General features: G+C 73.0%; 87 protein-coding genes, 4 tRNA genes and 2 pseudogenes (1 of these 93 running past the window's edge). 81 read left to right on the top strand and 12 right to left on the bottom strand.

Features of this window, described 5'->3' with window-relative positions; translation table 11 throughout:
- The 10 genes from IE225_RS02905 to IE225_RS02950 form a co-directional block, all read left to right on the top strand.
- Positions 1-1,533 (top strand): ADP-ribosyltransferase (locus IE225_RS02905; protein WP_308432437.1); only part of this gene is annotated, 1,533 nt, incomplete at its 5' end.
- A 41-nt stretch (positions 1,534-1,574) separates the two neighbouring features.
- Positions 1,575-1,979 carry a hypothetical protein gene (locus IE225_RS02910; RefSeq protein WP_190055709.1) on the top strand — a complete coding sequence of 135 codons (405 nt, stop codon included), beginning with the start codon at positions 1,575-1,577 and terminating at the stop codon, positions 1,977-1,979.
- A gap of 82 nt (positions 1,980-2,061) precedes the next feature.
- Complete coding sequence (locus IE225_RS02915) at positions 2,062-2,463, top strand: hypothetical protein (RefSeq protein WP_190055710.1); 402 nt, start codon at positions 2,062-2,064, stop codon at positions 2,461-2,463.
- A 90-nt stretch (positions 2,464-2,553) separates the two neighbouring features.
- Positions 2,554-3,231, top strand: coding sequence for a hypothetical protein (locus tag IE225_RS02920; RefSeq protein WP_190055711.1), 678 nt, complete (start codon positions 2,554-2,556; stop codon positions 3,229-3,231).
- Positions 3,232-3,370: 139 nt separating this feature from the next.
- On the top strand, positions 3,371-3,904 hold the full coding sequence (locus IE225_RS02925) for an HD domain-containing protein (RefSeq protein ID WP_229879191.1): 534 nt from the start codon (positions 3,371-3,373) through the stop codon (positions 3,902-3,904).
- 101 nt (positions 3,905-4,005) lie between these two features.
- Positions 4,006-4,302, top strand: a complete 297-nt coding sequence (locus IE225_RS02930) for a hypothetical protein (RefSeq protein ID WP_190055713.1) — start codon at positions 4,006-4,008, stop codon at positions 4,300-4,302.
- Positions 4,303-4,378: 76 nt separating this feature from the next.
- The gene (eccD, locus tag IE225_RS02935; RefSeq protein ID WP_190055714.1) at positions 4,379-5,734 is read left to right on the top strand and encodes a type VII secretion integral membrane protein EccD; all 1,356 of its coding nucleotides are present in this window, start codon (positions 4,379-4,381) and stop codon (positions 5,732-5,734) included.
- Between the two features lie 20 nt (positions 5,735-5,754).
- Positions 5,755-7,164, top strand: coding sequence for a MinD/ParA family ATP-binding protein (locus IE225_RS32810; RefSeq protein WP_229879192.1), 1,410 nt, complete (start codon positions 5,755-5,757; stop codon positions 7,162-7,164).
- A gap of 51 nt (positions 7,165-7,215) precedes the next feature.
- On the top strand, positions 7,216-11,193 hold the full coding sequence (gene eccCa, locus IE225_RS02945; RefSeq protein WP_190055715.1) for a type VII secretion protein EccCa: 3,978 nt from the start codon (positions 7,216-7,218) through the stop codon (positions 11,191-11,193).
- A gap of 7 nt (positions 11,194-11,200) precedes the next feature.
- On the top strand, positions 11,201-12,631 hold the full coding sequence (locus tag IE225_RS02950) for a DUF6177 family protein (RefSeq protein ID WP_190055716.1): 1,431 nt from the start codon (positions 11,201-11,203) through the stop codon (positions 12,629-12,631).
- 126 nt (positions 12,632-12,757) lie between these two features.
- On the opposite strand, the gene IE225_RS02955 is transcribed toward IE225_RS02950, so the two are convergent.
- The gene (locus IE225_RS02955) at positions 12,758-13,885 is read right to left on the bottom strand and encodes an acyltransferase family protein (protein WP_190055717.1); all 1,128 of its coding nucleotides are present in this window, start codon (positions 13,883-13,885) and stop codon (positions 12,758-12,760) included.
- 589 nt (positions 13,886-14,474) lie between these two features.
- Here IE225_RS02955 and IE225_RS02960 point away from each other — a divergent pair.
- On the top strand, positions 14,475-14,669 hold the full coding sequence (locus tag IE225_RS02960; RefSeq protein WP_190055718.1) for a hypothetical protein: 195 nt from the start codon (positions 14,475-14,477) through the stop codon (positions 14,667-14,669).
- Positions 14,670-14,962: 293 nt separating this feature from the next.
- On the opposite strand, the gene IE225_RS02965 is transcribed toward IE225_RS02960, so the two are convergent.
- Positions 14,963-15,033 (bottom strand) — tRNA-Gly (locus tag IE225_RS02965).
- A 357-nt stretch (positions 15,034-15,390) separates the two neighbouring features.
- On the opposite strand from IE225_RS02965, the gene IE225_RS02970 reads away from it, so the two are divergent.
- The 5 genes from IE225_RS02970 to clpX all read left to right on the top strand — a co-directional run bounded on the left by IE225_RS02970 (position 15,391) and on the right by clpX (position 20,692).
- Positions 15,391-15,467 (top strand) — tRNA-Pro (locus tag IE225_RS02970).
- 192 nt (positions 15,468-15,659) lie between these two features.
- Positions 15,660-17,105 (top strand): trigger factor, encoded by a 1,446-nt coding sequence (tig, locus tag IE225_RS02975; protein WP_190055719.1) that lies wholly within the window; start codon positions 15,660-15,662, stop codon positions 17,103-17,105.
- A gap of 310 nt (positions 17,106-17,415) precedes the next feature.
- Positions 17,416-18,021, top strand: a complete 606-nt coding sequence (locus IE225_RS02980; RefSeq protein ID WP_190056076.1) for an ATP-dependent Clp protease proteolytic subunit — start codon at positions 17,416-17,418, stop codon at positions 18,019-18,021.
- A gap of 517 nt (positions 18,022-18,538) precedes the next feature.
- A complete protein-coding gene (locus IE225_RS02985; RefSeq protein WP_308432438.1) occupies positions 18,539-19,219 on the top strand; it encodes an ATP-dependent Clp protease proteolytic subunit in 681 nt (226 codons plus the stop codon).
- A gap of 189 nt (positions 19,220-19,408) precedes the next feature.
- The gene (clpX, locus tag IE225_RS02990; RefSeq protein WP_190055720.1) at positions 19,409-20,692 is read left to right on the top strand and encodes an ATP-dependent Clp protease ATP-binding subunit ClpX; all 1,284 of its coding nucleotides are present in this window, start codon (positions 19,409-19,411) and stop codon (positions 20,690-20,692) included.
- A gap of 119 nt (positions 20,693-20,811) precedes the next feature.
- Here the strand turns inward: clpX and IE225_RS02995 are convergent, their stop codons facing one another.
- Complete coding sequence (locus IE225_RS02995) at positions 20,812-21,855, bottom strand: hypothetical protein (protein WP_190055721.1); 1,044 nt, start codon at positions 21,853-21,855, stop codon at positions 20,812-20,814.
- A gap of 161 nt (positions 21,856-22,016) precedes the next feature.
- On the opposite strand from IE225_RS02995, the gene IE225_RS03000 reads away from it, so the two are divergent.
- From IE225_RS03000 to IE225_RS03085, 18 genes are all read left to right on the top strand, one after another.
- Positions 22,017-24,668, top strand: a complete 2,652-nt coding sequence (locus IE225_RS03000; RefSeq protein ID WP_190055722.1) for a valine--tRNA ligase — start codon at positions 22,017-22,019, stop codon at positions 24,666-24,668.
- Between the two features lie 188 nt (positions 24,669-24,856).
- Positions 24,857-26,371, top strand: coding sequence for a bifunctional tetrahydrofolate synthase/dihydrofolate synthase (gene folC, locus IE225_RS03005; protein WP_190055723.1), 1,515 nt, complete (start codon positions 24,857-24,859; stop codon positions 26,369-26,371).
- 9 nt (positions 26,372-26,380) lie between these two features.
- Positions 26,381-26,800, top strand: coding sequence for a DUF4233 domain-containing protein (locus IE225_RS03010; RefSeq protein ID WP_190055724.1), 420 nt, complete (start codon positions 26,381-26,383; stop codon positions 26,798-26,800).
- A 182-nt stretch (positions 26,801-26,982) separates the two neighbouring features.
- The gene (ndk, locus tag IE225_RS03015) at positions 26,983-27,396 is read left to right on the top strand and encodes a nucleoside-diphosphate kinase (protein ID WP_190055725.1); all 414 of its coding nucleotides are present in this window, start codon (positions 26,983-26,985) and stop codon (positions 27,394-27,396) included.
- 302 nt (positions 27,397-27,698) lie between these two features.
- On the top strand, positions 27,699-28,718 hold the full coding sequence (locus IE225_RS03020; protein ID WP_190055726.1) for a rod shape-determining protein: 1,020 nt from the start codon (positions 27,699-27,701) through the stop codon (positions 28,716-28,718).
- 279 nt (positions 28,719-28,997) lie between these two features.
- Positions 28,998-30,050 carry a rod shape-determining protein MreC gene (mreC, locus tag IE225_RS03025; RefSeq protein ID WP_190055727.1) on the top strand — a complete coding sequence of 351 codons (1,053 nt, stop codon included), beginning with the start codon at positions 28,998-29,000 and terminating at the stop codon, positions 30,048-30,050.
- A 13-nt stretch (positions 30,051-30,063) separates the two neighbouring features.
- A complete protein-coding gene (gene mreD, locus IE225_RS03030) occupies positions 30,064-30,738 on the top strand; it encodes a rod shape-determining protein MreD (RefSeq protein ID WP_190055728.1) in 675 nt (224 codons plus the stop codon).
- A 137-nt stretch (positions 30,739-30,875) separates the two neighbouring features.
- Positions 30,876-33,128, top strand: coding sequence for a penicillin-binding protein 2 (mrdA, locus tag IE225_RS03035; RefSeq protein WP_190055729.1), 2,253 nt, complete (start codon positions 30,876-30,878; stop codon positions 33,126-33,128).
- Between the two features lie 13 nt (positions 33,129-33,141).
- Positions 33,142-34,338 carry a rod shape-determining protein RodA gene (gene rodA, locus IE225_RS03040; protein WP_190055730.1) on the top strand — a complete coding sequence of 399 codons (1,197 nt, stop codon included), beginning with the start codon at positions 33,142-33,144 and terminating at the stop codon, positions 34,336-34,338.
- 130 nt (positions 34,339-34,468) lie between these two features.
- The gene (locus IE225_RS03045) at positions 34,469-35,998 is read left to right on the top strand and encodes a CYTH and CHAD domain-containing protein (RefSeq protein WP_190055731.1); all 1,530 of its coding nucleotides are present in this window, start codon (positions 34,469-34,471) and stop codon (positions 35,996-35,998) included.
- 180 nt (positions 35,999-36,178) lie between these two features.
- Positions 36,179-37,366: an ATP-binding protein gene (locus IE225_RS03050; protein WP_190055732.1), complete on the top strand. Its 1,188-nt coding sequence runs from the start codon at positions 36,179-36,181 to the stop codon at positions 37,364-37,366.
- The gene (locus IE225_RS03055) at positions 37,363-37,764 is read left to right on the top strand and encodes a roadblock/LC7 domain-containing protein (protein WP_190055733.1); all 402 of its coding nucleotides are present in this window, start codon (positions 37,363-37,365) and stop codon (positions 37,762-37,764) included. Before IE225_RS03050 ends, IE225_RS03055 begins: the two co-directional genes overlap by 4 nt.
- Complete coding sequence (locus IE225_RS03060) at positions 37,761-38,135, top strand: DUF742 domain-containing protein (RefSeq protein ID WP_190055734.1); 375 nt, start codon at positions 37,761-37,763, stop codon at positions 38,133-38,135. Before IE225_RS03055 ends, IE225_RS03060 begins: the two co-directional genes overlap by 4 nt.
- Positions 38,110-38,736 carry a GTP-binding protein gene (locus IE225_RS03065; protein ID WP_190055735.1) on the top strand — a complete coding sequence of 209 codons (627 nt, stop codon included), beginning with the start codon at positions 38,110-38,112 and terminating at the stop codon, positions 38,734-38,736. The genes IE225_RS03060 and IE225_RS03065 overlap by 26 nt, the downstream gene beginning before the upstream one ends.
- A gap of 279 nt (positions 38,737-39,015) precedes the next feature.
- Positions 39,016-40,326 carry a cytochrome P450 family protein gene (locus tag IE225_RS03070; protein WP_190056078.1) on the top strand — a complete coding sequence of 437 codons (1,311 nt, stop codon included), beginning with the start codon at positions 39,016-39,018 and terminating at the stop codon, positions 40,324-40,326.
- Positions 40,327-40,632: 306 nt separating this feature from the next.
- On the top strand, positions 40,633-41,895 hold the full coding sequence (locus IE225_RS03075) for a cytochrome P450 (protein ID WP_190055736.1): 1,263 nt from the start codon (positions 40,633-40,635) through the stop codon (positions 41,893-41,895).
- A 41-nt stretch (positions 41,896-41,936) separates the two neighbouring features.
- Positions 41,937-42,692 (top strand): enoyl-CoA hydratase/isomerase family protein, encoded by a 756-nt coding sequence (locus IE225_RS03080; protein WP_373303132.1) that lies wholly within the window; start codon positions 41,937-41,939, stop codon positions 42,690-42,692.
- Between the two features lie 221 nt (positions 42,693-42,913).
- On the top strand, positions 42,914-44,857 hold the full coding sequence (locus IE225_RS03085; RefSeq protein ID WP_190055738.1) for a TIGR03960 family B12-binding radical SAM protein: 1,944 nt from the start codon (positions 42,914-42,916) through the stop codon (positions 44,855-44,857).
- A gap of 165 nt (positions 44,858-45,022) precedes the next feature.
- Here the strand turns inward: IE225_RS03085 and IE225_RS03090 are convergent, their stop codons facing one another.
- Positions 45,023-46,174: a glutathione-independent formaldehyde dehydrogenase gene (locus tag IE225_RS03090; protein WP_190056079.1), complete on the bottom strand. Its 1,152-nt coding sequence runs from the start codon at positions 46,172-46,174 to the stop codon at positions 45,023-45,025.
- Between the two features lie 207 nt (positions 46,175-46,381).
- Between IE225_RS03090 and IE225_RS03095 the strand changes: the two genes are divergently transcribed.
- From IE225_RS03095 to IE225_RS03150, 12 genes are all read left to right on the top strand, one after another.
- Complete coding sequence (locus IE225_RS03095) at positions 46,382-47,491, top strand: hypothetical protein (RefSeq protein WP_190055739.1); 1,110 nt, start codon at positions 46,382-46,384, stop codon at positions 47,489-47,491.
- A gap of 47 nt (positions 47,492-47,538) precedes the next feature.
- Positions 47,539-48,324, top strand: coding sequence for a TIGR03936 family radical SAM-associated protein (locus tag IE225_RS03100; protein ID WP_190056080.1), 786 nt, complete (start codon positions 47,539-47,541; stop codon positions 48,322-48,324).
- Between the two features lie 255 nt (positions 48,325-48,579).
- Positions 48,580-53,433, top strand: a complete 4,854-nt coding sequence (locus IE225_RS03105; RefSeq protein ID WP_190055740.1) for an Rne/Rng family ribonuclease — start codon at positions 48,580-48,582, stop codon at positions 53,431-53,433.
- Positions 53,434-53,846: 413 nt separating this feature from the next.
- The gene (gene rplU, locus IE225_RS03110; protein ID WP_190055741.1) at positions 53,847-54,167 is read left to right on the top strand and encodes a 50S ribosomal protein L21; all 321 of its coding nucleotides are present in this window, start codon (positions 53,847-53,849) and stop codon (positions 54,165-54,167) included.
- 14 nt (positions 54,168-54,181) lie between these two features.
- Positions 54,182-54,436, top strand: a complete 255-nt coding sequence (rpmA, locus tag IE225_RS03115) for a 50S ribosomal protein L27 (RefSeq protein ID WP_190055742.1) — start codon at positions 54,182-54,184, stop codon at positions 54,434-54,436.
- 174 nt (positions 54,437-54,610) lie between these two features.
- The gene (gene obgE, locus IE225_RS03120; RefSeq protein ID WP_190055743.1) at positions 54,611-56,047 is read left to right on the top strand and encodes a GTPase ObgE; all 1,437 of its coding nucleotides are present in this window, start codon (positions 54,611-54,613) and stop codon (positions 56,045-56,047) included.
- 271 nt (positions 56,048-56,318) lie between these two features.
- Positions 56,319-57,797: an FG-GAP-like repeat-containing protein gene (locus IE225_RS03125; protein WP_190055744.1), complete on the top strand. Its 1,479-nt coding sequence runs from the start codon at positions 56,319-56,321 to the stop codon at positions 57,795-57,797.
- A gap of 477 nt (positions 57,798-58,274) precedes the next feature.
- Entirely contained in the window at positions 58,275-59,825 is a 1,551-nt protein-coding gene (locus tag IE225_RS03130) for an alkaline phosphatase D family protein (RefSeq protein WP_190055745.1), read from the top strand.
- Between the two features lie 201 nt (positions 59,826-60,026).
- Positions 60,027-61,241 carry a hypothetical protein gene (locus IE225_RS03135; RefSeq protein WP_190055746.1) on the top strand — a complete coding sequence of 405 codons (1,215 nt, stop codon included), beginning with the start codon at positions 60,027-60,029 and terminating at the stop codon, positions 61,239-61,241.
- A gap of 216 nt (positions 61,242-61,457) precedes the next feature.
- The gene (locus IE225_RS03140; RefSeq protein WP_190055747.1) at positions 61,458-62,957 is read left to right on the top strand and encodes a bifunctional cytidylyltransferase/SDR family oxidoreductase; all 1,500 of its coding nucleotides are present in this window, start codon (positions 61,458-61,460) and stop codon (positions 62,955-62,957) included.
- A 189-nt stretch (positions 62,958-63,146) separates the two neighbouring features.
- Positions 63,147-65,225 (top strand): hypothetical protein, encoded by a 2,079-nt coding sequence (locus tag IE225_RS03145; protein WP_190056081.1) that lies wholly within the window; start codon positions 63,147-63,149, stop codon positions 65,223-65,225.
- A 378-nt stretch (positions 65,226-65,603) separates the two neighbouring features.
- Complete coding sequence (locus tag IE225_RS03150) at positions 65,604-66,827, top strand: glycosyltransferase family 2 protein (protein ID WP_190055748.1); 1,224 nt, start codon at positions 65,604-65,606, stop codon at positions 66,825-66,827.
- A 31-nt stretch (positions 66,828-66,858) separates the two neighbouring features.
- Here IE225_RS03150 and IE225_RS03155 read toward each other — a convergent pair whose 3' ends face one another.
- Complete coding sequence (locus tag IE225_RS03155) at positions 66,859-68,283, bottom strand: polysaccharide pyruvyl transferase family protein (RefSeq protein ID WP_190055749.1); 1,425 nt, start codon at positions 68,281-68,283, stop codon at positions 66,859-66,861.
- A gap of 190 nt (positions 68,284-68,473) precedes the next feature.
- Here IE225_RS03155 and proB point away from each other — a divergent pair, with 190 nt between their 5' ends.
- The 5 genes from proB to IE225_RS03180 all read left to right on the top strand — a co-directional run bounded on the left by proB (position 68,474) and on the right by IE225_RS03180 (position 73,683).
- Positions 68,474-69,655, top strand: a complete 1,182-nt coding sequence (gene proB / locus IE225_RS03160; RefSeq protein WP_190055750.1) for a glutamate 5-kinase — start codon at positions 68,474-68,476, stop codon at positions 69,653-69,655.
- A gap of 148 nt (positions 69,656-69,803) precedes the next feature.
- Positions 69,804-70,268 carry a DUF8830 family protein gene (locus IE225_RS03165; protein WP_506004974.1) on the top strand — a complete coding sequence of 155 codons (465 nt, stop codon included), beginning with the start codon at positions 69,804-69,806 and terminating at the stop codon, positions 70,266-70,268.
- Between the two features lie 222 nt (positions 70,269-70,490).
- Positions 70,491-71,777, top strand: a complete 1,287-nt coding sequence (locus tag IE225_RS03170) for a glutamate-5-semialdehyde dehydrogenase (RefSeq protein ID WP_190055751.1) — start codon at positions 70,491-70,493, stop codon at positions 71,775-71,777.
- 162 nt (positions 71,778-71,939) lie between these two features.
- Positions 71,940-72,512, top strand: a complete 573-nt coding sequence (locus IE225_RS03175; protein ID WP_444545062.1) for an SCO2584 family spore wall biosynthesis protein — start codon at positions 71,940-71,942, stop codon at positions 72,510-72,512.
- Between the two features lie 100 nt (positions 72,513-72,612).
- Positions 72,613-73,683 carry an SCO2583 family membrane protein gene (locus tag IE225_RS03180; protein WP_190055753.1) on the top strand — a complete coding sequence of 357 codons (1,071 nt, stop codon included), beginning with the start codon at positions 72,613-72,615 and terminating at the stop codon, positions 73,681-73,683.
- Between the two features lie 56 nt (positions 73,684-73,739).
- On the opposite strand, the gene IE225_RS03185 is transcribed toward IE225_RS03180, so the two are convergent.
- Positions 73,740-74,885, bottom strand: a complete 1,146-nt coding sequence (locus IE225_RS03185; protein WP_190055754.1) for a M48 family metallopeptidase — start codon at positions 74,883-74,885, stop codon at positions 73,740-73,742.
- Between the two features lie 161 nt (positions 74,886-75,046).
- On the opposite strand from IE225_RS03185, the gene IE225_RS03190 reads away from it, so the two are divergent.
- The 7 genes from IE225_RS03190 (at position 75,047) to IE225_RS03220 (ending at position 79,707) form a co-directional block, all read left to right on the top strand.
- The gene (locus tag IE225_RS03190; protein ID WP_190055755.1) at positions 75,047-75,211 is read left to right on the top strand and encodes a hypothetical protein; all 165 of its coding nucleotides are present in this window, start codon (positions 75,047-75,049) and stop codon (positions 75,209-75,211) included.
- Positions 75,212-75,464: 253 nt separating this feature from the next.
- On the top strand, positions 75,465-75,620 hold the full coding sequence (locus IE225_RS03195; protein WP_190055756.1) for a hypothetical protein: 156 nt from the start codon (positions 75,465-75,467) through the stop codon (positions 75,618-75,620).
- An 80-nt stretch (positions 75,621-75,700) separates the two neighbouring features.
- Positions 75,701-76,438, top strand: a complete 738-nt coding sequence (nadD, locus tag IE225_RS03200; RefSeq protein WP_190055757.1) for a nicotinate-nucleotide adenylyltransferase — start codon at positions 75,701-75,703, stop codon at positions 76,436-76,438.
- A 16-nt stretch (positions 76,439-76,454) separates the two neighbouring features.
- Positions 76,455-78,233 (top strand): LCP family protein, encoded by a 1,779-nt coding sequence (locus IE225_RS03205; protein ID WP_190055758.1) that lies wholly within the window; start codon positions 76,455-76,457, stop codon positions 78,231-78,233.
- A gap of 194 nt (positions 78,234-78,427) precedes the next feature.
- A complete protein-coding gene (gene rsfS / locus IE225_RS03210) occupies positions 78,428-78,874 on the top strand; it encodes a ribosome silencing factor (RefSeq protein ID WP_190055759.1) in 447 nt (148 codons plus the stop codon).
- Positions 78,871-79,539 carry a histidine phosphatase family protein gene (locus IE225_RS03215; RefSeq protein WP_190055760.1) on the top strand — a complete coding sequence of 223 codons (669 nt, stop codon included), beginning with the start codon at positions 78,871-78,873 and terminating at the stop codon, positions 79,537-79,539. The genes rsfS and IE225_RS03215 overlap by 4 nt, the downstream gene beginning before the upstream one ends.
- A 95-nt stretch (positions 79,540-79,634) precedes the next feature.
- A tRNA-Ala gene (locus IE225_RS03220) sits at positions 79,635-79,707 on the top strand.
- 159 nt (positions 79,708-79,866) lie between these two features.
- Here IE225_RS03220 and IE225_RS03225 read toward each other — a convergent pair.
- Positions 79,867-80,769, bottom strand: a complete 903-nt coding sequence (locus IE225_RS03225; protein ID WP_190055761.1) for a helix-turn-helix transcriptional regulator — start codon at positions 80,767-80,769, stop codon at positions 79,867-79,869.
- Positions 80,770-81,002: 233 nt separating this feature from the next.
- Between IE225_RS03225 and IE225_RS03230 the strand changes: the two are divergent.
- The 4 genes and pseudogenes from IE225_RS03230 (at position 81,003) to IE225_RS03245 (ending at position 83,147) form a co-directional block, all read left to right on the top strand.
- Positions 81,003-82,365: pseudogene (locus tag IE225_RS03230) on the top strand (MFS transporter).
- A gap of 69 nt (positions 82,366-82,434) precedes the next feature.
- Entirely contained in the window at positions 82,435-82,608 is a 174-nt protein-coding gene (locus tag IE225_RS03235) for a hypothetical protein (protein ID WP_190055762.1), read from the top strand.
- A 3-nt stretch (positions 82,609-82,611) separates the two neighbouring features.
- Positions 82,612-82,845 carry a hypothetical protein gene (locus tag IE225_RS03240; protein ID WP_006136074.1) on the top strand — a complete coding sequence of 78 codons (234 nt, stop codon included), beginning with the start codon at positions 82,612-82,614 and terminating at the stop codon, positions 82,843-82,845.
- Between the two features lie 229 nt (positions 82,846-83,074).
- Positions 83,075-83,147 (top strand) — tRNA-Ala (locus tag IE225_RS03245).
- A gap of 197 nt (positions 83,148-83,344) precedes the next feature.
- Here the strand turns inward: IE225_RS03245 and IE225_RS03250 are convergent.
- Both IE225_RS03250 and IE225_RS03255 read right to left on the bottom strand, forming a co-directional pair.
- Positions 83,345-84,964 (bottom strand): NADH-quinone oxidoreductase subunit NuoF family protein, encoded by a 1,620-nt coding sequence (locus IE225_RS03250; protein WP_190055763.1) that lies wholly within the window; start codon positions 84,962-84,964, stop codon positions 83,345-83,347.
- Positions 84,961-86,262 carry a ferric reductase-like transmembrane domain-containing protein gene (locus IE225_RS03255; protein WP_190055764.1) on the bottom strand — a complete coding sequence of 434 codons (1,302 nt, stop codon included), beginning with the start codon at positions 86,260-86,262 and terminating at the stop codon, positions 84,961-84,963. The genes IE225_RS03250 and IE225_RS03255 overlap by 4 nt, the downstream gene beginning before the upstream one ends.
- A gap of 480 nt (positions 86,263-86,742) precedes the next feature.
- Here IE225_RS03255 and leuS point away from each other — a divergent pair, with 480 nt between their 5' ends.
- From leuS to IE225_RS03300, 9 genes are all read left to right on the top strand, one after another.
- Positions 86,743-89,625 carry a leucine--tRNA ligase gene (leuS, locus tag IE225_RS03260; protein ID WP_190055765.1) on the top strand — a complete coding sequence of 961 codons (2,883 nt, stop codon included), beginning with the start codon at positions 86,743-86,745 and terminating at the stop codon, positions 89,623-89,625.
- A 315-nt stretch (positions 89,626-89,940) separates the two neighbouring features.
- A complete protein-coding gene (locus tag IE225_RS03265) occupies positions 89,941-90,678 on the top strand; it encodes a hypothetical protein (protein WP_190055766.1) in 738 nt (245 codons plus the stop codon).
- Between the two features lie 72 nt (positions 90,679-90,750).
- Entirely contained in the window at positions 90,751-91,596 is an 846-nt protein-coding gene (locus IE225_RS03270; RefSeq protein ID WP_190055767.1) for a DegV family protein, read from the top strand.
- Positions 91,597-92,254: 658 nt separating this feature from the next.
- Positions 92,255-93,235, top strand: a complete 981-nt coding sequence (locus IE225_RS03275; RefSeq protein ID WP_190055768.1) for a ComEA family DNA-binding protein — start codon at positions 92,255-92,257, stop codon at positions 93,233-93,235.
- Between the two features lie 185 nt (positions 93,236-93,420).
- The gene (locus IE225_RS03280) at positions 93,421-96,174 is read left to right on the top strand and encodes a ComEC/Rec2 family competence protein (protein ID WP_190056083.1); all 2,754 of its coding nucleotides are present in this window, start codon (positions 93,421-93,423) and stop codon (positions 96,172-96,174) included.
- Between the two features lie 4 nt (positions 96,175-96,178).
- Positions 96,179-97,108 (top strand): arylamine N-acetyltransferase family protein, encoded by a 930-nt coding sequence (locus IE225_RS03285; RefSeq protein WP_190055769.1) that lies wholly within the window; start codon positions 96,179-96,181, stop codon positions 97,106-97,108.
- Positions 97,109-97,322: 214 nt separating this feature from the next.
- Complete coding sequence (locus IE225_RS03290) at positions 97,323-97,568, top strand: hypothetical protein (RefSeq protein WP_190055770.1); 246 nt, start codon at positions 97,323-97,325, stop codon at positions 97,566-97,568.
- A gap of 150 nt (positions 97,569-97,718) precedes the next feature.
- Complete coding sequence (gene holA / locus IE225_RS03295; RefSeq protein ID WP_190055771.1) at positions 97,719-98,708, top strand: DNA polymerase III subunit delta; 990 nt, start codon at positions 97,719-97,721, stop codon at positions 98,706-98,708.
- A gap of 168 nt (positions 98,709-98,876) precedes the next feature.
- The gene (locus IE225_RS03300) at positions 98,877-99,272 is read left to right on the top strand and encodes a nuclear transport factor 2 family protein (RefSeq protein ID WP_190055772.1); all 396 of its coding nucleotides are present in this window, start codon (positions 98,877-98,879) and stop codon (positions 99,270-99,272) included.
- A 299-nt stretch (positions 99,273-99,571) separates the two neighbouring features.
- Here IE225_RS03300 and rpsT read toward each other — a convergent pair whose 3' ends face one another.
- Complete coding sequence (rpsT, locus tag IE225_RS03305; protein WP_190055773.1) at positions 99,572-99,838, bottom strand: 30S ribosomal protein S20; 267 nt, start codon at positions 99,836-99,838, stop codon at positions 99,572-99,574.
- A 268-nt stretch (positions 99,839-100,106) separates the two neighbouring features.
- On the opposite strand from rpsT, the gene lepA reads away from it, so the two are divergent.
- The 4 genes and pseudogenes from lepA (at position 100,107) to hemW (ending at position 107,872) form a co-directional block, all read left to right on the top strand.
- A complete protein-coding gene (gene lepA, locus IE225_RS03310) occupies positions 100,107-101,975 on the top strand; it encodes a translation elongation factor 4 (RefSeq protein WP_190055774.1) in 1,869 nt (622 codons plus the stop codon).
- Positions 101,976-102,354: 379 nt separating this feature from the next.
- Positions 102,355-104,229, top strand: coding sequence for an AMP-dependent synthetase/ligase (locus IE225_RS03315; RefSeq protein ID WP_190055775.1), 1,875 nt, complete (start codon positions 102,355-102,357; stop codon positions 104,227-104,229).
- Between the two features lie 314 nt (positions 104,230-104,543).
- A pseudogene (locus tag IE225_RS03320) lies at positions 104,544-106,480 on the top strand (SpoIIE family protein phosphatase).
- A gap of 159 nt (positions 106,481-106,639) precedes the next feature.
- On the top strand, positions 106,640-107,872 hold the full coding sequence (gene hemW, locus IE225_RS03325; protein WP_190055776.1) for a radical SAM family heme chaperone HemW: 1,233 nt from the start codon (positions 106,640-106,642) through the stop codon (positions 107,870-107,872).
- Positions 107,873-108,011: 139 nt separating this feature from the next.
- Here hemW and IE225_RS03330 read toward each other — a convergent pair whose 3' ends face one another.
- Entirely contained in the window at positions 108,012-108,815 is an 804-nt protein-coding gene (locus IE225_RS03330) for a DUF3097 domain-containing protein (protein WP_190055777.1), read from the bottom strand.
- Positions 108,816-108,850: 35 nt separating this feature from the next.
- Positions 108,851-109,573: an MBL fold metallo-hydrolase gene (locus IE225_RS03335; protein ID WP_190055778.1), complete on the bottom strand. Its 723-nt coding sequence runs from the start codon at positions 109,571-109,573 to the stop codon at positions 108,851-108,853.
- Between the two features lie 203 nt (positions 109,574-109,776).
- Between IE225_RS03335 and hrcA the strand changes: the two genes are divergently transcribed.
- The 6 genes from hrcA to IE225_RS03365 form a co-directional block, all read left to right on the top strand.
- A complete protein-coding gene (gene hrcA, locus IE225_RS03340; protein WP_190055779.1) occupies positions 109,777-110,793 on the top strand; it encodes a heat-inducible transcriptional repressor HrcA in 1,017 nt (338 codons plus the stop codon).
- On the top strand, positions 110,794-111,930 hold the full coding sequence (gene dnaJ, locus IE225_RS03345) for a molecular chaperone DnaJ (protein WP_190055780.1): 1,137 nt from the start codon (positions 110,794-110,796) through the stop codon (positions 111,928-111,930). It begins immediately after the preceding gene.
- A gap of 202 nt (positions 111,931-112,132) precedes the next feature.
- Complete coding sequence (locus IE225_RS03350) at positions 112,133-113,263, top strand: nitronate monooxygenase (RefSeq protein ID WP_190055781.1); 1,131 nt, start codon at positions 112,133-112,135, stop codon at positions 113,261-113,263.
- On the top strand, positions 113,260-114,009 hold the full coding sequence (locus tag IE225_RS03355; protein WP_190055782.1) for a 16S rRNA (uracil(1498)-N(3))-methyltransferase: 750 nt from the start codon (positions 113,260-113,262) through the stop codon (positions 114,007-114,009). The genes IE225_RS03350 and IE225_RS03355 overlap by 4 nt, the downstream gene beginning before the upstream one ends.
- Before the next feature lie 328 nt (positions 114,010-114,337).
- Positions 114,338-114,916, top strand: a complete 579-nt coding sequence (locus IE225_RS03360; protein WP_229879197.1) for a hypothetical protein — start codon at positions 114,338-114,340, stop codon at positions 114,914-114,916.
- Between the two features lie 46 nt (positions 114,917-114,962).
- Positions 114,963-115,343: the 5' end (the start) of a S41 family peptidase gene (locus tag IE225_RS03365; RefSeq protein WP_190055783.1), read on the top strand. The gene runs 2,874 nt beyond the window's last position; only the first 381 of its 3,255 coding nucleotides appear in the window; it begins with the start codon at positions 114,963-114,965; the stop codon falls past the right edge of the window.

The following is a 115,343-nucleotide window of genomic DNA, read 5'->3' on the forward strand; positions in this document are numbered from 1 at the left end:
CGGATCATCGACCCGATGACGTATGTCGGCAAGGCCGCCGGGGCGGGCCTGTCCAAACTCGGCGACATCGCCAAGGCCATCAAGGGCGCCGGCAAGATCGACATGCCCACCCTCCCCGACGGCACCGTGCACCTGCCGGACGGCCGCCTGCTGGACGGCGACGGCAACCTGATCGGCCACGACGGCACGATCGACACCACACCGGTGCCGCACGAGGCTGCTCCCCAGCTTCCGGCCCACTGGACCATCCAGGACCCGCAGCCGGTGTACGCCGGAGTCCACACCGGCGACGGCGTGGCCCACACGACCGACGCCGCCACCGACGCCGGGCCGCGCTACGACACGACGCCCACGCCGTCGTCGTACGACCACACGCCCACGCCGTCGTCGTACAACCACACGCCCACGCCGTCGTCGTACGACCACACACCGGCACCGTCGTCGTACGACCACCCGGCGACCCCGGCCTCGTACGACCACGCCCCCACGGCCCACGACCACACCGGCACGGCCACCACCCCGCACACCGGCGGCCACGACGTCCCCGGCACCCACACGACGGAGACGCCGCACGGCACCGGCCACGACACCCCGGGCGGCCACACCGGCGACACCTCCCACGGCGCCGGGCACGACACCGCCGGCCACGGCCACGACGGCGCCGGCCACGGCCACGACAGCGGCGGGCACGGCCACGACGGCGGCGGGCACCACGACGGCGGGCACGACGGCACCGGCCACACGGACGACACCGGCTACCCGGACGCTCCGCACGACCCGGCGGACATCACCCCGCACCACGGCGCCGACGCCACGACGGCCTCCGGCCACCCGGGCACGGACATGCCGGAGCACGGCGGGGCCGGGGAGCAGTTCGAGTACAAACCGCTCATGTCGGCGGACGACTTCGGCAACCTGCCCACCGACGCGGACCGGCACGCGGTGGCCATGGCGGAGCTGACGCCGGGCACGAATCCCGCGCCCAGTCTCTCCAACGAGGCAGGGCAGGCGTACGGCGACACGTACTGGAACGACTACCTCGACAACCTCGACGACGGCCCGCGAGACGCGCTGTACACCTACAGCGACCACTATTACACGCAGATCAACGGTTTCCTGCGGGGTGAGATCCCCGAGGTGTCTTCCCACATCCAGCACACCATCGATGAGATGGACAAGGTCATGGGCACCCGTCCCGTGCCCGAGGACGTCATGGTCGTCCGAGGTACCGGGATCGACCATCTGAACCTGAGGTCACCGCTGGAGATGGAGGGCAACATCTACGGGGACGCCGCATACACCTCCACGGCGCTCGGCAAGACGGTGCCGCCGCCCTTCGACCTCAAGCCGGTGCACATGCACCTGCGGGTGCCGAAGGGCACGCCGGCTCTCTGGATCGACCACATCTCCGCGAATCCCGGAGAACGGGAAATGCTGCTTGCTCGCGGTACGAAGTACAAGGTGACGCGCGTTTTCCTGGACGAGACGGACGGCAAGTACCACGTCTATGGGGAGGTCCTGCCGAGGCCGTAGCATCGTCGCGGATCAGGCAGAGGCAAAGGAATGCAGGCTTCATGAGCAGTGAACGACCGATCAACCCGCGCTTCGCCGAGGACATGCGGTTTCAGGAGGCGCCGGGCGGTCCGCCCCGCTACCGGGACTGGACCGATAAGCCGGTGCAGTACTTCACGGTTGTCGACAAGCAGGGCGGTGCGATCCTCGGGTACCTGTGGGCGGGCGACGAGGACAACGCCGCCGCGTACGAACCGCGGGAGGCCGCCGGTGCCCGGGCGGTGAACGAGGGCGGTTTCTGGATCCGTCGGCTGCGCAACGCCAAGGAGCGGGGCATCCGCCCGTCCCAGGCCTTGGCCGAGCTGTACGGCGACCCGGAGCCGGCCGGCAAGGGCCGCCCCCTGCCGGGGTCCCTCGCTGATGCCCCGAACGCCGCAGCGATCGAGGCTCTGGCCAAAGGTGATTAGCGAAGACGACATCGTATGTTTCATCCGGTGCACCACGTCACCGCCACCGCCCCGGCGGCGGAGCCGGGGAAGCGTGGACTTCATGAGCAGTGAACGACCGATCAACCCGCGCTTCGGCGAGGACGTGCGCTTCGACCTCGTGGCGCCGGGGCCGGCGCGGTACCGGACCTGGACCGACAAGCCGGTGCGGTACTTCACGGTGGCCGACAAGGAGGGCGGCACGGCCCTCGGGTACGTGTGGGCGAGCGACGAGGACGACGCCGCCGCGTGGGTGCCGCGCAAGGCCGCGGGAGGCCGGGCCCTCGCCGAGGGCGGTCACTGGCACGCCCGGCTGCAGGAGGCCAAGGGGCGGGGCGTCCCGCCGTCCCAGGCCCTCGCGGAGATGCTGTCCGACCCGGAGGGCAACCGCGGGCGGGCCCTGCCGGGCTCCCTGCGCGACGCCCCGAACGCCGACGCGGTCAAAACGCTCGCCAAGGACGCATAGCGCGGCCCGAGACGTCGGCACACGCCACACGACACGCACGTACACCATCCACAGGACGATCCACACGACACCACGGGGGAGCACCTCACCATGACCACGCCGCCCGCGCCCGGCAGCCACCAGCCGATCCAGGGCAATCCGTACGGGTCCCCGCCGCAGGGCAACCCGTACGCCACCTCGTACCCGCCCCAGGCCGCGCAGCCGTACGCCGCGCAGCCCGGTCACCCGCAGCCGTACGCCGCGCAGCCCGGTCACCCGCAGCCCTACGCCGCGCAACCCGGTCACCCGCAGCCCTACGCCGCGCAGCCCGGTCATCCGCAGCCGGCCGCCCCGTACGCCCACCCCCAGCCCTACGGCGCTCCCCACCCCGGCGCCCCCCTCATGTGCAGGTTCTGCGGCGGCGCCCCCGCCGTTCCCGTCGCTTTCCGGGCCCACCGGGGGATCCTGATCCTCATGACGTTCCGGAAGCTGGACGGGCCGATGTGCGCGACCTGCGGGCTGGGCGCGTACCGGACGCTGACGACGGAGACGCTGTGGCAGGGCTGGTGGAGCCCGTTCTCGCTGTTCCTGTTCACGCCGTTCACGCTGCTCTACAACCTCGTCGCCGCCCGCAAGGTGAAGAAGCTCCAGCCTCCGGTGCCGGGACAGCACGGGCAGCAGATCGATCCGGGCGTGCCGGTGCACCGGCGGCCGCTCGCCTACGTCGCCCTCGTGCCGGTCCTGTGGCTCCTGTTCATGATCGTGTCGGGGCTGGCCTCGGGCTCGTGACGTGACGGCCCCAGGGTGTACTCCGCGCTCCCCGATGCCTTATGTTGCCGGGGCGGAGTCAGGGGGAGTCATGCCACAGGACGGGCACCGTCGAGCCCGGGAAGCGCGCCCGCAGGCGCCGGCGGACGCCGGGACGCTCATGAGCGTCGCCGACGTCGAGGCCGTCGCCCGCGCCGCGCACGCCGGGCAGACCGACAAGGCGGGACGGCCGTACGCGGAGCACCTGGCGGCCGTGGCCGAGGGCGTGCGCGCCCGGGGCGGGGGAGACGAACTCGTCGCCGCCGCCTGGCTGCACGACGCGGTGGAGGACGGCGTCCTCGACGAGGAGTGGCTCGAGGCGGCCGCGCTCCCGCAGCGCACCAAGGACGTGGTGCGGGCCGTCACCAAGCGGCCGGGGGAGGAACCGGAGGCCTACGCCCGCCGGATCCTGGCCACCCCGGGCGCCCGGCTCGTCAAGGCGGCCGACCTCGCGCACAACGCCGACCCGCGCCGCCTGGCCGCCCTCGACGCCCCCACCGCCCGGCGCCTGGCCGCCAAGTACACCGCCATGCGCCGCCACTTGGGCCTGACCGCCGACGACCGGCCGGCCACGACCGGCCGGCCACGACCGACCACCGGCGAACGACCACCGGCGCCGGCCGCCGACGACCGACCACCGGCAAACGGCCGCTGACGAACCGGCGTTGACGACCGACCAGTGACGACCGACCAGTGACGACCGACGACCCGGCGAAGACGACCGAAGCAGACGACGACTGAAGCAGACGACGACTCATGACACGGGACTACGACAGCCAGCTGCTGGAGTCGGTGGCGGTGCGCCGGCGCCGGCTGCGCGACGCGCTGCTGTTCGGCGCACAGCGCGCCCGGCGCACGGCGGACGAGCGGCTCGGCAAGGTGTTCGCGGGCATCGCCATCGCCGCCGTGCTGTGCGCGGGCTGCGTCGGCTGGTCCTTCCTGCAGGCCACCCTGGCCAAGCAGAAGGCCGAACAGCGCAAGCAGCAACAGCAGCAGGAGCAGTTGTACAACCCGACGCCCTCCGCCGAGGGCACCACGGCGGGGAAGCGGTGAACGGCGTGTGCGCGACCGGGTGTTCACGCCCCCGCGGGCTCCGTGGCCGAAACGACGCGATGATAGGTTCCGGTGAGTGGTGAGCGCAGCAACGACGTCCCGGACCCAGCTCAGCCGGGTCACCCTGGTCGGTGAGCGGCGACGTGCCGACATCGTCCTGCCGTCGGACACACCGATCGGCCAACTGCTTCCCGACATCCTGCGGTTGCTCGACGACCGCGTCGCCAACCGGCCCACCACCCGGCAGCTGATCACCTCCGACGGCTCGGTGCTGCCGCACGACGCCACCCTCGCCTCGGCCGAGGTCCCCGACGGCGCCGTGCTGCGCCTGGTGCGCGCCCACGCCGCACCGCCCGCGCCGGTCGTGCACGACGTCACCGACCAGGTCGCCGACGACCTCGACCTGCGCTCCTGGCGCTGGCGCCCGGCCGCGCGCCGGGTCAGCGCCGGGGTGGCCACCGTGGCGTTCGCCGTGGCCGCGGCGCTGCTGGCGCGCCGGGAGTTCGCGCTGGACTCCGTCGCCGGCGCGCTCGCCGCCGCCACCGTCGTCCTCCTCGTCGCGGGTGCGCTCGTGGCGCGGATCGGCGGCGGCAACCGGGGACTGGCCACCGCGCTGCTGCTGGCCTCCGGCGGGCTCGGAGTGCTCGCCGCGTGGACCGCCGCCGACGCCGACTCCTGGAGCGCGACCGCCCGGCTGGCCGGTGTCGTCGGCGCGCTGGTGCTCACGCTCGTGCTGCTCGCCTACTTCTCGCCGCTCGGCCGCGGCGGGCTGATCGGGGCCGGCGCGGCGGCCGTGGTCACCGCCGTGTGGGAGGCCGTCGCCGCCGTACAGGACCGGCCGGACCGGCTGGGCGCGGTGATGGCGGTGTTCTCGGTGGTGCTGCTCGGGCTGCTGCCGCGGTTCGCGCTGATGGCCTCCGGCCTGACCGGGCTGGACGACAAGCGGTCCTCGGGCGCCTCGGTCAGCCGGCACCAGGTCGCCAACGCGCTCGCCGCCACCCACCGCGGGCTCGCCCTGGCCACCGTGGTCACCGCCGCCTCGGCCGCCGCCGGCGGCTGGCTGCTGACCACCGCCGCGCGGCCCACCGCGTGGACCGTGGTGCTGGCCTCGCTGACCGCCGTGGTGCTGCTGTCCCGGGCGCGGGCCTTCCCGCTGGTGGCCGAGGTGGTGGCGCTGTTCGCGGCCGCCGCGCTGCTCGTCGTACGGCTCGCGGTGCTGTGGCTGGACCACGCCGGCGGCGCGGGCGCCCTGGTGCTGCTGGGCGTGGCCGCGCTGCTGCCGCTGCTGGCGCTCGCCATCGAGCCGCCGGAGCACGTGCGGGTGCGGCTGCGCCGCTTCGCCGACCTGGTCGAGTCCCTCGGCGTGATCGGGCTCTTCCCGCTCGCCGTGGGGGTGTTCGGCATCTACGGACAGCTGCTCGACAAGTTCTGAGGGCAGGGGAGAAGGGCGACATGCCGAACGGGGACAACTGGCAGAGCGACGTGCTGCGCGACCTGAGGAGCACCGCGTCCCGGCCGCAGCAGCCGCAGCCGTCCGAGCCGGGGCAGCAGGAACAGCGGGAGCCGCGGCAGCCGGACACGCCCGGCGCGGGCACCCCTGGCACAGGCACGGCCGTACCCGCGCCGGGGCAGTCTTCGCGGGAGCAGGCCGTGGCCGCGCCCGCCTACGGCTACCCGCCGCAGGAGCACGCCTCCGCCGCACCCGCCTACGGCTACCCGCACCCCCAGCCGCACGCCGGGCAGGCCGCCGCCGGTGCCACGCAGCCGTACCCGGCGCAGCCCGCCCTCGACCAGGCGGCCGCCCAGGCCCACGCCGCCCACACCGCGCCCGCCCAGGCCGCGCCCGCCCACCCCCAGCAGCCGTACCCGGCCCCCCAGTCCCAGACCCAACTCCAGCCCCAGGCCCAGCCCCGGCCGCAGCCCGCGCCCGCCCACCGCGCCGCCCCCGACTCCCGCCCGGTGGTCGACAAGCGGTTCGCCGCCGCCGGCCTCAAGCCCCGCCGCGGCGAGCCGTTCACCGCCCGCGCCTGGCGGACCGTGCGCCGCACCGTCTCCTCCTCGGCCGCCCGCGAGGTCGCCGAGACCACCGCGACCGCGGAGGTGCTGCAGCAGGCGGTCACCACCGGCCGGCAGATCGCGGTGACCTCGATCCGCGGCGGCTCGGGCAAGACCACGGTCACCGCCCTCCTGGGCACCACCTACGCCCACTACCGGCACGACCCGGTGCTCCTCGTCGAGGCCGACCCGGCGCTCGGCTCGCTGCCGCTGCGGCTCGGCGCCCAGACGCTGCGCTGGACCACCGGCGACCTCGCCGGGATCGTCGAGCCGCAGATGTCGCTGCTGGACGTCACCGGCTACCTGGTCCAGCTCCCCGACAACGCCTGGCTGCTGCCCGGCAGCCAGGGGCAGGTCGGCGCGATGCTCGACACCAGGGGCTACGAGCGCGTCATGGTGTCGCTGCGCCGCTACTTCGGCGTCACCGTCGTCGACTGCGAGACCCTGCCCGCCGAGGTGGCCCGCGCCGCGCTGTCGGCGGCACAGGCGCGGGTGCTGACCGTGCCGGCCACCCTGGAGGGCCTCACCAGCACCTACGCGGTGCTGGAGTGGATGCGCGGCCTGCCCCGGGACGTGATGACCTCCACCGTCGTCGTCCTCACCGAGACCGTCCCGCACCCCGGCCTGGACCTGGAGAAGGCCGCCGAGCAGGTGAAGGCGACCGGCGCGCACGTGCGCGTGCTGCCCTACGACCGGCACCTGGCGGCCGGCGGCGCCATCCGCACCGACCTGCTCGCGCGGGCCACCCGGCAGGCGGTCACCGAGCTGGCCGCCGAGGTGTTCCGGCTCTCCCAGAAGCGCCGCTGACCGCCCCCGGCACGAAGGGACTTCAAGGGACGAGGGAAGACAGGGACGACGATGAGCACCCGACTGATCCACCGCCCGGCCCGGACCACCCGGCCCCCGGCCGCCCCCGAGCCGCGCACCATCGAGGCGCCGCCCAACCTGCCCGAGGGCAAGGCGGGTTCGATCGCGACCTCGCTGCTGCCCGTGGCCGGTGTGATGTCGTCCGTGGTGATGATGACGGTGGTGCGCAACAGCCAGTTCGCCGGGCTGGGCGCGATCATCCTCCTGGTCACCGTGCTCGGCTCGCTCACCCTCGTCTTCTCCCAGCGCGGCAAGGCCCAGCGCACCCGCCGCACCCAGCGCGAGGCCTACCTCGCCTACCTGGAGGACCTGCGCGAGGAGCTGTCGGGGGAGGAGCGGGAGCGCCGCGAGACCGCCCAGGTGCTCAACCCGCCGCCGGACGCCCTGTACGACATCGTGCGCGACCCGGCGCGGCTGTGGGAACGGCGGCGCCTGGACGGCGACTTCCTGCGCGTGCGGGTCGGTACCGGCGAGATGCCGGTGCGGGACCTGAAGGTCGCCCAGCAGGGCTCCTCGGTGCTCACCCCGCCGGACGAGTTCATGCTGAACGAGGCGTCCGCGCTGGTCGCCCGCTTCAGCCACGGCACCGAACTCCCCCTCACCGTCCCGCTGGACCGCGTCGGCAACGTCAGCGTCATCGGCCCCCGCGAGGACACCCTGCGCGTCGCCCGCGCCCTGCTCGTGCAGGCCGCCGCCACCCACGCCCCCGACGACGTGGCGATGGCCCTCGCCGTGCCCGGCGACCGGCTGGCGGACTGGGAGTGGGCCAAGTGGCTGCCCCACCTGCTGGACACCGAGCAGTACGACGGCCCCGTCGCCGCCCGCCGCATCGCCCCCTCCGTGCCCCAGCTCGCCCGCCGGATCGGCCCGGAGCTGCGCCGCCGCGCCTCCTACGCGGCCGAGGTGCGGCGCGGCCTGTCCGGGCAGGACGCCCTCGCCATGACCTCCCGCCTGCTCGTCGTCGCCGACGGGCACGGCGAGGACGCCGTCGACCTGCCCCGCCCCGACGACGCGGTCGGCCTGCGCGAGATGGGCGTCACCGTCCTGCACCTGCTCGACGAACGCATCCAGGAGCCCGGCCACGTCGGCGTGCGCATCACCGTCGACGGCGAGCGCGTCCTCATCGAGGACCTGCGCGAGGCCGAGCCGATCAGCGCCCACGGCACCGTCGACGAGGTCGGCGTCCCCTTCGCCGAGGGCCTGGCCCGCATGCTCGCCCCGCTGCGGCTGTCCGCCGAGTCCACCGCCGACGCCCCGCTGACCGGACCGGTCGACTTCGCCGAACTCCTCGGCATCGACGACGTCGCCCGTCTCGACCTCGACCGGCTGTGGGCACCGCGCGGCGAACGCGCCTTCCTGCGCGTGCCGATCGGCGTCAACGACGCCCGCGAGCCCGTCCTGCTCGATTTGAAGGAGTCCAGCGAACTCGGCATGGGCCCGCACGGCCTGTGCGTCGGCGCCACCGGCTCCGGCAAGTCCGAGCTGCTGCGCACCCTGGTGCTCGCCCTGGTCGCCACCCACCCGCCGGAGGACCTCGCCCTCGTCCTCGTCGACTACAAGGGCGGCGCCACCTTCGCGCCCTTCGCCGGCCTGCCGCACGTCGCCGGCGTCATCACCAACCTGGAGAACCAGGCCGGCCTCGTCGAACGCGTCCACGCCTCCCTGGCCGGCGAGGTCAAGCGCCGCCAGCAGGTCCTCAAGGACGCCGGCAACGTCGCCGACATCGGCCACTACGCCGCCCTGCGCGCCGAGAAGCGCCCCGATCTGGAGCCGCTGCCGCACCTGTTCGTCGTCATCGACGAGTTCGGCGAACTCCTCACCGCCAAGCCCGACTTCATCGACCTGTTCCTGTCCATCGGGCGCATCGGCCGCTCCATCGGCGTCCACCTGCTGCTGTCCAGCCAGCGCATCGAGGCCGGCAAGCTCAAGGGCCTGGAGACCTACCTGTCCTACCGGCTGGGCCTGCGCACCTTCTCCGCCGACGAGTCCCGCACCGTGCTGGACACCACCGACGCCTTCCACCTGCCGCCGCTGCCCGGCTTCGGCTACCTCAAGGTCGACACCAGCCACTACGAGCGCTTCAAGGCCGGCTACGTCTCCGGCGCCTACCGCGGCCCCGTCCAGCGCGAGGCCGAGGACACCGGGCCGCTGGCGCTGCCGTACGAGGCGTACAACACCCTCGGCGAGGACGAGAGTTCCGCGCCCGAGGAGCCGCAGATGCGGCGCCGCGAGACCGGCCCGACCGAGATGGGCGTCATGGTGCGGCAGTTGGAGGACGCCGGGGTGCGCCCGGTGCGCCGCATCTGGCTGCCGCCGCTGCCCGACGCCGTCGCCCTCGACAAGGTCGCCGGGCCCGTCGAGGTCGGCCCGCGCGGCATGCAGCTCGCCAAGCGGCGCGGCCCGCTGCGGGTGCCCCTGGGCATCCTCGACGACCCGACCAAGCAGTGGCAGGGCCAGTGGTACCTGGACCTCACCCTCGCCGGCGGCCACGCCGCGGTCATCGGCGGCCCGCAGTCCGGCAAGACCACCCTGCTGCGCACCCTCGCCCTGTCCCTGGCGCTCACCCACACCCCGCAGGAGGTCGGCATCTACGGCCTCGACCTGGTCGGCGGCGGCCTGCAGGCCCTGTCCGGCCTGCCGCACGTCGGCGGCGTCGCCGGCCGCGCCGACCGGGAGCGCGCCGCCCGCACCATCGACTCCGTGCGCGCCATGCTCGACCAGCGCGAGGAGCTGTTCCGCGTCCACGGCATCGACTCGGTCGAGCAGCTGCGCACGCTGCGCGCCGCGGGCCGCGTCCCCGAGCTGGCCTCCACCGAGATCGTGCTGCTCATCGACGGCTTCGGCGCCCTGCGCGACGACTTCGAGCAGCTCGACGACGCCGTCGTGGACATCCTCAAGCGGGGCAGCGGCTACGGCATCCACGTCGTCGCGGGCATGCTGCGCTGGAACGACGTGCGCATCGCCACCCAGTCCCAGTTCGGCACCCGTGTCGAGCTGCGCCTGAACGACCCGAGCGAGTCCAGCATCGACCGCAAGCTCGCCGAGACCCTCGCCCCGGAGGAGAAGGGCCGCGTCCTGACCGACGGCAAGCTGTTCGCGCAGGTCGCCCTGCCGCGCACCGACGGCCTGGCCGACACCGCCGACCTCGGCGCCGTCCTGGAGCGCACCGCCCGCACCGTCCGCGCCACCTGGACCGGTGAGGTCGCCCAGCCCGTCCGCGTGCTGCCGCACGTCCTCGAACCCCACCAGTTGCCCGGCCCGGCCGCCGAACCGCGCCGCGTCCCCATCGGCCTGGAGCAGACTCAGCTCGCCCCCGTCCTGCTCGACCTGTTCGAGCACGACCAGCACCTGCTGATCATGGGTGACAGCGAGTGCGGCAAGACCAACCTGCTCAAGGTGATCACCGAGGGCCTCATCGAGCGCTACGGCGACGACGAGATCGTCTTCGGCGTCTTCGACCCGCGCCGCGGCCTGCGCGGCGCCGTCCCCGAGGAGTACCGGGGCGGCTACGCCTACAACGCCAAGCTGGCCGGCGCGCTGGCCGCCGGCATCGCCTCCGAACTGGACAAGCGGCTGCCCGACGAGAGCGCCGACGCCGCCGACCTGGAACCGGGCAGCTGGGGCTCCGGCCCGCGCATCGTGATCCTCGTCGACGACTACGACGTCCTCACCACCGCCGGCCAGCAGCCGCTGGCGCCCTTCGTGCCGTACATTCCCTCCGCCGTCGACATCGGCCTGCACTTCGTCCTCACCCGCCGGGTCGCCGGCGCCTCCCGGGGCCTGTACGAGCCGCTGCTGCAGAGCCTGCGCGAGTCCGGCGCCTCCGCCCTGGTGATGTCCGGCGACCGCGGCGAGGGCCAGCTCTTCCCCGGCGTCTACGCCGGCCAGCAGCCACCCGGCCGCGGAACGCTGGTGCGCAGGGGCGAGCCGAACCGGCTGATCCAGACCGTCTACGCGGGGACCAGGTGAACCACCCATGACCAAGGACGTCATCGCTCTCACCAAGAAGATGCCCGACCCGCTGAGCGTGCTCGCGGGCCTGTTCGCCGGCGGCCCCGACATCCTCGTGGGCGCCGAGGGCGACGGCGCCCTCGTCCAGCTCTGCGACGACCAGGGCCGCCCCCTGGTCTCCGTCGAGGCCCCGCTGCTCGTCCAGGTCAGGGGAGAGGCGCAGCGCCTCCTCGGCGCCGTGGAACCCGAGGTGCCCTACTGGTGGACCGAGGCCCGCGCCACCACCGGCGTCCAGCAGGCCGAGCAGCTCGCCGGCACCTTCGCCGCCCGCATCGCCGACCTGGTCGGCGGTACCGCCTGGCCGCCCGAGGCCGCCAGGTCGCTGGCCGTGGTCAAGACCGACGGCGTCACCGCCGTCCCCGCCCCGGCCGCCGCCCAGCCCGCCGTCGACGTCCTCACCGACAAGGTCGCCGTCGTCATCCAGGACCGCCCGGTCGTCGCCATGACGGCCTGGCTCGCGGACGCCTTCCGCGCCGTCGCGGAGGCTCAGCTCGGCCTGCAGATCGTCACCCCGGCCGGCACCCGCCTCTCCCCGGCCGTCCGCAACGCCCTGCCCGGCTGGCCCTCCCGCTGGGTCGTGCAGGACGAGAAGGACGGCTACTACGACGGCCTGTCCGGCGCCGTCCTGGAGTGGAAGAACGGCCTGTTCGTCACCGTCGAGTCGCCGGACGCGACCCCCGAGGACCCGCGCACCCCGATCGCCGAGTCCTTCCGCAAGGACGCCGAGAAGGCCGGGGACACCGGGGAGCGCCAGCTCGCGGTCTCCTTCCGCTGCGTCCACCCGGCCGACGACCGCCTCGTGCTGGGCGGCGCCGTGGAGGCCGTGTGGCGCGAGATCACCGGCGAGCCCCCGGCCGGCTGGGGCACCGAGGAACCCGCCAACCTCCCCTGGTCCCCGCGCCAGTTGACCGACGTGGCCCACGAGCGCTCCCCGCAGCCGACGTGGTGCGTGGTCGTCGGCACCCCGGAACGCCCGGCCCTCGCCACCGTCCGGGTCACCCGCACCAAGGGCGGCGTCGAGGAGGACGTCACCCTCGCCTTCGGCTACGGCCCCGGCGAGGAGCCGCCCACCGAGGCCGTGCCGCGCGCGGCGGAGGTCCTGGCCACCCGCCACGACCTGCAGTCCATGCTGGTGCAGATCCGCCGCGCCCGCCGCGACCTGTCCGTCCCGCCCCGCTTCGAGGGGCCCGGCGTGCCGTACGCCTTCGTGCTGGGCGCGGAGGAGGTCCGGGCCATGCCGGGCGACCGGGCACGGCGCACCCCCCTGCCGCAGGCCCCGAGGGAACTGGGCCCGAGGACCCGCCCGGCGCTGTACTACCCGCTGCCGGGCGACCCGTCCGACCTGTCGGGCTGGCAGGACTTCGAACGCCTGATGCGGCACCTGAAGGGCGCCTGACGGAACCGGGGGCCCGGGGGTGGCTGACGCGCCCGGGCCCCCGGTTCCGTCAGGCGGGCGCCCAACGAGAAACGGGCTGCCCGCACCGGGCAGCCCGTTTCTCGTGGGGACGGGGGTGTGTCCCGGTCAGGCGGCGGCCTTCGCACGCTCCCGTTCCCGCTCCCTGGCCAGCTCGGCCGCGTCCTGCTGGAACGCCCACCTCATCTCCGGCTCCATCACGCACCGGAAGACCCGGCGCACCGGCGGCGTGCACAGCAGCGTCACGGCGACGGCCGCCAGCACGGTCACGGAGATCTCCCCCAGCGGCCGGTGCAGCCAGGCGTGGTCGAACCAGCCGCGGTACTCGCCGGCCTTCACGAGGAAGCCGTGCAGCAGGTAGCCGTAGAGCGTGCCGGCGCCGAGCGAGGTGAACCACATCCTGCGGCGCGGCACCCAGGAGAAGAAGCACGCCGTCAGCACCAGCGAGCAGCCGAACAGGGCGAGCGTCATCACCGGCCCGGTCCACCACGGCGCCCCCAGCTCCTGCGCGGAGTCGCGGTGGTAGAACCACGCGGTGTTCATGCGCGGCACCGCCCACCAGCCGACGGCCAGTGCGGCGGCGAACACCGGCACCGACAGGATGCGCACCGAGCGGCGGCGCACCAGCTGGAAGTGCTCGGGCCGCATCGACAGGCCGAGCACGAAGTACGGCAGGAACTGCAGCGTGCGCTGCAGGTCGAGGTCGTCGCCGATGCTCGGGCACACCGAGGCCAGCATCGCGATGGCCAGGGCCACCGGGAGCGGCCGGCGCACCAGCTTCCAGACCGGCGTGGTCAGCCGCCAGATGAACAGCGCGCACAGGAACCAGGTCAGGTACCACGGGTCGAGCAGGCTGATGTCCTGGTCGGGGGCGTGGTCGATGACGCGCTTGAAGAGCGGGTACGCCGTCTCGAAGACGACGTAGGGGACGGCGACACCGGTGATCAGCCGCTTCAGCCGGTCGGGGCGCAGGTCGAAACTGCGCGAGAAGAAACCGGAGATGAGGATGAACGCCGGCATGTGGAAGCAGTACACGACCGTGTACACACCTTCCAGGATCCGGCTGTCACCCTTGAGCGGCTCCCAGGCGTGACCCATGGCCACCAGCACGATCGCCAGATACTTGGCGTTGTCGAAGAAGGCGTCGCGCTGCTTGCCGGAGCGGGCGGCGGGCCGGGTGCCTGCGGCGTCGGTGCCCGTCTGCGGGCGTACGGGGGACGAGGCAGCGTGAAACATCTCAGGCACCCTAGCGTTGTCCGTGGGATTTCGTAAAACCCCCGACGTCATTCCTGGTTAACCGCCCGGGTACCCCGTATTCGGCGAAGTCCACGGCCTTGTCGGCGTGATGGGCAACACACGTGCAACACACGTGCGTCCTTGGGGAGTTCACTCTCCGTGCTGCCGTCCTTGTGGCCATTCGTCGGGACTAAGCGGTGCATAACACTCGCGGGCGACTCCGGTTGAATGTCCGCTTGGTTGTGCTTCGTCCGTCGTGTCGACAGGGCGCGTGGCGACGTGCGGCGCACCCGCGGGACCACCCGGCCGCTCATCCGAATTCCGTGCGCACGAGATGTGTGGACACGGAAAGGATCCAGTCGAATTCCCTTGTGGTTCCCCTGTGCTTCCCCTGTGGGGGACGCCTCGAATTGCCGTACGGAACGCAAGGACGTGCCCGGTTTCCCCCTTCGCCGCGCGGCGTGTCGCCGGATGATGCGTCACGCGCCGCATACGCGGGCCGCGTTGGTGGCACGATGGTTCTGGCGGGGGCGCGCGGGGTTGGCGCCCCCGGGCCGGGAGAGCGGACCGACCGAGGGTGGGATCAGTTGTGGCCATTTCACTGTCCGTGGTGCTGCTGTTGGCGATCATCCTGGTGGTGCTGCTCCGCGGAGGCTCCCTCAAGGCCGGGCCCGCGATCGTGGCGATCCTCTTCGGCTTCTTCCTCGCCTCCACCGGGATGGCGCCGTCCATCAACCGGTTCCTGAACTCGATAGCCGAAACGATCAACTCGATCAGATTCTGAGCAGGTCCCGACCCGGGTCCTGGCCCAGGTCCTGGTCGAGTTCCGGCCGGCCCGGCCGAGTCCTGTGCATCCCCGGCCCCGGCGCACCCGCCCCGGTGGCGGAGAGGACTCCCGCGCCGCCCGGACCCTCGGCGCCCGCGCCGCGAAGGCCCGCGAAGCGCCCCGGCCGGGACGGCGCCCGCGGCGGAGACACCCCGGATTCACTCCGGGATCACCCCGGGTTCAGTCGGTGAAAACACCCCGGGCCCGGTTCCCCGCATCGCGCGGAGGACCGGGCCCGGAGCCGTGCACAGAGCGGGCGACGGGAATCGAACCCGCGTAGCCAGTTTGGAAGACTGGGGCTCTACCATTGAGCTACGCCCGCAGGACGACGCGCCGCGGATCGCGCGGAAGATCGCGCGGCCACGGCACACAAGGCATCGTAGCGGGTCGTACGCGGTCGCCGCACACCCCTTGCTTCCCGAGCCCCGCGCGCGTTCCCCCTCTTCCCGTCTCTTTCCGCATCCCGCGCGCGTTCCCCCCGGGTCCTGCTCGCGCACCCCGTTCGGTCGGCACCGGTCCGCACCGATCCGGGCGCCCGCCCCCGCGCGCACGCGCCCCACGCACGCCGGCGCCCCCGTACGTGCCCCGGCGTCCGCCCGCACCCCGCCGCGCGCCCGGACGTCGGCGCAATGCGGCCGACGCGGCGCCGATCGGCATGTACCCTACGTGTCGCACCAGACGGGGTGTGGCGCAGCTTGGTAGCGCGTCCGCTTTGGGAGCGGAAGGCCGTGGGTTCAAATCCCGCCACCCCGACCACCAGCCGAACCGGCTGCCGGCGACCGGGCCCACCGCCCGGGGTGATCGCCTTTGGGGCGTAGAGGGCCTGCGGTTACTATGCAAGCTGCACGCCCGTGTGTCTCACCCTCTGAAGTCCTCGGGGCGGCGAAATCCGCCGGGCCGGTCTGGCCCCGGCAGAAACCCAGCAGTCAGCCACAAGGAGACCGAACCGTGAAGAGCGCCGTGGAGACCCTGAACCCGACCCGGGTTCGGCTCACTGTCGAGGTGCCCTTCGAGGAGCTCAAGGACAGCCTCGACGCGGCGTACAAGAAGATCAACCAGCAGGTCACGGTGAAGGGCTTCCGCAAGGGCAAGGTCCCGGCCCGCGTCATCGACCAGCGGTTCGGCCGCGGAGTCGTCCTGGAGGAGGCCGTCAACGACGCGCTTCCGAAGTTCTACACCGAGGCGGTCAACGAGGCCGAGCTGAGCCCGCTGGGCCAGCCCGAGGTCGACATCACCGAGCTGAAGGACGGCGAGACGCTGAACTTCACCGCCGAGGTCGACGTCCGCCCGACCATCGAGATCCCGGACTACTCCGGCATCGAGGTCGAGGTCGACCCGGTCGAGGTCACCGACGAGGACGTCGACAAGGCCGTGCAGCAGCTGCGCGAGCGCTTCGCCTCCACCACCCCGGTCGAGCGCGCCGCCGAGGACGGCGACGTCGTCACGATCGACCTGGAGGCCAAGGTCGACGGGAAGGTCCTCGAGGACGGCATCGCCAAGGACGTCTCCTACACCATCGGCTCCGGTGAGCTGCTGGACGGCATCGACGACGCCGTGAAGGGCCTGTCCGCCGGCGAGGAGGCCACCTTCACCTCCGAGCTCAAGGGCGGCTCGGCCGCCGGCCGCCAGGCCGAGGTCACCGTCAAGGTCACCCAGGTCGCCAAGCGCGAACTGCCCGAGCTGGACGACGAGTTCGCGCAGCTCGCCTCCGAGTTCGACACCCTCGAGGAGCTGCGGGCCGACAGCCGCAAGCGCCTGGAGAACATGAAGAAGTACGACCAGGCCACCCAGGCCCAGGAGCGCGTCCTGGAGAAGCTGCTGGAGCTGGTCGAGGTCCCGGTCCCCGAGAAGCTCCTCGAGGACGAGATCAACACCCGCAAGCACAACCTGGAGCACCACCAGCTCGCGCAGATGGGTCTCACCCTCGACAAGTACCTGGAGCTCCAGGGCAAGACCGCCGAGGAGTTCGAGAACGAGACCCGCGAGGCCGCGATCAAGGGCATCAAGACCCAGTTCGTGCTCGACGAGCTCGTCTCCAAGGAGAAGCTCAACGTCAACCAGGAGGAGCTCACCGAGCACCTCATGCGGCGCGCCGCCTCCTCCGGCATGTCCCCCGACCAGTTCGCCCAGGCCGTCGTCCAGAACAACCAGGTCCCGCTCCTGGTCGGCGAGGTCGCCCGCGGCAAGGCCCTGGCCCTGGTCGTCGAGGCCGCCACGGTGAAGGACACCAACGGCAACGTCATCGACCTCGACGAGGACGAGGAGGACGAGGAGACCGAGTCCGCCCAGGCGACCGAGGAGGCCCAGGGCGAGGCCGCCGAGTCCGCCCAGCCGGCCGAGGCCACCGAGTCCGCCGAGGCCACCGAGTCCGCCGAGGAGAAGACCGAGGGCTGACGGCCCCGGCCTCCGGCCCCGGCCCGGACGCGGGACGGCAGGACGACGCGAAGATCGCGAAGACGTGAAGAGCGGGAACAGGCCCCGAAGCGCAGCAAAGGCTCCGGGGCCTGTTCGCGTACCCCTCGGTCGCTACGCCCCCGGCGAACACCCCCCATACCGGGATTCCCCGAAGGGACCCGCGCGTTAGGGTCCATGAATACGAGGGCAGGGGAGTCGCCGAAGCGCCGGACGGCCCCACGCCCCGGCAGAACACGTGAGACGGCCCGGCGCCGTCGTAAGACGAGCAGGTGGATACGTGACGAATCTGATGCCCTCCGCCGCCGGCGAGCCTTCCATCGGTGGTGGCCTCGGCGACCAGGTCTACAACCGGCTGCTCAACGAGCGGATCATCTTCCTCGGCCAGCCGGTCGACGACGACATCGCGAACAAGATCACCGCACAGCTGCTGCTCCTTGCCGCCGACCCGGACAAGGACATCTACCTGTACATCAACAGCCCGGGCGGTTCGATCACGGCCGGCATGGCGATCTACGACACCATGCAGTACATCAAGAACGACGTGGTGACGATCGCCATGGGCCTCGCGGCCTCGATGGGTCAGTTCCTGCTCAGCGCCGGCACCCGCGGCAAACGCTTCGCGCTGCCCAACGCCGAGATCCTGATCCACCAGCCGTCCGCCGGCCTGGCCGGTTCGGCCTCCGACATCAAGATCCACGCCGAGCGGCTGCTGCACACCAAGAAGCGGATGGCCGAGCTCACCGCCTTCCACACCGGTCAGACGGTCGAGCAGATCATCCGCGACTCGGACCGCGACCGCTGGTTCGACGCCTACGAGGCCAAGGAGTACGGCCTCGTCGACGACGTCATCGCCACGGCCGCCGGCATGCCGGGCGGAGGCGGCACCGGGGCCTGAGCCGGTCCCGCGGCCCCACCCCGGCCCGCGGGACCGGCTGCCGCTCCGGTAAGGCCCCGGGAAGCCCCGGGTCGGCTGCACTCCGTGCCCACGGGCCCGCAGAAGCCCGTAGGACCGCCGTACAGCCTTCCACGCGGCTTCCCGGTCTCCCGGCCGCGGTACCGCGCCCCGGCGGCGATGCGGCGCACCCAGGGCCTCTACGGCCCCGAAGCCGGCGGCCCGGCCCGCACCGCCCGCCGGAACCGGCCGCCCCGCCGACCCCGCAGGGCCGCCGGGACCACCGGGCCCACCGGCCGGACCCGGCAGCCGGCAGCCCGCCCGGGGCCGCAGCCGGACCCGCGGAGCCCCAAGGGTCCGCAGGCCCGCAGCCGGCCGCAGCAGCCCCCGCCGGCCCACCCGGGCCCGCAGCCCCCGCCGGCCCACCCCGGGCCCGCGGGCGGCGCCGAAGCCTCCACGGGGCCGCCACGCCCCACCCGCCAGCCCCAGCCGACCGCCCCAGCCCCTTTCAGGAGACACCGTGAACGACTTCCCCGGCAGCGGCCTGTACGAGCGCATGCGCGCCGAGTACACCGGTCCCACCGCCGAGTCCCGCTACGTCATCCCGCGCTTCGTCGAGCGCACCTCGCAGGGCATCCGCGAGTACGACCCGTACGCGAAGCTGTTCGAGGAGCGCGTGATCTTCCTCGGCGTGCAGATCGACGACGCCTCCGCCAACGACGTCATGGCGCAGCTGCTGTGCCTGGAGTCGATGGACCCCGACCGGGACATCTCGGTCTACATCAACAGCCCCGGCGGCTCCTTCACCGCGCTCACGGCCATCTACGACACGATGCAGTTCGTGAAGCCGGACATCCAGACGGTCTGCATGGGCCAGGCCGCCTCCGCCGCCGCCGTCCTGCTGGCGGCCGGCACGCCCGGCAAGCGCATGGCGCTGCCCAACGCCCGCGTGCTGATCCACCAGCCCTACAGCGAGACCGGCCGCGGCCAGGTCTCCGACCTGGAGATCGCCGCCAACGAGATCCTGCGGATGCGCGCGCAGCTGGAGGAGATGCTGGCCAAGCACTCCAGCCAGCCCATCGAGAAGATCCGCGAGGACATCGAGCGCGACAAGATCCTCACGGCCGAGGAGGCGCTGAACTACGGTCTCGTCGACCAGATCATCTCCACCCGGAAGATGAACAACGCCGCGATCCGCTGACGCGGCGGGGTTCCCCCGCACGGGGGAGGGTATCGTCTGCCGCCCTTGGCACGGTTCGGCACGGTTCACGTCGAGCCGAACCGCGCCAAGGGGGGCCCGAACGAGGGGCCCGGCAAGGTACCGTCGGACATAAGGCAGCACCAGGAGCCGCTCGACCTAGGCGGGTCCCAGGCGAAGGGGAAGCACACCGTGGCACGCATCGGTGACGGCGGCGATCTGCTCAAGTGCTCGTTCTGCGGCAAGAGCCAGAAGCAGGTCAAGAAGCTCATCGCAGGGCCCGGTGTGTACATCTGCGACGAGTGCATCGATCTCTGCAACGAGATCATCGAGGAGGAGCTCGCGGAGACCAGCGAGGTGCGCTGGGAGGAACTGCCCAAGCCCCGCGAGATCTACGAGTTCCTCGAGAGCTACGTCGTCGGCCAGGAGGCCGCGAAGAAGGCGCTCTCCGTCGCGGTGTACAACCACTACAAACGGGTCCAGGCCGGTGAGAACGGCGGGCAGGGCCGCGACGACGGCATCGAACTGGCGAAGTCCAACATCCTGCTGCTCGGCCCGACGGGATCGGGCAAGACGCTGCTCGCCCAGACCCTGGCCCGCATGCTGAACGTCCCGTTCGCGATCGCCGACGCCACGGCGCTGACGGAGGCCGGCTACGTCGGCGAGGACGTCGAGAACATCCTGCTGAAGCTGATCCAGGCCGCCGACTACGACGTCAAGAAGGCCGAGACCGGGATCATCTACATCGACGAGATCGACAAGGTCGCCCGCAAGAGCGAGAACCCGTCGATCACGCGCGACGTCAGCGGCGAGGGCGTCCAGCAGGCCCTGCTGAAGATCCTGGAGGGCACGACGGCGTCCGTGCCGCCGCAGGGCGGCCGCAAGCACCCGCACCAGGAGTTCATCCAGATCGACACGACGAACGTCCTGTTCATCGTGGGCGGCGCCTTCGCGGGCCTGGAGAAGATCATCGAGGCGCGGGCGGGCGCCAAGGGCATCGGCTTCGGCGCGACCATCCGCTCCAAGCGGGAGCTGGAGTCCCGGGACATGTTCCAGGACGTCATGCCCGAGGACCTGGTCAAGTTCGGCATGATCCCCGAGTTCATCGGCCGCCTGCCGGTCATCACCTCCGTGCACAACCTCGACCGCGAGGCCCTGCTGAAGATCCTCGTCGAGCCGCGCAACGCGCTGGTGAAGCAGTACAAGCGGCTGTTCGAACTCGACGGTGTGGAGCTGGAGTTCGAGCGCGGCGCGCTGGAGGCCATCGCCGACCAGGCCATCCTGCGCCAGACCGGCGCCCGCGGCCTGCGCGCCATCATGGAGGAGGTCCTCCAGGGCGTGATGTACGAGGTGCCCTCCCGCAAGGACGTCGCCCGCGTCGTCATCACCGCCGACGTCGTCCTGTCCAACGTCAACCCGACCCTCATCCCGAGGGACGCCCGCGGCCGCGGCCCGGGCGAGCAGAAGACGGCGTAACCCCCTTACGCAGGAAGCCCCGGCTTACGCGGGAAGCCCCGGCTTACGTGGGAAGGGCCCCGGCCGACCGGCCGGGGCCCTTCGCGTGTCCGGACCTCGTGGTGCCGGGCCTCGTGGTGTCAGGCCTTGACGCGGATCTCCGTGCGCAGCTTGGTGGTGAGGTCCACGGCGGTGTCCTTGGGGGTGTCCGCCGCGTTGTCGCCGGGCGAGACCATCGCCATGGTGCTGTAGTCCGCCCACGCGCAGAACCAGTGGGTCTGCCGCTGCTTGGTCAGGGCGTTGGTGCCCTTGACCGCCTGGCACTTCATCACCGCGCCGTCCACGTCCACCGACTCCGGCTGCCCCACGAGTTCGGTGTGGGTGAAGCCGCCGCCCGACGAACCGCTGTCGCCGGAGCCGTTCTTCCTGACGTCCTTCTGGATGCCGGCGAAGAACTTGTCCAGGGACGCCTGCGGATCGGCGATTTTGCCGTAGGCGCCGACGACGGTGATGCCCTTGGCCGTCAGCATCGTGCTCTTGTCGGGCACGGTGGACGGGTCCCGCGGGTCGTAGCCGCTCAGGTCGGCCGTCGAGTACTGGGCGAAGACCGCCGTGCCGTCCTGCACGCCGCTCTTGCGCAAATCCCGCACGGTGTCCGTGCCGTTGTCGCTGTCCTTGGTGACCCGCTTGTACTCGGTGAGCACCGTCGCCGGCGTCGTCAGCTTGTGCGGGCCGTCGTCCGCGAGGCCCGAGGAGCCCCCGCCGACGACGAGGGATGCGCCCACGCCCACCGCCGCCACCACGACCACCGCGCCGACGATGATGGCCGCCTTCTTCTTCCCGCCGCCCGCCGCGGGCGGCTGCGGCGGGCCGTAGGGGGCCTGGCCGTACGGCGGCTGCTGGCCGTAGACGGGCTGCTGCCCGTAGGGCTGGGTGGGTTGCTGGCCGTAGGGCTGGGCGGGTTGCTGGGCGTACGGGCCCGGCTGCGGCGGGACGCCCTGCGGGGCCTGCGGATAGCCGTAGCCGGGCTGGACGGGCGGAGTGGGTGGAACCGGCGGAGCGGGCGGCTGGCCGTAGCCGGGCTGCGGCGCCTGCGGCGGCGGTCCGCCGTACGGTCCGGGCTGCCCGTACGGTCCGGGCTGCTGGGGCTGCCCGCCGTACGGGCCCGGCTGGTTGTGGCTCATGGTTCTGGGTTCCCCTCCAGACGCTTGTGCGATGCCCACATCCTGGCCGACAGGCCCGGCGCACCGGGCGGCGGGGGAGCGGACCGTTACACAACGAACGCGTTTCGGGACGGGACAAACGCGTTTCGGGACGAGGCTGTGACGCCTCTAAACTGACCCCCGTGACCGAGAACGCTCAGCAGCAGCCACCCGCGACCACCACCGACCTGCCGACCCAGTACGTGCCGGCCGACGTAGAGGGGCCGCTGTACGAGCGTTGGGTGGAGCGCGGTTACTTCGAGGCGGACGAGAAGAGCGACAAGCCGCCGTACTGCGTCGTCATCCCGCCGCCGAACGTCACGGGCAGCCTCCACCTGGGCCACGCCTTCGAGCACACCCTCATCGACGCCCTCACGCGCCGCAAGCGCATGCAGGGGTACGAGACGCTGTGGCAGCCCGGCATGGACCACGCCGGCATCGCCACCCAGAACGTCGTCGAGCGCGAGCTCGCCAAGGAGGGCAAGTCCCGGCACGACCTGGGCCGTGAGGCCTTCGTCGAGCGGGTCTGGCAGTGGAAGGCGGAGTCCGGCGGGCAGATCTCCGGTCAGATGCGCCGCCTCGGTGACGGCGTCGCCTGGTCGCGTGAGCGCTTCACGATGGACGAGGGCCTGTCCCGGGCCGTCCAGACCATCTTCAAGCGGCTCTACGACGACGGGCTGATCTACCGCGCCGAGCGGATCATCAACTGGTGCCCGCGCTGCCTGACCGCCATCTCCGACATCGAGGTGGAGTACCAGGAGGACGACGGCGAGCTGGTCTCCATCCGGTACGGCGAGGGCGAGGACTCGGTCGTCGTCGCCACCACCCGCGCCGAGACGATGCTCGGCGACACCGCGGTCGCCGTCCACCCCGACGACGAGCGCTACCGGCACCTGGTCGGCCGGACCGTCAAGCTGCCGCTGACCGACCGCTCCATCCCGGTCGTCGCCGACGAGCACGTCGACCCCGAGTTCGGCACCGGCGCCGTCAAGGTCACCCCGGCCCACGACCCGAACGACTTCGAGATCGGCCGGCGCCACGACCTGCCCACGCTGACGATCATGGACGAGCACGCCGTGATCACCGCCCACGGCCCCTTCCAGGGCCTGGACCGGCTGGAGGCCCGCTCCGCCATCGTCGCCGCGCTGCGCGCCGAGGGCCGGATCGTCGCCGAGAAGCGGCCCTACGTCCACTCCGTCGGCCACTGCTCGCGCTGCAAGACCACCATCGAGCCGCGTCTGTCCCTGCAGTGGTGGGTCAAGGTCGGCCCGCTGGCCAAGGCGGCCGGCGACGCCGTCCGCGACGGCAGGGTCACCATCCACCCGCGGGAGATGGAGAAGCGCTACTTCGACTGGGTCGACAACCTCTACGACTGGTGCATCTCGCGCCAGCTGTGGTGGGGCCACCGCATCCCGGTCTGGTACGGGCCCGACGGCGAGGTCGTCTGCGTCGGCCCGGACGAGGAGCCGCCGAGCGGTGAGGGCTGGCGCCAGGACAGCGACGTCCTCGACACCTGGTTCTCCTCCGGCCTGTGGCCGTTCTCCACGCTGGGCTGGCCCGAGCAGACCGAGAGCCTGCGGAAGTTCTATCCGAACTCCGTCCTGGTCACCGGCTACGACATCCTCTTCTTCTGGGTCGCCCGGATGATGATGTTCGGCCTGTACGCGATGGACGGCACCCCGCCGTTCCACACCATCGCGCTGCACGGCATGGTCCGCGACCAGCACGGCAAGAAGATGTCCAAGTCCTTCGGGAACGTCGTCAACCCGCTGGACTGGATGGACAAGTACGGCTCCGACGCCCTGCGCTTCACCCTCGCCCGCGGCGCCAACCCCGGCGTCGACGTGCCCATCGGCGAGGACTGGGTCCAGGGTTCGCGCAACTTCTGCAACAAGATCTGGAACGCCACCCGCTTCGCGCTGATGAACGGCGCGACGGTCCAGGGCCCGCTGCCGGACGCGTCGAAGCTGTCGGCGACCGACCGGTGGATCCTCTCCCGGCTGAACGCGGTCGTCGCCGAGGTCGACGCGTACTACGACGACTACCAGTTCGCCAAGCTGTCCGACGCGCTGTTCCACTTCGCCTGGGACGAGGTCTTCGACTGGTACGTCGAGCTGTCCAAGACCACCTTCCAGGCGGGCGGCGAGGCCGCCGACGTCTCCCGGCGCGTCCTGGGCGAGGTCCTCGACGTCACGCTGCGGCTGCTGCACCCGGTCGTCCCCTTCGTCACCGAGACGCTGTGGACCACGCTGACCGGCGGCGAGTCGCTCGTCGTCGCCGAGTGGCCGACGGCCGTGTCCGTTCCCGGGGCCGACCTTCCGGGCGGCTTCCGCGACGAGGCCGCCGAGCGGGAGATCGCCCTCCTGCAGGAGGTCATCACCGAGGTCCGCCGCTTCCGCGCCGACCAGGGCCTGCAGCCCGGCCAGCGCGTCCCGGCCCGCCTCACCCTCGACGGCACCCCGCTCGCCGCGCACGAGGCCGCCATCCGGCAGATGCTGCGCCTGCAGCCCGCGGGCGGGACCTTCACCGCGACGGCGACCCTGCCCGTCGCCGGGGCCGAGATCGCCCTCGACCTGTCCGGCGTGATCGACGTCGCGGCGGAGCGCAAGCGGCTGGCCAAGGACCTGGCGGCGGCGCAGAAGGAGCGGCAGCAGGCCGAGGCCAAGCTGGGCAACGAGGCCTTCCTCGCCAAGGCGCCCGAGCACGTGGTGGACAAGATCCGCACGCGGCTGGCCAAGGCCGAGGAGGACATCGCGCGCATCCAGGCGCAGCTGGAGAAGCTGCCGCCGGCGTGAGACCGCCGGCCACGGCACCCAGGGCCCCGGAAGCCGCGTCGGCTCCGGGGCCCTCGGCGCGGGCGCGGCCCCTGCCGTGGGGCGGGGGCCTTCGCCGCGGGGCCGGGGGCTGTGCCAGAGGGTAGGCCTTCGCCGCTGGGGCGGGCCTTCGCGGCGGGGCGCCGGCGCACCTCCGTAGACTGGCAACCGTGAGCAAGCTCCCCGACGACACCCCCCAGCCCGACCCCCTCGACTCCTTCGACGAGATCATCGCCGCGGAGACCGACCGCGATCCCGACCTCGCCGTCATCGAGGCCGGCAGCCGCACACTGCGCACCCAGGGCGGCCCGCCGCAGGCGGACGTGCCGGCGCGGCCGGAGGACCCGGAGGTGGACCGGGCGCTGCGCGAGGTCGAGGCGGAGCTGGCCACCCGCTGGGGCGAGACCAAGCTGGAGCCGTCGGTCGCGCGGATCACGGCGCTGATGGACGTGCTGGGCGAGCCGCAGCGGTCGTACCCCGCCATCCACATCACCGGCACCAACGGCAAGACCTCCACGGCCCGCATGATCGAGGCGCTGCTCGGCGCCTTCGAGCTGCGCACCGGGCGGTACACCTCCCCGCACGTGCAGTCGATCACCGAGCGGATCAGCCTGGACGGGGCGCCGATCCCCGCGGAGCGGTTCGTGGAGACGTACCACGACATCAAGCCGTACGTGGAGATGGTGGACGCGCGGCAGGAGTACCGGCTGTCGTTCTTCGAGGTGCTGACCGGCATGGCGTACGCCGCGTTCGCGGACGCGCCGGTGGACGTGGCGGTCGTCGAGGTCGGCATGGGCGGCAGCTGGGACGCGACCAACGTCATCGACGCCCCGGTCGCGGTGATCACGCCCATCGACCTGGACCACACCGACCGGCTGGGCTCGACACCGGGCGAGATCGCGCGGGAGAAGGCCGGGATCGTCAAGCGGGACGCGACGGTGGTGCTGGCGCAGCAGCCGGTGGACGCGGCGCAGGTGATCCTGCGCAAGGCCGTGGAGGTCGACGCGACCGTGGCCCGGGAGGGCCTGGAGTTCGGGGTGGTCTCCCGGCGGGTCGCGGTCGGCGGTCAGCTCCTGACGCTGCGCGGGCTGGGCGGCGAGTACCCGGACGTGTACCTGCCGCTGCACGGCGCGCACCAGGCGCACAACGCGGCCCTGGCGCTCGCCGCCGTGGAGGCGTTCTTCGGGGTGGGCGCGCAGCGCGCCGAGCCGCTGGACGAGGAGACGGTGCGCAAGGCGTTCGCGTCCGTGGCCTCGCCGGGCCGCCTGGAGGTCGTACGGCGCTCGCCGACCGTGGTGCTGGACGCCGCGCACAACCCGGCGGGCGCGCGGGCGACGGCCGAGGCGATCCAGGAGGCGTTCCAGTTCAGCCGGCTGATCGGGGTCGTGGGCGCCAGCGACGACAAGGACGTGCGCGGGCTGCTGGAGGCGTTCGAGCCGATCTTCGCGGAGGTCGTGGTCACACAGAACTCCAGCCACCGGGCGATGGACGCCGACGCGCTGGCCGCGCTGGCGGTGGAGGTGTTCGGCGAGGACCGGGTCCAGGTGGAGCCGCGGCTGCCGGACGCGCTGGAGGCGGCGATCACGCTGGCCGAGGAGGAGGGCGAGTTCGCGGGCGGCGGGGTGCTGGTCACCGGCTCCGTCATCACCGTGGGCGAGGCCCGGCTGCTGCTGAAGAAGGGCTGAGGTACCGCCGTGCGCACGCTGTGCTCCTCGACGCTGATCGGCGAGTTCTTCATCGTCGGCTTCGCCGGCCTGGTCGCCATGAAGGACCCGGATTTGTCCATGACGGCCGTGTGGACGGTCAGCGGCATCGCCATGGCCCTGTGCGTGCTGCTGTGCGGCCTGGTGACCCGCCCCGGTGGTGTCGCCCTCGGCTGGGCCCTGCAGCTCGCGCTGATCGCCTCCGGCTTCGTCGTCCCGACGATGTTCTTCCTCGGCGTCGTCTTCGCCGCCCTGTGGTGGGCCTCCGTCCACTTCGGCCGCAAGGTCGACGAGGCCAAGGCCCGTTTCGCGGCCCAGGCGGAGGCGTCGGGGGCCCCGGAGTCGCCGGGGGCGGCGGGGGCGGCGGAGTCGCCGGGAGCGCCGGGGGTTTCCGGGGCCGACGCCGGGTGACCGCGCCGGGCGACCGCGCGGGGTGACCGTGCGGGGCGACCGCGCCGCGTGCGGCGGGCCGCCGGACGCGGTCCCCGCCCGCGCGGGGGCGCCACCGGAGCGGTCCGGGTGCGACCGCCTCGCCGGAAACCGGTAGCCTCGGGCCATCGCACACTTCCTGGCCTGCAAGGGAGCCGTTCACCATGACCCAGCGCACTCTCGTCCTCCTGAAGCCGGACGCGGTCCGCCGCTCGCTGGTCGGCGAGATCATCAGCCGTATCGAGCGCAAGGCGGACTGGCGGATCACCGCGCTGGAACTGCGCACCCTGGACCGTGCGACCCTGGAGCAGCACTACGCCGAGCACGTGGGCCGCCCCTTCTACGAGCCCCTGATCGAGTTCATGTCCTCCGGCCCCGTCGTCGCGATGATCGTCGAGGGCGAGCGGGTCGTCGAGGGCGTGCGGGCGCTGGCCGGGCCGACGGACCCGATCGCGGCGCCGCCCGGGTCGATCCGGGGCGACTTCGGGGTGATCGTCCGGGAGAACCTGATCCACGCCTCGGACTCGGAGGAGTCCGCCGAGCGCGAAGTGAAGATCTTCTTCCCGGGCCGCGCCTGAAATTTTCACGCCGTCATTTTTCTGACGCCTCGTCAGTTGTGCGGGCCCCGACCGGCCGGGGCGGCCGGGCGAAACCGGCCGCCCCACGGCATATGCGCCCCGATCGGGGGAACGATTGCCTCCATTGGATCGTCTCCACAAGCGAGGCGCCGCGTCGTCTGCTGACAATGGCCAAGACCCTCGCGCAGTGTCCGTGCAGGCGCGTCTACGATGGAAGCCTCACGTCACAGCACCCGCCTCGCCGACCTGAAAAGCCCTCAAAAGCTCGCGGGAAGGCCAGATGAATCCGGATGGGGAACTCTATGTCGTTCATCGGCCGTGACATGGCTGTCGACCTCGGGACCGCCAACACGCTGGTGTACGTCAGGGGTCGCGGGATCGTGCTCAACGAGCCGTCCGTCGTCGCGATCAACACCAACACCGGTGGCATCCTCGCGGTCGGCGCGGAAGCGAAGAAGATGATCGGACGGACGCCTGGCAACATCGTGGCCGTGCGTCCGCTGAAGGACGGCGTCATCGCCGACTTCGAGATCACCGAGCGGATGCTCCGCTACTTCATCCTCAAGGTCCACAAGCGGCGCTATCTGGCGCGGCCGCGGGTCGTGGTGTGCGTGCCCTCGGGCATCACCGGGGTGGAGCGCCGGGCCGTCATCGAGGCCTCCTCCCAGGCCGGCGCCCGGCAGGTGCACATCATCGAGGAGCCCATGGCCGCCGCCATCGGCGCCGGCCTGCCGGTCCACGAGGCCACGGGCAACATGGTGGTGGACATCGGCGGCGGCACCACGGAGGTCGCGGTCATCTCCCTCGGCGGCATCGTCACCGCGCAGTCCATCCGCGTCGCCGGTGACGAGCTGGACAACGCGATCATCCAGTACGTGAAGAAGGAGTACAGCCTGCTGCTGGGTGAGCGCACGGCCGAGCAAATCAAGATCACGATCGGTTCGGCGTACGACCTCGAAACCGACGAGCACACCGAGATCCGCGGCCGGGACCTGGTCTCGGGGCTGCCCAAGACGGTCGTGATCTCCGCCGCCGAGGTGCGCAAGGCGATCGAGGAGCCGGTCAACGCCATCGTCGACGCGGTCAAGACGACCCTCGACAAGTGCCCGCCGGAGCTGTCCGGCGACATCATGGACCGCGGCATCGTGCTCACCGGCGGCGGCGCCCTGCTGCGCGGCCTGGACGAGCGGCTGCGCCGGGAGACCGGCATGCCCATCCACATCGCCGAGGACCCGCTGGACAGCGTGGCGCTCGGCTCCGGCAAGTGCGTGGAGGAGTTCGAGGCCCTCCAGCAGGTCCTGGACGCACAGCCGCGCAGATGAGGTAAATCTTCGGTTCCGCCGTACGAGATGATCTCCTCTCGTACGGCGGACCGTTGATAGGGAGGCATAAGCTCCCCCATGAAGCTTCTCCCTCCTCGACCTCCCCAGGAACCCCCTCCCCCCATGAACCTCCCGCCCCCGTAGAGCTCGCTCCACCGAGTTCCCCGGAGCTTCGCTCCGGCTTCGAGCACACACTTCGAGCACACAGCTCCCCGCAATGAGCCCCGCGCGTCCGGCGGGGGCTTTCCGGATCCGACGAGGAAGGCACGGCCGCCGCACGTGAGGGACACACGAGAGAGCCGGCTGCTCCTGGTGCTGCTGATCGCCATCGCGTTCGCGCTGATCACGGTGGACATCCGCGGCGGGCAGAACTCCCCGGTCGACGGCGCCCGGCGGGCCGCGGCCACCGTCTTCGGGCCCGTCGAGAACGGCGTGTCGTCCGTGGTCGACCCGGTCGGCAACGCGGTCTCCGCGGTCCGGGAGTCCGGGGAGCGGCACGACCGGATCGCCCGCCTGGAGAAGGAGAACGCGGCGCTCAAGGCCCGGCTGGGCAGCGACGACCGCAACCGCAGCCGCCTGAAGCAGCTCGACAGGATGCTGCGGCTGGCCGGCGAGGGGCAGTACGGCCTCAAGGGCGCCCAGGTCATCGCGATAGGAGCGGCGCAGGGCTTCTCCTGGACCATCACCATCGACGCCGGCGCCAACGACGGCATCAAACGGGACATGACCGTGCTCAACGGCGACGGCCTGGTCGGCCGTGTCACCACGGTCGGCCCCGACACCGCGACCGTCCTGCTCGCCAACGACCCGGACTTCACCGTCGGCACCCGCATGGAGGGCAGCGACGAGCTCGGCTTCGCCTCCGGCCAGGGCGACCGCCCGCTGCGGGTGCAACTGCTCAACGGCAAGGCCGAGGTGAAGAAGGGCGACCGGCTCGTCACCTTCGGCTCGCAGGCCGACCGGCCGTTCGTGCCGGGCGTGCCGGTCGGGGTCGTCTCCCGCGTCGACCCCTCCGGCGGCGACCTGACCCGCACGGTCTACGTCACGCCGTTCGTGTCCTTCACCAAGCTCGACATCGTCGGCGTCGTCGTGCAGGCCCCGAAGAAGGATCCGCGGGACACGGTGCTGCCGCCCAAGCCGAAGCCGACGCCCACCCCGACCGTCACCGTGACGGTCACCCCCTCTGCGAGCGCGTCGGCGGCCGGCGAGCAGCAGGCCGGCGAGCAGCAGGCCGGCGAGCAGCAGGCCGGCGAACAGAACGGCCGACAGAACGGCCAAGAGAACGGCCAGCAGAACGGCCAACAGAACGGCGACCAGCAGCAACTGCAGTAGGAGCTGAAATCCCATGCGCGTCAACCGGATGCTGCTCTCCACCGCCCTGGTGGTGGTCGCCCTGGTCGTCCAGGTCAGTGTCCTCGCCCGCCTGCACCTGCCCGGTGCCGTCCCCGACCTGCTGCTGCTCACCGTCCTGGGCCTGGCGATGGTCTACGGCCACGTGGGCGGCGCCCTCGTCGGCTTCGGCGCCGGCCTGCTGGCCGACCTCGCCCCGCCCGCCGACCACGCCGCCGGCCGCTACGCCCTGGTGCTGTGCGTGACCGGCTACTTCGCCGGGCTGATCAAGCCGGAGACCGGGCAGGTGAAGTCCGCGACCGGCCCCATGGCCACCGTGGTCGCCGCCGCGATCGGCTCCACGCTGCTGTACGCCGGCGTGGGCGCCCTGGTCGGCGACACCGCGGCCCGTCATGTCGGCCTGCCCGGGCTGCTGTTCACGGCCGCCCTGTACGACCTGCTGCTCGCGCCGTTCGTCGTGCCGGGGGTGATGGCGCTGGCCCGCCGCGCCGAGAACGACCCGCTCGCCGACACCTCCGCCGTGCAGAGCACCGACATCTCCTCCGGCTGGCTCTCCTCCGGCACCGGCCTGCGCGTCGGCGACCGCGGCGGGCTGACCGGGCTGAAGAACCGCGCCGCCCGCGCCCGGGTGGCCAAGGCCGGGCGCATCAAGGGGGTCAAGCGGCTGTGAGGACAGGGAAGCGGAAGTTCACCGGAACGGGTGAGCCCAACAGGAACCGGGCCGTGCGGGCCGGTCGTTCATCACTCGTCCGCGCCCGTGCGACCGTCCGCACACGTCCGGTGACGCACTGAGAGGGGGAGGCAGCCGTGACCAACATTCCCGAGACCGGGCGGACGCCCCGCGTCCAGACCCGGCTCGTCGTCATCCAGATCCTCGTCCTCTCCCTCCTCGGCACGCTCGGCGCACGGCTGTGGTACCTGCAGATCCGGCAGGGCGCCGAATACCAGAAGGAGGCGTCGGGCAACCACGTCCAGCAGGTCGTCCAGCCCGCCGTGCGCGGCTCGATCCTGGACGCGCGCGGCGTGCCGCTCGCCGACAACGAGACCCGGCTGGTGGTCTCCGCCTCCCGCACGGACCTGCTGAAGCAGAAGGACGACGGCAAGGCGGTGCTGACCAAGCTCGCCGGCGTCCTCGGCATGGACCCGAAGGAGGTGCTGCAGAAGGTCCGGCTGTGCGACGCCAAGACCCCGCAGCCCTGTTGGAACGGCTCGCCGTACCAGCCCATCCCCATCACCGACGAGGCCACCCCCAAGCAGGCCCTGCAGATCCGCGAGCGCTCCGAGGACTTCCCCGGCATCACCGCCGAGCCGGAGGCGGTGCGCCGCTACCCGAGCCCCGGCGGCGCCAACACCGCCCAGGTGCTCGGCTACCTCGGCCCGGTCACCGACCAGGAGATCCAGCAGGCCAAGAACACCGACTCGCCCTACCTGCGCTCCGACCAGGTGGGCCGCTCCGGCCTGGAGCGCCAGTACGACAAGCAGTTGCGCGGCAAGGCGGGCGTGACCCGCTACGAGGTGGACAACCTCGGCCGGGTCATCGGCAAGGCCGAGTCCGACGCCGCCCAGCCCGGCGACAACCTCGTCACCAGCATCGACGCCCGCGTTCAGCGGGTCGCCGAGTACCAGTTGGACAAGGCGATGAAGGTCGCCCGCCAGCAGTACGACAAGGTCACCGGCGAGAAATACAAGGCCGACTCCGGTGCCGTCGTCGTCATGGAGGCCAGGACCGGCCGGATCGTCGCGATGGCCTCCAACCCGACGTACGACCCGAACGTGTGGGTCGGCGGCATCTCCGCCAAGGACTACGCCAAGCTCACCGGCAAGAAGTCCAACTACCCGCTGCTCAACCGGGCCATACAGGGTCAGTCCGCGCCCGGTTCGACGTTCAAGGTGGTCTCCACGGCCGCCGCGGTCGAGGCCGGCTACGACTTCGACGGCCGCTACCCCTGCACCAGCTCGTACTCGGTGGGCGGCCAGGTCTTCAAGAACTTCGAGGGGGAGAACTTCGGTCCCATCTCGCTCGGCCGGGCGCTGGAGGTCTCCTGCGACACCGTCTTCTACGGCCTGGCGCACAGCGAGTGGAAGCGGGACGGCGGCATCAACCCGAAGAAGGGCCGGCCGAAGGACTACTTCTTCAAGGCCGCCCACCAGTTCGGCCTCGGCAAGGAGACCGGCATCGACCTGCCCAACGAGGTCACCGGCCGCGTCCCGGACCGCCAGTGGAAGCAGAACTACTGGAAGGCCAACAAGGACGCCTGGTGCAAGACCGGCAAGAAGGACGGCGACTACGTCCAGAAGATCGCCTACGAGAACTGCCTCGAGGGCAACAAGATGCGCGCCGGTGACGAGATCAACTACTCCATCGGCCAGGGCGACACCCTCGTCACCCCGATCCAGGAGGCCGTGATCTACGGCGCGCTCGCCAACGGCGGCACGATGTACGCGCCGACCGTCGGCAAGGCGATCATCAGCGCCGACGGCAAGCGGGTCACCGAGATCAAGCCCAGGGTCCGCGGTCGGCTGCCGGTCGACAAGCAGACCCTCAAGGGCATGAACGCGGCCCTGGAGGGCGTGATCACCCGCGGTACCGCGGCGTGGAAGTTCCAGGGCTGGCCGCAGGACAAGATCACGCTGCACGGCAAGACCGGTACCGCCGAGGTCTACGGCAAGCAGACCACGTCCTGGCTGGCGACGTACTCCAAGGACTACACGGTGATCATGACGATCGCCCAGGCCGGTACGGGTTCCGGCGCCTCCGGTGAGGCGGTACGCAACATCTACAGCGCCTTGTACGGCGTGCAGGCCGACGGCTCGATCGACAAGAAGAAGGCGCTGCTGCCCACCCCGCAGAAGGGCCTGCCGAAGGTCTCCTCCGACGGCACCATCCCCGCGCCCAGGATCACCGGTGACCCGGCCGAGGAGCAGCAGGCGCACAAGAAGCCCGACGACACCGGCGCGGACCCGCAGCAGACCGCGGCGACCACCGCGTCACCCACCACGGGCAACCGCGACACGCGCAGGCGACCGCGCAGGAGGGGAAGCCGGAGGATGCTCACATGACCGGGGTGCTCGCATGACGGGCAACAGCTTCTCCGTCTCCGGGTACGGGCCCGAGCGGGCCGGCTGGACCCGCATCTTCGCCCGCGACTCGGTGGCCCGGCGGCTGGACTGGCCGATGCTGCTGGCCGCGCTCGCGCTGTCGGTGATCGGTTCGCTGCTGGTGTTCTCCGCGACCCGCAACCGCACCGAGATCAACCAGGGCGACCCGTACTACTTCCTGATCCGGCACGTGATGAACACCGGCATCGGCATCGCCCTGATGATCGGCACGATCTGGCTGGGCCACCGCACCCTGCGCACCGCCGTGCCGATCCTGTACGGCGTCTCGGTGTTCGGCATCCTGCTGGTGCTCACCCCGCTGGGCTCCACGGTCAACGGCGCCCACTCCTGGATCGTGTTCGGCGGCGGTTTCTCCCTGCAGCCCTCGGAGTTCGTGAAGATCACGATCATTCTGGGCATGGCGATGCTGCTCGCGGCCCGGGTCGACGCGGGCGACCGGGAGTACCCCGACCACCGCACCGTCCTGCAGGCGCTGGTCCTGGCCGCGGTACCCATGCTGATCGTGATGCTCATGCCCGACCTGGGGTCGGTGATGGTCATGGTGATCATCGTGCTGGGCGTGCTGCTCGCCTCGGGCGCCTCCAACCGCTGGGTGTTCGGCCTGCTGGCCGCCGGCGCGATCGGCGCGGTCGCGGTGTGGCAGCTGCACATCCTGGACGAGTACCAGATCAACCGCTTCGCGGCCTTCGCCAACCCCGACCTCGACCCGGCCGGCGTCGGCTACAACACCAACCAGGCCCGCATCGCCATCGGCTCCGGCGGCCTGACCGGCGCCGGCCTCTTCCACGGCTCGCAGACCACCGGGCAGTTCGTGCCGGAGCAGCAGACCGACTTCGTCTTCACCGTGGCCGGCGAGGAACTCGGCTTCGTGGGCGCCGGGCTGATCATCCTCCTGCTCGGTGTGGTGCTGTGGCGCGCCTGCCGGATCGCCCGCGAGACACCGGAACTGTACGGCACGGTCGTCGCCGCCGGGATCGTCGCCTGGTTCGCCTTCCAGACCTTCGAGAACATCGGTATGACGCTCGGTATCATGCCGGTCACCGGTCTGCCGCTGCCGTTCGTCTCCTACGGCGGCTCGTCGATGTTCGCGGTGTGGACGGCCGTGGGCCTGCTGCAGTCGATCAAGGCGGAGCGGCCGCTGTCGGCGTGAACCGGACGGGCCGCTCGACCGTGAACCGGACGGGCCGCTCGACCGTGAACCGGACGGGCCGCTCGACCGGAGACGACCGGGAGTGAGCGGGGTGCTGCGGTCCCGGCCTGTTCGCGACTAGATTCTGGTCATGGCGGAGACCAAGCGCGAGATCGAGCGGAAGTACGAGCCCAGCGTCTCCGGCCGGGGCGGACTGCCCGACCTGACTGGTGTCGCCGGTGTCGCGAAGGTCGTCGACAAGGGATCGGCGGAGCTGGACGCCACCTACTACGACACCCCCGACCTGCGCCTGGCCGCCCACCGGGTCACCCTGCGCCGTCGCACCGGGGGCTCCGACGCCGGCTGGCACCTGAAGTTCCCGGTCGCGCCCGGTGTGCGGGACGAGATCCGCGCCCCGCTCTCCGACACGCTGCCGCGCACCCTGGCCGGTCTGCTGCGCTCCCGCGTCCGCGACGCCGAGGTGGTACCGGTGGTGCGGCTGCGCTCGGCGCGCGCGGTGCGCCATCTCCTCGACGCGGACGGCGCGTTGCTCGCCGAGATCAGCGTGGACGAGGTGCGGGCCGAGCGGCTGACCGACGGAGGCGGATCGGCGCGGTGGACCGAGGTCGAGGTGGAGCTCGCCGACGGCGGCGACCCCGGGTTCCTCGACAAGGTGGACAAGCGGCTGCGCAAGGCGGGCCTGGAACCCTCCGCCTCCCCCTCCAAGCCGGCCCGCGCACTGGCCGAGACCGCGCCGAAGGACCGGCCGCCGCTCCCGCAGGCGCCGCCCGCGCCCGCCGGGCGGCAGGACACCGCCGGCCACCACCTCCTGGCCTACGTCCGCGCCCAGCGCGACGACCTCGTCGCACTCGACCCGGCGGTGCGGCGGGACGTACCGGACTCGGTGCACGCCATGCGGGTCGCCACCCGCCGGCTGCGCAGCGTCCTGCGCTCCTACGGCAAGGTGCTGGACCGCCGCGTCACCGACCCGATCGGCGCGGAGCTGAAGTGGCTCGCCGGCGAACTCGGCGCGGGCCGCGACCAGGAGGTGCTCGCCGAACGCCTCACCGCCGCGGTCGCCGGCCTGTCCCGCTCCCTGGTCGTGGGCCCGGTCCGCACGCGTCTGCGCACCTGGTCCACCGCCCGCCGCGGCGGATCGCGCCGCCGGCTCGTCGCCGCCCTCGACGGCCGCCGCCACCTGGCGCTGCTGGACTCCCTCGACGCCCTGCTCGCCGACCCCCCGCTGCTCGCGGCGGCCCGGGGCAAGCCGAAGAAGGTGTTCGGCAAGGCGGTCCGCGAGGACTTCGGCCGGCTGGCCGCCCGCGTGGAGCGGGCGCTGGCGCTGCCGCCCGGCACCGACCGGGACACGGCCCTGCACGAGGCCCGCAAGAAGGCCAAGCGCACCCGGTACGCGGCCGAGGCGGCCGTACCCGTGCTCGGCGGGCGCGCCGCGGAGCTGGTGCGGGCGACGAAGGCGCTGCAGGAGCTGCTCGGCGACCACCAGGACGGTGTGATGGCCCGCGGCGCGCTGCGCGAACTGGCAGCTCAGGCGCACCAGGCGGGTGAGAGCGCGTTCAGCTACGGCCTGCTGTACGGCCGTGAGGAGCGCCGCGCGGCCGAGGCGGAGGCGGAACTGCCGGGGCTGTGGCGCGCGGCCCGTGAATGCAATGCTGTTGTGTAGGTTGTCAAGTAGGCGCTGTTTATTGGCCGTTGGGTTACCCGGGCTTGTTAAGATCATCCCACTTTTACGGAGGCTGACGGCGCGTCATGCGCGGTGCACGGGGGACAGTCTTGAGGGCTCCGTCGCGACGGGGGGTGCCGGCGCGCACCGTCCGCCGCGAGGCGACTTGAAGAGAGTCTCATGACGTCATGGATTCAAGATCCACTGTTGTGGATCTTGCTGGTGGTGCTCGTCACTGCGGTGTTCGCAGTGATGCGGGCCCGGAGAACCAACATGGCGCTGCGCAGAAAGAACAGCGCCCTGCGCGGCGAACTGGACGCGGCCCACCTGGAGAACGGCCGCCTGCACAACCAGCTCACCTCCGTCCAGACCCAGTACGCCGCCGACCTCGCCGAGGTGCGCGCGGACGCCGAGTCCGCCACCAAGGCCGTACTGAAGTCGGCGATGGGCACCCTGCAGTCCCTCGCCGAGGAGCAGCAGGTGCTGCTGGACTCCCTGCTGAAGAAATACGGCGACGACACCGGCGTCCTGGCGGACCTGATGCTCGTCGACCACACCGGCGCCCAGGTCAGCCGGCGCGCCAAGGGCATTTCGGTACTGTGCGGCGGCTGGCTCGGCCGGCGCGAGCGGGCCGCGACCGTATTCGACGTGGCCCGCAGCGCCCAGGGCCGCATCAAGGACTACGACCGGGTCGGCGTCCACTCCCAGGTCAGCGTCTCCATCACCAGCAAGGCCGTCGAACCGGTCGCCGTCGTCCTGGCGGAACTGCTGGACAACGCCACCAAGTACAGCGCCCCGGGCACGCCCGTCGAGGTCAACATCCAGGCCGTGCCCACCGGCGTGTGCCTGATCGTGGACGACGCAGGCGTCGGCATGAGCCAGGAGACCAAGGACCGGGCCGCGGAGCTGCTGTCCGGCGGCACCGTCGACATCACCAGCCTCGGCGACCCGCCCAAGTTCGGCTTCGCCGTCTGCGGCATGCTCGCCGCGCGCTACGGCTTCTCCGTCTCCGCCGACTCCGTCTCCCCCTACGGCGGCGTCCGGGCCGTCATCCGGGTGCCGGAGAACCTGCTGACCACCGAGGTCCCCGAGCCGGACACCGCCGGCCGGGCCACCGCCGCGGCCGAGGCCGCACCGCAGCGCCCGACCCCGGTCACCCCCGGACCCTCGCGGGTCATCGGCACCACCGCGGGCGGCCTGCCCAAGCGGCGCCGCCGCACCGGTCCGGTCGCCGTCGTACCGCCGCCCCCCGCCGCACCGGAGCCGGAGGACACGGGCGAGGTCACGGCCTCACGCCTCGGGGCCTTTGCACGCGGAACGCAGCTTGGGCGGGACATGCCCCTCACGGAAGGACCTCAGGAGCAGTGAATCCCGATCTGTCGTGGGCGCTGAACGACGTGCTGGAAGTGCGTGGTGCCCGCCACGCGATCCTCGTCGCCGCGGACGGCCTGCTGATGCAGCGGTCGGACAGCATCGGCCGGGACGACGCCGAGAAGAACGCGGCGGCCATGAGCTCCATGCAGTCCCTCAGCCGCGCGGTCGCCGGCTTCGTCGGGGCCGGGCAGGGCCTGTGGAAGCAGACCCTGATCGAGTACGACGGGGGCTGGATCTTCCTCATCGCCGCGGGCAGCGGCGCCTACCTGGCCGTCTCCACCGCCCTGGACGTCGACATGGAGGCCATGTCGTTCCGCATGCAGAAGACGGTGAGCGCGCTGGGCAAGGTGCTGAGCGCGGCCCCCCGCCGGACCGCTGGTGCCGACGCATGACCACGCCCGGCGAGGAAGCACCGGTCACCAGCGACTTCGTCCGCTCCTACGTCATCACCGGCGGCCGCCGGCTGCCCTCGGCGGACGAGCTGTCGCTGCACACGCTGGTCACCATCGCCCCGGACCGGACGCTCCCGCTGGGCGCCGGCCCCGAGGTGCGGGCCATCTGGGAGCTGTGCGCGGGCGGCTACCTGTCCGTGGCCGAGGTGGCCGCCCACCTGTCCCTGCCGGTCGGCGTGGCCCGGCTGCTGCTGACCGATTTATTCGAACAGGGGCACCTCCTGCGCCGCGCCGAGCCACCGCGCGCCCAGCACGTTGACCGAGCGACCCTCGAGAAGGTTCTGCATGGACTCGAATCCCTCATCGGCTGAGCCCCCGGGGCCGGCCACGGCACCGCGGCAGGACGGCTCCATCTACGTCTCCAGCGCGGTGACCACCGCGGCGAAGATCCTCGTGGTGGGCCACTTCGCCGTCGGCAAGACGACGTTCATCGGCTCGCTGTCGGAGATCACCCCGCTGCGCACCGAGGAGAAGATGACGCAGGCGTCGGTGTACGTGGACGACCTGCGCGGGGTGACGGACAAGACCACCACCACCGTGGCCCTCGACTTCGGCCGCCTCACCCTGCACGACGACCTCGTGCTGTACCTGTTCGGCACGCCGGGCCAGCAACGCTTCATGCAACTGTGGGAGGACATGGCCCGCGGCGCCCTGGGCGCGCTGCTGCTGGTCGACCCGGCCCGGCTGGAGGAGACCTTCCCCGTCATCGACCTGATCGACGAGTACGGCCTGGAGTACGCCGTCGCCGTCAACACCTTCGACCAGGACCGCCACTACGAGGAGACCGAGATCCGCGAGGCGCTCGACCTGCTCCCGGACACGCCGGTGGTCCACTGCGACGCCCGCGACCCCAAGTCCTCCGGCCGGGCGCTGATCGCGCTCGTCCGCCACCTGCTCGACCGCGCGGCCTGACCCCGGCCGCGCACCCCCGCTCCGGCGTCCCGCACGGACCCGGCCCGGATGCGCACCGGCCGTTGGACCGGCAGCTTCCCGAGGAGCCCCACGGCCCCTCGCCCCGCACGGTCCCGAGGTCCGCGGGGCCCCGCACCCCGATGGCCCCGGACCCGCACGGCCCCGGCCACCCGCACGGCCTCGGGCCCGCCCCGTGCCCGGACGCCCGCCCCCGAACGTTAAGGAAACCCGCCCATGGACCCCCAGCAGACGGCCGCCACCGCCGGCGCCAGATGCCCGATGCACGACGCGGCCTTCGCCGCCGACCCGCGGCAGGTCTACGACCGGCTGCGCGCCCACGGCCCGGCCGGCCCCGTCGAACTCGCCCCCGGAGTGGAGGCCACCCTCGTCGTCCAGCACGAGATGGCGCTGCGGGTGCTGCAGAACCCGACGCTGTTCTCCCGGGACGCCCGCCGCTGGGCCGCCCTGAACGAGGGCCGCGTCGCCCCGGACAGCCCCGTGCTGCCGATGATGGCCTACCGGCCCAACTGCCTGTTCACCGACGGCGCCGTCCACCTGAGACTGCGCAAGGCCGTCACCGACAGCCTCGGCCGGCTCAACATCAGCCGCATCCGCCGCGACGTGGAGCCGATCGCCGACTACCTGATCGACCGGTTCAGCGAACTCGGCCGCGCCGACCTCCTCAACGACTACGCCAAGCTGCTGCCGCTGCTGCTGTTCAACAAGCTCTTCGGCTGCCCCGCCGACATCGGCGACACCCTCACCAGCGCCATGTCCGCCATCTTCGACGGCAAAGACGCCCTGCGCGCCAACGAGGAGCTCACCGCCTGTCTGATGGAGCTCATCGCGCTCAAGCGCCGGCAGCCCGGCGACGACGTCACCTCCTGGCTCATCCAGCACCCCGCCGGCCTCAACGACGAGGAGCTCAAGGACCAGCTGGTGATGCTGATGGGCGCCGGCGTGGAACCCGAGCGCAACCTCATCGGCAACGCCCTGCTCCTGCTGCTGTCCCAGGAGTCCGCCGGTGCCTCCGGCCGCGGCTCGGGCCTGCTGGTGGAGGAGGCCCTCGACCACGTCCTGTGGAACGACCCGCCCATCGCCAACTACGCCACCCACTACCCGGTGCAGGACGTCGACCTCGGCGGGGTGGTCGCCGAGGCGAACACCCCGGTCGTCATCAGCTTCGCGGGCGCCAACAGCGACCCCGCGCTCGCCGAGGCCCGCCGCGCCCGCAGCCGGGGCGCCCACCTCGCCTGGGGCGCCGGCGCGCACTCCTGCCCGGCCAAGGACCCGGCCCAGGTGATCGCCGTCACCGCGATCGAGAAGCTCCTCAACGCGCTGCCCGACCTCACCCTGGCCGTGCCGGAGAAGGAGCTGGAGTGGCGCCCGGGCCCCTTCCACCGCGCCCTGGCCACCCTGCCCGTGCGGTTCAGCCCCAGCCCGGCCACCCGCCTCGCCGCGGCCGCGCAGCACCGCGTGGACCGCCCGGCCGCCGACCGGCCGGCCCCGGTCGCACCGGCCCCGTCGGCACGGAACGAGTCGCGCCGCAAGGGATTCTGGAGCACGTTCCTGGACCTGTTCCGCGTCTGAGACCGCTCAGCGGCCGCTCCACGGCCGTTCGGCGACACACCACGGCCGCGACACGGCCGCTCGGCGACCGAACCACGGCCGAACCACGGCCGCTCGGCGATCGCGTCACGGCCGTGCCGCGGCCTCCCACGACGTCCAACCAAGCCGTCCAACCAAGCCGTCCAACCAAGCCCTCCGGCAACACTACTGACGGCCCGTCATTCATACGGCATGTGACGGGAGCAACACCCAGCGCCGACATGGAAGGGGAGAGGGGAAGGGTAGATTCCGCCGGTAACGGTAGCGCCCAGCCAAAAGGAGCTTCGCGTGACCGCCGTTGGCGACATAAGCGGCACCACCACCGACCGCAGAGCCGTCATCTCCCTTCTCCGCCGCCTGCGTTCCCCACAGGGACAGGCCGACCCCCTCCCCGTCTGGGCGGAGCTGCGCGCCCTCGGTGACGTCGTACCCGCCCCCTGGGGCGGCTACTTCGTCACCGGGTTCGACCTGTGCAACCACGTCCTGCGCAGCCGCGACTGGCTCGTGCCCGACCTGGCCTGGCAGGAACGGCAACCCGACCCCGAGCGCTGGCAGGCCCCGGCCACCCGGGAGATGAGCCGCAAACTGTCCCGGCTCAACCCGCCCGTGCACACGTGTCAGCGCCGGTCCCTGGGCAACCCCTTCGACCGCCGCACCCTCGAGGAACTGCGCCCCCACATCACCGCGCACGTCACCGCCCTCCTGGACGACCTGGAGGCCCGGCTGCGCGCCGACGGCCGCGCCGACTTCGTCACCACCGTCGGCGACCGGCTTCCGATCCACACCATCGGGCACTGGCTCGCCATCCCCGAGCACCACTACGACCACATCGTCGACTTCACCCACCGCCAGGTCCACGCCCAGGAACTCCTGCCCACCAGGAGCGAACTGGAGATCTCCGCCGGGGCCACCCTGGAGATGCGGGAGTTCTTCACCCGGCTCATCGCCGACCGGCGCAGGAACCCCGGCAACGATGTCCTCACCGGCTGGATCCACCACTGGGACGCCCAGTACCCGGACGACCGGCGGGCCGCCGACGAGGTGATCTACGACCTCACCATGTTCCTGACCATCGCCTCCCTGGAGACGACGGCGACCCTGCTCACCAACGCCGTGTGGTTACTCACCCAGGACCCGGCCCGCGCCGCCTTCCTGCGCCGCCACCCCGAGCACCTCGACGACGCCATCGACGAGACCCTGCGCTACGACCCGCCCATCCACCTCAACAGCCGCGTCGCCGCCGCCGACACCCTCCTGGCCGGCATCCCCCTGGCCAAGGACACGATGATCCACGTCCTGTACGGCGCCGCCAACCACGACCCCCGGCGCAACCCCGACCCGCACACCTTCGACATCCTGCGCAAGGGCGGCCACCTCACCTTCGGCGGCGGCATCCACTACTGTCTCGGCGCCGCCCTCGCCCGCCTGGAGGCCCGCACCCTGCTCACCGAGCTGCTGAGACGTTTCCCCACCCTGCGCCCCGCCGCGCCCCCCACGTACGCGCCCCGCATGGTGTTCCGGCGCATCACCTCCCTGGACGTGACGACATGACCGCCCCCGCCCTGACCGACCGGACGCTCCCGACCGACCGGATGCCGAAGACCCTGCACGTCGTGCAGGACGGCCCCGTCCTGCACGTCCGGCTCGACCAGCCCGAGCACGGCAACGCCGTCACCGACGCGATGCTCGACGACCTGCTCGCCGTCCTCGACGACCAGGACCCCGCCGTCCGGGTCCTGGTGCTGTCCGGCGCCGGGGACGACTTCTGCCTGGGCGGCGACCGCACCGAGTTCGCCGGCCACCTCGACCACGACCCGGCCGGCGGCGGCATCCGCCTCTCCGGCACCAAGGCGCGGCGCGTGTGCGACGCCCTGTCCGGCAACCCGGCCGTCACCATCGCCCGGGTCCACGGCAGAGCCGTCGGCGCGGGCCTCGCCCTCGCCCTCGCCTGCGACCTCAGGGTCGGCGCGGACACCGCCGTCTTCCGCCTGCCCGAACTCGCCCTCGGCCTCCCCGTCGCCTGGGGCGGCCTGCTGCCCCGCCTCCTCAACGAGGTCGGCGCCGCCCGCGTCCGCGAGCTCGTCCTCACCGGCCGCACCATCACCGCCGAGGAGGCCCTCCACCTGTCCATCCTCCAGAAGGTCACCACCGAAGCCGACCTCGACGCGGCGGTCACCGCCTGGGCCCGCCCGGTACTGCGCCGCCCGGCCGCCGCCCTGCGCGTGACCAAGGCCCTGCTGCAGTCCCACACCGCCGCGACCCGCCTGGCCGACGCCTCCCTGCTCGACGGCGAGCTGATGGCGGCCGTGTTCGCCGAGACCCACGGCACACGGCGCGGCGGCGCTTAGCACACCCCCGGCACCGGGCCACGGCCGCCCCGCTCCCCACGCGGCGGCCGTGGCCCGCCCCGCACCCGCCGCCGTACCCGCCGCTCCGTACGGCACGGTCAGCCTGGTCGCTGGCCCGCCCCGCACCCGCCGCCGTACGACGGCACGGGGGCCGCGCGGATCGGGTTAGTCTGGATGGTCACCCCTGACAGAAGCCGTCCAGCTCAACGAAGGTCAGCGAGATGCCCGCCGAAGCCGCAGAGTCTGTGCCGTCTGTGTTTCCGCAGCTCGAAGCTCTGCTCCCGCACGTGCAGAAGCCGATCCAGTACGTCGGCGGAGAGCTGAACTCCACCGTGAAGGACTGGCACTCCTGTGACGTGCGCTGGGCCCTGATGTACCCGGACGCCTACGAGGTCGGCCTGCCCAACCAGGGCGTGCAGATCCTCTACGAGGTGCTCAACGAGCAGGACGGCGTCCTGGCCGAGCGCACCTACAGCGTCTGGCCCGACCTCGAGCGGCTCATGCGCGAGCACGGCGTGCCGCAGTTCACGGTCGACGCCCACCGCCCGGTGCGCGCCTTCGACCTGCTCGGCGTCTCCTTCGCCACCGAGCTCGGCTACACCAACCTGCTGGCCGCCCTCGACCTCGCCGGCATCCCCCTGGAGGCACGCGACCGCACCCTCGACGACCCGGTGGTGATCGCCGGCGGCCACGCCGCGTTCAACCCCGAGCCGATCGCCGACTTCATCGACGCGGCCGTCCTCGGCGACGGCGAGCAGGCCGTCCTGGAGATCACCGACATCGTCCGCGCCTGGAAGGCCGAGGGCCGCCCCGGCGGCCGCGAGGAACTGCTGCTGCGCCTGGCGAGGACCGGCGGGGTGTACGTCCCGGGCTTCTACGACGTCGAATACCTCCCCGACGGCCGCATCGCCCGCGTCGTCCCCAACCGCTCCGGCGTGCCCTGGCGGGTCTCCAAGCACACGGTGATGGACCTCGACGAGTGGCCCTACCCCAAGCAGCCCCTCGTCCCGCTCGCCGAGACGGTCCACGAGCGCATGTCGGTGGAGATCTTCCGCGGCTGCACCCGCGGCTGCCGCTTCTGCCAGGCCGGCATGATCACCCGCCCGGTGCGCGAGCGCTCCATCACCGGCATCGGCGAGATGGTGGACCGGGGCCTGAGGGCGACCGGCTTCGAGGAGGTCGGCCTGCTCTCCCTCTCCTCCGCCGACCACAGCGAGATCGGCGACATCGCCAAGGGCCTCGCCGACCGCTACGAGGACGACAAGGTCGGCCTGTCCCTGCCCTCCACCCGCGTGGACGCCTTCAACATCGACCTGGCCAATGAGCTGACCCGCAACGGCCGCCGCTCCGGCCTCACCTTCGCCCCCGAGGGCGCCACCGAGCGCATCCGCAAGGTCATCAACAAGATGGTCACGGAGGAGGACCTCATCCGGACCGTCGCCACCGCCTACGGCAACGGCTGGCGCCAGGTCAAGCTGTACTTCATGTGCGGCCTGCCCACCGAGACCGACGAGGACGTCCTGCAGATCGCCGACATGGCCGCCCACGTCATCCAGAAGGGCCGCGAGGTCTCCGGCTCCCACGACATCCGCTGCACCGTCTCCATCGGCGGCTTCGTGCCCAAGCCCCACACCCCCTTCCAGTGGGCCCCGCAGCTCTCCGCCGAGGAGACCGACGCCCGCCTGGCCAAGCTGCGCGACAAGATCCGCAGCGACAAGAAGTACGGCCGCTCCATCGGCTTCCGCTACCACGACGGCAAGCCCGGCATCGTCGAGGGCCTGCTCTCCCGCGGCGACCGCCGCGTCGGCGACGTCATCCGCGCCGTCTACGAGGACGGCGGCCGCTTCGACGGCTGGCGCGAGCACTTCTCCTACGACCGCTGGATGAGCTGCGCCGCCAAGGCCCTGGAGCCGTACGGCGTCGACGTCGACTGGTACACCACCCGCGAGCGCACCTACGAGGAGGTCCTGCCCTGGGACCACCTCGACTCCGGCCTCGACAAGGACTGGCTCTGGGAGGACTGGCAGGACGCCCTCGACGAGACCGAGGTCGAGGACTGCCGCTGGTCACCGTGCTTCGACTGCGGGGTGTGCCCGCAGATGGACACCCACATCCAGATCGGCCCGACCGGCCGGAAGCTGCTGCCGCTGACGGTCAAGAGGTAGGTTCCAGGACGCGGAGACGCTGCCTCCGGCGTCGGCCCGGGGCTCGATCGCGTCAGGACACCGCGGTACGCGCGCACGGTCACGGGCGCACGGTCACGGGCGCCCGGTCGACCGGGCGCCCGTGGGTGGGTGCGCGTGGATGGGTGCGCGCCGTGGGGTGCGGGGTTACGCCGCGAGGGCGTGGCCGGGGTGCAGGACCACCTTCGTGTAGCCCTCGATGCGCTTGTCGAACTTCTCGTACGCCTGCGGGGCCTCCTCCAGCGGCAGTTCGTGGGAGACCACGAAGCTGGGCTTGGCCCGGCCGGCGATGATCAGGTCGCGCAGCTGGCGGTTGTACCGCTTGACGTTGCACTGGCCGGTGCCCATCTGCTGGCCCTTTTCGAACATCCTGCCGATGGACACCAGGAGTTGGCCGTGCTTGGCGTGCTCGTCGGGCGCGCCCGGGTCGGACGGCACGTACAGGCCCGGCACGCCGAGCATGCCGGTCGGCCGGACCGTCTCGACGAGCGAGTTCAGGACGACCGCGGGCTCCTCGTGGCTGGCGTCGTGTGCCTGCGCCTGGTAGCCGACCGCGTCGACGCCCTTGTCGGTTCCCTCTCCTCCCGTCTGCTCCTTGATCTGCTCGGCCGGGTCGCCCTGGGTGAAGTCGATCGGGATGGCGCCGATCTCCTCCGCCTTGGCCAGCCGCTCGGGCACCCGGTCGACGACGAACACCTTCGCCGCGCCGCGCAGCAGCGCCGAGTAGGCGGCCATCAGGCCCACCGGTCCCGCGCCGTAGACGGCGACGGTCTCGCCCGGGGAGACCTGGGCGAGTTCGCAGCCGTGGTAGCCGGTCGGGAAGATGTCGGCGAGCAGCACGAAATCGGTCTCGAACTCGTCACCCGGCGGCAGTTTCAGGCAGTTGAAGTCGGCGTACGGGACGCGCACCCGCTCCGCCTGACCGCCGAGGAACGGGCCCATCGCCACGTATCCGTAGGCGCCGCCGGCGAAGCCCGGGTTCACCGTCAGGCAGAAACCGGTCTTGCCGGCCAGGCAGTTCTTGCAGAAACCGCAGGCGACGTTGAAAGGCATCACGACCCGGTCGCCTTCGGACAGGGAGGTCACGCCGGACCCCACCTCCTCGATGATGCCGAGGTTCTCGTGCCCGAAGACGATGCCCGCCTCGGCCGCTGTGCGGCCTTCGTACATGTGCAGGTCGGAACCGCAGATGGCGGACGACGTGACCCGTACGATCACGTCGTTGGGGTGCTGGATCTGCGGATCGTCGACCTCCCGCACGGTCACGCTGAAGGGTTTTTCGTAGACGACGGCTTTCACGTGGGTCACCTCCACGTCGAGCGGGTGGCTGCGGGCGGCGTCGCCGATCGGTTCCGGTCGTTCCCGTCGTTCCCGCAATTCCAGGGAACGACCGTCCCGCACGGGCCGCAACCGTGGCCGGACGGCGACGCGGGAGGGCGACGGGAGGGCCGTGGGAGGGCCATGGGAGCTGCATCCGGACGGGCTCGCCGAAGCGTCCTGGCGGGTATGGAACTCGACCAGTCCACACCGGCGAAGCAGCCGTCGCAGGGGTGTCTCGTCGTCGCGGTCCGGCTGCCCGTGCGGATCGCCGTGTTCGTCCTGGTGCTGCCGGTGCGGGTGGCGTGGGACGCGGCCGTCGCGGCGGGGCGGTTCGGCCACGACACCGTGCTGCGGCCGGCGGGGCGGGCGCTGCGGCGGCTCGGGCGCGCGCTGGTCGTGCAGCCGCTGGTGGGGCTGTGGCGGTGTGCCGTCCTGCCGGCGGGACGTCTGCCGGCCCGCCTCGGTCGGGGACTGGCCCGGCTCGGACAGGGGCTGGCCCGGCTCGGGCACGTGCTGGTGGTCGTGCCGGCGGGGTGGCTGTACCGGTGGGCGCTGACACCCGTCGGCCACGTGCTCGCGTGGGCGGGCCGGGGGATCGCGTGGGTGGGCCGGGGGCTCGGCGCGGTGCTCGCCGCCGTCGGTCTCGGCCTGTACGCGGCCGGGGCGTGGCTCGGGCGGTACCTGGTCGACGTACCCGCCCGCCGGCTGTACGCGTGGGTGCTGGCGCCCGTCGGACGGGCCGTCGCCTGGTGTGCGAAGGGGCTCGTGCGGCTGGTGGGTCTGGTGGCCGCCGGTGTCGGGTTCGTCCTGTACGGGACGCTCCGGGTGCTCGTCGTTCTTCCGCTGCTGGTGCTGTGGCGGTGGGTGCTGGCGCCCGCCGGGCGGCTGCTGGCCGTCGCCGCCCGCGAGGCGGGGGAGGGGCTGGCGCACGCGTGGCGGGTCGCGGGGCGGGTCTCGCGCGCCGTCGGGCGCCTCCTCGCGACCCTCGCGCGGTGGCTCCTCGTCGCGCCGCTGAAGTGGGTGTACCTGCACGTGCTGACCCCGGTCGGGCACGTGGTGCGGGACGCGGTGCGGGACATGGTGCTGCGGCCCGCCGCCGAGGCCGTACGCGCCACGGGCCGTATCGCACGGCAGGCCCTCGCCGCCGCCCGCGGCACCCTGCGGCAGACCCGCGCCGACCTGCGGCGGGCCCTCCTCGGGGAGCCCCGCGCGCCGGAACGGGCACCGCGCCGGGAACCCACGGCCACCGGTGCACGTACTCTGGAGAGAAGTACGACCGCTCTCACGAAGGACTGACGACACTGGGCAAGCGACAGCCCGAAGGCCCGCCGCCCGCACCCGTGGTGCAGCGCATCCGACTGCGCTACACCAAGCGCGGCCGCCTGAGGTTCACCAGCCACCGCGACTTCCAGCGCGCCTTCGAGCGTGCGCTGCGCCGCGCCGAGGTGCCCATGGCGTACTCGGCCGGGTTCACGCCGCACCCGAAGGTGTCGTACGCCAATGCCGCACCCACCGGCACGGGCAGCGAGGCGGAGTACCTGGAGATCGCCCTCACCGAGCCGCGCGACCCCGAGAAACTGCGCGCCCTCCTCGACGAGTCGCTGCCCGCCGGGCTCGACGTCGTCGAGGCGGTCGAGGCACGCACCTCCGGGCTCGCCGACCGGCTGACGGCCTCCGTCTGGGAGCTGCGGCTGGACGGCGTGGACCCGGCGGACGCCGAGCGCGCCGTGGCGGCGTTCAACGCGGCCGGGACCGTCGAGGTCCAGCGGCTGACCAAGAACGGCATGCGCACCTTCGACGCCCGCCCCGCCGTCGTCCGCCTCGAGGTGGACGACGACAATGCCGCGGTTGATAGGCCGAACGACCGGCCCTGTGCGATACTGCGGCTGGTTGTTCGGCACGTGACGCCTGCCGTACGACCCGACGACGTCCTGTCCGGTCTCCGCGCCGTGGCCGACCTGGCGCCGCCGGTCCCCGTAGCGGTGACCAGGCTGGCGCAGGGGCTGTTCGATGAAGAGACCGGGACGGTGACCGACCCGCTCGCGCCCGACCACGAGGCAGCGCCCGAGCCGCAACCGGCCGGTGCGACCGCCGCCGCGACGGCGCCGGTGCCGGAAGGTCCCGCGTAGGGCGGACGTCGTAGCGCCGCCCTGGGACTCGGGAGCCACCTGGGCCGGGCAGCGCACTGACCAGAAGACTTTCGCCAGGCCGTACGCAACACGGCGTACGGAACCGGCGAGACAGGACATAAGAGCTCCCGTGCGGCGCCCGCGCCTCGGACGGCGGCACCGCGCAACGCGCGAGCCGCGGACGTCAACGGCGGTCGACGCGATCGACACCGGACCAGGCGCGGCGCCCGGGAGCCTGACGGGAGATACGCCCGCATGCTGGAACCGACCGAACCCACCCAGGGTTCCGAACCGAACACCCCCAGCGACACCTTGCCGCCGCGCCGTCGGCGCCGTGTCGCATCCCGGCCGGCGGGTCCGCCCGCCCCGGTCTCCGTCGAGACCGAGAACCCCGCCGACCCGCCGGCCATACGGACCGGCGAGCACCCGGGCGACGCCGGGACCGCGCCCAAGAGCGGGGAGGCCGCCGAGACGGCCGGGCAGACCGCCGCCGCGGACACCGAGCGCGTGAACAGCGCGGAGAACAGCGCGGAGAACACCGAGGCGCCCGAGAACATCGAGCTGCTTGAGGACTCCGAGGCTTCCGAGACCTCCGAGGCTCCTGAGGCCGTTGAAGGCTCCGAAAACCCCGGAGTCGTCGACGAGGCGGCCGGGAGCGGTGCGCCTGCCGGGGAGGCCGAGGCCGGCGAGGACTCCGCCCCGCGGCGTCGTCGGCGTCGTGTGGTGCGGAGTGCCGCTGCGCCGACCGCGCCGGTGGAGGCGGCGGAGACCGTCGTGCCGGCGGCGCCGTCCACCCCGGTCCCGCCGGTCGAGGAGCCCGCTGCTCCGGCCGCGGTTTCCGCGACCCCCTCCTCGGAGAAGGCCGAGGCCGGCGAGGAGCCCGCTCCGCGGCGTCGTCGGCGTCGTGTGGTGCGGAGTGCCGCTGCGCCGACCGCGCCGGTGGAGGCGGCGGAGACCGTCGTGCCCGCGGCGCCGTCCACCCCGGCTCCGCCGGTCGAGGAGCCCGCCGCGGCCACCGAGTCCACCGAGTCCACCGAGTCCACCGAGCCTGCCGCGGCTCCTGAGCCCGCCGTGCGTGCCGAGGCCGCCGAGGAGCCCGCCCCCCGCCGTTCGCGGCGCCGGGTGACCCGCAGCGTGACCTCGCCGTCCGCCGGTACGGCCGCCGCCGAGCCGGCCGAGCCCGCCCGGGCCGAGTCCGCCGCGACCCCCGAGCCGGCCGAGCAGACCGCAGCCGGGCAGACCGCCGCCGGGCAGACCGGGCAGACCGCCGCCGGGCAGACCGGGCAGACCGCCGCCGAGCCGGCCGAGCAGACCGCCGCCGCGACCGGTGACGCCGCCCCGCGCCGGGCCCGCCGCCGCATCACGCGCCGCGCCGCCGCGCCCGCCGAGGACACCCGGACCGGCAAGGCCGGCGAAACCGGCGAAACCGGTAAGCCGGCGGAGGGCGGCGCCGCCCCGGCCGCCGGGAAGCCCGCGGCCTCGGAGCCGGCCGCCGCCGAAAGCGCCCCCGCCCCGCTGACCGTCCCGGCCTTCCGGGCCCCCGCCACCGGTGCCGCGCCCGCCGCCGAGCAGGCCGTGCCGCAGGAGCCGCAGGAGCCGCAAGAGGGGGACGGTCCGCGCCGCCCGCGCCGCCGGGTCGTCCGCAAGGCGGCCGCCGGGTTCGCCGCGCCGCCCGCGCCGGCCGCCGGGCAGACGCCCGAGGCGGAGGTGCCGCGCCGGCCGCTGCGTCCCGCCGTGGCCGTGTTCCAGCCGCCCGTCTTCACCGAGCCGAAGTTCCAGACCCCGGAGCGGGCCGCCGCCGAGGCGGCCGCGGAGGCCGCGGAGACGGATTACCCGGATTACCCGGATGACGACGACGAGCCCGTCGAGTCCGCCGAGACTGCTGTGACCGCCGAGCGCGACCGCGCCGCCGACGAGCAGCCCGCGCGGCGCCGCCGGCGCCGGCGCCGGGGCTCCGGTGGCGGCGACGAGGCGGCCGAGACCGCCGACACCAGCGAGAGCGCCGGGTCCGCCCAGGGCCGGGCCGGTGACGGCGGCTTCGACGAGGAGCCGGAGGAGGACGACGCCGACGAGTCGGCCGAGGACTTCGCCGACGAGGAGCAGGAGGAGACCGGCTCCCGCCGGCGCCGCCGCCGGGGCGGCCGTCGTCGCCGCCGCGGCGAATCCGCCGACGCCGACCACGACGAGCAGGGCTTCGCGGGCGGCTCCGGGGACGCCGAGGCCGGCGAGCCCGCCGCCGAGCAGACCGCGCAGGACGCCGAGGACACCGCCGAGCAGCCGGCGGAGGACGCCGAGGAGGCCGGTGCGGCGCGCGACGAGCAGCCCGCCGGGTCCGCGTCCGGCGGCAGCACGAGCAGCCGGCGCCGCCGGCGCCGTCGCCGCCGCGCCGGTGACACCAGCGTCGACGCCGAGCCGGCCCCCGACGACCCCGAGCGCACCGTCGTCAAGGTCCGCGAGCCGCGCAAGGCGAGCGAGCCGTCCGACGAGGTGCAGTCGATCAAGGGCTCCACGCGTCTGGAGGCCAAGAAGCAGCGCCGCCGCGAGGGCCGCGAGCAGGGCCGCCGCCGGGTGCCGATCATCACCGAGGCCGAGTTCCTGGCCCGCCGCGAGGCCGTCGAGCGCGTGATGGTGGTCCGCCAGAGCGGCGACCGCACGCAGATCGGCGTCCTGGAGGACGGCGTCCTCGTCGAGCACTACGTCAACAAGGAGCAGTCGACCTCGTACGTCGGCAACGTCTACCTGGGCAAGGTCCAGAACGTGCTGCCGTCGATGGAGGCCGCCTTCGTCGACATCGGCAAGGGCCGCAACGCCGTCCTGTACGCCGGCGAGGTCAACTTCGAGGCGCTCGGCCTGGCCAACGGGCCGCGCCGCATCGAGACCGCGCTGAAGTCTGGGCAGTCCGTCCTCGTCCAGGTCACCAAGGACCCCATCGGCCACAAGGGCGCCCGCCTGACCAGCCAGGTCTCCCTCCCGGGCCGCTACCTGGTGTACGTCCCCGAGGGCTCCATGACCGGCATCAGCCGTAAGCTGCCGGACACCGAGCGGGCCCGCCTGAAGACCATCCTCAAGAAGATCGTCCCCGAGGACGCGGGCGTCATCGTGCGCACCGCCGCCGAGGGCGCGAGCGAGGAGGAGCTGCGCCGCGACGTCGAGCGGCTCCAGGCGCAGTGGGAGGACATCCAGAAGAAGGCCAAGAACGGCAACGCGCCGACCCTGCTGTACGGCGAGCCGGACATGACCGTCCGCGTCGTGCGCGACATCTTCAACGAGGACTTCTCCAAGGTCATCGTCAGCGGTGACGACGCCTGGGAGACGATCCACGGGTATGTCTCGCACGTCGCGCCGGACCTCGCGCCGCGCCTGCAGAGGTGGACCAGCGAGGTCGACGTCTTCGCCACGTACCGCATCGACGAGCAGCTCGCCAAGGCCCTGGACCGCAAGGTGTGGCTGCCCAGCGGCGGCTCGCTGGTGATCGACCGGACCGAGGCGATGGTCGTCATCGACGTCAACACCGGCAAGTTCACCGGCCAGGGCGGCAACCTCGAGGAGACCGTCACCAGGAACAACCTGGAGGCGGCCGAGGAGATCGTGCGCCAGCTCAGGCTGCGCGACCTCGGCGGCATCATCGTCATCGACTTCATCGACATGGTGCTGGAGTCCAACCGGGACCTGGTGCTGCGGCGCCTGCTGGAGTGCCTGGGCCGGGACCGTACGAAGCACCAGGTCGCCGAGGTCACCTCGCTGGGCCTGGTGCAGATGACCCGCAAGCGGGTCGGCCAGGGCCTGCTGGAGTCGTTCTCCGAGACCTGCGTGCACTGCAACGGCCGCGGGGTGATCGTCCACCTCGACCAGGTGACGTCGCCGGGCGGCGGAGGCGGCAAGCGCCGCAAGCGCGCGCGGGCCGGTGCCGAGCAGCCGCAGGAGGCCGTCGCCGCCGACCAGCTGGTCCAGGCGCCGGAGAGCGCCGAGCAGGAGGCGGAGGCCGAGAGCGCCGAGGGCACCGAGGGCGTCGAGACGCCGGTGGCCGCCGAGGCCGCCGCGGCGGCGCCCGTGCAGCCGTCCGACACCATCGCGCCCGACGAGGAGCTGTACAGCAGCGTCGCCGAGGCCGAGGCGGCCGCCACCCGCGGCCGCACCCGGCGCCGGGCGAGCCGCCGGGCGGCGAAGGCGGAGGCTGCGCCGCAGGCGCAGACCGCCCAGGTGCCGACGGCGCAGGACGTCACGCCCGAGGAGGAGGCCGCGCGCCCGGTGCGGCCGGAGCCGGCCGCCGAGGCGCAGGCCGAGCCGGCCGCCGTGGAGGACCCGGTCGTCCGGGCCCGCGAGGCAGAGAAGGCCGAGAAGGCCGAGAAGGCCGGGGAGGCCGAGGAAGCCGAGAAGGCCGGGGAGACGAAGCAGGCCGAGGAGGCCGGGGCCAGGACCGAGGAGGCCGCGCCCAGGGGCCGTACCCGCCGCCGCGTCACCCGCCGGGTGTCCGCGCCGGCCGGTTCGCCCGAGGGTGCGCAGGCCGCCGTGGTGACGGTCCCCGAGTCCGCGCCCGCGGAATCCTCCGCGTCCGCTGCGTCTGCCGCGTCCGCCGGGTCCGCGGCGCCCACGGCGTCCGCACCGCAGGCCGGGCCGGCTCCCGAGCAGGCCCCGGCCGAACGGCCCGCCGCCGAGGCGCCCGCCGAGGGCCCGGCCCCGGCCCGTCCGCGGCGCCGCGCCGTCCGCAAGCCGACGACGCCCACCGCGCCCGAGGAGGCGGCCGTCGTGGTCGTCCCGTCCGCATCGGCGGCGGAGACGCCCGCCGATCAGGCCGGGGAGCCCGCTGCGGAGACCTCGGCGACGGAGGCCCAGGCGACGGAGGCCCGGGCGACGGAGACCCCGGAGGGCGAGGAGCAGGCGGCGCCGGCCGAGAAGGCCAAGAAGACCGCCGCCCGCAAGACGGCCAAGAAGGCCACCGCCAAGAAGGCCGCCACGAAGAAGACGGCGGCCAAGAAGACGGCCGCGAAGAAGACGACCGCCAAGAAGGCCACGGCGAAGAAGTCGACGGCCAAGAAGGCGGCGGCGAAGAAGACGTCGGCGGCCGAGCAGGCGGACCGCTCCGGCGTCACGGCGAGCACCGAGGACTGACGGCCCTGCGGCGCACGCCGGAGTCCGAGCCCCCGAGGCGGTGACGGCGGCCCGCCCGGTTCCGACCGGGCGGGCCGCCGCCGTACGCCCCGGCCGGTCGCCGTACGCCCCGGCGTCGCCGTGCGCCCCGGCCACCGGCCGGCCGCTCACCGATCGGCCGTTCACCGGCCGGCCGGGCGCCGGCGGCACGGTGCGGGGCACGGCCGTCCGGTTTGCGTCCGCGGGCCGGGCTCCCGTACCCTTGACCGTCGGTCGGCGTGTCCCTTGACGCGCCACATCCCCGTAAACCTCTTCCTCCCGGACGTCAGGGCCGCACGGCCCGGCCGGGAGAGGCCGTCCACCGACGTCCCTCGTCGCGGGGCGGCTGGCCTGCGGGGGTGCCGTTTCCCGAGCAAGAGAGAGTGGGTTTCCGCGTGTACGCCATCGTGCGCAGCGGTGGTCGCCAGCACAAGGTTGCTGTCGGCGACGTCGTTGAGGTTGACAAGATTCCTACTGCCAAGGTTGGCGACACGGTCGAGCTCTCGACCCTGCTGCTCGTCGACGGCGACTCCGTGACCAGCGACCCGTGGGTGCTGGCCGGCATCAAGGTCCGGGCCGAGGTCGTGGACCACCACAAGGGCCAGAAGATCGACATTCTGCGCTACAAGAACAAGACCGGCTACCGCCGTCGTCAGGGCCACCGCCAGCAGTACACGGCGCTGAAGGTCACCGAGATCCCCACGGCTGCGAAGTAAGGGACTGAGAACAGATGGCACACAAGAAGGGCGCATCGTCCACCCGGAACGGTCGCGACTCCAACGCCAAGCGCCTCGGCGTGAAGCGCTTCGGCGGCCAGGTCGTCAACGCGGGTGAGATCCTGGTCCGCCAGCGCGGCACCCACTTCCACCCGGGCACCGGCGTCGGCCGCGGCGGCGACGACACGCTGTTCGCGCTGCAGGCCGGTGCGGTCGAGTTCGGCACCAGCCGTGGCCGCAAGGTCGTGAACATCGTCCCGGTCGCCTGACCGGACGTCTCGCGAGGGCGGACCTCGACTTCCCGGCAGCCGGGAAGCGGGTCCGCCCTCGGTTTGTTGGCAGACCTGTCACCGAGAGACGTTCCCGTACGCACCATCCGTACGCAACGCCCGTACGCATCACCTGCACGCACCACCTGCACGCATCACCTGGAGGCACCCACCATGACCACCTTCGTGGACCGCGTCGAGCTCCACATCGCCGCGGGTAACGGAGGCCACGGCTGTGCCTCCGTGCACCGGGAGAAGTTCAAGCCGCTGGGCGGCCCGGACGGCGGCAACGGCGGCCGCGGCGGCGACGTGATCCTGCGGGTCGACCAGTCGGTCACGACGCTGCTGGAGTACCACCACTCACCGCACCGCAAGGCCACCAACGGCAAGCCCGGCGAGGGCGGCCACCGCTCCGGCAAGGACGGCCAGGACCTGATCCTGCCCGTGCCCAACGGCACCGTCGTCCTGGACAAACGGGGCAACGTGCTGGCCGACCTCGTCGGCCACGGCACCTCCTTCGTCGCCGCCCAGGGCGGCCGCGGCGGTCTCGGCAACGCGGCCCTGGCCTCGCCGCGCCGCAAGGCGCCCGGCTTCGCGCTGCTCGGCGAGCCGGGCGAGGTGCGCGACGTGGTGCTGGAGCTGAAGACCGTCGCCGACGTGGCGCTGGTCGGCTACCCCAGCGCCGGCAAGTCGTCCCTGATCTCCGTGCTGTCGGCGGCCAAGCCGAAGATCGCCGACTATCCGTTCACCACCCTCGTGCCCCACCTGGGCGTGGTCACGGCGGGCTCCACCGTCTACACGATCGCGGACGTGCCCGGCCTGATCCCCGGCGCCAGCCAGGGCAGGGGCCTCGGCCTGGAGTTCCTGCGGCACGTGGAGCGGTGCAGCGTGCTCGTGCACGTGCTGGACACCGCCACGCTGGAGTCCGACCGCGACCCGCTCTCCGACCTCGACGCGATCGAGGAGGAGCTGAAGCAGTACGGCGGTCTGGAGGACCGGCCCCGCCTGGTCGTCCTCAACAAGATCGATGTCCCGGACGGCAAGGAACTGGCCGACATGGTCCGCCCGGACCTCCAGGCGCGCGGCTACCGCGTCTTCGAGGTGTCGGCGGTGGCCCGCACCGGCCTGAAGGAGCTGTCGTTCGCCCTCGGCGACCTCGTCGCCCGGGCGCGCGCCGCCCGGCCGCAGGAGGAATCGACCCGCGTCGTCATCCGGCCCAAGGCCGTCGACGACACCGGTTTCACCGTCACCCGCGAGGCCGACGGGCTGTTCCGGGTGCGCGGCGAGAAGCCCGAACGCTGGGTGCGGCAGACCGACTTCAACAACGACGAGGCCGTCGGCTACCTCGCCGACCGGCTCAACCGCCTCGGTGTCGAGGAGGAGTTGATGAAGGCCGGTGCCCGGCCCGGCGACGGTGTCGCCATCGGGCCCGAGGAGGACGCCGTCGTCTTCGACTGGGAGCCGTCCGTCATGGCCGGCGCCGAGATGCTCGGCCGGCGCGGCGAGGACCACCGCCTCGACGAACTCCGCCCGGCCGCCCAGCGGCGCCGCGAGCGGCAGGCCGAACGGGACGAGGCGGAACGGGAGTTCGGCGACTTCGAGCCGTTCTGAGGGGCGCCGGGGAGCGCGGAACGCGCCGTCCCGGCCGGAAGAACCGGAGGGACCGGAAAGGCCGGAGGGGCCGGAAGGGCCGGAGGGGCCGGAGGGGCCGGAAGGGCCGGAGGAACCCGACGAACCCGACGAACCCGGGTTCTCCCGGGTGAACTCCGGGAGTTCTCCGGCCGTACTCCGGGAGAACTCCGCCGTACCCCGGGGCAACCAACCCGCCGTCCCGTGGGTCGTACCCGTCGGTCACGTCACCGCGTATCGACGGGAGCCCACCATGACCCCCCGCATCCCCCGCCCTCTCCGCCGCCGTGTCGCCCTGGCGGCGGCGACCGCCGTCACCGCGGCGCTCGCCGCCCCGGCCGCGGCCCACGCCGCCCCGGCCGCCCCCGCGCCGGCGACCCGGGCGCAGGACTTCAACGGCGACGGCCGCGCCGACCTGGCGGTGGCCGCGCCCGCGGCGACCGTCGCGGGCCGGGCGCAGGCCGGGTACGTGGCCGTGCTGTACGGCTCGCCGAGCGGGCTGCGCACGGCCACGAAGCAGGTGTTCACGCAGGACAGCGCCGGTGTGCCGGGCACCCCCGAGGCGGGCGACCGGTTCGGCAGCGCGCTGGCGGGCGGCGACCTCGACGGGGACGGGTACGCCGACCTGGTCGTCGGCGTCGGCGGCGAGGACACCGTGAGCGGCGGCACCGACTCCGGGTACGTCGAGGTGCTGTGGGGCGGGCCGCACGGGCTGTCCGGCGCCTCCTCCCTGGCCACCGGCCGCAACGTCGCCGACCGGCTCGGCGCCGCCGGCCGGCTCACCCTGGCCGGCCCGGACGTCGTCACCGTCGAGAACCAGCACGACCTGCGCGTCCTCAAGGGCCCGTTCCGGCGCGACGGTTCGGCCGCGGGCGGCGAGCAGCTCGTGCGCGACCAGTTCGACAGCCGCGTCCTGGACCTGGCCGCCGGGGACCTGAACGGCGACGGCCGCATCGACGTCGCCGCCACGGAGAACGACGGCGACGAGTACGACGCCCGCCGCATCGTGTACTGGCTGGGCACACCGGACGGGCTCACGCCGTACACGCTGGTGTACGACATCGACGGCGCCGGCCTGCAGGGCGGCGAGAACCTCGACGTGGGCGACGTGAACGGGGACGGCCGCGCCGACCTCGTCGTCGGACGCGCGGTCGAGGGCTACGACAGCGACCTGGACACCTACCGCGCCAAGGGCGGCCGCGTCGCCTGGATCCCCGGCACCCCGGACGGCCCCGACGGCGTCAAGGCGGTCTTCGTCAACCAGGACAGCCCCGACGTGCCCGGCACCGCCGAGACGGGCGACGGCTTCGGCACCGACGTGTCGGTCGGCGACGTGGACGGCGACGGGTACGCGGACATCGCCGTCGGCGTACCCGGCGAGGACCTGGGCCGGGTGGCGGACGCGGGCGCCGTCGTCGTCCTGCACGGCTCCGCGCACGGCCCCGTCGGCGCCGGCGCGCACACGGTCACCCAGAACACCCCGAACGTGCCCGGCAGCGCCGAGAAGGGCGACGTCTTCGGCACGGCGACCCGGCTGGCCGACACCGACGGCGACGGCCGCGCGGACCTCGCCGTGGGGGCGCCGGGGGAGAACGGCGGCGCGGGTTCGGTGTGGACGTTCCGCTCCGGCGCCGGGACCGTCGTGGCGCCGAACGCCACGACCGTCTTCGGCAACGGCACGCTGGGCACGGTGGCGACCGGCGCCCGCCTCGGCTCCGGCTTCGCCCACTGAGCGGGGCGGGGCGAACGGGACGGGGCGAACGGCACGGAGCGAGCGGGACGGGGCGGAGCGGCGCGGGGCGGAACGGCCGCGGGCACCCTGAGCCGCCACCGGCCGCGGCTCCGGCCGCGGCCCGGGCCCCGTCCGAACGAGCAGCGGCCGGAGTACGGCGGCCGGCGTACGGCGACCGGGGACGGGCGCCTGCGAACCGGCGGCCTGCGCACGGCGACCGGGAGCCGACAACCGGCACCCGAGGGCCGACAACCGGCAACCGGTGACCGGCCGAAACCCACCCCCGCCGCGTGTCAACTGACACGGCGTCAGACCCGTTGTGGCACCATCGCGTTCCCCACCCCCCGTGTGCCGCAACGGGTCTTCCGTTGTCCGTCTGGTTGTCATGTTCGCGCATGCCTCTGTTCAGCGGGCCGACCGTCCGGCCAGGGAGCTTCCGAATGTCCGCAGTGGCCCGTGAGGCAAGGGAGTTCGCCGATGACCGGAGTACCGTCGCCCGACCGACGCCGCTTTCTGACCACCGGTGCCGCCGTGCTCGGTGCCGCCGCCACCGCCCAGCTGTGGTTGCCGGCCACCGCGCACGCGGCCGCGACCCCGCTCCCCGACGGGGTGTTCAGCCTCGGCGTCGCCTCCGGCGACCCGCTCCCGGACGGCGTCGTGCTGTGGACGCGGCTCGCCCCGGACCCGCTGAACGGCGGCGGCATGCCCGACCGCCCGGTGCCGGTGGAATGGGAGCTCGCGCTGGACGAGCGGTTCAAGAAGGTCGTGCGCCGCGGCATCGCCCAGGCCCGCCCCGAGTTCGGCCACAGCGTCCACGTCGACGTGCGCGGCCTGCGCGCCGACCACACCTACTGGTACCGCTTCCGCGCCGACGGCCAGATCTCGCCCGCCGGCCGCACCCGCACCGCGCCGCCGCGCCACCGCGCCGGAGGCCACCTGCGGATCGCGCTGGCCTCCTGCCAGAACTGGCAGCACGGCTACTTCACGCCGTACGCCGACATGCTCCGGCAGGACCCGGACGTCGTGCTGTTCGTCGGCGACTACATCTACGAGTCGAAGCCGTCGTCCACCGCCGTGCGCAGACACGAGGGCGGCGACGAGCCGTACACGCTCGTCCAGTACCGCAACCGCTACGCCCAGTACCGCACCGACCCCGACCTCGCGGCGATGCACGCGGCCGCCCCCTGGGTGGTCACCTTCGACGACCACGAGGTCGACAACGACTTCGCCGGCGAGATCCCGCAGGACCCCGCCAAGCAGTCGCACGACGCCTTCGTGGCCCGGCTGACGGCCGCCTACCAGGCCTACTACGAGCACATGCCGGTGCGCGCCACCGCCGTGCCCGACGGCCCGCACATCCGCATGTACCGCCGCCTGGAGTTCGGCCGCCTGGCCCGGCTCAACGTGCTGGACACCCGGCAGTTCCGCAGCGACCAGGCCACCACGCAGGCCGGCGCCGAGGACCCGGGGATGACGATGCTGGGCGCCGAGCAGCGGCAGTGGCTCGTCGACGGCCTGCACGACTCGCCCGCCCGCTGGAACCTGATCGCCTCACAGATCATGATGGCCGAGACCGACCTGCAGGTCGGCGAGGGCAAGCTGTGGTTCTACGACGCCTGGGACGGCTACCAGGTCGAACGCAACGCCCTGCTGGAGGAGTTCAGGACCGTCCGCAACCCGGTGGTGCTCAGCGGCGACCGGCACCTGACGATGATCAGCGACCTGAAGGAGGACTTCGCCGACCCGGACTCCGCCGTCGTCGGCGCCGAGTTCGTCGGCACCTCCATCTCCAGCAACGGCGACCAGGACCAGACCGCCTTCCACGCCGAGTGGGACCCGCGCAGGCCGGACAACCCGCACTGGAAGGTGATCGACGCCCACCGCGGCTACCACCTCTTCGACATCCGCCGCGACGGCATCGACGCCCAGGTCCGCGTCGTCGACACGGTCCTCGAGCCCCGGGCCACCCCGAGCACCCTGGCCACGCTGCGGGTCGAGAACGGCCGGCCCGGCGTCGAGGTCGTCTGACCCGCGCCCGGCCGTCCGGTCCACTCGGCCGTCCGGTCCATCCGGTCGTCCGGTCCGCCCGGCCGTCCGGTCCGCCCGGTCGTCCGGCCCGCCCGGTCGTCCGGCCCGCGCCCGCCCGCGCGGACGGAGCCTGGGACTCACACCCGGGTCCCAGGCTCCTCCCAGGTGAACTTCAGGCAAGGCTCTTACCGTCCGTTCACCATGGAGACGCACAGGACGACGACACCCGACGCCCGGCCACGGCCCCCCGCCCTGCCCGCCGGCACCCGGCTGCTCCACATCGGCCCGCACAAGACCGGCACCACCGCCGTCCAGGCCGCCCTGTTCGCCGCGAAGGAGCGGCTGCCCGCGCACGGCGTCCGCTTCCCGGCCCACAGCCGCCACCCCATGGAGGCCGTCCTCGCCGCCTGCGCCCGCCCCGCCATGATGGGCGACCCGGTGCCCACCGACCGGCACTGGAAGCGGCTGCTCGACCAGGTGCGGGCCACCGGCCGGAGCACCTCGGTGATCAGCAGCGAGTTCTTCGCCGACGCCCCCGACGACGCCGTGATCGCGCGGATCGTCGGGCAGCTCGACGGCGCGGGGGCGCCCCCGCCCGGGCGAGGCCGGGAGCGGGGGAGGGTGCACGTGCTGGTCACCCTGCGCCCGCCGGCGCGGATCCTGCCCTCGCAGTGGCAGCAGTACGTGCAGAACGGCCTGCGCATGGGCTACGAGGACTGGCTGGAGCACATGCTGCGCAAGCCGCCCTACGACAAGCCCACCCCCAGCTTCTGGCACCGCCACCGGCACGACCGGCTGGTGGAGCGCTGGGCGCGGGTGGTGGGCGCCGACCGGGTGACCGTCGTCGTGGTCGACGACCGCGACCGCGGCGGCCTGCTGCGCACCTTCGAGACACTGCTCGGTCTTCCCGACGGGCTGCTGCAGCCGGTTCCGGACGCGGCGAACCGCTCCCTCGGCCTGGCCGAGACCGAAATGCTGCGGAATCTCAATAAAGAATTCCGCGGCAATGGCCTTCCGGAGGAGTTGTATTCCCGGCTGGTGCGCAACGGCGCGGTGCCGCACATGAAGAACGCGTGCCCTTCCGTGCCACAGGACGTGAAGATCGGAACTCCCCGCTGGGCGCTTCAGGAGGCCGCCGCGATCGGGGCGGAGACGGCCGGCCGCATCGCGGCCATGGGCGTGCGCGTCCTCGGTGACACCGCGCTGCTGTCCACCGTGCCGGAGCAGCCCGAACCCGCCCCCGGCCCGGCGCGGCTCGCGCCCGAGACGGCCGCGCGGGCGCTGTACGGGGCGCTCGCCGCGGCGGCGCTGCTGCCGGGCCGCCCCGGCGCGGCGCGCACGGTCCACCAGACGCCGTCGAAAGAGCTCGTGCGGGTGCTCGGCCACCGCTGCCTGAAACGGTTGCGGCGCCGCTGAGGACGACGGTCCCGTCACGCAGCGCAGTGCCGCGGAGCTGTGGAGTTACTCACAGCAATTCCCGGGCAACCGTGCCGAGAGCGGGACCCGTCACCAGCGGTGCGAGGTGAAGGAGAGGTTGCGCGCACATATGCGGTGGAGGACGCTCACCTTGCACTGTGGTAACCGAAAGTGGGACCATTTCCGGGTTCCCAGTCGCCCCGAGGTAGGTCACCTGTGTCACAGCACATAGCCAAGCCCCGTACCACCGCAGTGATCCTGGCCGGCGGTACCGGCCAGCGCGTGGGTCTGTCGATCCCCAAGCAGCTGCTGAAGATCGCCGGCAAGGCAGTCATCGAGCACACCCTGACCACCTTCGAGAAGGCCGACTCCATCGACGAGATCATCGTCCTGATGGCGCCGGGCTACGTCGCGGACGTCGAGAAGATCGTGGCCAAGGCGGGGTTCACGAAGGTCTCGAAGATCATCGAGGGCGGCGCCACCCGCAACGAGACCACCGAGCGCGCCATCGCGGCGCTCAGCGAGGGCCTGGCCGAGGGCGAGGACCTGAACGTCCTCTTCCACGACGCCGTGCGCCCGCTGCTGTCGCAGCGCGTCATCGACGACTGCGTGGCCGCCCTGGAGCGCTACCAGGCCGTGGACGTGGCCATCCCGTCCGCGGACACCATCATCGTCACCCGGACGCACGGCGAGGACGGCGAGTTCATCACCGACATCCCGGACCGCTCCCGCCTGCGCCGCGGCCAGACCCCGCAGGCCTTCAAGCTGTCCACCATCCGCCGGGCCTACGAGGTCGCCGCGAAGGACCCCAACTTCCAGGCGACCGACGACTGCACGGTGGTCCTGCGCTACCTGCCGGACGTGCCGATCCACGTCGTCGCGGGCGACGAGTACAACATGAAGGTCACCCAGCCGGTCGACGTCTTCATCGCCGACAAGCTGTTCCAGCTGGCCTCCACCGCCGCCCCCGAGCAGAACGGCGAGGACGCCTACCGGCAGCTCCTCACCGGCAAGACCCTCGTCGTCTTCGGCGGCTCCTACGGCATCGGCAAGGACATCGCCGAGCTGGCCGAGTCCTACGGCGCCACCGTCTACGCCCTGGGCCGCTCCACCACCGGCACCCACGTGGAGAACCCCGAGGACGTGGACGACGCGCTGTCGCGGGCGTACGCCGAGACCGGCCGCATCGACTACGTCGTCAACACCGCGGGCGTGCTGCGCATCGGCAAGCTCGCCGAGACCGACAACGCCACCATCGAGGAGGCGCTGAAGGTCAACTACCTCGCGCCGGTGCAGATCGCCCGTTCGGCCTACAAGTACCTCGCGGAGACCAAGGGCCAGCTGCTGCTGTTCACCTCCTCCAGCTACACCCGCGGCCGCGCCGAGTACAGCCTGTACTCCTCCACCAAGGCCGCCGTGGTCAACCTGACCCAGGCGCTGAGCGACGAGTGGGCCGGCGACGGGGTGCGCGTCAACTGCATCAACCCCGAGCGCACCGCCACCCCGATGCGCACCAAGGCCTTCGGGCAGGAGCCCGCGGGCACCCTGCTGTCCTCCGAGGCGGTGGCCCGCACCTCCCTCGACGTGCTGCTGAGCGAGCTCACCGGGCACGTCATCGACGTCCGCCAGCAGGACCCGACCGCGGCCGCCGGCAAGGCGTCCGGATTCGAGCAGGCCCTGGCCAGCGTGCTGGACCGCCAGGAGGGCGTGGCATAATCGACGGCAATTAGCCGTTGGTAATTCAGGCCTCTGTGAATACATGTTCACCGTGTATTCACAGAGGCCTGAGTCTTCCATCGAGAAGGGTCGGACCAAGCGCCCTAGGCTAGATAAATCACCACAAAGACCGGCACCCCTCCCAGAGCAGGTTTCTCCGTGATATCCACCGCTATTCGCGTCGCCCGGGTGGGCAGCGCGGCCGAGCTGGCCGCAGCGGTCCTCATGATGCTGGGCTTCCCCTGCCTCATGCTGGCCGCGCTCGTCCCGAGCGTCCCCGCCTTCGCGGCCGCGGCCGCCGTGACGTACCTGGCGGACCACTATCTGCACCGCAAGAGCAGCTACCTGATCAACCGGCTCAGCAAGGTCCGCGCGGGCCTGTCGATCCGCTTCCTGATCCGCCAGCTGCTCCTGGTCCTGCTGCTGGCCCGCCTGTCCCTCTCCAGCGACCTGATCTTCTACGGCGCGATCGGCTGCTTCATCGCCTTCTACGGCCTGCAGGCCCCGCACGGCGCCCTGGTCACGCTCATCCGCAACCGCCGCCGGCTGCCGGTCGCCACCCGCAACGTCGACCTGAAGTCGCGGATCCGCATCCCCGACGCCCCGCCGCGCCGCCTGCTGCACCGCTCCGCGGAGAAGATGCTCCACCTGGACCTGGCGGCCGTCGCCGGCCTGCTGGTCTCCGCGGCCACCGACTCCGCCGTCGTCGGCTTCGCGGGCATCGGCGTCACGCTCGGCCTCGGCATCCTGTACGTCCTCGCGCTCGCGCCGTACGTGCGCGGTCGGCGCGTCCCGCCCCGGGCCGAGGCCGTCCTGGCCGCCGTCGACGACTGGCTGCGCTGGTACAAGCCCGAGACGGTGCTGTACTTCTCCGGCTCCAAGGACTCCGCCTACCAGGTGAACATGTGGCTGGAGACCATGGAGCAGCTCGACACCCGGCCGCTGATCATCCTGCGCGAGCGGGTCATCCTGCAGAACCTGGCGCCCACCACGGTCCCCGTCATCTGCGTGCCCGGAGGGGTGCACCTGATGAACATGGACCTGTCCACGGTGCGCGTCGCGCTGTACGCCGCCAACGTCGGCAAGAACATCCACATGCTGCGCGTGCCGACCATGAAGCACGTCTTCATCGGCCACGGCGACAGCGACAAGATCGCCAGCGTCAACCCGTTCAGCAAGGTCTACGACGAGGTGTGGACCGCCGGCCGGGCCGGCCGCGACCGCTACGCCATCGCCGACGTCGGCGTGCGCGACGAGGACATCGTCGAGGTCGGCCGCCCCCAGCTCGCGTCCATCCAGACCGGGCGGGGCGTGCCCGAGGACCGCATCCCGACCATCCTGTACGCGCCGACCTGGGAGGGCTGGGACGACAACCCCGGCAACACCTCGATCCTCCTCGCCGGCGAGAACATCGTGCGGAAGCTGATCACCGCCGACCCGCCGGTGCGCGTGCTGTACAAGCCGCACCCCTTCACCGGCACCCGCAGCCCGCAGGCCAAGGCCGCCCACCAGCGCATCACCGCCCTGGTGGAGAAGGCCGCCGCCGAGCGCGCCGCCGACCCCCGCTTCACCGCCGACACCACCGCCCAGGCCAGGGCCAAGGAGGAGCTCGCCCGTATCGAGGCGCGCCTCGCCGAGCTCGCCGGCGGCGCGTACCAGGGCGACGAGGCCGAGCAGACCCGCGAGGGCATGATCGACCTGAAGAAGCACCAGGAGATCGCCCGGCTGCGCGCCGAGTGGAACGACGCCTACTGGCGCTCCTTCCCGAGCTGGCAGCACCGTGTCATCACCGGCGCCGAGCCGCGCCTGTACGACTGCTTCAACGTCTCCGAGGCGATGGTTTCCGACATCTCCTCCGTCGTCTCCGACTTCATCGCCAGCGGCAAGCCGTACGCCGTCACCGACTCGGCCGGCCTGGGCGAGGAGGAGTTCAAGCGGCAGAACACCGCCGTGCGCGCCGCCGTGATCCTCTCCAACAGCGCGAACGAGCTGGGCGCGCTGCTCGACGCGGTCCGCGACCCGGCCGCCGACCCGCTCGCGAAGGACCGCAAGGAGCTCAAGGAGTACCTGCTCGGCCCGGACGAGCCGAAGTCCATCGACCAGTTCAACACCGCGGTGAAAAACCTGGCGATCAAGGCCGAGACCCGCAACCTCGGCCAGGCGACCCGCGTCGCCTCCGGCGGCGTCACCGAGACCGACCTGGCCGGAGCGATGCCGGGACCCCGCTCCTCGGCCACCGGCGAGGCGGACGGGGTGAACGCGGGCTGAAAAGGCCCCGCTCCTCCCCTTCTCCACCTCCTTCGCCTTCTCCGCCGTTCGGCATCGGGCCCGGCCCCGGGGACCTCTTCCCCGGGGCCGGGCCCTCGTCACGCCCCCGCTCCGCGTGTTCCGCGCGTGAGATTCGCGCCCGGCGTGCTGCGCGCGTGAACTCCCCGCCCGCCCGGACTCTTTGGCGCTTCCCGGTCTTTACCGGCGCTTACCGTCACGGGCTACGGTGCTTTCCTGCCCGTACACCATGTGACTCGCGTCACCGGTCCATGGGGACGGAGCAACCGTTCCAAGTGATCATCCGTCTAAGCAGTAGCCATGGGGCTATGCGGGGGAATTGCTTTTTCTGAGAGGACAAGAAGTGAAAAAGGGGGACGCGTGACCGCGGCGCAGCCGGACGTCAGCGTGATCATCGGGGCCTACGAGGCGATGCCGTACCTCGTGGAATGCCTGGCCTCCGTCGAGGCGCAGACCATCGACCCGGCCCGCATGGAGGTCATCGCAGTCGACGACGGCTCGACCGACGGCACGGGGGAGTACCTGGAGGAGTTCGCCGCGCGGGCTCCCATGCCGGTCACCGTGATCCGGCAGGAGAACTCCGGTGGGCCCAGCGGCCCGCGCAACGTCGGCCTCGCCAAGGCGACCGGCCGCTACGTCTTCTTCCTCGACGCCGACGACCGGCTCGGCCCCGAGGCGCTGGAGCGCATGGTGGCCATGGCCGACCGCAACGGCACCGACGTCGTCCTCGGCCGGGTCGAGGGCGTCAACCGCACCGCACCCAAATCCATGTGGGGCAAGACGCTGGAGCGCACCGACGTCTTCTCCTCCAACATCAAGTTCACCCTCAGCGCGCAGAAGCTGTTCCGCCGCGAGCTGCTGGAGCGGCACGGCATGCGCTTCGACGAGTCGCTGTGGACCGGCGAGGACGCCCTGTTCACGATGGAGGCCTACCTGCGGGCCGACGGCGTCTCCGTCATCGCCGACTACACCTGCTACTACCTGGTCGGCCGCGAGGACGGCAAGCACGTCACCAAGACCGGCGGCTACACCCTGCGCTTCGACTCCGCCCGCGCCCTGATGAACCTCATCGCGGAGATGGTCCCGCCCGGGGCGAAGCGGGACGCGCTCATGGTCCGTCCCTTCCTGGTCACGCTCCTGCCCCAGTTCGGGCCGAGGTTCCTCAAGGACAGCGAGGAGGTCCAGCGGCACAAGCTCGAACTCGCCAAGCCGCTCATGGACGCCCACTGGAACGAGGGCGTCGCCCACCGCCTCAAGGTCCACGAGCGGCTGCGCCTGTACCTGGTGGCCCAGCAGCGCCCCGACCTGCTCAAGGACGTCCTGGAGTTCCTCCGCGCCAAGCGCCAGGCCGCCGCCATCCTGGAGCGGCGGGGCACCCGGGTCTACCTCGTCTACCCGCACTTCCGCTCCCGCAAGGCCCGGATACCCGACTGGGTCTACCTCGCCGAGGAGCGGGAGGCCAAGGCGTTCCTCGGCTGGCGCCGGAACCAGGTCGAATCCGTCCTGCGCAGGGCGGCCCGCAAGACCCGCCGCCTGCTGTCCCAGCGCCGCGCCACCCCCAAGGGCGCGGCTCCGGCCCTCTGACGGGCCGCGCCCCGGGGCGGGCCGCCCCGCGCTATTCGCGGCCCGGCTGCAGCGCCCGGCGCAGGGGACGGGCCACGATGCGACGGGCGCGGCGGTAGACCGAGTGCGGGGTGACGGGAGCGGCGGCCTTGGCCGCCGCCTTCGCCGCGCTCCCCTTGGCCTTGGCCAGTTCCCGCTTCAACTGGGCGTTGTTGGCGGCCAGTTCGGAGATGCGCTGCTGCAGGAAGCCGAACCGCGTGGTCAGCGAGGCGAGGTCGATGTCGTTCCAGGGGCGGATGCCGGCCGGGAAGGACAGTGAGCGCAGCCGCTGCTCGAAGGCCGCGCCGCCGTCGCCGTGCGTGAAGGTGTTCCGCAGCCCGTTCTTGTCGAGGAAGCGGACGAAGCGGTCGAAGCGCTCGCGGTGGTTGCCGGTGAGCGCGCCGAAGTCGGCCCGCTCGTACAGCTCCGCCGGGTCGGTGTCCTCGGGCGTGCGGTCCAGCCGCTGGTGCGGGATCTCGAAGTAGCGGCACAGCTCCAGCGTGCGCGAGTCGAAGGCCAGCACGGTCGCCGGGGTGCCCGCCAGCAGGGCGGCGATGTTGCCGTGGATGCGCGAGCCGAACGAGTAGTCGAAACCGCGCAGGTCGTCGATCCAGGTGACCGGGTCGACGTAGACCCGGACCTTGCCCTCCCGGTACATCGGGTGGTCCGGGTGCGTCGGCATCTGAGTGATCCGGCCGGCGGGGGAGTCGGTGTCCCGCCAGTGGAGCTGCTTGGCGTCGGTGAGGTTCTGCCCGATGTAGCACAGGTTCGGGTAGCGCGCGTGGGCGCGGGTGATGATCCGGTGCAGGCCGGCGCGCACCGCCGTGTGCGAGCCGTTGACCGCGATCCGCGACGCGGGCGTCAGCGCGCCGGCCTTCTTCTCCACCGTCAGCCGGTCGCCGTTCAGGAACATCGACGGGCAGCCGATGACCTCGACGTCCCGGAACCCCATGTCCCTGAGGTAGCGCTCGGTGAACTCGCCGCGCACGCCGATCGACGCGCTGCGCTCCAGCACCGCCGAGCAGAAGGCCCGCACCGTGGGCTCCATGGCCTTCAGCCGCGACGGGTCGTAGGTCACCCCCGTCTGCGCGCCCACGCCGAGCACCACCACCGGGATCCGCAGCTTGCCGATCAACCGGGTCAGCCGTTGCAGGGACGCCTCGAACGAGGGGCGGAAGGCGTTGGCCAGCGGCACCACGAAGACGTCGTACTCCTCGTTGATCCGCCCGGCCGCCGAGACGTCGGTCGCTATGCCGTTCGAGACGACCTCGGTGTCCGGGGTGCTGAGGATCTTGTGTGCGGCGTCACTGAAGAGCAGGTTGCCGGAGTTGGTGGCGAAGACGTCCCGGTGGAGGGCCTCCTCGACCGTGAAGACGTCAAAGGGGCTCTTGCCCGATCTGAGGAGAATGCGCCTGACGGCGCCGACAGACTGCGACACATCGTGCACATTAAATTTGCCGGGACTTTAATTTCCATAGGAAACCAGTACAACCTTTTGCCGTATGCGAAGCGTGAGCAAACGATCACTTCGCCCGTGTCCGGCAGCCGGACCGCCGCACGGCGCCCGGCCCGCTTCGCGTAGATTGCCGAGCGGGCAGCCGTACCGACGCGAGGGGATGCGACACAAGGTGGCAGGGGCAAGGCAGGCCGTGACCGAGGCCCGCAGGATCGTCGTCAAGGTGGGGTCCTCCTCGCTGACCACCGCCTCCGGCGGACTGGACGCCGATCGCGTCGACGCGCTCGTCGACGTGCTCGCCAAGGTCCGCGAAGAGGGGACGGCCCGAAAGGCCCCGGCCGAGGGCGCCGGCGGGAGACGAGCGGGCGACGGGCGCAGGGAGATCGTCCTGGTCTCCTCCGGCGCCATCGCCGCCGGCCTCGCCCCCCTCGGCCTCACCCGCCGCCCGAAGGACCTCGCCCGCCAGCAGGCGGCGGCCAGCGTCGGCCAGGGCCTCCTCGTGGCCCGCTACACCGCCTCCTTCGCCCGCTACGGCATCCGCGTCGGCCAGATCCTGCTCACCTCCGACGACATGAGCCGCCGCGCCCACCACCGCAACGCCTCCCGCACCCTGGACAAGCTGCTGGCGATGGGCGCCTTCCCGATCGTCAACGAGAACGACACCGTCGCCACCGACGAGATCCGCTTCGGCGACAACGACCGCCTCGCCGCCCTCGTCGCCCACCTCGTCCGCGCCGACCTGCTGGTCCTGCTCTCCGACGTCGACGGCGTCTACGACGGCGACCCGAGCAGGCCCGGCACCTCCCGCATCGCGGAGGTGCGCGGCCCCGGGGACCTCGCGCACGTCGAGATCGGCAGCGCGGGCCGGGCCGGCGTCGGCACCGGCGGCATGGTCACCAAGGTCGAGGCCGCCCGCATCGCGGCCGCCGCCGGCATCCCCGTCGTCCTCACCAGCGCCGTGCACGCCGCGGAGGCCCTCGCCGGCGGTGACACCGGCACCTACTTCCACCCCACCGGCAGGCGCTCCGCCGACCGGCTGCTGTGGCTGCAGCACGCCACCACCCCGCAGGGCGCGCTCACCCTCGACGACGGCGCCGTGCACGCGGTCGTCGAACGGCGCAAGTCGCTGCTGCCCGCCGGGATCGCCGCCGTGGAGGGCGAGTTCAGCGCCGGGGACCCCGTCGAGCTGCGGGACGCCGCCGGGCGCCCGGTGGCCCGCGGGCTCGTCAACTTCGACGCCAAGGAGATCCCGCGGCTGATCGGCCGCTCGACGCGGGAGCTGGCGCGCGAACTGGGCCCGGCGTACGAACGCGAGGTCGTACACAGGGACGACCTGGTGATCCTTCCCGCCTGAGCGATCGAAAAGATCCCGAAAGCGGACCGAAACACTCGCGCGGGCGCGGTACCCGGTGGGGGACGTTCCGTAAAACCGCCCCATGGAGCCGTGCGGCCTGCTGCACTGGGGTGTCAGGACATCGGCGCGGCTTGTGAAGGAGGCCGTCGTGAGACGAGTGCGCCCCGGGACGGCGCCGTCCCGCGGAGTTTCCTCCCGGGCGGCCGGCGAGGAGCGCGCCCTGACCAGCGTGCCGGCCGGCGACCGGCTCGCGGGCGAGGAACCCGGGGAGCTGCCCCGCCTGTGGCACGTCACCCTCAGCCTCTCCGGTCCGGAGACCCCGCTGGCGGAGCTGCGCCGGGGTCTGGAGCAGCTCGCCCACGACCATCCCTTCCTGCTGACCAGCAGATACGCGGCCGACCACGTGGAGATCCGCTACTGGGAGGAGGCCCGCGACCTGCACGACGCGGCCGCCGTCGCCCTGCGCCTGTGGGGCGAGCACCGCCGCTCCGCCAACCTTCCGCCGTGGGAGATCGTCGGTCTGGAGGTCATCGACCGCGAGACCTACCACCAGCGCCTCGCCGAGGGCCACGGCCCGCCTCCGGCGGTCCCGGTCGGCGTCCATCCCTTCTGACCCGGCCGGCGTCCATTCCTTCTGACCCGGCCGGCTCGCACGCCCCGGACCCGCGTCGGCCCGCGGGCCCCGCAGCCGACCCGCAGGCCCCGCAGCCGGTCCGTCGCGGCCGGCATCCGGTCGGTTCGCGGGCCCCGGCAGCCGGTGCGAGGGCCCCGCGCACCCGTCTCGGGGTGTGGACCGGCGCCCGAACAGTCCCGGATCGCGCACTACCCTTCCCTCATGACCACGCTCTCGCCGTACGACTCCATGTCCCCGGTCATCCAGGCGGCCTACCGCGCCAAGGCCGCCGCCGCCGACCTCGCGCCCCGGCCGCGCGCCGAGAAGGACGACGCGCTGCTCGCCATCGCGGACGCGCTGGAGGTCCGCACGAGCGAGATCGTCGAGGCCAACACCCGGGACGTCGCCAAGGCCCGCCAGGCCGGCACCAGCGACGCCATCGTCGACCGGCTCACCCTCACCCCCGAACGGGTGCGCGCCATCGCCGCCGACGTGCGGCACGTCGCCGCGCTGCCCGACCCGGTCGGCGAGGTCGTCCGCGGCTCCACCCTCCCCAACGGCATCGACCTGCGCCAGGTCCGCGTGCCGCTCGGCGTGGTCGGCATCATCTACGAGGCCCGCCCCAACGTCACCGTCGACGCCGCCGCCCTCTGCCTGAAGTCGGGCAACGCGGTCCTGCTGCGCGGCTCCGCCTCCGCCTACGAGTCCAACACCGCCCTCGTGCGGGTGCTGCGCGACGCCGTCGGCGGCGCCGGGCTGCCCGCCGACGCCGTCCAGCTCGTGCCCGGCGAGAGCCGCGACAGCGTGCGCGAGCTGATGCGCGCCCGCGGCCTGGTCGACGTGCTCATCCCGCGCGGCGGCGCCTCCCTGATCAACACGGTCGTGCAGGAGTCCACCGTGCCCGTCATCGAGACCGGCACCGGCAACTGCCACGTCTACGTCGACGCCCACGCGGACCTCGACACGGCGGTCGAGATCCTCGTCAACTCCAAGGCGCAGCGGCCCAGCGTCTGCAACGCCGCCGAGACCCTCCTCGTCCACCAGGACATCGCCCCCCGGTTCCTGCCGCGCGCCTTGGACGCGCTCGCCGACGCCGGGGTCACCGTGCACGCCGACGAGCGCGTGATGGCGTACGCCAAGGACTCCCGCGCCACCGTCGTCGAGGCCACCCCGGAGGACTGGGAGACCGAGTACCTGTCGTACGACATCGCCGCCGCCGTCGTCGACTCCCTCGACAAGGCCGTCGAGCACATCCGGCTGTGGTCCTCCGGGCACACCGAGGCCATCGTGACGACCTCGCAGCAGGCCGCCCGCCGCTTCACCCAGCTGGTCGACTCCACGACGGTCGCGGTGAACGCCTCCACGCGCTTCACCGACGGCGGCCAGTTCGGCTTCGGCGCCGAGATCGGCATCTCCACGCAGAAACTGCACGCCCGCGGCCCGATGGGCCTGCCGGAGCTGACCAGCACGAAGTACATCGTCACCGGCGACGGGCACGTACGGCGCTGAGCCGGCCGCCGGGCGGATCCGAACCGCCCGGGCCGAACCGGGCGCATGGGCCGACGGCATATGCGCCCGGTATGCGCCGGCCTTGACCGGAAACCGTCTCGGCAGGCGGATGAATTTCCCTGCCGTCTGCCCAAATTGACCCCCCAGGTCTACCCTGGAACCGTGCCGAAGGACGTGGGGGGCACGCCGTTCCCTGACGGCTGGGAGCCCGACGACGACCACGACCGCGGGGAGTGGGACGAAGAGTTCGCCTCCGTGGTGTTCGACGAGGCCTTCGTACGGGCGGCCGTGGTGCACGAGCCCTCCGCCGTCGAACGCCTCCTGGCCGCCGCCCAGGCCAGAGCCGAGGCCGAGGCCCGCCGGGCCCGCGCCCAGAGCGAGCGCCACGAGGACGGCCTCCTCGCCGGCGAACACGGTTTCGGCCATGATCCGGACTTCGACGACCTGGACGACCTGGACGACGCCGACGTCCTCGACCGGCGCCACGGCCTCCACGGCCCCTACGGCAAGCAGGTCCGCTGGCACCGCCCGGTCGCCTGGATGCTCGCCCTCGTCATGGGCATCGGCATGGTCGCCCTCGCCTTCACCGCCGTCTACCGGGGCGCCTCCTCGAACAACCGCGACCGTGTCCCGCCGCCCGCCTCCACCGGCGTCGACCGGGGCGGCTCAGCGGCCCCCTCCGCCTCCGCCGACTACTCCCAGCCGGCCGTCTCGGTGATCCCGCGCACGCCCTGAACCCTGCCCGGACGGACGGTGAGCGCGCCGGTGAGAAGCTGTCAGAACTTGTCGTGTACCAGCGCGTTTACCGGCGCGTGCGGGGACCTACTCTGAAGGTATGGGAGGGCCTGGCGACCCACCGGAGGGGAACCCCGAGGGCTTCCCCGGCGGTGCGGAGGACGAATACCGATCCGTCGTGTTCGACGAGTCGTTCGTCCGCGCTGCCCGCCTCCAGGAGTACTCCGCCCACGAGCGGATGGCCGAGCACACGCCCGCCGTGCGCCGCCGGCCGCCCCTGCGCCGCGGCCTGTCCCGTCAGGCGCTGCTGCTGGTGTTCCTCATAGCCCTCGCCTTCGGCACCGCCATCTACATGGGCATACGGCACCCCTACCAGACGGCCACCGCCCAGCGGCCCCCCGAGCCGGCCCGGATGACCGTCGTCCCGCTCGCCCCGCGCGGCAAGGTGCCCGGCGCCGTCGACACCGAGTATCTGTACGCGCACAGCCCCGCCGCCGAGTTCCGCGTCGGCGCCGCGGGCATGCCGCTGCCGCCCTACCGGCGCACCGCGCACTTCTCCGAAAGCCAGGTCCTCGCCGCCTTGACCACCGCCAAGGACTACCTCGTCCAGTCCTCCCTCCACCCGGAGGTCCTCACCGGCGGCCAGCTCCGGCCCGTACGGGCCCTCGTCGACTCCGACCAGCTCGACCAGTTCGACCAGAGCGTCTCCCGCCCCGCCGCCGACGGACGGCACGCGGCCACCGGCTGGCTCGTCCGCCTCGACGCCTCCCGCGTCGAGCTCGCCGACCGCAGGGTCCGCGTCCAGGGCACTCTGCAGGCCACCGAGACCGACTCCGCGACCCTCGAGGTCACCGCCGACCACACCCTGGTCTACGCCCTGAAACCGGCCGGCGCCGACGACCGGGCCAGGACCTCCCTCTTCACCGTCCGCCGCGCGCTGCACTTCCGCTTCGACCGAGACGACCTGCGCCTGCACCAGCTCCAGCTCGCCGACGCCTACATCCAGGCCGGCCCGCTGTCCTGCGCCGAGGACTCCGCCAACCGCCTGCGCCCCCTCCTCGCCGGCCAGACCGCCAAGCCGGGCGGCCCCGCCGACACCAACCCCTACGCCACCGGCGGCGCCACCTCGCTGTGCGGCACCCTGGCGGCGGGCGCGCAGCCGAAGGTGTGAACCGTGAACCGGGCGTGAATCGGGTGCTCACCGGGTGAGCCCCGCCGCCGGCCCGGTCAGTTCCCCTGCGGCGGTGTGTCCGTGGGCGGCTCGTCCCGGTCGGGGTGGTCCTGGCCGGAGCGGTCCTGGCCGGGCCGGTCCTTGTCGGATTGGGGCGGCGCCGTGAAGCCGGCGAAGCCGCGGCGGACGCGGTCGCCGAGGTCGCCCGCACCGCCGGCCAGGTCGCTGACCAGCTTCATCAGCGGGTCCTTGGAACTGCGGACGGTGTCGGCGTAGTGCGCGGCGGACTCCCGGAAGGAGTCCCGGACGGAGGTGTCCTTGTCCTCGTGGCGCCTGGGGTAGTGGCCGTCCATGATCCGCTGGAACTCGCGGGACTCGGCCCACTTCTTCAGCTCCGCCGCCCGCACGGTGGCGAAGGGGTGGCTGCGCGGCAGCACGTTGAGGATCTTCAGCACGGAGTCGCGCAGGTCGCCCCCGGCCTCGTACTCCTCGGCCTGCTGCAGGAAGGCGTCCACGTTCATCTCGTGCAGGTGGTTGCCGCCCGCGAGCTTCATCAGGCCGCGCAGGGACGCCCGCAGGTCCTGGCCCACCAGGAGCCCCGCCCGGTCCGCGGACAGCTCCGACTTGCGGAACCACTCGCGCAGCGCCGTCACGATCCCCATGATCGCCAGGCTGCCCAGCGGGATCCAGGCGACCCGGACGGCCAGCTGGGTCAGGAACAGCAGGACCGTGCGGTAGACGGCGTGGCCCGACAGGGCGTGCCCCACCTCGTGGCCGACGACCGCCCGCATCTCCTCTTCGTCGAGCAGCTCGACGAGACCGGTGGTGACCACGATGATCGGCTCGTCCAGGCCGATGCACATCGCGTTGGGCTGCGGGTCCTGGGTGACGTACATCGGCGGGACCTTCTTCAGGTCCAGGATGTAGCAGGCGTCCCGCAGCATGTCGTTCAGGTGCGCGAACTGCTGGTCCGAGACGCGCACCGAGTCGGACAGGAACAGCAGCCGGAGACTGCGCTCGGGCAGCAGGCCGCTGAGAGTCTTGAACACCGTGTCGAAGCCGCTCAGCTTGCGCAGGGCCACCAGGGCGGAGCGGTCCGCCGGATGTTCGTACGCACGCGAGGAGATCTCCGGGAAGCGCCTGCGCGTCCTGCTCGGCACGTGCTCGTGGCCGCCGTCGTGCTGTCGGCCGGCATCGGACATGTGATCCCCCATGTGCGTCGGTGTCCTCGACGTCCTGCGGCGCCCGTCGACGCCCCGAACGTCCTTGTCGTCCCTCTACGGCATCCTTCTGTCGCCCCCGAAGCCGGCCTCAGCCTATGCGGAGATACCGTGGACCGGCAGTACGGCGAAGGAGTCCACGCATGGAGCCCATCCCCGCAGCCGCCCGGCTGACCGAGGCCGCGAGCGCCGCCCCGCACCAGCAGGGCGCCGGCGATCTGCTCCGGATCGTCCTGGTCGTGATGATCGTTGGCTGCGTTCTGACCGCGTGGTTCCTGCTCCGGGGCTACAAGCGGAAAGACGGCTGAGCGGCCCCCGGAGTTCCCGCCGCCCCGGAAACGACCGCGACCGGCCGGCGCTCCGGAGCCCCAGCGCCCCGGAGCCCCAGCGCCCCGGAGCCCTGACGCGCCTCCGCGTCCCCCGTCTTCCGCGCCTCCGCGTCCCCGCCTCTCCTCCCTCCCGCCGCCCGACGGCGGAGTCGGCGTGATCGGCGAAAAGGCCCCCGCTTACGATGAGCCGACGTCTTTGTCCCGCCCACACACCGGATAGGTCCTGCTGACGATGATCCTGCACAGCACCGCCGCCCCGTTGATCCAGCTCGCCGAGGGCGAAGGCGGCAACCACGAGAGCCTCAGCCCCTTCGTCACCGGCGGCAGCGCGCTCCTCATCCTGCTGCTCCTGCTGTGGATCACCACCCGCTTCAACCGCGACCGCTGATCCCGGCGGGCCCTGCCCGGGCGGCCCTGCCGGGGTCCGTCCTCCGGAGCGCTCAGGCCGGGCCGGTAGGGTCTGCACGCATGGGAGAGCAGGACATGCCTACCGGCCCGGCGCACGACACCGGGAGCGGCCCGCGACACCCGCAGCCGGATCCACGGCACCCGCAGCCGGATCCACGGCACCCGCAGCCGGGTCCGCGGCCGGGCCCGGGAGACGGCCCGGCCGTCCCGCGCAGGCGCCGCCTCGGCGTCATGGGCGGCACGTTCGACCCGATCCACCACGGCCACCTGGTGGCGGCCAGCGAGGTCGCCGCCCGGTTCGGCCTGGACGAGGTGGTGTTCGTCCCCACCGGGCAGCCGTGGCAGAAGACCCACCGCAAGGTCTCCCCGGCCGAGGACCGCTACCTGATGACGGTCATCGCCACCGCCGAGAACCCGCAGTTCTCGGTCAGCCGCATCGACATCGACCGCGGCGGCCCCACCTACACCGTGGACACCCTGCGCGACCTGCGCGCCCTCAACCCCGACACCGACCTGTTCTTCATCACCGGCGCCGACGCGCTCGCCCAGATCCTGACCTGGCGCGACATCGACGAGCTGTTCTCCCTGGCACACTTCATCGGGGTCACCCGGCCCGGCCACCACCTGACCGACCCCGGGCTGCCGGCAGGCGGCGTCTCGCTCGTCGAGGTCCCGGCCCTGGCCATTTCCTCCACGGACTGCCGGACAAGGGTCGCCAAGGGGGAGCCCGTCTGGTATCTGGTGCCGGACGGGGTCGTGCGCTACATCGACAAGCGCCAGCTGTACCGCGGCGAGTGAGCCGAGAGGGGCACCGGTGAACGACCGATACGACGCCGGCCACGGTGACGGGACCGTCGGCCAGTACGAACTCGTCGGCTACGACGACTACGGCCGGCCCGTCTACCGCCAACTCCCGGCGCAGCAGGCGCCGCAGCAGCCGTACGACCCGTACGCCCAGTACGGCGGCCCCGGCTACGACCCGTACGCCAACGGCGCCCAGCAGCCGTCCTACGGTTCCTACGACACCGGTCACCAGGCCCCCGCCCCCTACGCCTCCTACGGCGGCCACGACTCCTACGACCCCTACGCCCCGTACGGCAGCGGCGGCGCGGCGGGCGCCGGCACCGCGGCGCCGTACGACCCCTACGGCCAGGCCGCGGCCGGCGGGCAGCAGCCCCGCGTCGCCGAGCGGACCGCCTCCATCCCGCAACAGGCCACCGGCCCCGGCGAGCCGACCGGCACGGGTGCGGAGCAGACCGGGCAGGCCCCCTCCCGGCCCGCGGACCACGCCGCCGCCGACGCCGGCGACAACTCCGCACGGCAGTACCACACCGAGCAGTTCGCCTTCGTCGACCAGCCGGACGACGACTCCGAGGACGTCATCGACTGGCTGAAGTTCACCGAGAACCGCACCGAGCGCCGCGAGGAGGCGCGCCGCCGTGCCCGCAGCCGCCTCGTCGCCCTCACCGTCGTCCTCGCGCTGATCGCCGTCGGCGGCGTCGGCTACCTGTGGTACGCCGGGAAGCTGCCCGGCCTGTCGTCCGGGGACTCCCAGGCCGGCCCGGCGACGGCCGCGGCCGCCCAGAAACGCGACGTCATCGTCGTCCACCTGCACAACACCTCGGGCGGCGGCACCTCCACGGCGCTGCTCGTCGACAACACCACCACCCAGCAGGGCACCACCGTGCTGGTGCCCAACTCCCTGGCGCTGACCGGCGACGACGGCACCACGACCACGCTCGCCGAGTCGGTCAAGGAGGACGGCTCCGACGGCACCCGCGACGCGCTGGACACGGCCCTGGGCACCGACATCGAGGGCACCTGGCGTCTGGACACCCCCTACCTGCAGAACCTGGTGGACCTGGTCGGCGGCATCGACGTCGACACCGACACCGCCGTACCCGACCCCGGAGCCAAGAAGAAGGGCACCGCGCCCCTGGTGCACCAGGGGCGGGACCAGTCCCTCAGCGGCAAGATGGCCGTCGCCTACGCCACCTACCGCGCCCCCGGCGAGTCGCAGAACGCCCAGCTGCAGCGGTTCGGCCAGGTGATGCAGGGCGTCCTGCGCAAGATGCCCTCCGACGCCCAGGGCGCCACCACCACCGTCCAGACCCTGGCCCAGATCCTGGACCCGTCGCTGACCGACAAGGACCTCGGCGCCTTCCTCGCCAAGCTCGCCGACCTCGCCAAGAGCGGCGCCTACAAGACGGCCCTGCTGCCGGTCGGGGCCGACGGCACGCTGAGCGCGCAGACGAGCGCGAGCGTGGTCAAGGACATCCTGGGCGGCACCGCGAAGAGCCCCGGCAAGGACGCGGCCGTGCGGGTCTCCGTGCAGAACGCCGGCGGCACCAAGGACGGCGTCGACAAGGCCCGCGTCGCCCTCCTCAACGGCGGCTTCACCTTCCTGGAGGGCGGCACCGCCACCCCGCAGGCGACGTCCAGGGTGCTGTACGCGGACGCCGCCGACAAGGAGAACGCCGTCGAGGCCGCCAAGACCCTGGGCCTGCCCGCCGGCTCCGTCACGAAGGGCACCGTCCCCGGCAACGCCGACGTGTCGGTGATCCTGGGCGAGGACTACAAGCCGTCGTCGTAGCGCCGTGACGCCGTGACGCCGTGGCGCCGTGGCGTCGTCGCGGCGCGGGGTCCACGGGGCGGCGGCCCCGCGCGCGTACGGCGTCGGGCACGATGGGAGCGGCCGGCCCGCCGGTGCGTCCGGTCGTGCACCGACACCTCCCGGCGGGCCATGAGACCCTGGAAGTCACGTGACCGCCGACGGAAAGCCCTGTAGTGACCGCAACCGACCGTTCTCTTGACCTCATCCGCACCGCCGCCCAGGCCGCGGCGGACAAGCTTGCGCACGACGTCGTCGCCTACGACGTCAGCGACGTGCTGTCGATCACGGACGCCTTCCTGCTGGCCTCCGCGCCCAACGACCGCCAGGTGAAGGCGATCGTCGACGAGATCGAGGAGCGGCTCCTGAAGGACCTCGGCGCCAAGCCGGTCCGCCGCGAGGGCGACCGCGAGGCCCGCTGGGTGCTGCTCGACTACGTCGACATCGTCGTCCACGTCCAGCACAGCGAGGAGCGCGTCTTCTACGCCCTGGAGCGGCTGTGGAAGGACTGCCCCGAGATCGAGCTGCCCGACGACGCCAAGGCCACCCGCGGCAAGGCCGAGGAGCACGCCCGGCTGCAGGCCGCCGAGGAGGCCGCCGGACTGGGCGGGGAGTGGCGATGAGCACCGCCGGCGAGAGCGGCCGCACGCCGGGCCGCGGCCGCCGGATCATCCTGTGGCGGCACGGCCAGACGGCCTGGAACGTGGAGCGCCGCTTCCAGGGCACCACGGACGTGGAACTCACCGAGACCGGCATCGCCCAGGCCCGCCGCGCCGCCCGGCTGCTGGCCTCCCTCGGGCCGGACGCGATCGTCTCCTCGGACCTGCGGCGGGCCGCGCGCACGGCCGCCGAGCTCGCCGCGCTCACCGGTCTGGACGTCACCCTGGAGGAGGGCCTGCGGGAGACCTACGCGGGCGTCTGGCAGGGGCTGACGCACGAGGAGATCGTGGCCCGCCACGGTGAGGAGTACGCGGCCTGGAAACGCGGCGAGCCGGTGCGCCGCGGCGGCGGCGAACTGGAGACCGAGGTCGCCGACCGCGCCGCTCCCGTCGTGCTGCGGCACGTGGAGAAGCTGCCCCCGGACGGCACGCTCGTGGTGGTCAGCCATGGCGGGACGATCCGCACCACCATCGGCCGTCTCCTCGGCCTGGACGCCCACCACTGGGAGAGCCTGGGCGGCCTGTCGAACTGCTGCTGGTCCGTCCTCGGCGAGGGCGCCCGCGGCTGGCGGCTGCTGGAGCACAACGCCGGCACCCTGCCGGAGCCCGTCCTCGGCGACGACGACTGACCCCGCCGCGGGGGTGCGGGGACCCGGATTTCACTTTCCGGCAGGTCGCAGGCTACAGTTCTTCTTGTTCGCCCCGCCGAGCGGGAAGAACACCAGGGGCTATAGCTCAGTTGGTAGAGCGCTTGCATGGCATGCAAGAGGTCAGGAGTTCGATTCTCCTTAGCTCCACCGGATCGACGCTCTGTGGAGTTGTCAAGGATCGGTGATGAGGATCCCGTCCCGTCAGGGGCGGGATTTCCTGCTTCCAGGCGTTTTCCGCCCTCCCCTCCCCTCCTTTCCCTCCCCTTCCCGCACGTCCCTTCCACGCACTCCCGGGTGCCGGCCGCGTCACCCGGGAACGACCCCGGCGACCCCGGCGACCCCGGCGACCTCCTCTCCCGACGGCTCCCACAGCCGCTGCCTGCCCTCCCTGAGCAGCGCGATCTTCTGCCGCGACTCCTCGTCCTCCGGCGTGCAGGCCACGATCCGGCACTCCGGCATCCCGTCGATGGACAGGGACAGCGAGCCCAGCCGCATCTCGCCCACGGCCCGGTGGCGGAACGTCTTCACCCGCGGGCCCGGCGGCGTCACGACGCCGCTCGCCCACAGCTCGGCGAAGCGGGGGCCGGCCGCGGACAGCCCGCGTATGAAGTCCTCCCAGGCCGGCTCGCCCACGTGCCTGCCGTAGGAGGAGCGCAGCGTCGCCACCATCGTCGGCAGCTCCCGCTCCCGGTGCACCAGCGGGCAGGCGCTCTCCGAGACGGCGAACAGGGTCCACAGCACGTTCGGCACGCCGATGGCGAGCGTCTCGGGGATCATGAACAGGTCCCGGTAGGCGGCGTTGGTGGCGAGGATGTCGTAGCGCGAGGTGTAGACCACCGCCGGATGCGGGTCCAGCGCGTCGAGGACGCCCTGCACCTTTGGGCCGACCCTCAGCGCCGGCCGCTCCGGGCCCGGCTCGAACGGCACCTCCGCCAGACGGTAGAGGTGCTCCCGCTCGGCCGCGTCCAGCCGCAGGGTGCGCGCCACGGCGTCCAGCACCTGCGGAGAGGCGTTGATCGGGCGGCCCTGCTCCAGCCACGTGTACCAGGTGACGCCCACGCCCGACAACTGGGCGACCTCCTCCCGGCGCAGCCCCGGAGTGCGCCGGCGCGGCCCGGCCGGCATCCCCACGTCGGCCGGCGTCACCCGGGCGCGCCTGCCGCGCGGGAAAGCGGCCGGCTCGGGCCGCCGACGCTGTGTCGACCTCATCGCACTCCCCCCTCGCGTGTCCCCCGTCACACCATGGTCACCGCCCCGCTGACGGCGCGCCAGGTGCTGTCAGTACCAGCATCGGCGGGCTCTCGGCACCCGTACCAAGGCCCCGCCAGGCTCGACGCATGACGACCACACCCCGTACGGGACCGCCTCCGGCGCCCGCCTCACACCCTGCGGCCAGTAAAGCGCCCACCACTGACAATCGGCCCCGGGCCCTGCTCGCGGCCCTGCTCACGGCCCAGTTCATGGCGCTGCTCGACGTCTTCATCGTCAACGTCGCGGCCCCCACCATCGGCACCGAGCTGCGCGCCTCGGGCGCCGACCTGCAGCTGGTGGTCGCCGGCTACGCCATCACCTACTCGGTCCTGCCGATCACCGGCGCCCGCCTCGGCGACCTGCTCGGGCACCGCCGGGTCCACCTCGCCGGGCTCGCCCTGTTCACCGCCGCCTCGCTCGCCTGCGGCCTCGCGCAGGGCCCGACCGGGCTGATCGTGTTCCGGCTGGTGCAGGGTGCGGGCTCGGCGCTGATGATCCCGCAGGTGCTCAGCCTCATCCAGCGCACCTTCACCGGCGAGGCCCGCGCCCGGGCCCTCGGCGTCTACTCCGCGGTCCTGGCGACCGGCGCGGCGGCCGGCCAGGTGCTCGGCGGAGTCCTGGTCAGCGCCGACCTGTTCGGCACGAGCTGGCGGCCGGTGTTCCTCGTCAACGTGCCGGTCGGCGCCGTCCTGCTCGCCGTGGGCCGGCGGGTGCTCCCGGCGGGCGAGGCGGCAGAGCGGCGGCGGGCGCGCGGCCTGGACCTGCCGGGCCTGGTGCTGCTCGGTGCCGCGGTGTCCCTGCTGACGGTGCCGCTGGTGCTGGGGCAGGAGGAGGACTGGCCGCTGTGGTCCTGGCTGTCGATGGCCGCCGCGGTGGTCCTGTTCGCCCTGTTCTGCGGGTACGAGTCCCGGCCGGTCCGGCGCGGCGGCGCCCCGCTGATCTCCCCGCGGGTGCTGCGCCATCCGGGCATGTCCCTGGCCGTGGTGCGGCTGCTGGCCGTGATGGCCGTCAACGCCGGGCTCCTGTTCACCCTCACCCTGCACATCCAGGGCGGCCTCGGCCACAGCGCGCTGCGCGCCGGCCTCGGCTTCGCGCCCACGCGGCCGTCTTCGGCCTGGTCGGCCTGACCTGGCGGCGCTGGCCCGCCTCCTGGCAGCCGCGGCCGGCCCGGCGGGGTTCGCGCTGACCGCGCTGTCCGTGGCCGGGGTCGGCCTGGCCCTGCGCGACGGCGGAGACGGCGGCGCACCGCTGTTCGCGGCGTTCGCCGGGGCCGGCGCGGGGCTCGCGCTCGCCTTCAGCCCGACGCTGACCCGGGCGCCGGCCACCGTGCGGCCCGAGGACGCGGCCGACGCCAGTGGGCTGCTGGCGACCGTCACCCAGCTCGGCCGGCTCATCGGCGTCGCGGCCTTCGGCACACTGTTCCTCAACCGGCTTGAGTCACTCGGGGCCTCCGGGGCGTATACCTCTGCGGAAGCGCTTCTGGCTGGCATGGACGCGCTTGCTCTGACGGCCGTGGCGGGTGCCGTGTCCGGACTGGTACGAAGGCGTCGCTGACCGTATTGGTCCGTCCGTGGCAGAATCAAACGGCCGGAAGGGGGCGCGGCCCGACGGGAGGGAGTAGCGATGCCTGCGAGCATCCTCGAGGAGGTCGGTCACCTCCTCGATGCGGCGTTGACACAGAGGACGTCCACCCACCTCGGCAGCCCTTCCCACGGTTCCGCCCCTGCGCCCCAGATCCTCGGCGACAACGGCGGAATCTCGTACGTCTGCACGGCCTGCGGCCACAGCGGGAGCTGATCGATGGGTGCCCACAGGCGGAAGTGCGACTGGTGCGGCAGCGGTACGCCGATCGTCCGCGACATGGAGCCGATCAACCCCGACTACCAGTACTGGTGCGAGGAGTGCGCTCGGGCGCTGATCATAAAGGGCGACCCGATCGAGACGTACCGGGAGCTGGAGGGCGAGCCGATCTACGGGCGGCTGCTGGAGGAACACTGCACCCTCAAGCGGTTCTACTCCTTCGTCACCGCGTGAGGCACGGCGTGCGGCACCGCGTGCGGCGGCTTCCCAGGGCCGCGCGCGGGACTCCGGGGAGCCGTCCGTGCGGGGCTCCCGGAAGCGTCCGTGCGGGGTGCGGAAAGTCGTCCGTGCGGGGCTCCGGCAAACGATTTGGTGTTCGCCCCCCTGGACCGTTAATGTTGTCCTCGCCGCCGGGGAGACCGGGCGGCGGGGAAAAGAACGCGGCTTCGCCGCGTGACCACAAGGGGCTATAGCTCAGTTGGTAGAGCGCTTGCATGGCATGCAAGAGGTCAGGAGTTCAATTCTCCTTAGCTCCACAGCAGTCGAGGGCCGCTGTCCGACCGGACAGCGGCCCTCGACGTGTTGGGCGCGCGGCCGCCCGCGCGCGTACGGGCGGCGGGAGAAGCGGGCCCGCACGCGCGCGGTGGGACATGGGAAAAAGGGCGGGCCACCTCAACAGAGGCGGCCCGCCCCGCTGTCGTCAGCGGCCCGGAGACCCAAGAGGCCCAGGGGCTCAGCGGCCCAGCGCCCGCCGGCCCCGTCCCTGGGAGAGCACCGGCAGGTTGCTGCGGGCCGACGCCTGCGACCGGGTGTCCTCCTCGATGCGCAGGGCGAGCGCCGGGCAGCGGCGCACCGCGCGCAGCGCCTTCGCCTCCGCGTAGCGCGGCACCGGCGCCTGCGCCACGGTGGGGAAGCCGTCGGCGCCGAGCTGGAAGACTTCCGGGAGGATGTCCGCGCACAGGCCGTGGCCCCGGCACAGCGTCCAGTCGACGTAGATCTTCTGGCGGCTGGGCCCGGTCTCCTCCTCCGCGGCCGAACCGCCGCCGGGGATGCCCGTCGGGGCCCTGCCGTCCTCGAAGAGCGGCAGGACGCCCTCCACGGGCCGGCCGCAGCCGTTGCCGAGGACGTGGGCGGCCAGGTCGTCGGTGAACGCCTTGATGGTCGACTCCAGGAACATGGCGGAGCCGTCCGGGTGCGAGCACGCGCCGCGCCGCTTGACGTTCTTCGCGACCTGCTTGAGGGCCTCCAGGGCGGCCGGCCCGCCGCCGTTGAGGATGTCCTCCAGGCCGCGCGCGGCGGCGGGCAGACCGAGGTAGCAGGGGCCGCACTGGCCCGCGCTCTCCTCCGCCAGCCACTGCGCCACCCGGAGCGACTCGCCCAGCGGGCAGGTCTGCTGACTGATCGGCAGGATCGCCCCGGCTCCCAGCGAACCGCCCACCTGCTCCAGCGAGTTGCGGGAGACGATCGCCTCGTTGACCGTGGCCGCGTCGATCCACTTGCCGTGGTAACCACCCGTCAGCACGCCCTGCGGCACCGGCGGCGCGCCGGCGAGCTGCAGGACGTAGCGCAGCGGCACGCCCGTGGGGACCTCGATCACCATGGGGCGGGCCACCGCCCCGGACACCGTGAGCATCACGGTGCCCGGCTCGTCGTACAGGCCGGTGTTGCCGTAGCGCTCCGGGCCGATGCGGGCGGCGATCGCGAGCTGGGCGAATGTCTCGGCGTTGGACAGCAGGGTGGGTGCGCCGCCGACGCCGCTCTGCGAGGCGCTGATCTTGCGTCCCGGCGGGATGGCCGGGCCGCCGTCGATCGAGCGGATCAGCGAGGCCGCGGCGCCGGTGACCATCCGCACGGGATTGCGCTGCACGCGTGCGCGGATGGCCGAGCGGCGCCCGTTGCTCAGGCCGCGCTCGGCGAGCGCGGCCTCCATGGAGCGCTGCGTGGACTCCCGGGTCACGCCCACCACGAGCGTGCGGGCGCCGAGGGCCTCCGCGCACAGCAGGGCGCCGTCCAGGATGAGGTGCGGGGCACGGTTGATGAGCACCGTGTCCTTGCGGCAGGCCGGCTCGTCCTCACTGCCGTTGACGACGACGACCGGCCGTACGCCGCGGCGGATCGCCGACTCGGCGACCGACCGCAGCTTCTTGTGGAAGGGGAAGCCCGCGCCGCCGCGGCCCCTGAGGTTGATGCGCTCGGCGAGCTGCGCGAGCTGCTCGCCGCCCATCGGTTCGAGCGGCCCGTGCACCTTCAGATGCATGGGCAGATCGAGTCGTTCGACAAGGTCGAAGCCCGACGTGAGCTGGGGAAGACCGACCACGCGGACTTCGGGTACGTCGGGCAGGGCCTCGTTCACCTATAGCCTCCGGAAGGCGTGTTCCAAGGTTCGCCCGAGCCCGGTGCGTCGAACGATGCACCGGGGGCTGGTTCATTGGCGGGACCGCTGTTGTACGTGTCGTTCGGGTTGTACGTGCCGTAGAGGGGGTTCGTCTCACCGGTGTCGTACACATCACGCGCCGCGTACGCGGACGCGCCCGGATTGCCGTAGGCCGGGATGGTGTGTCCCGTGTCCTGCAGGGGGTCGAAGGACGACGGGGGCGCCTCACCGACGGGCGGCGGGGACGGGACCGGCCAGCTGCCGGAGGCGGCGCCCATGCCGTCGACGCGGGGCATCGCCGCGGTGGCCTGCAGGTCCGGCGGCAGGTTCATGCGCGCGGTCTGGCCGGCGGCCGGCTGTGCGGGGCCGGAAGGGGTCTGGACGGCCCGGTAGGCGGCCGCGAAGCCGTCGGCGGGCTCCGGGGTCGCGGCGGGCGAGGCGGCGCCGTACAGCGGCGACGGGGGGCTCATCGTGAACGAGGACGCCGCCGTGCCGACGGCCTGCGGCCGCTCCGTGCGCCGGCCCTCGTAGCCGGGCAGCGCCGAGGCCCGGGCCCGGCTCTCCTCCAGCTGCTCGCGCGCGTACCTCTCCTCGGTCCCCAGGATCGCGGTGACCCGCTCGACGATCCGGCGCTTGACCGGGCGCGGGGCCGCGCGCAGGGCGAGGGCCGCCATGACGCCGACCACGCACAGCTCGTACGACACCATGAAGAAGGTCTTCGCCGGGCGTCCCGCGAACAGGCCGTGGATCAGCGCGGCGCACCACGCGGGGTAGGCGAGCATGTGCATCGCGCGCCAGCGCGCGGCGACGGGGGCCGGGGAGGCGAACTGGTTGCGCAGGGCCCCGGTGACGCCCACGAAGATCATGAGCAGGCCCGCCAGGGAGCCCAGTCCGATGAGTCCGGCGATGCCCGTCACGCCGAGGCCGAAGGGGATCAGGGCGGCGATGAGGACGGTGTGCCCCAGCGCGAGCTTGACGGTGATGTGCACCAGCAGGAAGGCGATGGAGGCGACGGCGGTCACCCGGTGGATGCCCTGGGCGATGATCCGCTGGCGGATGTTGAGGAAGATCCGGTCCTGGGCGACGAGGCCCCAGATCACCGAGCAGGTGAGGGAGACCAGCGAGAGAACGCCCGCACCGAAGTTCAGGAAGTCCTGGAGCCAGTTGCCGCCGTTCAGCACGACGACGGGTATCAGGACCAGGACGACAGCCGTCGCCACCCCGTAGGCCGAGCGGCCTGGTTTGGGGAGCGAGCTGTTGCTGCGACGAGGGTTCATGGGGGCAACTCCGAGCGGTTCGGGAAAGCGGTCCCGCCGCCGAACTCTAAGGGCCGTCAAACCGAGTGGTACGCCGTTTGAGTTATTGCGCTGTTATCAACGGGCCTTGAGGGGCCTGTGTTGTCTCCTGGCGTCCGTTATGTCGGGAAATGTTTGAACGAAGTTCAGCCCCTGTGGATCTTCGTGGATCTTCGCGAACCGGTGGAATGCCGTCATCCTCGCGAACCGGAGGAAGCTCGTTCTCGTCGTGAACCGGTGGAATCCCGTCATCTTCGCGAACCGGTGGAAGCCCGTCGCGACCGGCTCGACGGCTGCGGTACCCTGACGCCATGCGTGCCGTACGCCTTCTGCTTAGCGGGCCGCGCTGACCAGTCCCGGCCACCGGTGAGACGGTGGGGCCGGAGTCGGCGCGGCGTCCCCTCCTGTGCGAGGGGATTTTTCATTTCCGCAGGCAGAGACGATCGATGGAGCTTTGAGATCATGAGCGAGACGAACCCCGCTGCCGCCGCTGCCGTGTCGGCGGAGGCCGCGCCGCACCGCTACACCGCCGCCCTGGCCGCGGAGATCGAGGCACGCTGGCAGGACTTCTGGGAGGAGCAGGGGACCTACGAGGCGCCCAACCCCACCGGCGACCTGGCGGGCGACCCCGAGCAGGCCGCCAAGCCCAAGAAGTTCATCATGGACATGTTCCCGTACCCCTCGGGTGCGGGCCTGCACGTCGGCCACCCCCTGGGCTACATCGCCACCGACGTCTTCGCCCGCTACCAGCGGATGACCGGCCACAACGTGCTGCACACCCTGGGCTTCGACGCCTTCGGCCTGCCCGCCGAGCAGTACGCCGTGCAGACCGGCACGCACCCGCGCGTGTCCACCGAGGCCAACATCGAGAACATGAAGTCCCAGCTGCGCCGGCTGGGCCTGGGCCACGACCGGCGACGGTCCTTCGCCACCATCGACCCGGACTACTACAAGTGGACCCAGTGGATCTTCCTGCAGATCTTCAACTCCTGGTACGACGAGGAGGCGCGCAAGGCCCGCCCGATCTCCGAGCTGATCGCCCAGTTCGAGAGCGGTGAGCGGCCCGTACCGGGGCACACGCGCCCGTGGAGCGAGCTGAGCCCGCGCGAGCGCGCCGACGTGCTGAGCGAGTTCCGCCTGGCCTACGCCTCCGACGCGCCCGTCAACTGGTGCCCCGGCCTGGGCACCGTCCTGGCCAACGAGGAGGTCACCGCCGACGGCCGCTCCGAGCGCGGCAACTTCCCTGTCTTCAAGGCCAAGCTGCGCCAGTGGAACATGCGCATCACCGCCTACGCGGAGCGGCTGCTGGAGGACCTGGAGGAGCTGGACTGGCCCGAGGCGATCAAGCTGCAGCAGCGCAACTGGATCGGCCGCTCCGAGGGCGCCCGCGTCGACTTCTCCATCGACGGCGAGCACATCACGGTCTTCACCACGCGCGCGGACACCCTGTTCGGCGCCACCTACATGGTGCTGGCGCCCGAGCACCCGCTGGTGGAGAAGTTCACCCCCGAGGTCTGGCCGGAGGGCACGCGCGAGGCGTGGACCGGCGGGCACGCCACCCCGCGCGAGGCGGTGGAGGAGTACCGCCGGCAGGCGGCCGCCAAGTCCGACGTCGAGCGGCAGGCCGAGGCCAAGGACAAGACCGGCGTCTTCACCGGCGCGTACGCCACCAACCCGGTCAACGGCGAGCGGATCCCCGTCTTCATCGCCGACTACGTGCTGATGGGCTACGGCACCGGCGCCATCATGGCCGTCCCCGCGCACGACACCCGCGACTTCGCCTTCGCGCGCGCCTTCGACCTGCCGATGCGCTGCGTCGTGGAGCCGACGGACGGCCGCGGCACCGACCCGTCGACCTGGGACGACGCCTTCGTGTCCTACGACGCGAAGATCGTCAACTCCTCGGGCGAGGACATCAGCCTGGACGGCCTGGGCGTCACCGAGGCCAAGACCCGCATCACCCGGTGGCTGGAGTCGAGGGGCATCGGCGAGGGCACCGTCAACTACCGCCTGCGCGACTGGCTGTTCAGCCGCCAGCGCTACTGGGGCGAGCCCTTCCCGATCGTCTACGACGAGGACGGCGTCGCCCACGCCCTGCCCGAGTCGATGCTGCCGCTGGAGCTGCCGGAGGTCGACGACTACTCGCCGCGCACCTTCGACCCGGACGACGCCGACACCCAGCCCGAGACGCCGCTGTCGCGCAACGAGGAGTGGGTCAACGTCACCCTGGACCTGGGCGACGGGCCCAAGCGCTACCGGCGCGAGACCAACACCATGCCCAACTGGGCCGGCTCCTGCTGGTACGAGCTGCGCTACCTGGACCCGCACAACGGCGAGCGGCTGGTCGACCCGGAGATCGAGCGCTACTGGATGGGCCCGCGCGAGGGCATGCCGCACGGCGGCGTCGACCTGTACGTCGGCGGCGCCGAGCACGCCGTGCTGCACCTGCTGTACGCGCGCTTCTGGTCCAAGGTCCTGTACGACCTGGGCCACATCTCCTCGGCCGAGCCCTTCCACAAGCTGTTCAACCAGGGCATGATCCAGGCCTACGTCTACCGCGACAGCCGCGGCATCGCGGTGCCGGCCGCCGAGGTGGAGGAGCGCGACGGCGCCTTCTACTACCAGGGCGAGAAGGTCACCCGCCTGCTGGGCAAGATGGGCAAGTCCCTGAAGAACGCGGTGACCCCGGACGAGATCTGCGCCGAGTACGGCGCCGACACGCTGCGCCTGTACGAGATGGCCATGGGCCCGCTGGACGTGTCCCGGCCGTGGGACACGCGCGCGGTGGTCGGCCAGTTCCGGCTGCTGCAGCGGCTGTGGCGCAACATCGTCGACGAGCGCACCGGCGAGGTCACCGTCGTCGACGCCGAGCCCGACGAGGAGACGCTGCGCGCCCTGCACAAGGCGATCGACGGCGTGCGCCAGGACTTCGAGGGCATGCGGTTCAACACCGCCATCGCCAAGATCACCGAGCTGAACAACCACCTGACCAAGTCCGGCGCCCCGGTGCCGCGGTCCGTCGCCGAGCCGCTGGTGCTGCTGATCGCGCCGCTGGCGCCGCACATCGCCGAGGAGCTGTGGCGGCGGCTGGGCCACCGGGACTCGGTGGTCCACCACCCCTTCCCGGTGGCCGACCCGCAGTACGTGGTGGACGAGACCGTCACCTGCGTCGTCCAGGTCAAGGGCAAGGTCAAGGCGCGCCTGGAGGTCTCTCCGTCCATCTCGGAGGAGGAACTGGAGAAGGTCGCGCTGGCCGACGAGAAGGTGGTCGCGGCGCTGGGCGGCGCGGGCATCCGCAAGGTGATCGTGCGGGCGCCGAAGCTGGTCAACATCGTGCCGGCGTGACCTCCTCCCGGGTGACACGGCGTGACGGCCGTGCGGACGGGCGCCCCTTTCGGGTGCGGCCGGACGACGGCGGGTGACGCCGGACGGCGCCGGAGGACGTGCGCGAGGGCGCCGGGTGGCGTGAGGTGACGTCTGTGAGGGCGCCGGGTGACGTGGGGTGACGCCGGGTGACGTCCGCGAGGGCGCGCACCGGTTGTCGGGGTCATCCCTTACGGGCAGGTTCGGGGTTCCGCTGGAACTTTGGGCCTGCCCGTGGCGTTTACCGTGGAGGGAGCGGCGCGGACGCGTGCCGCGGCAAGGCCGGAAGGGAGCGCCGTGGAAGCCGTCATCGCAGTGGTCGCCCTGCTCTTCGTCCTCTTCCTCGCGCTCGGCGCGTACGCCACGGTGAAGGTGGTCGGCGCCGCCAAGCGCGGCGTGGACCGCACGCTCACCCAGGCCCGGCGCACGGTGGAGGACCACACGCTGCGGGCCAAGGCCCTCGCCCAGCCGGGCCCGGCGGGGGAGATCGCCCAGTTGCGGCTGAAGCTGCGCACGGCGATGCGCGCCACCCAGGACACCCTGGGCGCGGGCGCGGCCGAGGACGAGTCCCTGAAGGAGTCGCTGGCCCTGTTCGAGCGTCTCAGCGCGCACGGGCACGAACTGGACGCCGAGCTCAAGCGCCTGGAGAGCGAACCGGACCGCGCCGCACTCGCCCGGCTGCTGCCCGCTCTGCGCGAACGCACCGAGCGCATCACCAAGTCCGCCGACTCCCTGCGCTGGGCGGCCCGCGACCGGGCCCGCCGCTTCGCGGACGACGACCTGGACGCCCTCAGCGCCCAGATCGACATGGAGGCGGGCGCCCTGCGCCACTGGACGGCCGCATCCGACACCCCGTCGGCACCGCCGCCCTGGCCCAAGACCCCGGCCGCCGACGGCCCGACGGGCTCGCAGACCTGGTCCGAGGCCACGCGGCCGCCCGCCTCCGAGGAGCCGGCGCGACCCGCCATCACCTCGCCCGGCCCCCACGCCGTCCACCCCTGGCAGAAGCACACCCGCCCCGAGACGACGACGTGATCCGGCCCGCCCGAACCCGCCCCGGCGGGGCCGGGATGCCACGCGGCCGTCACGGCAGGTAACCTCCAGGGCATGTCCCGCCATGTCGCGATCGTCACGGATTCAACGGCCTACCTGCCGCAGCGGACGATGGAGCGCCACGGCATCACCGCGGTACCGCTGACCGTGGTGCTCGGCGACCGGGCACTCGACGAGGGCACGGAGATCTCCACCCGGTCCCTCGCCCAGGCGTTGCAGAAACGACGGCCCGTCACCACCTCGCGCCCCAGCCCCGAGGTCTTCGCCGAGACCTACCGCCGGATCGCCGACTCCGGTGTGGACGGCATCGTCTCCCTCCACCTCTCGGCCGAACTCTCGGGCACCTACGACGCGGCGGTGCTCGCCGCCCGGCAGGCACCCGTGCCGGTCCGGGTGGTGGACACCGGGATGGTCGCGATGGCGCTCGGTTTCTGCGCCCTCGCGGCGGCCGAGACGGCCGAGGCGGGCGGCACGGTGGACGAGGCCGTCACGGCCGCCGAGAAGCGCGCCGAGGGCACCTCCGCCTACTTCTACGTCGACACCCTCGACTATCTCCGCCGCGGCGGCCGCATCGGCGCCGCCCAGGCGCTGCTGGGCTCCGCCCTCGCCGTGAAGCCGCTGCTGCAACTCGCCGACGGCCGCATCGAGCCCCTGGAGAAGGTGCGGACGGCGTCGAAGGCGATCGCCCGCCTGGAGGAGATCGCGGCGGACCGGGCGGGTGCGGCCGAGGTCGACATCGCCGTCCACCATCTCGCCGCCCCCGACCGGGCGTCGGCCCTCGCCGAACGGCTGCGGGAACGGGTCCCCGGACTGGCCGACCTGCACGTGAGCGAGGTCGGGGCGGTGATCGGGGCGCACACCGGGCCGGGGTTGCTGGGAGTGGTGGTCTCGGCGCGGTGATCCGGTGATCCGGTGACCGGGCGGTGCCGGGGCCGCTCGCGCGGACGGCGGCGGGGAGAGAGGCCCGCGTGAGGAGAGGCCCGTCTCCTTGAGTGGGTGGTGCCGTTCACTCGTGAGGGTGGCGGAGTTGTCCACAACCGGGCGGTAATCCCCGGGAATTGGCCATGATCATCGCGAATGCGGCACAGTGCCCCATCCTCGTCGCATGGCACTTCGATCACGTTCCCGCACAGCGACAGCAACCAGTGGCCCGGGCCGCGGTCCGGACTCCGACGGCCGGCTCCGGCACCGCGGCGGCCCGGTCCGCCGCCGGGCGCCGCAGCGTCACGCGGCGGCGGAGGAACTGCGCAGGCGCGCGGAGACACTCTTCGCCGAACACCCGCCGGAGCAGCGCCAGTCGGGGAACGGCCCACCGGGCGGGGTGGAGGGCGCACCGGCTGGGGCGGAGGGTGCACCGGGCGGGGCGGAGGGTGCACCGGGCGGGGTGGAGAGCGCGTCGGCCAGGACGGCGTGGGCGGCGGCGGGCGGCTCGGGAGGGCGGAGCCCTCTCACCGTTGACGGCGGAGCCGGTGAGCCCTCGGGCGCCACGGCGACTGCCGCGTCCACGGACATCGGCACCGGCACGACTGACACGGCCGGTACGACTGACACGACCGGCATGACCGGCACGAAGGAACCGGTCGGCAGGGCCGCTGCCTCGGTTCCCGGCCCGACCGGAGGGACCCGGCCGACCGAAGAGACCCGGTCGGCCGGAGGGACTTGGCCGAAGGAAGAGACCTGGCCGAGCGAAGAGGCCCGGCCGTTCGGGAACGGCCGGGCCGCGGTCGAGGACGACGCGGGTACCGGTGTCGCGGGCGGGACGGTCGCGGGCATGCCGGGCGTATGGCGCGGGCGGGTCGGGGCGGTGCTGCGGGAGCGGATGCCGCTGTGGCTGCAGACGCGGTGCGCCGTGGAGCGCCGGGGCGTCATCGCGCTCTCCGCCCTGCTCGCCCTCGCCGCGGTTTTCGCGGCGCAGCACTTCTGGTCCGGCCGCACCCAGCCGGTACGGGCACCGGAGGTGGTGCGGGCGGCGACCCGGTACGGCCACCCCCAGGAGCAGGAGCAGCCCTCGCCCGGTGCCGGCGCCTCGGCCGGTCCCGCGGCGGGAGCCGGCGGCGGAGAGATCGTGGTGGACGTCAGCGGCAGGGTCCGCAGGCCCGGAGTGCACCGCCTCCCGGCCGGGGCCCGCGTCGCGGACGCCCTGCGGGCGGCCGGTGGCGTACGGCCCGGCACCCGTACCGACGGCCTCAACCGCGCCCGCTTCCTGGTGGACGGCGAGCAGGTGGTCGTCGGCGCCCCGGCCCCGGCGGCGGGGCCCGGCCCGGGAAACGCGGCGGCCGGTGCCGGGGCGGGCGGCGGGACTGCCGACGGTGGCGCGGCCGGTTCCGCGGCGGGCGCGCATCCCGCGGCGCCGGTGTCGCTCAACACCGCCACCGCGGACCAGCTCGACACCCTGCCCGGTGTCGGCCCCGTACTGGCCCAGCACATCCTCGCCTACCGCACCCAGCACGGCGGTTTCCGCTCGGTGGACGAACTGCGCCAGGTCAACGGCATCGGCGAGCGCCGCTTCGCCGACCTGCGGGATCTGGTCCGGCCATGACCCGCGCCCCGCACCTGCCGCGCGGCGGTCCGGCCACGGACCGGCGTCACCGCCGCCCGTCCGCGGCGGCCGGCCGCTCGGGAACGCACACCCGGCACGAGAACGACCCGGCGGCAGACCCGGGCGGAGAAGGGGCCTCCCCGGCAACCCCGACGCGCACGGAGGACAGAGCAGGGGCGGCCCCGATCCGGGAGAAACAGGCGTCTCCCGCCACCCCGCCCCGCAGGGAAGGCCCGCCCCGCGGAGAAGGCCCGGCCGACCTGCGCCTGGTCCCTCCGGCCCTCGCGGCCTGGGCGGCGGCGGCCTGGGCGCTGGACGCGCCACCGGAGCGGGTCGCCGGCGTTGCCGTGGTGAGCCTGCTGGCGGCCTGCCTCCTGCTGACCTCCCGGCGGCGCGCGGGGCGCGGCGGTCCGGGGCCGGCGCATCGGGCGTCCGCACGCCCACGGCGGCCCCGCCTGCCGGCCGCCCCGGATCCGCGGCCGCGCCTGCCCGCCGTCCCGGATCCGCGGCCGCGGCGGCGGGCCGTCACGGCCGGTGGTGAGGGACCGCCTGCGACCGCTCGCGGGGCACCGGATCGCCGGGCACGCGTGTCGGTCGCGGCCGTGCTGCTCTGCGTCGCCGCGGCCGCCACGTCGGCCGGGCTGCACGGAGCGGACCTGCGCCGCGGCCCTCTGCCCGAACTGGCGCGGCGGTACGCGACGGTGACCGCCGAAGTGGAGGTGACCTCCGATCCCCGGCTCACCCGGCCCCGCATCAGCGGTGACCACGCCATGCCGCCCTCCGTGCTGATCGAGGCCGAGGTGCGCCGGGTCGAGCAGGAAGGCGGCACGGTGACGGGGACGCGGACGCCGGTGCTGATGATGGTCGACATCGACCGTGCGGCCCCCGGCGGACCGCCGGGCACCGGACGGTCGGGCACCAGACCGCCGGACACCGGGCCGTCGGGCACCGGGTCGAAGGAGACGGCGCGTTCACCGTGGCTCGGGCTGCTGCCGTCCACCCGGTTGCGGGTGGCGGCGCGGGCGGCACCGGCCATGGCGGGCGGTGGCCGGTTCGCGGTGGTGCTGCGGGTACGGGACGCCGCCGGGCCGGAGGTGGTGGGGGAGCCGTCCGGGCCGCAGCGGTTCGCGGGACGGCTGCGGGCGGGACTGCGGGAGGCGACCGACGGCCTGCCGCAGGACGCGCGGGCCCTGCTGCCGGGGCTGGTCGTCGGCGACACCTCGCGCATCACGCCCGAACTGGACGAGGCGTTCCGGGCCACGGACCTCACACACACGCTCGCCGTCTCCGGCAGCAACCTCACCATCCTGCTGGTGCTGCTCATCGGGCCGTACGGGCTGGCGCAGCAGGCCGAACGCCGCGGGCTCGCCCCGCGTCTGGGGCTGTCGCTGCGGACCACCGCCCTGCTCGGCGGAGGGCTCACTCTCGGGTTCGTCCTCGTGTGCCGGCCCGATCCGAGCGTGCTGCGAGCCGCGGCCTGCGGAGCGGTCGCGCTGCTCGCCCTGGCGACCGGCCGCCGCAGATCGCTGATCCCGGCGCTGGCGACGGCCGTCCTGCTGCTGGTGCTGTACGACCCGCCGCTGGCCCGCGGTTACGGCTTCCTGCTCTCGGTGCTGGCCACCGGCGCCCTGCTCACCCTGGCACCTCGGTGGAGCGCCGCGCTGCGCCGCCGCCGGGTACCGGCGCGGCCGGCCGAGGCCCTGGCCGCCGCGGCCGCCGCCCAAGCGGTGTGCGCGCCCGTCGTGGCCCTGCTGTCGGCGCGGGTGAGCCTGGTGGCGGTGCCGTGCAACCTCCTCGCGGAGGCCGCGCTGGCGCCCGCCACGGTGCTGGGCTTCGCGGCGCTGGCTACGGCACCGGTCGTGATGCCGGTGGCGAAGACGCTGGCGTGGCTGGCGAGTTGGCCGACCGGATGGATCGCCGACGTCGCTCGCACCGGCGCGGCGCTGCCCGGCGGGGGAGTGGACTGGCCGGCCGACTGGACGGGGGCGCTGCTGCTCGCCCTCGCCACCGTCGCCGTCGTCCTCGCGGGCCGCAGGCTGCTCGGGCATCCGTGGCTGTGCGGCGCCTGCGGGGTGCTGCTCCTGCTCGCGGTGCTGCGGCCGCCGCCCCTGACCAGGGTGATCACCGGCTGGCCGCCGCCCGGTTGGCGGTTCGCGATGTGCGACGTGGGCCAGGGCGACGCGACGGTGCTCGCGGCGGGCCGGGGCACCGGCGTGGTGGTGGACGCCGGGCCCGACCCGGCGCTGGCCGACCGCTGCCTGCACACGCTCGGCATCACCCGGATCCCCCTCGTGGTGCTGACGCACTTCCACGCCGACCACGTGGCCGGGCTGGCCGGCGTCCTGCGCGGGCGCGCGGTGGGCGCCATCGAGACGACGGGGCTCGAACAGCCCGCGGACCAAGTGGCGTTCGTACGGCAGCAGGCGGCCGCCCGGCACATCCCCGTCGCCCGCGCCGCCGCCGGGGAGGAACGGCGGGTCGGAACGCTCGCCTGGCAGGTGCTGTGGCCTCCGCCGCCCCGGCCCGGGGCGGGCCCGGCGGCGTCGCCCTCGCCCCCGCCGCCGGACCTGGAGGGACCCAACGACGCCAGCGTCACCCTGCTGGTCCGCTCGGCGGGGCTGCGGCTGCTGCTGCTCGGCGACCTCGAACCCCCGGCCCAGCAGGCGCTCCTGCGCTCCCCGGCGGCCGGGCGGCTGACGCCCGTGGACGTATTGAAAGTGGCGCATCACGGCTCCTCCTACCAGGATCCCGACCTCATACGCCGGGTGGCGCCGCGGCTGGCGTTGATCTCGTGCGGCGCGGGCAACCCGTACGGACATCCGGCACCCGGCACGGTGGCGGCGCTGCGCGCGCTGGGCGCGGTGGTGCTGCGGACCGACCGGGACGGGGCGCTCGCCGTCGCGGGAGGCGGCGAGGACCTGCGGGTGGCGCGAGACTGAGGGCATGGCAGCTGCATCCCCCGGTCCCGCCCGGACCGTATCCCCCGGCCCCGCCCGGACCGCATCCCCCGGTTCCGCCCGGGCCGCGTCCCTCGATCCCGCCCGGGTCGACGCCTACCTTCGCCGCCTGGGCGTCGCCCACCCGGTGGGACCGACCTCCGACGCCCTGCGTGAACTGCACCTGCGTCACCTGCGGACGGTGCCGTTCGAGAACCTGTCCGTGCACCTGGGCGAGGAGATCGTGCTCGAGGAGAAACGGCTGGTGGACAAGGTGGTGGGGGCGCACCGCGGCGGCTTCTGCTACGAGTTGAACGGGGCGTTCGCCGCGCTGCTCACCGCCCTCGGGTTCGAGGTGACGCTGCTGGCGGCGCGGGTGTACGGGGAGGGCGGGCGCCTCGGCATCCCGTACGACCACCTCGCGCTGCGGGTGCGGACGGCGGACGGCGGGGACTGGCTGGCCGACGTCGGGTTCGGGGCGCACAGCCACCTTCCGCTGGCGTGGGCGGAACGGGGCGAACAGGCGGACCCCGCCGGACGGTTCCGGCTCGTCGAGGCGGGACCGGACCCGGCCGGGGTGCGGGGACCCGCGGATGCGGCCGGGGCCGGCGACCTGGACGTCCTGCGGGACGGGGTGCGCCGGTACCGGCTGGAGACGCGGCCGCGGGTGCTGGGCGACTTCGTCGCCGGAGCGTGGTGGCACAGCACCTCCCCGGCGTCGCACTTCCGGCGTTCCCTGGTGTGCTCCCGGGTCACGGACGACGGGGGACGCGTCACCCTCAGCGGGCGCACCCTCGTCGAGACGGGCGCCGACGGCGGCCGCGAAAAGCGAAAACTGGGCACGGACGAGGAGGTGCTGGAGGTGTACCGGCAGCGGTTCGGGATCGGGCTCGACAACGTGCCGACGGTGCTGCGGGGCCCCGGCCGGACGGGCTGAGGGGCCGTGCGGTGCCGGGTGCGTCCGGTGGCGCCCGGCCGCCTCCGCGCGGTGACCGCCGACGGCGACCGCCGAGCCCACGGTGACCGCCGAGCCCACGGTGATCGCCGAGCCCACGGTGACCGCCAAGGCGCCGGGAAGCGCACGGCGACTTGCGCGGGCGCGCCTTCGACCGCCGGTACGGCGCCTGTTCCGCCTGCCGGACAATGGCCCCGTGAGCGATGTGAGACACGTGCTGGTGCTGCCCGACCGCGACGCCGCCGAGGAGGCGGCGGAGGCGCTCGGGGAGCGTTTCGGGATCGCCGAGGAGCCGGAACTCGTCCGCGACGCCCTGGCCGGCGAGGACGACGCCGAGGACGCCCAGTGGCTCGTCGTCCTGCGCGACGAGGAGCAGCGGCTCGATCCCGCGGAACTCGACGCGTTCGCGGGGGAGTGGGACGGCTGGCGCGAGGAGCCGTAGACCCGTACCGCTTTATGGCCGCCTCGCGTTTGTGGCCGCCTCGCGCACGGCACCGGCCCGGGCGCGTGGACCACGCGCGGGTGCGGCACGCGCCGCGGCGGATCCTCCGCCCCGACGCCGCTGTCGGTGCCGCGTGCGATGCTTGTCGCGATGGCCAGGAAGACCGCGAATGACGACCCCCTCGCCCCGGTGACGATCGCCGTGGGCCAGGAGGACCTCCTGCTCGACCGTGCCGTGCAGGAGGTGGTGGCCGCCGCCAAGGCGGCCGACGCCGACACGGACGTACGGGACCTGACCCCGGACCAGGTGCAGCCCGGCACGCTCGCCGAGCTGACCAGTCCGTCGCTCTTCGCGGAGCGCAAGGTCGTGGTCGTACGCAACGCGCAGGATTTGTCCGCCGACACGGTCAAGGACGTCAAGGCCTACCTCGCGGCGCCCGCCGAGGAGATCACCCTCGTGCTGCTGCACGCGGGCGGTGCCAAGGGCAAGGGGCTGCTGGACGCCGCCCGCAAGGCCGGGGCCCGCGAGGTGGCGTGTCCGAAGATGACGAAGCCGGCGGACCGACTGGCCTTCGTGCGCGGGGAGTTCCGCACGCTGGGGCGGTCGGCCACGCCCGAGGCCTGCCAGGCGCTCGTCGACGCCATCGGCAGCGACCTGCGGGAGTTGGCGTCCGCGGTGGCGCAGCTCGTCGCGGACGTGGACGGCACGATCGACGAGGAGGTCGTCGGGCGGTACTACACCGGGCGGGCCGAGGCGTCCAGCTTCACCGTCGCGGACCGTGCCGTCGAGGGGCGGACGGCGGAGGCGCTGGAGGCGCTGCGCTGGTCCCTGGCGACCGGAGTCGCGCCGGTGATGATCACCAGCGCGCTCGCCCAGGGCGTGCGGGCCATCGGAAAGCTGTCCTCGGCGCGCGGCGGCCGGCCCGCCGACCTCGCGCGGGAACTGGGCATGCCGCCGTGGAAGATCGACCGGGTGCGGCAGCAGATGAGGGGGTGGACACCGGACGGCGTGGCCGTCGCGCTGCGGGCGGTGGCGGAGGCCGACGCGGGGGTGAAGGGCGCCGGGGAGGACCCGGAGTACGCCCTGGAGAAGGCGGTGGTGACGATCGCGCGGGCGGCGCGGTCCAGGGGGCGGTCCTAGGCGCTGTCCTGGACCCCGTCCGGCCCGAGCGGGGCGCGCTTCGGGCAGCGGGCGCGCGCCGTGATCCAGTGGCCGTCCGCTCGGGCACGGGAGAAAAATCGGACACAGGAGAAGAATCGGGACTGTCAGCCACGCATCCCCAGCGACACCGGAGAGGTGGCGATCGCCATGGCTGAACACCCGCACGCAGTGCTCGTCCGCAAGGGCTTCGAGGCCTTCTCCCGGGGCGACATGGACGCGTTGCGAGCGATGATGACGTCCGACTGCACGCACCACGTGCCCGGCAGCCACCCGATGTCGGGCGACTTCAAGGGGCAGGACGCGGTCATCGACATGTACCGGCGGATCTTCGAGGAGACGGGCGGCTCGATGCGCGTCGACGTGCGCGGCGTCTTCGTCGACGGCCGGGGCCACGTCGTCGCCCTGGACCACGTGACGGCCGAGCGCCGGGGCAAGCGCCTCGACGAGGACGGGGCGCTGGTGTGCCGCATCGTCGGGGACAAGGTCAGCGATCTCGACGAGTGTGTCGAGGACCTCGACAGGGCGAACGACTTCTGGTCGTGATCCGCCGCGCGCCGCGCACGCGATCACCAGCGCGCCGCGCGCCGCGCACACCGCACCCCCGCAACCGCGCCCCGCACGCGATCACCCGCACACTCGCACACCCGCGCACCGGCATCCCCGCATGCCGAAGGCCCCGGCGACCCCCCTGGGGAAGGGGAGGGCGCCGGGGCCTTCGGGTCAAGCCGGTGAGGCCGTACCCGCGTGGCGAACGCAGGCCGCGTACGGACTCGGGGTGCCGGTCGGGAGCGGTGGAGAGAGGGCCCGCCCTGGGTCCTTCCGGCGGTGGATCAAGAAGAGGATCAGCCCTTGAGAGCGGCGACCTTGGAAGCCAGGGCCGACTTCTTGTTGGCGGCCTGGTTCTTGTGGATGACGCCCTTGGAGACGGCCTTGTCCAGCTGACGCGCGGCCTCGCGCTGCAGCTCGACGGCCTTCTCGTAGTCACCCGCGGCAGCGGCCTCGCGAGCCTTGCGGATCGCGGTCTTCAGGGAGGACTTGACGGCCTTGTTGCGCAGCCGAGCCTTCTCGTTGGTCTTGATCCGCTTGATCTGGGACTTGATGTTCGCCACGAAAGAGCCTTTTCCCGTTCTGGTACGGGGCCGAGGCGGCCCCCACCGGTGTTTTTCCTAGGACGTGTCCGCGCTGAGAGGGGCACGAGACACAGCCACCCAGGCTACCAGCGGCCCGGCGGCCCACCCAAACCGGTCTCCGCCCCGTCCCCGTGGGACCATGGATCCGCCTCGTCCCCGTGGGACCATAAAACTACGTATCGATCCGACCCGAGACCGCAGACGGACAAGCACACGTATGCGGACGCCTCAAGAATCAGGACCCTGCGTGCCCGCGACCCCTAGCCATGTGCCCGAGCCGAGCCGTACCGACCCGGCTCTGATCCGCAACTTCTGCATCATCGCGCACATCGACCACGGCAAGTCCACGCTCGCCGACCGGATGCTCCAGCTCACCGGCGTGGTCGAGCAGCGGCAGATGCGCGCTCAGTACCTCGACCGCATGGACATCGAGCGCGAGCGCGGCATCACGATCAAGTCCCAGGCGGTGCGCCTGCCGTGGGCCCCGACCCACGATCCCGGCAACACGCACATCCTCAACATGATCGACACCCCGGGTCACGTCGACTTCACGTACGAGGTCTCGCGGTCGCTCGCCGCGTGCGAGGGGACCATCCTCCTGGTCGACGCCGCCCAGGGCATCGAGGCGCAGACCCTCGCCAACCTCTACCTGGCGATGGAGAACGACCTCACGATCATCCCCGTCCTCAACAAGATCGACCTGCCGGCGGCGCAGCCGGAGAAGTTCGCCGAGGAGCTGGCGAACCTGGTCGGCTGCGAGCCCGACGACGTGCTGAAGGTCTCCGCCAAGACCGGACTCGGGGTCGAGGCGCTGCTGGACAAGGTCGTCGAGGAGATCCCGGCCCCGGTCGGCGACGCCGACGCGCCCGCCCGCGCGATGATCTTCGACTCGGTGTACGACTCCTACCGCGGCGTGGTGACGTACGTCCGGGTCGTCGACGGACAGCTCAGCAAGCGCGAGCGCATCAGGATGATGTCGACCGGCGCCACGCACGAGCTGCTGGAGATCGGCGTCAACTCGCCGGAGATGCTGCCTGCCGACGGCCTCGGCGTCGGCGAGGTGGGCTACCTGATCACCGGTGTGAAGGACGTGCGCCAGTCCAAGGTCGGTGACACGGTCACCACCCAGTCCAAGGGGGCCACCGAGGCGCTCGGCGGCTACAAGGACCCCAAGCCGATGGTGTTCTCCGGCCTGTACCCGCTGGACGGCTCCGACTACCCCGAGCTGCGCGACGCCCTCGACAAGCTGCAGCTCAACGACGCCGCCCTGGTCTACGAGCCGGAGACCTCCGCCGCTCTCGGCTTCGGCTTCCGCGTCGGCTTCCTCGGCCTGCTGCACCTGGACGTGATCCGCGAGCGGCTGGAGCGCGAGTTCGGCCTCGACCTGATCGCCACCGCGCCGAACGTGGTGTACCGCGTGGTGATGGAGGACGGCACCGAGCACGTCGTCACCAACCCCAGCGAGTTCCCCGAGGGCAAGATCCACGAGGTCTACGAGCCGGTCGTGCGCGCCACGATCCTGGCGCCCAGCGAGTTCATCGGCGCGATCATGGAGCTGTGCCAGAACCGGCGCGGCACCATGCTCGGCATGGACTACCTCTCCGAGGACCGGGTGGAGATCCGCTACACCCTGCCCCTGGCGGAGATCGTCTTCGACTTCTTCGACCAGCTGAAGTCCAAGACCCGCGGCTACGCCTCGCTGGACTACGAGCCCACCGGCGAGCAGGCCTCGCAGCTGGTCAAGGTGGACATCCTGCTGCACGGCGACAAGGTCGACGCCTTCTCGGCGATCACCCACAAGGACCAGGCGTACGCCTACGGCGTGCGGCTCGTCGCCAAGCTGAAGGAGCTCATCCCGCGGCAGAACTTCGAGGTGCCGGTGCAGGCCGCCATCGGCTCCCGGGTCATCGCCCGTGAGACCATCCGCGCCATCCGCAAGGACGTCCTCGCCAAGTGCTACGGCGGCGACATCTCCCGCAAGCGCAAGCTGCTGGAGAAGCAGAAGGAAGGCAAGAAGCGGATGAAGATGGTGGGTTCCGTGGAGGTTCCGCAGGAGGCGTTCATCGCCGTGCTCTCCAGCGACGACGCCGGGAGCGCCGCCAAGAGCAAGAAATGACCCCGAAGTGATCCCGAAGTGACCCTGCCGGAGCCGGGCCGAGGCCCGGCCGGCCGGGCGAATGTCCGGGATTGCCCCGTTCCGTGGGCCCGTCGCGTCGAGATGCGACGGGCCCGGGCCGTTCCCGGGCCGTTCCCGGGTCGTTCTCGGCCGTTCCCGGGCTGTTCCCGGGCCGTTTCCGGACCGTGACCCGGCCGGTGGGTTCCGTGTGAACCTACGGCCCGCCGCCCCTTACGTACCGGCCGGTCGGGCTCTACCCTGATGCCTGCCTCTTTGGTTACTCGTGAGTTAAACAAGGGCTCGCGAGGGGAAAGCCGAGGAGGAAGCAGCGGTAGAAGCAGCACGAGCCAGCCGCACTGTCGCGGGCCCGGAGGATGTCGTGAGCGACACACAGACCCTGATCGAGAACCGTCCGCCGACCGTGGCGGCCCTCTTCCTGGAACGCGTGGCGGCCACGCCGGCCGCCGAGGCCTACCGCTACCCCGTCCCACCGGCCTCCGGCCAGGGCCCGGACGACTGGAAGTCGCTGACCTGGGCGCAGGCCGCCGAGCGGGTCCACGCGATCGCCGCCGGCCTGATCGAACTGGGCGTGCGGCCGGAGGAGCGGGTGGCGCTGGCCTCCGCCACCCGCCTGGACTGGATCCTCGCCGACCTCGGCATCATGTGCGCGGGCGCGGCCACCACCACCATCTACCCGCAGACCAACGCCGAGGAGTCGGCCTTCATCCTCTCCGACTCCGGCAGCCGGGTGCTGATCGCGGAGAACGCCGGGCAATTGGCGAAGGCCCTGGAGAAGCGGGCCGAGCTGCCCGACCTGCACCACGTCGTCGTCATCGACCCGGACGGCGTCGAGACCGGCGACTGGGTGCTCACCCTCGCCGAGCTGGAGAGCCGCGGCGCCGCCCGCCTGGAGAAGGACCCCGAGCTGATCAAGGAGCGGGTCGGCGCCATCACCAGGGACCAGCTCGCCACCCTCATCTACACCTCCGGCACCACCGGCCGGCCCAAGGGCGTGCGGCTGCCGCACGACAGCTGGTCCTACATGGCCAAGGCGATCGCCGCGACCGGGCTGATCAGCGGCGACGACGTGCAGTACCTCTGGCTGCCGCTGGCGCACGTCTTCGGCAAGGTGCTCACCTCCGGCCAGATCGAGGTCGGCCACGTCACCGCCGTCGACGGGCGCGTCGACAAGATCATCGAGAATCTGCCGGTGGTGCGGCCGACGTACATGGCGGCCGTGCCGCGCATCTTCGAGAAGGTCTACAACGGCGTCGCCGCCAAGGCCCGCGAGGGCGGGGCCGCCAAGTACCGGATCTTCCAGTGGGCGGCGGAGGTCGCCCGCGAGTACGCCAAGGTCAGCCAGGACAACTACCGGCGCACCGGCACCCGCTCCGTGCCCTTCGGCCTGGCCGCCAGGCACCGGGTCGCCGACGCCCTCGTCTACGCCAAGATCCGCGAGGCCTTCGGCGGCCGGCTGCGCGCCTGCGTCTCCGGCTCCGCCGCCCTCGCCCCGGAGATCGGCTACTTCTTCTCCGGCGCCGGCATCCACATCCTGGAGGGCTACGGCCTGACCGAGTCCTCCGCCGCCTCCTTCGTCAACCCCGGCGAGGCGTACCGCACCGGCACCGTCGGCAAGCCGCTGCCCGGCACCGAGGTGCGCATCGCCGACGACGGCGAGATCCTGCTGCGCGGCCCCGGCATCATGCAGGGCTACCACAAGCTGCCCGAGAAGACCGCCGAGGTCCTCGAGCCCGACGGCTGGTTCCACACCGGCGACATCGGCGAGCTGTCCCCCGACGGCTACCTGCGCATCACCGACCGCAAGAAGGACCTCATCAAGACCTCCGGCGGCAAGTACGTCGCGCCCGCCGAGATCGAGGGCCAGTTCAAGGCGATCTGCCCCTACGTCTCCAACATCCTCGTCCACGGCGCCGACCGGAACTTCTGCACCGCCCTCATCGCCCTGGACGAGCAGGCCATCCGCCCCTGGGCCGAGGAGAACGGCCTGGGCGGCAGGACGTACGCCGAGATCGTCGCCGACCCCGCCACGGTCGCCCTGGTCGACGGCTACGTCCAGCAGCTCAACGAGGGCCTGCAGCGCTGGCAGACCATCAAGAAGTTCCGCCTCCTCCCGCGTGACCTCGACGTCGAGCACGGCGAGATCACCCCGAGCCTGAAGCTCAAGCGGCCGGTGGTGGAACGGGAGTACAAGCACCTCCTGGACGAGATGTACGCGGGCACCCGGGAGGCCTGACCCGGGACACCTGCCCCGGGGTGTCCGGGACGCCCGTCTCGGGGTGTCCGGGACACCCGTCTCGGGGCGTCCGGAACGTCCGGCCCGGGGCGGGCGGGGCGCCTGACGCCGAGAGTGCCCGGTGCGAACGAATACGAGGGAAGCGGACAGGTTCGGGAGCCGAATCTGTCCGCTTTCGTATGTGCGGGTGGAAAGGTTCCGGCCCGGTGTCGCCCATTTCGGTTACTTGCTGTGCGGGAGTGGAGTCGTTCTGTCACCCTGTCGGCGTCGTCCGCACCGCGCGGGCCGTCGTCCTCAACGCCCAGGAGCCGTCAATGGGGGTCATTCCGACACAACGGGAGACCGCGTCCCGGGGTGGCGACGCTCCCGCCCAGACCTGGGCGACGCTGCCCGGCAGCCTCCTGGCGCCCGGCGCCGCCCGCGACCTGGTGCGGGCGGCACTGCGGGAGTGGGCCGGGCTGGGCGTGCCCGGCGCCGAGCACCTCACCGGCCGCCTGACCGAGGACGCCCTGGTCGTCGTCAGCGAGCTCGTCACCAACGCCGTCGTGCACGCCGGCACCGGCGTCGAGCTGATCTGCCGTCTGGAGGACACCGGTGCCGTCGTCGTCGAGGTCGGCGACCAGCACCCCTCACGCGCCCCGCGGGAGCCCGGCACCCCGCCGCCCGGCCCGTGCCCGGACCCGTACGACGCCCCCGAGTACGGCCGCGGCCTGCGCCTGGTCGCCGTGTTGTGCGAGGCGTGGGGCGTCACCTACCGCTCCGGCGCGAAGACCGTCTGGGCCCGGCTGTCCGAGCCGGGCCGCCCCGCCGACGAGGCGGCCGCGGACGCCTACGCCGCCGGCGAGCGCGGCCTCGGCGTCGCCGAGCTCCTCGCGCCCGAGCCGCAGCGCGCCGAACGCGACCGGGACTGGCTGGGCCGCGGCGCCCTGTCCTTCCTCGCCGAGGCGTCCGCGCTGCTCGCCGGGCAGCTCGACGAGGACCTGGTGGCCGCCCTGACCGGCCAGCTGATCGTGCCGCGCCTGGCGGACTGGTGCGCGGTGTGGCTGGAGGACGAGGCCGCCGCCCGGTGGGGGTCCCCCTTCTCGGGCGGAGCCGGGAGCGGGGGAGGCAGGAGCACCGGCACCGCCGCCGGCGCCGGTGGCCCGGCCGCGTCTGGCACGGCAACGAGGACCGCGTCGCCGGCCTGCGCGCGGCCCTGGAGAAGGAGCCCCCGCCGCCGCCCGACCCGCTGCGCCCCGGCCCGGCGCCCGTGCCCTGGCCCGAGGGCGCCCTCGGGCCGCGCGCCCGCAGCGGCACCGCCCTCGCCTTCCGCCTGGTCGCGGGCGGCCGCCCGCTGGGCACCCTGGTCATCGGCCGCGCCGGGCTGCTGCCGTTCCCCGACGAGATCACCGGCCTGGTGGAGGACCTCGCCCGCCGGGTCGCGCTCGCCATCGGCGCGGCCCGCCAGTACGCCCGCCAGGTCGCCATCAGCGCCGTCCTGCAGCGCGGCCTGCTGCCCAGCGCGGTCGCCGAGATCCCCGGCGTGCGCAGCGCCCTGGTGCACGAGCCGTGCGTCAAGGGCGGGCCGAGCGGCGACTTCTACGACCTGTTCCCGGCCGGCGCGGGCCGCTGGTGCTTCGCCATCGGCGACGTGCAGGGCAAGGGCCCCGAGGCCGCCGTCGTCATCGGCCTGGCCCGCCCCTGGCTGCGGCTGCTGGCCCGCGAGGGCTACCACGTCGCCGACGTCCTCGACCGCCTCAACCGGCTCCTCCTCGACGACGCCACCGAGGCCGCCGACGCGGCGGCCCGTGCCCTGGTGGCCGCCGGGGGCCGGCCCGTCGCCCCCGGGGACGGGCCGCAGACCCGCTTCCTGTCCCTCCTCTACGGAGAGCTCGTCCCCTTCGACGGCGGCGTCCGCTGCACCCTCGCCTCCGCCGGGCACCCCCTGCCGCTGCTGCTCGGACCCGACGGCGGCGTCCGCACCGCCGCCCACCCGCAGACCCTCCTCGGCGTCCTGGAGGACGCCGCCTACACCAGCGAGACCTTCACGCTCCGTCCCGGCGACACCCTGCTGTGCGTCACCGACGGCGTCACCGAGCGGCGCAACGGCTCCCGCCAGTTCGACGACGGCGACGGCCTTGCCGCGGCCCTGGCCGGCTGCGCCGGACTGGACGCCGACACGATCGCCGAGCGGATACAGCGGCTCGTGCACGAGTTCGGTGAGACGCCCCCGGAGGACGACCTCGCCCTGCTGGTGCTCCAGGCCGAGTAACTCAGGTAGGCCGAGTAGCCGAGTAAGCCGAGCAAATGGCCGACGGCGGAACGCCGACGCCCCGGCCGGGCGGCCCGGCCGGCCCGGACGGCTGGACGGGCCGCACAGCACCACCGGCCGACCGGCCGGGCAGGACTGCCGGTCCTGGACAATGGGGGCATGCCCTCCGCACTCCCCGACGGCGAACCCGTCCCCGACGACGGCGCGCTGCCCCCGCACGCCCTCGCCGGCGCCGCCGACCGCCCCCTCGGCTTCTACCTGCACGTCCCGTACTGCGCGACCCGCTGCGGCTACTGCGACTTCAACACCTACACCGCCACCGAACTGCGCGGCACCGGCGGCGTCCTCGCCTCCCGCGACCACTACGCCGCCACCCTGATCGAGGAGATCCGCCTGGCCCGCAAGGTCCTCGGTGACGACCCGCGCCCCGTGCGGACCGTGTTCGTCGGCGGCGGCACGCCCACCCTGCTGGCCGCCGACGACCTCGTACGGATGCTGCGCGCGGTGCGCGACGAGTTCGGCCTCGCCCCCGGCGCGGAGGTCACGACGGAGGCCAACCCGGACTCCGTCGACCCCGCCTACCTGGCCACCCTGCGCGAGGGCGGCTTCACCCGCGTCTCCTTCGGCATGCAGAGCGCCCGGCCGCACGTGCTGAGGGTCCTGGACCGCACCCACACCCCGGGCCGCCCCGAGGCGTGCGTGGCCGAGGCCCGCGCGGCCGGCTTCGAGCACGTCAACCTCGACCTGATCTACGGCACCCCGGGGGAGTCCGACGACGACTGGCGCGCCTCCCTGGACGCGGCCCTGGCGGCCGGCCCCGACCACGTCTCGGCCTACGCCCTGATCGTCGAGGAGGGCACACGACTGGCCCGGCGCATCCGCCGCGGCGAGATCCCGATGACCGACGACGACGTGCACGCCGACCGCTACCTCATCGCCGAGGAGACCCTGTCCGCGGCGGGCTTCACCTGGTACGAGGTGTCCAACTGGGCCACCTCGCCGGCCGCCCGCTGCCTGCACAACGAGCTGTACTGGCGCGGCGCCGACTGGTGGGGCGCCGGCCCCGGCGCCCACAGCCACGTCGGCGGGGTGCGCTGGTGGAACGTCAAGCACCCCGGCGCCTACGCGGCGGCCCTGGCGGCCGGCCGCTCCCCGGGCGCCGGCCGCGAGGTCCTCACCGAGGAGGACCGCCGGATCGAGCGCGTCCTGCTCGAACTGCGGCTGCGCGAGGGCGTACCGCTGTCCGTCCTGCGGGAGGCGGGCCTCGCCGCCTCCCGCCGCGCCCTCGCCGACGGGCTGCTGGAGCGGGGGCCGTACGAGGAGGGACGCGCGGTGCTCACCCTGCGGGGGCGGCTGCTGGCGGACGCGGTGGTGCGGGACCTGGTCGACTGACGCGGACCGCGCCGAACCGTCGTGGATTGCTCGGGACCGACGCGGGCCACTCCAAAACGACGCAAGTCGACTCGAAGCGGCATGGATCGGTGCGGGCCGCGGCGTCAACCAGCCCGGCCCGCCCCGAATCGCCGCCCGTTCACGCCGGAGCCGTGACGAAGTCGATCAGCTGCTCGACGCGCCCCAGCAGCTCCGGCTCCAGGTCCTTGTACGACCGCACCCGCCCCAGGATCCGCCGCCAGGCCGCCCCCGTGTCCGGAGGCCATCCCAGCGCCCGGCACACCCCGGTCTTCCAGTCCTGGCCGCGCGGTACGGCCGGCCACGCGGGGATGCCCAGCGCCGACGGCTTCACCGCCTGCCAGACGTCCACGTAGGGGTGGCCGACCACCAGCGCGTGCTCGCTCGTGACCGCCTGGGCGATGCGCCACTCCTTGCTGCCCGGCACCAGGTGGTCCACGAGGACGCCCAGCCGCGCGCCGGGGCCGGGGGCGAAGTCCTCGACGACGGCCGGCAGGTCGTCCACGCCCTCCAGGTACTCCACGACGACGCCCTCGACGCGCAGGTCGTCGCCCCACACCTTCTCGACGAGTTCGGCGTCGTGCCGGCCCTCGACGTAGATGCGGCCGGCGCGGGCCACGCGCGCGCGTGCGCCGGGCACGGCGACGGAGCCGGAGGCGGTCCGGGCGGGCCGGGCCGGACCGGAGGCCGGCCGCACGAGCGTCACCTCGCGTCCCTCCAGCAGGAACCCGCGCGGCCGCAGCGGGAAGACGCGGTGTTTGCCGAAGCGGTCCTCCAGGGTCACCGTGCCGGCCTCGCAGCGGATCACCGCGCCGCAGAAGCCGGTCGTCGGCTCCTCCACCACCAGGCCCGGTTCGGCCGGGACCTCGGGGACCGGCCGGGGCTTCTTCCACGGAGGGGTCAGGTCCGGAGAGTACTGGCGCATTCGCATGACGATAGGAAGGGATGGCGCCGGCCGGGTCACGACACGCCGAAGCGAGCGGCCAGGCGGGCGCGTTGCGCCCGTACGAACGCCGCGTCCACCACCGCCCCGTGCCCGGGCACGTACCGCGCGTCCTCGCCGCCCAGGGCGAGCAGCCGGTCCAGGGCCGCGGGCCAGCCGGCCGGCACGGCGTCGGGGCCGGCCTGCGGTTCTCCGGACTCCTCCACCAGGTCGCCGCAGAACACCACCGGCGGCTCGCCCGGCACCAGGACGGCGAGGTCGTGCGCGGTGTGGCCGGGGCCGGCGTTCACCAGCACCGCCCGCCGGCCGCCGCCGAGGTCCAGGGCGCACGTGCCGGTGACCGGCCGGCGGGGCACCACCAGGACGTCGGCCGCCTCCCGGGCCGCCCCGGCGTCCAGCCCCCAGCGCACGGCGTCCGCGCACAGCTCCTCCCGGCCGCCGGCCAGCACCGCGTCCAGGCCCGCCGCGCCGAAGGACTCCGCGCCCGCGAACACGGCCGCGCCGAAGACGTGGTCGAAGTGGGCGTGGGTGAGCGCGAGATGGGTCACACGGCGCCCCGCGAGCCGCTCAGCGGCGGCCCGCAGCCGGGCGCCCTGGGCCAGGCTCGCACCGGCGTCGACCAGCAGCGCGCCGTCCGCGCCGACCACCAGCCCCACTGTGCAGTCCCACCCCGGCAGACGGCACCGGCCGACCCCGGGGGAGAGCCGCTCCCACCCCTCCTCTTCCCATGTCACGGTCATCCCGCCTCTTCCCACGTCACGGTCATACCGGGACGCTCTTCCCATGATCCGTACCCCGGGCCCGCCGGCCTTGCCCGGGGTGTACCCGGCGGCCGTACACTGGCCCGGTAAGGCTGGCACTCGTATGCGCCGAGTGCCAGGGCCCGCCGGAGCGGCGGGCCGGCCGAGCGCCAACCGGACGATCTTCTGGAGGTGTGTGCGCGATGCTCAGCGAACGACGGCTTCAGGTGCTGCGCGCCATCGTCCAGGACTACGTCGGCACCGAGGAGCCGGTCGGCTCCAAGGCGCTCACCGAGCGGCACAACCTCGGCGTCTCCCCGGCCACCGTGCGCAACGACATGGCGGCCCTGGAGGAGGAGGGGTACATCGCCCAGCCGCACACCAGCGCGGGCCGTATCCCCACCGACAAGGGGTACCGCCTGTTCGTCGACCGGCTGGCCGAGATCAAGCCGCTCACCGCGCCCGAGCGGCGCGCCATCCAGAACTTCCTGGAGGGCGCGGTCGACCTCGACGACGTCGTGGCGCGCACGGTGCGGCTGCTGGCGCAGCTCACCCGGCAGGTCGCGGTGGTGCAGTACCCGTCGCTGACCCGGTCGACCGTGCGGCACGTGGAGCTGCTGTCGCTGGCGCCCGCGCGGGTGATGCTGGTGCTGATCACGGACACCGGCCGGGTGGAGCAGCGGATGATCGACTGCCCGGCGCCGTTCGGCGAGACGTCCCTGGCGGATCTGCGGGCACGGCTGAACAGCCGCGTCGCGGGCCGCCGTTTCACGGACGTGCCGCAGCTCGTGGAGGACCTGCCGGAGAGCTTCGACGCCGAGGACCGCGGTACGGTGTCGGCGGTGCTGTCCACCCTGCTGGAGACGCTCGTCGAGAAGAACGAGGAGCGGCTGGTGATCGGCGGCACCGCCAACCTGACCCGGTTCGCCCACGACTTCCCGCTGACCATCCGGCCGGTCCTGGAGGCGCTGGAGGAACAGGTCGTCCTGCTGAAGCTGCTCGGCGAGACGAAGGATCCGGGCATGACCGTGCGCATCGGTCACGAGAACGCCCACGAAGGACTCAACTCCACCTCCATCGTGTCGGTCGGCTACGGTTCGGGCGGCGAGGCAGTCGCCAAGCTCGGCGTGGTCGGACCGACCCGCATGGACTACCCGGGAACGATGGGAGCGGTACGCGCAGTGGCACGGTACGTCGGACAGATCCTGGCGGAGTCGTAAGTGGCCACGGACTACTACGCCGTACTCGGCGTGCGCCGCGACGCGTCGCAGGAAGAGATCAAGAAGGCTTTCCGGAGGCTCGCGCGCGAGCTGCACCCGGACGTCAACCCCGACCCGAAGACGCAGGAGCGGTTCAAGGAGATCAACGCCGCCTACGAGGTGCTGTCGGACCCGCAGAAGAAGCAGGTCTACGACCTCGGCGGCGACCCGCTGTCGCAGAGCGGCGCCGGCGGCGCGGGCGGCTTCGGCGCGGGCGCGTTCGGGAACTTCTCCGACATCATGGACGCGTTCTTCGGCACGGCGTCGCAGCGCGGGCCGCGCTCGCGCACCCGCCGCGGCCAGGACGCGATGATCCGCATCGAGGTCGAGCTCGACGAGGCCGCGTTCGGCACCACCAAGGACATCCAGGTCGACACCGCCGTCGTGTGCACCACCTGCAACGGCGACGGCGCGGCGCCGGGCACCAGCGCGCAGACCTGCGACATGTGCCGCGGCCGCGGCGAGGTCTCGCAGGTCACCCGCTCCTTCCTGGGCCAGGTCATGACCTCCCGGCCCTGCCCGCAGTGCCAGGGCTTCGGCACCGTCGTCCCCACCCCGTGCCCGGAGTGCGCCGGCGACGGCCGGGTGCGCGCCCGCCGCACCCTGACGGTGAAGATCCCGGCCGGTGTCGACAACGGCACCCGCATCCAGCTCGCCGGCGAGGGCGAGGTCGGCCCCGGCGGCGGCCCGGCCGGCGACCTGTACGTCGAGATCCGCGAGCTGCCGCACCCGGTCTTCCAGCGGCGCGGCGACGACCTGCACTGCACGGTCACCATCCCGATGACCGCGGCGGCCCTGGGCACCAAGGTGCCGCTGGAGACCCTCGACGGCATGGAGGAGGTCGACATCCGCCCGGGCACCCAGTCCGGCCAGTCGGTCCCGCTGCGCGGCCGCGGCGTCACCCACCTGCGCGGCGGCGGCCGCGGCGACCTCGTCGTCCACGTCGAGGTGCAGACCCCCACCAAGCTCGACCCCGAGCAGGAGCGCCTGCTGCGCGAACTGGCCAAGCTGCGCGGCGAGGAACGCCCACAGGGCCAGTTCCAGCCAGGGCAGCAGGGGCTGTTCTCGCGGTTGAAGGATGCGTTCAACGGCCGTTGACGCGGGCGGCCGGGGGCCCGGGGGTTGTGCCCCGGACAGGCACGGTCAGCCAGGGCAGCAGGGGCTGTTCTCACGGTTGAAGGACGCGTTCAACGGCCGCTGAGCCCGGATTTCACTCCCGTCTCCCTCCCGTCCTACCGTCGGCACAGGGCGAGGGACGGCCGGATTCGGTCTTGTGCGGGGGACGTGACACCATGCGGTCATGTCCTCCGCGCTGACCGATCTCTTCCCGCACCCGATCGTGCAGGCCCCCATGGCGGGCGGCGTCTCCGGGCCGGAGCTGGCCGCCGCCGTGTCCGAGGCGGGCGGGCTGGGGTTCCTGGCCGCCGGGTACAAGACGGCCGACGGCATGTACCAGGAGATCAAGCAGCTGCGGGGACTGACGAACCGGCCGTTCGGCGTCAACGTGTTCCTGCCGCAGCCGGAGTGCGCGGACCGGGCCGCCGTCGAGGTCTACGCCCACCAGCTCGCCGGTGAGGCCACCTGGTACGAGACCGAGCTGGGCGACCCGGACAGCGGCCGCGACGACGGCTTCGACGCCAAACTCGCCGTCCTGCTGGACGATCCGGTGCCGGTGGTCTCCTTCCACTTCGGCTGCCCGAGCCGGGAGGCCGTCGACGCCCTGCACCGCGTCGGCACCTTCACCCTGGTCACCGCCACCACCCCGGAGGAGGCCCGCGCGGTGGAACGGGCGGGCGCCGACGCGGTGATCGCGCAGGGCGTCGAGGCCGGCGGCCACCAGGGCACCCACCGCGACCTGCCGGAGAACGACGGCACCGGCCTCGGGCTGCTCAGCCTGGTCGCCCAGGTCCGCGAGACCGTGCGCATCCCGATCGTCGCGGCCGGCGGCATCATGCGCGGCAGCCAGATCGCCGCCGTGCTCGCCGCCGGCGCGAGCGCCGTCCAACTGGGCACCGCGTTCCTCGCCACCCCCGAGTCCGGGGCGCACGCGCTGCACAAACAGGCCCTGACCAACCCCCTGTTCGCCCGCACGGAACTCACCCGGGCGTTCTCCGGCAGACCCGCCCGCGCCCTGGTCAACCGCTTCCTGCGCGAGCACGGCCGGTACGCGCCCGCCGCCTACCCGGAGGTCCACCACCTGACCGCCCCGCTGCGCAAGGCCGCCGCCAAGGCCGGCGACGCGCAGGGCATGGCCCTGTGGGCCGGGCAGGGCCACCGGCAGGCGCGCGCGCTGCCCGCCGGGCGGCTGGTGGAGGTGCTGAGGGACGAACTCGACGCCGCCGCGGCCGCGTTGTCCGGGACGCCCGGGTCGTTCAGGACGTCCGGGTCGTTCGGGGCGTCCGGGGCGTCCGGAAAGGGGGGCCCGCGGTGACGGCTCCGGTCTTCGTGGTCGAGCACTTCCGCGCCGGGGACGGCGGGCACTACGTCCTCGACGGCCCCGAGGGCCGGCACGCGGTGGCGGTGAAACGACTGCAGCCCGGCGAGCCGGTCGTCCTCACCGACGGCGCGGGCCGTTACGCCGCGTGCGAGGTCGTCGGCACCGAGGGCAGGGACCGGCTGATCGTCCGCATGTCCCCGGTGTCCGAGGAGCCCGCGCCGGCGCCGCGCATCACCGTGGTGCAGGCCCTGCCCAAGGGCGACCGGGGCGAGCTGGCGGTGGAGACCATGACCGAGGTCGGCGTCGACGCCATCGTGCCCTGGCAGGCCGCCCGCTGCATCACCCAGTGGAAGGGCGAGCGCGGGCAGAAGGCGCTCGGCAAGTGGCGGGCCACCGCCCGGGAGGCCGGCAAGCAGTCCCGCCGCGTCCGCTTCCCCGAGGTCGCGGACCTGGCGAGCACCCGTCAGGTCGCCGCGCTGCTCGCGCGGGCCGACTTCGCCGCCGTGCTCCACTCCGACTTCGCGCACGAGAGCCGGCCGCTCGCCACCGCCCCACTCCCCGCCGAGGGCGACATCGTGCTGGTCGTCGGCCCGGAGGGCGGCGTCGCCCGCGAGGAGCTGGCGCTGTTCGAGGAGGCGGGCGCGGGGGCGTACGTCCTGGGACGCACCGTGCTGCGCACGTCGACGGCCGGCACCGCGGCGGCGGCGCTGCTGATGGGACGCACCGGCCGCTGGTCCTGACACCCCGGCAGAAACCTCGACCCGGTGGGGCCCGCACCCCGGCAGAAACCCGGAACCCGGCAGGAACCCGCACCCCTGAGGAAACGGAACCCGGCGGGAATCCGCACCCCTGAGGAAACGGAACCCGGCGGGAACCCGCACCCCCTGAGAAAACGGGACCCGGAGGAAACAGAACCCGGAGGAAACAGCACCCGGAAGAGACACCGTGCGCCTCCGGAAGCGCCCGCCGTCGCGCGGCCCGGCCGGCGGGCGCGGCGCGCGGGCACCGGCGCGCACATGACCGTATGCGCTCTACCGCCCGCGGGGAGTCGGTGGCAGGCTTCCCCGCATGGGGGCGTTGAGGCGGATCCGGCACCTGGCGCACGACCGGCGGCGCCGACTCGGGCGCGGCCCGCGGGCGTTGGCCGTGGCGGGGCTCGCCGCGGCCGCCGTCGGCGGGGTCGCCGCGTGCGACCCGGGCGGGCTCGGCTCGGCGTCGGTGGCCTACACGACCGACCAGACGGCGACGAAGGAGCTGCAGCGGCAGCACGTCACCGTGCGGTGGCTGAACTGCACGGCCTCCTACGGCGACCGCGGCGGCACGGCCACGCCGTCGGCGAGCGAGCGCACCGTCGCCTCCGTCGACTGCCGGGGGCAGACGGACGACGGGCGGGACATCACCGTCACCGGGAAGGTCACCCGGGCCGTGGAGGGGGCGTGCGTGCGCGGCGACCTCACGGCCGAGGTGGGCGGCCGGCGGGTGTTCCACGTCAGCGGCCTCGGCGACTGCGGCGCGACCACCGGCCCCGCCTACACCCCGCCCGTCACCTACCGGCCGACCGGCCCGGGCCCCACCGTCACGGTCACCGTCACGCGCACCCTGTGGTGCAAGGGCGACCCGACCTGCTGGCCGGTCGAGGGCAAGTGATCCCGGCGCCCTGTCCGGGGCGGTCGTTGCTGCGTAGGGTGAGCGCGTGACCCAGCCCTCCGCGCCGGCCCCGTCGCCCGCATACCTCCGTTTCCCGCACCTGCACGGCGAGTTGGTCGCCTTCACCGCCGAGGACGACGTGTGGCTCGCGCCGCTGGACGGCGGCCGGGCCTGGCGGGTCAGCGCCGACCACGTGCCCGTGAACCACCCGCGCATCTCGCCCGACGGGACGACGATCGCCTGGACCTCCACCCGCGACGGCGCCCCCGAGGTGTACGCCGCCCCGGTGGACGGCGGCCCCGCGACCCGGCTGACGTACTGGGGCAGCGCCCGGACCCAGGTGTGCGGCTGGACCCCGGACGGGCGGGTCCTGGCCCTGACCACGCACGGGCAGGCCAGTCTGCGCCGTAGCTGGGCGCGGGCCGTC

Source organism: Streptomyces echinoruber (genome assembly GCF_014651135.1).
GTDB lineage: Bacteria > Actinomycetota > Actinomycetes > Streptomycetales > Streptomycetaceae > Streptomyces > Streptomyces echinoruber.

Bases quoted from the DNA above. Each gene is read 5' to 3' on its own strand.
- leuS (WP_190055765.1), top strand. From the start codon at position 86,743: ATGAGCGAGACGAACCCCGCTGCCGCCGCTGCCGTGTCGGCGGAGGCC.
- IE225_RS03300 (WP_190055772.1), top strand. From the start codon at position 98,877: ATGGCTGAACACCCGCACGCAGTGCTCGTCCGCAAGGGCTTCGAGGCC.
- IE225_RS02920 (WP_190055711.1), top strand. From the start codon at position 2,554: ATGACCACGCCGCCCGCGCCCGGCAGCCACCAGCCGATCCAGGGCAAT.
- eccCa (WP_190055715.1), top strand. From the start codon at position 7,216: ATGAGCACCCGACTGATCCACCGCCCGGCCCGGACCACCCGGCCCCCG.
- IE225_RS03180 (WP_190055753.1), top strand. From the start codon at position 72,613: ATGGGAGGGCCTGGCGACCCACCGGAGGGGAACCCCGAGGGCTTCCCC.
- IE225_RS03105 (WP_190055740.1), top strand. From the start codon at position 48,580: ATGCTGGAACCGACCGAACCCACCCAGGGTTCCGAACCGAACACCCCC.
- IE225_RS03270 (WP_190055767.1), top strand. From the start codon at position 90,751: ATGTCCCGCCATGTCGCGATCGTCACGGATTCAACGGCCTACCTGCCG.
- hrcA (WP_190055779.1), top strand. From the start codon at position 109,777: ATGCTCAGCGAACGACGGCTTCAGGTGCTGCGCGCCATCGTCCAGGAC.
- IE225_RS03135 (WP_190055746.1), top strand. From the start codon at position 60,027: ATGGAGACGCACAGGACGACGACACCCGACGCCCGGCCACGGCCCCCC.
- mreD (WP_190055728.1), top strand. From the start codon at position 30,064: ATGCGCGTCAACCGGATGCTGCTCTCCACCGCCCTGGTGGTGGTCGCC.
- IE225_RS03130 (WP_190055745.1), top strand. From the start codon at position 58,275: ATGACCGGAGTACCGTCGCCCGACCGACGCCGCTTTCTGACCACCGGT.
- IE225_RS03215 (WP_190055760.1), top strand. From the start codon at position 78,871: ATGAGCACCGCCGGCGAGAGCGGCCGCACGCCGGGCCGCGGCCGCCGG.
- IE225_RS03020 (WP_190055726.1), top strand. From the start codon at position 27,699: ATGTCGTTCATCGGCCGTGACATGGCTGTCGACCTCGGGACCGCCAAC.
- rodA (WP_190055730.1), top strand. From the start codon at position 33,142: ATGACGGGCAACAGCTTCTCCGTCTCCGGGTACGGGCCCGAGCGGGCC.
- IE225_RS02925 (WP_229879191.1), top strand. From the start codon at position 3,371: ATGAGCGTCGCCGACGTCGAGGCCGTCGCCCGCGCCGCGCACGCCGGG.
- IE225_RS02980 (WP_190056076.1), top strand. From the start codon at position 17,416: ATGCCCTCCGCCGCCGGCGAGCCTTCCATCGGTGGTGGCCTCGGCGAC.
- IE225_RS03085 (WP_190055738.1), top strand. From the start codon at position 42,914: ATGCCCGCCGAAGCCGCAGAGTCTGTGCCGTCTGTGTTTCCGCAGCTC.
- IE225_RS03185 (WP_190055754.1), bottom strand. From the start codon at position 74,885: ATGTCCGATGCCGGCCGACAGCACGACGGCGGCCACGAGCACGTGCCG.
- IE225_RS03070 (WP_190056078.1), top strand. From the start codon at position 39,016: ATGCACGACGCGGCCTTCGCCGCCGACCCGCGGCAGGTCTACGACCGG.
- IE225_RS03190 (WP_190055755.1), top strand. From the start codon at position 75,047: ATGGAGCCCATCCCCGCAGCCGCCCGGCTGACCGAGGCCGCGAGCGCC.
- IE225_RS03335 (WP_190055778.1), bottom strand. From the start codon at position 109,573: ATGACCGTGACATGGGAAGAGGAGGGGTGGGAGCGGCTCTCCCCCGGG.
- IE225_RS03350 (WP_190055781.1), top strand. From the start codon at position 112,133: ATGTCCTCCGCGCTGACCGATCTCTTCCCGCACCCGATCGTGCAGGCC.
- IE225_RS03170 (WP_190055751.1), top strand. From the start codon at position 70,491: ATGACCACGCTCTCGCCGTACGACTCCATGTCCCCGGTCATCCAGGCG.
- rpmA (WP_190055742.1), top strand. From the start codon at position 54,182: ATGGCACACAAGAAGGGCGCATCGTCCACCCGGAACGGTCGCGACTCC.
- IE225_RS03275 (WP_190055768.1), top strand. From the start codon at position 92,255: ATGACCGGCACGAAGGAACCGGTCGGCAGGGCCGCTGCCTCGGTTCCC.
- IE225_RS03255 (WP_190055764.1), bottom strand. From the start codon at position 86,262: ATGAACCCTCGTCGCAGCAACAGCTCGCTCCCCAAACCAGGCCGCTCG.
- IE225_RS03195 (WP_190055756.1), top strand. From the start codon at position 75,465: ATGATCCTGCACAGCACCGCCGCCCCGTTGATCCAGCTCGCCGAGGGC.
- IE225_RS32810 (WP_229879192.1), top strand. From the start codon at position 5,755: ATGCCGAACGGGGACAACTGGCAGAGCGACGTGCTGCGCGACCTGAGG.
- ndk (WP_190055725.1), top strand. From the start codon at position 26,983: ATGACCCAGCGCACTCTCGTCCTCCTGAAGCCGGACGCGGTCCGCCGC.
- IE225_RS03060 (WP_190055734.1), top strand. From the start codon at position 37,761: ATGACCACGCCCGGCGAGGAAGCACCGGTCACCAGCGACTTCGTCCGC.
- IE225_RS02955 (WP_190055717.1), bottom strand. From the start codon at position 13,885: ATGTTTCACGCTGCCTCGTCCCCCGTACGCCCGCAGACGGGCACCGAC.
- IE225_RS02950 (WP_190055716.1), top strand. From the start codon at position 11,201: ATGACCAAGGACGTCATCGCTCTCACCAAGAAGATGCCCGACCCGCTG.
- IE225_RS03330 (WP_190055777.1), bottom strand. From the start codon at position 108,815: ATGCGCCAGTACTCTCCGGACCTGACCCCTCCGTGGAAGAAGCCCCGG.
- IE225_RS02930 (WP_190055713.1), top strand. From the start codon at position 4,006: ATGACACGGGACTACGACAGCCAGCTGCTGGAGTCGGTGGCGGTGCGC.
- nadD (WP_190055757.1), top strand. From the start codon at position 75,701: ATGGGAGAGCAGGACATGCCTACCGGCCCGGCGCACGACACCGGGAGC.
- IE225_RS03080 (WP_373303132.1), top strand. From the start codon at position 41,937: ATGCCGAAGACCCTGCACGTCGTGCAGGACGGCCCCGTCCTGCACGTC.
- holA (WP_190055771.1), top strand. From the start codon at position 97,719: ATGGCCAGGAAGACCGCGAATGACGACCCCCTCGCCCCGGTGACGATC.
- IE225_RS03125 (WP_190055744.1), top strand. From the start codon at position 56,319: ATGACCCCCCGCATCCCCCGCCCTCTCCGCCGCCGTGTCGCCCTGGCG.
- IE225_RS03360 (WP_229879197.1), top strand. From the start codon at position 114,338: ATGGGGGCGTTGAGGCGGATCCGGCACCTGGCGCACGACCGGCGGCGC.
- IE225_RS03050 (WP_190055732.1), top strand. From the start codon at position 36,179: ATGACGTCATGGATTCAAGATCCACTGTTGTGGATCTTGCTGGTGGTG.
- IE225_RS03225 (WP_190055761.1), bottom strand. From the start codon at position 80,769: ATGAGGTCGACACAGCGTCGGCGGCCCGAGCCGGCCGCTTTCCCGCGC.
- IE225_RS02910 (WP_190055709.1), top strand. From the start codon at position 1,575: ATGAGCAGTGAACGACCGATCAACCCGCGCTTCGCCGAGGACATGCGG.
- IE225_RS03095 (WP_190055739.1), top strand. From the start codon at position 46,382: ATGGAACTCGACCAGTCCACACCGGCGAAGCAGCCGTCGCAGGGGTGT.
- IE225_RS03065 (WP_190055735.1), top strand. From the start codon at position 38,110: ATGGACTCGAATCCCTCATCGGCTGAGCCCCCGGGGCCGGCCACGGCA.
- obgE (WP_190055743.1), top strand. From the start codon at position 54,611: ATGACCACCTTCGTGGACCGCGTCGAGCTCCACATCGCCGCGGGTAAC.
- IE225_RS03235 (WP_190055762.1), top strand. From the start codon at position 82,435: ATGCCTGCGAGCATCCTCGAGGAGGTCGGTCACCTCCTCGATGCGGCG.
- IE225_RS03240 (WP_006136074.1), top strand. From the start codon at position 82,612: ATGGGTGCCCACAGGCGGAAGTGCGACTGGTGCGGCAGCGGTACGCCG.
- IE225_RS03045 (WP_190055731.1), top strand. From the start codon at position 34,469: ATGGCGGAGACCAAGCGCGAGATCGAGCGGAAGTACGAGCCCAGCGTC.
- IE225_RS02915 (WP_190055710.1), top strand. From the start codon at position 2,062: ATGAGCAGTGAACGACCGATCAACCCGCGCTTCGGCGAGGACGTGCGC.
- hemW (WP_190055776.1), top strand. From the start codon at position 106,640: ATGCCCTCCGCACTCCCCGACGGCGAACCCGTCCCCGACGACGGCGCG.
- IE225_RS02995 (WP_190055721.1), bottom strand. From the start codon at position 21,855: ATGAGCCACAACCAGCCGGGCCCGTACGGCGGGCAGCCCCAGCAGCCC.
- IE225_RS03285 (WP_190055769.1), top strand. From the start codon at position 96,179: ATGGCAGCTGCATCCCCCGGTCCCGCCCGGACCGTATCCCCCGGCCCC.